Raw genomic sequence first — 84,046 nt, 5'->3', positions numbered from 1 at the left:
CCCCCCCCCCCCCCCCCCCCCCCCCCCCCCCCCCCCCCCCCCCCCCCCCCCCCCCCCCCCCCCCCCCCCCCCCCCCCCCCCCCCCCCCCCCCCCCCCCCCCCCCCCCCCCCCCCCCCCCCCCCCGGGTCAGGCGACGCCGAGACCGACCTCCTCGGCCTCGACGGCGGCGTTCCACTCGCGCTTCTCGGCCTGCCAGCGGTCCTCGGTGCTGCCCAGCCGCCAGTAACCCGACACCGACATCCGCTCCCGCGGCACGCCGAGCCCGGACCGGACGAAGCGGCGCAGCTCGCGGACGGCACCGGCCTCGCCGTGCACGAACACGTGGACGTCGCCCCCGGGCAGGTCGGCCCCGACGACGGCGGCCACCAGCGCGACCCCGGGCGCGGGGCCCCGGCGCACCCAGGTCACCCGCACCCCCGGCCCACCGGGCAGCGGCTGCTCCTCCTCCGGCCCGGCGACCTCGACGAAGACCTCCGCGCGGGCGTCGGCGGGCAGTGCGCCGAGCGCGGCGGCGATCGCCGGGAGCGCCGTCTCGTCGCCGGCCAGCAGGTGCCACCCGGCGTCGGCGGCAGGGGTGTAGGCGCCGCCGGGACCGAACATCTGCAGGGTGTCGCCCGGCCGCGCGGCCAGTGCCCACGGCCCGGCCACGCCCTCGTCGCCGTGGACGACGAAGTCGATGGTCAGCTCGCCGGCCGCGGCGTCCCAGGAGCGCACCGTGTACGTGCGGGTGGAGGGCCAGTGCTCGCGGGGCAGCCGCTCCTGCACCTCGTCGAGGTCGAAGGGCGCGGCGTAGGGCGCCCCGGCGGGCGGGAAGAGCAGCTTGACGTAGGAGTCGGTGTGCTGCGGGGCGAACCCGGCCAGCCCGTCCCCGCCCAGGACGACGCGGACGACGTGCGGCGTCGGCCGGGTGGTGCGCACCACGGTGCCGGTGCGGGGGGTGCGCCGGCGGCGCGGGTTCTGGTCGGCCACGGGCCCTCCTCGGATCAGGGAAGGCTCACCTTACCTGCGTCCGATGGGCGGCCCGGCCCGGTTTCCGTACCCCGCCGTCCGGGTAGCCGGTGGCCCGCGGGAACGACGCCGTCCCCGGCGCCGTCACCGGACGCGCCGCTGGTCCCGACGGCGCCCGACCGCACTTCCCCACGGCTCACCGGCCGGCACCCGCACGGGTGCAGACCGGGCTCCACCCGCACACGACCGGGCGACGGTCGTCGCCCGGCGATGTGTGCGTGATCCATTCCCGGGTAGCGAACCGCCGACCGAGATCCACTCAGGAGGAACGATGACCCACTCCATCGACGCTCCCCTCCCGCCGCCGCCCAGCTCGGGCGCGACCGGCTACGGGGACACGAGTACGACCTCGACGACCACCACGACGACCACCGGGTCGCCGTCCACCTCCGACGTCGCGAAGGACGAGGCCCGCAACGTCGGCGAGACCGCCAAGCAGGCCGGCAGCCAGGTCGCCTCGACCGCCGCCGACCAGGCGAAGAACGTGGTCTCGGAGACGAAGTACCAGGCCCAGGGCCTGGTCGACCAGGGCCGCACCCAGGTGCGCCAGCAGGTGGTCTCCCAGCAGCAGAAGGCCGGGCAGAGCCTGTCCAGCCTCGCCGAGCAGCTGCGCGGCATGGTCCAGGGCAACGCGCCGGCACCCGGCCCCGCCCGCGACCTGATCGAGCAGGGCGCCGGCCGGGTCGAGGAGTTCGCCCGGATGCTGCAGAACCGCGAGCCGGGCGACCTGCTCGAGGACGTCCGCAGCTTCGCGCGGCGCCGTCCCGGCAGCTTCCTCCTCGGCGCGGCCCTCGCCGGTGTCCTCGCCGGCCGGCTGACCAGCGGGGTCAAGGCCGCGCACAGCGACGGCTCCTCCTCGGGTGGCCGGCAGCAGGGCACGACGACCTACGGCACCAGCAACTACGTCGACCCGGCGCCGGCCTACTCCGGCTACGAGACGACGACCACCTACGAGACGACCACCTCGGGCGGCTACGGGACCACCGGCGGGTACGGCGAGACGCCGTCGACCACCGGCACCCCGCTGCCGCCTCCCCCGTACGGGACGACGCCGCCGGCCGGCGGGGTCGTGCCCCCGACGACGCCCGCCGGCTGGGACGACCCGACCCGCCGTCCGGGCACGGGGGTCTGAGCCATGTCCTCCCCGTACTCCGGCGCGACGCCGGTGAGCGGCCAGTCGGGCTACCCGCCGGAGCCCCCGCAGGCCAACTACGCCGTCCCGCCCACCTACGACCAGGGCCAGGGCAGCAGCGCCTACACCGACCAGTCCTACGGCGCCTCGACGGGCGCGCACGCCGGGGACCTCGGCACCCCGACGACCGAGGCCGGCCGGCCCGACGTCGACGGCGTCTCGGTCGGTCAGCTGATCGGCGAGGTCACCAAGGACTTCTCGGTGCTCATGCGCCAGGAGCTCGAGCTGGCCAAGGCCGAGATGCGGGTCGAGGCCAAGAAGGCCGGCCAGGGCGCGGGCATGTTCGGCGCCGCGGGCCTCGCCGGGCTGATGACGGTGATCTTCCTCAGCATCGCGCTGTGGTGGGCGCTGTCGCACCTGGTGGGCCACAGCTGGTCGGCGCTGATCGTGGCCGTCCTCTGGGGGATCATCGGCGCGGTCGCCTTCGCCATGGGCCGCAAGAAGTTCCGGCAGGTCAACCCGAAGCCCGAACGGACCGTGGACACCCTCCAGCAGGTCCCCGGCGCCCTCAAGCCCAACTGACCCGCGGGCCTGCGGGCCCCCCACCTCTCTGGAGCAGACATGACCAGCAGTGACCCGGAAGTCATCCGGCGGCAGATCGAGGAGACGCGGCGCGAGCTGAGCTACGACGTCGACGCCCTCAACGAGAAGGTCAACCCGGCCCGCGTCGTCGACCGGCGCATGAGCGCGGCCAAGGGCCGCTTCTCGCGCGCCAAGGACGCCGTGATGGGCTCGGCCCACCACGGCCGCTCCTCGGCCGGCGGCGCGGCGCACAACGCGATGGGCTCGGTGCAGGGCACCGCGTCCAACGTGGCCGGCAGCGTGCAGGGCACGGCGCAGAACGTGGCCGGCTCGGTGCAGGGCGCCGCGTCCAGCGCGGCGGGCACCGTGCAGGACGCCGCCTCGCAGGCGGCCTCGGCGGTGCAGCAGGCGCCCGACGCGGTGATCCGCCAGACGCAGGGCAACCCCCTCGCGGCCGGTCTCATCGCCTTCGGCGTCGGCTGGCTGGTGAGCAGCCTGCTGCCGGCCACGCAGAAGGAGCAGGAGCTGGCCCAGCAGGCCGAGGCCGCGGTCCGCGAGCACAAGGACCAGCTCCTCGCCCCGGCCAAGCAGGCCGCGCAGGAGGTCGGCGAGCAGCTCAAGCCGGCCGCCCAGCAGGCCGTCCAGGAGGTCAAGGGCACCGCCCAGGACGCCGCCCAGACGGTCAAGCAGGAGGGCCAGTCGGCCGCGCAGGACGTGCAGGGCCAGGCCCAGCAGTCCCGCGAGTCCGTGCAGAGCCAGGCGACCAGCTCCTAGCCGCACCCCGCACCACCTGCAGCGCCCCGCCGGGTCCGCCCGGCGGGGCGCTGCCGCGTCCGGCCCTCCCCTGGCCGGGTGACCCGGCCGCGCGCCGGCTGCAGCCGCGGGCCGGACGGGCCGACCCCTCCCCCGTGACCGGGACCGGGGCCGAGCTCGCCGCGCTGCGCGCGCGGGTGGCCGAGCTCGAGGCCGAGCGGGCCGCGCTCGCCGCGCTGGTCGCCGACCGCGGCGAGGAGCTCGCCGTCGCCACCCGGATGCTGCGCGCCCGGGCCGCCACGATGACCGGCGTCGTCGACGCGATCACCCGGCACTCGGTCGTGGGCACCGACCGCGACGGCGTCGTCCGCGTGTGGAACCCCGGTGCCGAGCGGCTGCTCGGCCTCCCGCGTGCCGACGTCGTCCGGCAGCGGCGGATCACCGACTTCCACGACCCCACCGAGCTCGCCGGCGGCGGGCTGTCCGCGCTGGTGGGCGCCGCCGCCGAGCGGGGCAGCGACGTCCGCGACTGGACCTACGTCGCCGCCGACGGCACCCGCCGCACGGTGTCGGTGGCGGTCACCCCGCGGGCCGACGACGACGGCTCCGGCGGCTGGACCTTCGTCGGCACCGACGTGTCCGACGCCCGCGAGGCCGAGCGGCTCAAGGACCAGTTCGTGGCGCTGGTCAGCCACGAACTGCGCACCCCGCTGACCTCGGTGCTGGGCTACCTCGAGCTCGTCCTCGACGACCCCGGGCTCGGCGCCGGCCCGCGCCGGCACCTGGACGTCGTCGCGCGCAACGCCGCCCGGCTCGAGCGGCTGGTCGGCGACCTGCTGTTCACCGCCCAGGTCGACGCCGGCCGGTTCCCGCTCGAGCCCGGCGAGGCCGACCTCGGCGCCCTGGTGCGCGCCGCCGAGGAGTCCGCGCGGGTCACCGCGGCCGCCGCGGGCGTGACCCTGACCGCACGCGCCCCGGCAGCCGGCCCGGTCGTGCCCGGCGACGCCGTTCGGCTGGGCCAGGCGCTGGACAACCTGGTGTCCAACGCGGTCAAGTTCACCCCCCGCGGCGGGCGGGTCCACATCGGCGTCGAGCAAGCGGGTCCTGAGGTGCGGGTGGCCGTCACCGACACCGGTGTCGGCATCCCCGCCGCCGAGCAGGCCGGCCTGGGCACCCGCTTCACCCGCGCGTCGAACGTGCGCCGGTCGGTGCCCGGCGCGGGGCTGGGCCTGGCGATCACCCGGGCCATCGCCACCGCGCACGGCGGCCGGCTGGAGCTGGTCAGCACCGAGGGCCGCGGCACCACGGCCACGCTGGTCCTGCCCCGCTGAGCACACCGGTCTTGCGCCGATCGTGCGGGGGTCCCGCGCCGGCGCTGCGGAGGCGGTGGCAGGCTCCCCGGCGTGAGCACGGAGCACGGCGCGACCGCAGGACGGACCACGATCGTCACCGACGGCGACCTGCCCGCCCGCCTGCTGGCCTTCCTCGAGGACCGCGCCACGGCCGCGCCGGCCGGACCCGACCTCGCCGCCGTCGAGCCCCCCGCCGTCGACCCCGCCCTGGTGCAGCGGCTGCGCGCCGCGCACGCCGACGCCCTGCCGGGCCGGCTGGCCGCCATCGACCGCGCCGCCCGCGCCGGGGACGCCCGCACCCTCGCCGCCGACGCCGGCGCGCTGGCCGGCAGCAGCGCGCAGCTCGGCGACCCCGCCGTCGCCCGGCTGTCCGGGGCCATCGCCCGCCAGGCCCGCCGCGGCGTCGTCGCCCGCACCCTCGTGACCGAGCTCGCCGAGGCCGCCGGCACCGTGCCGGCGCCCCGCGACGGTCAGGCCACCAGCCGGTAGCCCACCCCGCGGACGGTCCGGATCTCGGCCGCCGACAGCCCGGCGGCCTGCAGCTTGCGGCGCAGGTTGGACATGTGCGCCTCCACCAGGCGCAGGCTGCCGGCCCAGTCGGTCCGCCACACCTCGCGCAGCAGCGTCTCGCGCTGCAGCACCCGACCCGGCCGCGACGCCAGCGCCGCGAGCAGGTCGAACTCCGTGCGGGTCAGGTCGACGACGGCGCCGTCGACGCGCACCTCGCGGCTGTCCTCGTCGACCTCGAGGTCGGCGGGCCGGACGACGGCGTCGGCCGCCGGCGGGGCCGCCGGGACCGCCCGCGGACGGCGCAGCATCGCCTGTACCCGGGCGACGAGCTCGCGCGGGGAGAACGGCTTGGCCATGTAGCCGTCCGCGCCGACGGCCAGGCCGACGAGCAGGTCGACCTCCTCCGCGCGCGCGGTCAGCATGAGGACGTAGCAGCCGCTCTCGGCGCGCAGCTGCCGGCAGACCTCGGTGCCGTCCCCGTCGGGTAACCCCAGGTCGAGGACCACGAGGTCGGGGGCGCGCCGGCGCACCTCGGCCAGGCACTCGGCGGCGGAGCCGACGGCGCGGACCTCGAGCCCGGCCCCGGTGAGCACCGTCGCGACCAGCTCGCGGATCTCCGCGGTGTCCTCCACGACGAGCACCGACTGCGCGGCCACCGCACCCCTCCCTCGCGCGGGCGGTGGTCCCGCCCGTCCGGGAGGTCATCGGCCGGGCCGGCCCGCCCGTGCAGCCGGAGAGCACGGGCTCGCCCGGCCGAGTGAGCAGTCGTCGCCGGTCGACACGGCGTGTCGGCGCGGGTCGCCGACCGCAACCGCTCACTCGGGCCGCCGCCGATCAGACGAAGGCGCTCACCCCGGTCAGCGCCCGGCCGACGATGAGGCTGTTGATCTCGCGGGTGCCCTCGTAGGAGTAGAGCGCCTCGGCGTCGGCGAAGTACCGCACGACGTCGTTCTCCAGCAGGATCCCGTTGCCGCCGAACAGCTCGCGGGCCAGCGCCACGGTCTCGCGGGCCCGGGCGGTGACGAACGACTTGGCCAGCGCCGCCTGCTCGTCCCGGAAGACGCCCTCCTCCTGCAGCTGCGACACCCGCACCGCCATGCCCAGGCTCGCGGTCACGTTGCCGGCCATGCGGGCGAGGAGGTCCTGCACCAGCTGGAACCCGGCGATCGGGCGGCCGAACTGCGCGCGCTCCTTGGCGTAGGCGATGGCCGCCTCGAACGCGCCCATCTGGCAGCCCACCGCCGACCACGCGACGCCGCCGCGGGTGAGCTTGAGCACCCGGTTGACGTCCTTGAACGAGTTGCCGTGCTCGAGCTTGTTCGCCGCCGGGACGCGGCACCCGTCGAACACGATGTCGGCGTTCTGCACCGTGCGCAGCGCGTACTTGCCCTCCATCTTCGATGGCGTGAAGCCGGGGGTGCCCTTCTCGACGACGAACGTCTTGACCTGGTCGTCGGCGACGTCGCGGGCGAACACGACCACGACGTCGGCGAAGGTGCCGTTGCCGATCCAGCGCTTGGCGCCGTCGATCACCCACTCGTCGCCGTCGCGGCGGGCGGTCGTCTCCAGCCCGCGGGCGACGTCGGAACCGCCGTGCGGCTCGGTGAGGGCGAAGGCGCCGATCCGGTGCAGCGCCACCATGTCGGGCACCCAGCGGGCGCGCTGCTCGTCGGAGCCCAGCAGCACGATCGAGCCCATCGACAGGCCGTTGTGCACGCCGAGGAAGGTGGCCATCGACGGGTCGACCCGCGCGGTCTCCAGGGCGATGAACCCGGTGAACAGCCGCGAGGCGCGCGGCCGGTGCTCGAGGTCGTAGCTGCGCCCGACCATGCCCGCCTCGGCGAAGCGGGGCACCAGGTCCATCGGGAACTCCGCCGCCGCCCACGCGTCGTTGACCCGCGGGCGGACCTCCTCGTTGAGGAAGCGCCGGATGCCGGTCAGCTCCTTGCGCTCGTCGTCGGTCAGCAGCGTCTCGTAGCCGTAGAGGTCGCCGGGCAGGTCGTCGGTCATCACGGGTCCTCCGTCGTCGGGTCGCCCTCACCTACCCGCGCGCGGGAGCCCGCAACTCGACCGCGGCGGTCGCGTACGGCGCCGTCGCCGCCTCCACCGTCGCGGCGACCGCGAGCCCCCGCTCCCCCGCCAGGCGGGCGACCGCGAACGTCACCCGCTCGCGGTCCTCCGGGCGCATCACCGAGAAGCCGACGACGACCCGCCCGCCGGGGGCCAGCGTGCGCGCCACGACGTCCCACTCGGGGGCGGGCGGCGTCCAGAACGCCCGCACGTCGACGGCGACGACGGCGTCGAACCGCCCGCCCCCGAGGTCGGCGGCGAGCAGCGGCGCGGCCAGCACGCGGACCCGGCCGGCGTCGACGGCGGCCCGGTTGCGCCGGATCGCCGCCTCGGCCATCCGCGCCGACCGGTCGACGGCGACCACCTCGCCCGCCCCGACGGCCGCGGCCAGCGCGGTGACCAGGACGCCGTGCCCGCACCCGACCTCGAGCACCCGCTCCCCCGGCGCCGCGGCCACCACGCCCGCGACGAACGCCAGCCGGTCCGACGCCGTCCGCGCGGTCACACGTGCGCCTGTCCGGTGGACGCGCTGGTCCCGCCGTCGACCGCCAGCACCGCGCCCGTCACGTACCGGGCGCCCTCCGAGGCGAGGAAGAGCACCGCCGGCGCGATGTCCTCGGGCTCACCCGGCCGGCCGAGTGCGATGCGGTTGCGGAAGGGCGCGAGCGACTCCTCGTCGCGGGGCGCGTCCGCGTTGAGCTCGGTGAAGGTGAAGGCGGGCGCGACGGCGTTGAGCCGCACCCCGCGCGGGCCCCAGTCCAGCGCCAGCGACCGGACGAAGTTGGTGACCGCGGCCTTGGTGGCGTTGTAGCCGGCCTGCCCCCAGTCGCCCCGCAGGCCGGACACCGACGAGACGGCGACCAGGGTGCCGCCGGACTCCGCGAGGCGGGGCAGCGCGGCCTTGGCGAGGTGGAAGAACGCGTCGACGTTGGTGGCGCGCATCTGCTCCCACGCGTCGTCGGCGAGGTCGGTGACCTCCCCGCTCGCGTAGCCGGCCGCGTTGCTCACCACGACGTCGAGCCGGCCGAACCGGCCGACGACGTCGGCGACGAGCTGCCGCACCTGGGCGGGGTCGGAGACGTCGGCGGGCAGCGCCGCCCCGCGCTCGGCGGGGACGCCGTCGAGGGCGGACTCCAGCGGCTCCCGCCGCCGGCCGGTGACCACGACCGTGGCGCCGGCGTCGAGGAAGGCCCGGGTGATCGCCAGGCCGATGCCCGTCCCGCCGCCGGTGACGAGGACGACCGAGCCGGTGAAGTCGAAGGTCGCTGAGCCGCTCATGCCCCGCGCCCTACCCGGCACCGTGGACCGGGAACGACGATCAGCCCCGCTGGCGCCGGCGGCGGCCGCCGAAGGCCTGCTTGACCCGGCGCCAGCGGTTGGGCGTGTGCTCCGCGTCGAGCAGCTCGGTCTCGGCCAGCAGCCGCTCCACCGGGGCGAGGTCCGGGGGCTCGAAGGGCACCAGCGACCGGCCGGTGGGCCGCATCAGCGAGTCGACGGCGCGCACCAGCGAGCCGCCGGAGCGCTCGACGGCGGCGGCCACCTCCTCGGGGTCCACGCCCAGGTGCTCGCCGAGCAGCCGGTGGCGCATGCCCGCGACCGCCGCCCGCAACTCCGCCTCGCGCGGGTCGCCGGTGCGCGCCTCGACCGACACGTCGCACTCGGTGTCCAGGCCCATCGACCGGTTGTTGAGGTTGGACGAGCCGATCCGCAGCAGCCGGTCGTCGAGCACGGTGACCTTGGCGTGCACGTACACCGGCTCCCGCTCCTCGGTGACCGGGACCAGCAGCCGGAACCGGTCGTGCCGGTCGGCCTCCCGGACCAGCGCGAGCAGCTTGGCCCGGGCGGTGTCCATCGCCTTGGTCTCCAGCCAGCTCTCGGCCGACCGCGGGTTGAGCACGACGAACTCCGGGCCGTCGTCCTCGCCCAGCCGGTCGGCGATCGCCTCGGCGATCCGGCGGTTGGCGAAGTACTGCGTCTCGATGTAGACGGCGCGCCGGGCGGCGGCGATCACCGCCAGCCACAGCAGCTCGATCTCGTGGACCAGCTCGGCGCCGCCGTGCTCGGGCCGGGTGCGGGAGACGGCGAGGTCGACGTCGGTGAGGAGGGTCTCGACGTCGGGCCAGCACGGCTCGACGTCGGCCACCGGCTCGAGGTGCTCGCCGGTGCCGCTCTCCCAGCGCTCCCGGGCCAGGTCGCCGATGGCGCGGGCCGCCGGGCCGGACACCAGGCTGGTCACGTCGTGCCAGGCGCCGCGCAGCCGGGTCGTGTGCGGCCGGTGGCGCAGCGGGTTCCGGTCCCGGTGCTCGGAGGTGTCCCAGCGGTCGGCGGTGACGTCGATGCCGCCGGCGAAGGCCAGGCAGTCGTCGATGACGACGATCTTCTGGTGGTGGGCACCGCCGATCGGGTGGTGGGTGTCGATGCTGAACCGCAGCCGGTCGGGGGTGCGGCGGTTGAGCAGCACGATCGGTGCCATCCGCCGGTTGAGCGCCACCAGCATGCCGAGGTCCCACTGCAGCACGCCGATCTCCAGCTCGGGGTTGGCGCGCACCGCCCGCTCGAGCACCCGGCCCAGCCGGTCCTCGCGGGCGGGGCCGGGGCTGCGGGGGTCGAGGCGGATGCGGGGGTCGAAGTCCCAGCCGATGAACAGCACCCGCCGCTCGGCGCGCAGCACCGCCCGCTTGAGGGTGGCGAAGTAGTCGGCGGCGTCGACGAAGACGGCGAACCGGTCGGCCCGCTCGATCCGCCAGCACGTCTCGCCGGGGACCAGCAGCGTGTCGTCGGAGGGGGCGGGGACGGGCGCCGGGACGGCGGGGGCCGGGGACGTCGGCCCGGCGGCGTCGGCGCTCTCGATCACCAGGGCAGTCTGCCGACCTGCGCAAGCACCGTGCGCGGTCAGCGCGCCGCCGTCATCCGATCGGTGCCGGCCGGGCCACCCGGCCGGCCGGGTCAGGTCACGGGACGACGTCGGGGACGATGTTCTGGTCGTCCTTCGGCGGCCGCACGTAGTCGTCGGTGTTCGGCGGCCGTGGGGGCAGCGTCGGCGGGTCGGGGGTGAGGTCCTCGTAGGGCACCTGACCGAGCAGGTGCGTGATCACGTTGATGCGGGCGCGCTTCTTCACGTCGGCCTCGACGACCCACCACGGCGCCTCGGGGATGTCCGTGGCGGCGAACATGGCGTCCTTCGCGCGGGAGAAGTCGACCCAGCGGTTGCGGGCCTCGAGGTCCATCGGGCTGAGCTTCCAGCGCTTGGTCGGGTCCTTCAGCCGCGCCTGGAACCGCTTCTCCTGCTCGGTGTCGCTGACCGAGAACCAGTACTTGACCAGGATGGTCCCGCTGCGGACCAGCATCCGCTCGAACTCCGGGCAGGAGCGCAGGAACTCCTCGTACTCCTCGTCGGTGCAGAAGCCCATGACCCGCTCCACGCCGGCGCGGTTGTACCAGGACCGGTCGAACAGGACCATCTCGCCACGGGTCGGCAGGTGCGGGACGTAGCGCTGGAAGTACCACTGCCCCCGCTCGCGCTCGGTGGGCGCGGCGAGCGCGACGACGCGGGCGGCCCGCGGGTTGAGCGTCTCGGTGATGCGCTGGATGGCCCCGCCCTTGCCGGCGGCGTCGCGGCCCTCGAAGACGACGACGACCCGCAGTCCCCGGGCGCGGATGAACTCCTGCTGCTTGACCAGCTCCACCTGCAGGCGGGCGATCTCGCGCTCGTACCAGGCGGTGTCGACCTTGCCCGTCGACTGCGGCGCCTCCTCGACCGAGGGGCCCGATCGCTTCTTCGAGGTCATGCAGGGCAGCATCGACCTGCGGTGTGACCTGGGCAACACATCGGTGCCGTATCCCGGCCCCCGGGCCGGGACGGCGCCCGTCCCCCGGTCCGAACGACTAGGTTGCGCAGCATGCCGCTCGTCTTCCACTGGGGCGGACCGCGCCACGGCGAGGTCGACGACGTACGGCCCGAGCTGCTCGCGTCGTCGGTGCTGGTCTACGACGGCCCCCGGTGGTTCGGGGTCTACGAGCGCTACCAGCCCGTGCAGGTGCGGGACACCCCCGAGGGACCCGCCGAGGTGTGGGTCGTCCGCGAGTAGCGGTCGGTTCCGTGCTCACCCTCCTGCGCCGGCCCCTCACCGAGGAGGAGGCCACCGAGGTCGCGAGCTGGGCCTACCCACCGCCGTTCGACCTCTACGACTCCGACCCGCGGAACCCGCACCTGTTCACCGCCCGGACCGCGGACGGCGCGGGCTACTACCCGGCGGTCGACGCGGACGGCCGGGTGCTGGCCTTCGCGGTGGTCGGCCCCGAGGCACGGGTGCGCGGGCAGCAGCCGGTCCCGGGCACCGTCGACGTCGGCATGGGCGTGCACCCGGACGTCACGGGCCGGGGCCTGGGGACGCACCTCGTCGCGCAGGTCGTCGCCCTGGCCCGCGACCTCGGGGCGACGTCGGCCGTCCGCGCCGCCGTCGCCACCTTCAACGAGCGGTCGCTCGGCCTGTGCCGGTCGGCCGGCTTCCGCCCCGTCCGGGACTTCACCGGGCCCGGGGACCGGCCGTTCCGCGAGCTCGTGCTCACCCTGGACGGCGGGCACCGGTCGGGTTGAGCCGCCAGAGCCGGTAGGTCCAGGGCAGGTCGTAGAGGAGGACGTGCGCGGTGTAGGGGGCCAGGGCGCGACGGGACGGCACGTCCCCGGCCACCGATCGCTGCAGGGCCAGGACGGGCACGGTGAAGGCGCACAGGCCGACGAAGCCGGCGCGGGTGCTCCGCCGGCCGAAGAAGACCCCGTTCCAGGCCTCGTTCCCGGCGAGGACCGCCAGGCTCCACGCGGTGCTCCGGGTGTCGCGACGGTCGATGCTCCGCGCCAGCACGTAGCCGATGACCCCGTAGTAGAGCGCGCCGACGACCAGGAAGGCCGGCAGCGGCAGCTGCCCCCGCGGAGCGGTGAGACCCCGGAACCAGGCCATCGCCGCCCTGCCGACGAAGGCGTTCCCGGCCACCGCGGCCACGGCGGTGCAGGCACTCGCCTGCAGGACGGAGCGCCTCCGCATCCGGGGCGTGCGGGCTCCCGTGCCGCTGCGGTCGGCGGCGCTGCGGGCGGACCGGAGGACGTCCACGGTGGTCTCCTCGAGGACGGGAACGGCGGGTGTGGAGTGGCTCGGCGGCGGTGTGCTCAGTCCCGGCGGCGCATCGCGGCGATCCCGGCCTGCCAGGCCTGCTCGGTCATCCCGTCGTCGGGGAACCGGCCGGTCAGCTCGAGCAGGACCATGCCGTGGATGAACCCCCACGCCGCGCGGGCCCGGGCGGGGCTGCCGGTGGCCCGGTGGAGGGGCGCGGCGGTGCGCTCCTCCAGCCCCGGGGGGAGGTCGGCCCGCGGCAGCGGGCGGTCGGTCATCAGCCGGTACAGGTGCGGGTGCGCCCGGGCGAAGGCGCGGTAGGCCACGACGAAGGCGGCGAGGGGCTCGGCCGCGCCGTCGGTGGCCGCCTCGAACGCGGCGGCGGCCTCCTCGAAGCCCGCGGTGGTGATGGCGACCTCCAGGGCCTCCTTCCCCGGCACGTGCTTGTAGAGGGACGGGGCCCGGATCCCGAGGACCTCGGCGATCCGGCGCATGGTCAGCGCGTCCGGCCCCTCCCGCTCCAGGACCTCGCGGGCGACGGCCACGATCTCGCGGGCACGCGGGGAGAGCGGGTCAGCCACGAGGCTGCGACGCGGCTCGCTCGGCCCGGGTCCTGAGCGCCTCGTTCATGGCCACGAACGCGGGCAGCGTGCCCCGGTGCAGCGACGCGGCCAGGAACGGGACGAGGACGCCGCTGAAGTCCTCCTGCTGCACGAGCCGGGTGCCGCTCCCCCGCGGCTCCAGCGTGAAGGTGTGCTCGGCGTCCATGAGGCCGGGCACGCCCAGCCTGCCGCGCCACCGCAGGCGCCGTGCGACGTCGACCTCGACCAGCCGGGGCCGCAGGGTCACCGCGCGGCCGCCGGCCGGCTGCATCCTCAGGGTCAGCCTCTCCCCCGGGGCCACGGCTCCCTCGGCCCGCACGATGAACGGGTTCCACGCCGGGTATCCGGCGAGGTCGGTGAGCACGTCCCACACCTGCTGCGGTGTCGCATCGATGTCGACGTCGGCGGACAGTCTCTCGGCCATGACACCCTCCTCATCCAGCTAACGACGTTAGCCAGTGTGGCTAACGTCGTTAGCCGCGTCAAGACCGACGTTCCCGCACCGCCGTCCGCGGGTACTCCTCGTTCGCCCCGGGGAGGAGACCCCGGCACGAGGCGCCGGTCGGGCACTCCTCCATCTGTCGCCGACCGGCGTCGTGACCGGGGATCCCCGAGTGTCGAGTGAACGAGTGACGTGGGAGACCTGCCCGCGCTGCGGCCGATCGGCCGCCGTGGGCTGGGTGGACGGGGTGGCCGTCGGGTTCGACTGCCCCCGCGGGTGCCGGCCACCGGCGCAGGGGATCGGCGACCTCGCTCGGCCGTTCCCCGGATCCCTCGCGCCGCCGGGTCGCCGCGGGCGGTGAGCCGGCGGCGCGGCAACCCGACGGGCGCCGCGGCGGCCGGCTGCCGAGGGGACACCGGCCCCTGCGGCCGCGGCAGAGCCGCACACGCGGACCGGCCCCCGGCCACGGGTGTGGTCGGGGGCCGGTCGTGCGGTGCGCCTGGTTCAGGCGCGTGGTCCTGGTGCGCGTCGGGTGACCACCACGTCGAAGGTCATCGGGTTGGACGTGTTCCCGGCCGCGTCGGTCGCCGTGCAGGTGACCTCGGTGGTGCCGATCGGGAACCGGGACCCCGAGGGCGGCGCGCACGTCGCCGTCACCGCGCCGTCCCGGGTGTCACCGGCGGTGACCGTGTACGAGACCTTCGCACCGGCGGCGCCCGACGAGGTCGCGGAGACCGGGTCGTGACCGGCGACGCGCGGGGCCAGCTGGTCGGACGGGCGCTCCGCCAGCTGCGACGGGTCGACGATCCCCCAGTACGCCGGGGTCACCTGCAGGTCGTCGTCGAAGGGCAGCGGCGCCTCCCACGGCCGAGCGGCCGGCCAGGTCCGCAGCCAGCTGCGGGCGTTGCTGATGCCCCAGAAGGTCACCGACTCGATGGAGTCCGAGTGGCTGCGGAGCATGTCGAACAGGTCGCGGTAGTAGTACCCGTTCTCGGTCTCGGCCTCGTCCTGGTCGGCCATCCCGGGGCGGTGCTGCGGAGTGGCGCCGCTGCTGACGTCGGCGCCGTGGTTCTCGGCCGAGGTGCTGATGTCCAGCTCGGTGATGACCTGCAGCAGGGAGGGGTCGAGCTGCTCCACGGCGGTCAGCGAGTCGTCGAGCCACTGCACCGGGCGGGCGAAGTCCATGTGCGCCTGGTGGCCCACCCCGTCGATCGGCACGCCCCGCTCCTGCAGGGCGGCGATCAGCGACAGGTAGTCCGCTCGCTTCGTCGGCATCTCGGTGTTGTAGTCGTTGATGAACAGCTCGGCCTGCGGGAAGTACCTGTCGGCGAAGCGGAAGGCGTCGTCGACGAACGTCTCGCCCAGCACCTGGAACCAGCGACTGTCGCGCATGTCGTGCGGGTTGGCGTTGTCGCTGTCGTTGATGACCTCGTTGACGACGTCCCAGGCCCAGATCGGGCTGTTCCCGTCGGGGTAGCGGGCGTTGACGTGGTCGGCGATCGCCTTGATGTGCGCCTCCATGCGGGCGCGCAGCAGGGCCTGGTCCGCGGGGCTGTTCGTCAGGTCGCGGTTCCCGTCCTTGAAGAACCAGTCCGGGGTCTGCGAGTGCCACGCGAGCACGTGCCCGTACACCTGGACGCCGGTGGCGTCGGCGTGGTCGAGCAGGGCGTCGAGGTCACCGAAGGTGAAGGTCCCCTCGGTCGGCTGGATCTCGGCGGGCTTGCCGTCGTTCTCCGGGGTGAAGGCGTTGAAGTGCCGCTGCACCAGCTGCGACGCCCGGCCCACCGTCTCCCGCTGGTCGATGGCGACGCCGACGTGCTCGAAGCCCTGGCTCCCGAGGACGTCCTGGAGGGCCGGCACGTCCTGGATCGGCGTCTCGGTGAACTCGGCGACCGAGACGTCGTCGATGAGGAAGCTGACGTTCGCGTCGCCCTCGACGTAGAGCTGCGCCGTGTCGATCGGCGCGCCGAGGGTGTACCGGCCGGTGATCTCCGTCCACGCGTCGGAGGTGACGACGGCGCTGGCGCCCGGCACGTTGTCGTAGCCGGTGGCGGCGCCGGCGCGGTCGCGCTGGATGGAGGCCTTCAGGGACGCCGACGTCGCCGACTGCCCAGGAGCCAGCTTCGCCCAGAAGGAGATCTGCACGGTCCTGCCGACGGCCAGGCTCTCGGTGACGTCGAGGGTCGGCCCCTGCCACCCCTGCAACCGGTTGGTGGTCAGCAGGCTGGTGGTGCCGCCGTGCGCGTCGGACGTCGTGGTGGCGACCTGCGCGTCACCGCGCGGGCCCCAGCCCTGCAGGCCGCTCTCGAAGTCGCTGCTGACCGGCTGGATGGTGCCCGGCTCGCTCGGCGCCGCGGCCTCGCCGACGACCGTGACGTCGTCGACGTAGAAGCTCTGCGTGGGGTCCGGGCTCTCGAGGTACAGCTCGAGCTCGGTGTTGTCCGTCGCGTGGGTGTACTCGCCCGTGACCAGGGTCCAGTCGGCGTCGCTCACCGCGACCTGCCAGGCGACCGTCTCGTAGGCGGTCGCGCCGCCGCTGACCCGTTTCACGCTCAGGGTCACCTGGTCGCTGCCGGAACCCGCCGGCAGCCGCACCCAGGCCGCGACGTCGTAGGTGCCGGCCGGCATGAACGGCAGGGCGTTGACGCCGGGACCCTGCCAGGCCTGGGTGCGACCGCTGGAGAGGAGGCTGTGCGCACCGGTGCGGGCCACGTCGGTGGTCACGGCCGCGGAGGAGCCGCGGCCGTACCAGCCGCTGGTCCCGTCCTCGAAGCCGGTCTCGTGCACCGTCGCCGGGGCGGCGGCGGCCGAGGGCGCGAGGCCCACCCCCAGCGGTGCGAGCAGGCCCAGGACGGTCGTCCCGGCCGCGAGGCGTCGTCGGCTCATTGCGTCGTGGTTCTCCTCGGGGAGGGGCGCCGGGCCGGCGCGAGGAAGGCCCGGAAGTGGTGCAGGAACTTCCGGAAACTATCGGTTCCGAGTGAAGCACCTCACATGAGGCGTGGTCAACAGTCGCGAGACGCCGGTCCCGGAACGGAGCGGTAGGCGGAGACGCCGGCGGGTGCGCGCGCCTCGCCGGCGGTCCCCGCCTGCCCTGGATCCAAGGCTCGAGGACCTCTGCAGTGCCGGTGCGTGCCGCTCGAGTCGCGAGGCCGGTGACCGCATGGGCGCCCTGCCGCTGATGACACCGGCGCCAACCGGAACCGGAGACGACTCAGGCCGCTCCCCCGAGGGAGAGCGGCCTGGTCGACCGCGTCGGCCGTCACCCCGGCGCTATCCCTGCTGCCCCAGGTTGGTCACCAGGTTCACCGCCACGGCGATCACCACGGTGCCGAACAGGTAGGACAGCAGGGCGTGCCCGAGGGCGACCTTGCGGATCGACGTGTCCTCGACCTGGGTGTCCGGCATCGCGAAGCTCATCCCGACGGTGAACGCGACGTAGGCGAAGTCGCTGTAGGCAGGCGGCTCCCGCTGGCCGAAGTCGATGCCGCCGTCGCCACCGGCGTAGTAGTGGCGCGCGAACTTGAGGGCGAAGACCGTGTTGACCAGCGCCCACGACAGGATCACCACGAGGACGCCGAGCACCACGGTGGCGACCCCGACGGCGTCCCCGGAGCCGGACCGGACGAGGGCCTCCACGACGGCGGCGAGGCTGGCCACCGCCGCACCCAGCACGGCCGTGTCCGTGACCCGGGTCTGCCCCTCCTCCTCGGCCAGGCGTTTGGTCCCCTCCGCGTCGCGCGGCCAGCTGATCCGCCACACCCAGAACAGCAGGCCGCCGGCGGCGACGGCCCAGCCGACGAGGGCCGCGAGCTCGGGGACGCCGGCGACCGTGGTCAGCGCGGCGGCGAGGACCCCGCCGCCGAGGCAGGTCAGCAGGCGGCGCCACGACAGGATCGTCGGCCGTGGGCCCGCCCCCACCGCCGTCGGGCGGGGTGCGGCGCTCACCGGGTCGCCCCGCACCGGATCGGCGGGGGCCCGGCGCCGGCCCACCGTACGGCTCGTCGCCGGGCCGTACGGTGGGCCGCCGGTCGGCGCCTCAGCCACCCGGACGGAAGACGGCACGGACGCATCCGTCCTCCTTGTTCTTGAACATCTCGTACCCGCGTGGCCCCTGGTCCAGGGACATCACGTGGGTGGCCAGGTGCTCGGTCCGCACCTCGTCCCGGCTCATGCGCTCGAGGATCTCCGGGATGTAGCGGTGCCCGTGCTGCTGGGCGCCGCGCAGGGTCAGCGCCTTGTTCATCACCGCCCCCATCGGGAACTTGTCCACGAGGCCCCCGAACACCCCCAGCGCGAACACCGTCCCGCCCTTGCGGCAGGCGTAGATGGCCTCCCGGAGGGCGGTCGGCCGGTCCGACTGCAGCCGCAACTGCTGCTTGACCTGGTCGTAGAGGTACTGCGGGCCGTTGCTGTGCGCCTCCATGCCCACCGCCTCGATGCAGACGTCCGGACCGCGCCCGCCGGACATCTCCCGCAGTTCCGCGGGGACGTCGACCTCCTCGTAGTCGAGGGTCTCCGCCCCGACGTGCGTGCGGACCTGGTCGAGCCGGTTGTCGTACCGGTCGATGACGACGACCCGCTCGGCGCCCATGAGCATGGCCGCGCGGGCGGCCATCTGGCCCACGCCTCCGGCCCCCCACACCGCCACGACGTCGCCCGGCCGGACCTCGGCCTGGTGCGCCCCGGTCCAGCCGGTGGGTGCGGCGTCGGAGGCGAACAGCGCCCGCTCGTCGGAGACGCCGTCGGGGATGGTGAATGCGCCCTGGTCGGCGTAGGGCACCCGGATGTAGGGGGCGTGGCTGCCCGCCCAGCCGCCCATCGCGTGCGAGTAGCCGAAGCAGCCGCCGATGGACTGGCCCCACAGCGCCTCGGTGATCCCCGGGTTCGGATTGCCGTTGTCGCACAGCGACCACAGCTCCTGCTTGCAGTACCAGCACTGCCCGCAGCCGATGAACGAGGCCACCACCACCCGGTCACCGACCCGGTGCTTGGTCACCCCGGGCCCGACCTCGGCGACCGTGCCCATGAACTCGTGCCCGAGCACGTCCCCCGCACGCATGGCGGGGATGTAGCCGCCCAGCAGGTGCAGGTCGGAGCCGCAGGTCACCGACAGGCCGACCTCGAGGATGACGTCGTGGTCGTTGAGGATCGTGGGCTCGGGGACGTCCTCGACGCCGATCTCGTTGACCCCGCGCCAGGTCACCGCCTTCATCGGACACCTGCCCTGGGCGCCATCCGGGTCCACGCCTCCAGGAGCACGCCGCCGGGGGTCGCCGTCCGCCTGCCGTGCGGCGCCGGGTCCACCGCGAGCACCTCACCCACCTCGATGAGCTGCTTGGCGCGGCGCAGCGCGGACCGCAGGTCGGCCTGCGGGTCGCTGCCGCTCAACCGGCCGAGGGCGGTGCCCGGCGGCGGCCGGTCGCGCAGCCGGGCCGCCAGCTCGGTGCCCTTGCCGTCCGCGGCGGGGCGGACGCGGACCTCGATCCGGTCGCCGAGCTCGGCCAGGGGGGCGGGCAGCCGCGCGGTGTCGACGTCGGGCGGCTCGCGGAACACGGTCACCACGAGCCACCCGGACGCCGGCCGGCCCGCGCCGGCCGGCCGGGCGGTGGACGGGTCGATGGCCGACCGCACCTGGCGGACGACGCTCCCGCCGGCGCGGGCGGCGAGGGACGCCACGTTCCCGATGGACGTGGTCATGCCCGACCTCCCGTGGCGGCGGCCTGCGGGGCCCGCGCGAACTCCTGCACGATGCGTTCGCAGAAGGCCGGCAGGTCGTCGGGCGACCGGCTCGTCGTGATGTTGCCGTCGGTGACGACCTGCTCGTCGACCACCTCGGCCCCGGCGTTGCGCAGGTCGGTGCGCACGCTCGGCCACGAGGTCAGCCGGCGGCCGCGCGCGACGTCGGCCTCGACGAAGTTCCACGGGCCGTGGCAGATCGAGGCGACCGGCTTCCCCGACTGGACGAAGTCCCGGACGAACTGCACCGCGGCGGGTTCCATCCGCAGCTTGTCCGGGTTCACCGTCCCGCCCGGCAGGAGCAGCGCCTCGTAGTCGTCGACCGACGCCGCGCCGACCAGCTGGTCCACCGCGAAGGTGCCGGCGTCCTCGAGGTCGTGGTCGCGCGCCTGGATCTCACCGCTGGTGATGGAGACGACGACGGTGCGGGCGCCGGCGTCCTCCAGGGCCCGACGGGGTTGCTCCAGCTCGACGCGCTCCACCCCGTCGGCCGCCAGGATCGCGACCCGCCGTCCGTTCAGCTCTCCGGCCACGTCAGCTCCCCGCCATCGCCGGGTGCAGGACGACCTTCGTCCATCCGTCGTCCCGCTTGTCGAAGTGCTCGTAGGCCTCCGGCGCCTGGTCCAGCGGCAGCTCGTGGCTGACGATGAACGACGGCTCGGCCTTGCCCGCGGCGATGAGGTCGCGCAGCTGCCGGTTGTACTTCTTGACCGGTGCCTGGCCGCTGCCGATGTGCTGGCCCTTGAACCAGAACATGCCGAAGTCGAAGGCGAGCTTGCCCTGCTTCGCCAGCTCGTCGCTGGCGCCGGGGTCCTGCGGCACGTAGACGCCGACGGTGCCGATCGTGCCGGTGAACCGCACCGAGGCGACCAGCCGGTTCATCGTCAGGTCGGCCTGCTCCTGGCCGTCGGGCTCGTGCGCCTGGTAGCCGACGCACTCGCAGCCGTTGTCCGCGCCCAGCCCCATCGTCTGCTCGAGGACGGCCTGCACCGGGTCGACCTTCGAGTCGTCGATGGCGATCGCGCCGATCGACTCGGCCAGCTTGAGCCGGTCGGGGTGCCGGTCGACGACCATCACCTTGCCGGCCCCCCGGATGGTGGCCGAGAGAGCGGCCATCAGCCCGACCGGGCCGGCGCCGTAGACGACCGTCTGGTCGCCGGGCTTCACGCCGGCCATCTCGGTGGCGTGGTAGCCGGTCGGGAAGATGTCGGCGAGCATCACGTAGTCGGTCTGGCGCTCCTCGGCGTCCTCACCCAGCCGCAGGCAGTTGAAGTCACCCCAGGGCACGCGCAGCAGCTCCGCCTGCCCACCGGCCCAGGGGCCCATGTCGGCGAAGCCGTAGGCGGCGCCGGCCATCTTCGGCTCCGGCTGGGCGGTCAGGCAGTAGTTCGTGAGCTGCCGCTCGCAGTTCTTGCAGTGCCCGCAGGCGATGTTGAACGGCAGGACGACCCAGTCCCCCACCCGCACCTTGTCGACCCCGTCGCCGACCTCGACCACCTGGCCCAGGTTCTCGTGCCCGAACCAGCGGCCGGTCTCGAAGTCGGTCCGGCCCTCGTACATGTGCAGGTCCGAGCCGCAGATGTTCGCCGAGGTGATCCGCACCAGGACGTCGGTCGGTCGCTCGATCCGCGCGTCCGGTACGTCCTTGACGCTGACCTGCCGGGGCCCGTCGTACACGACTGCCTTCACGCTGCCTCCTCGTCAGGGTGGTCCCGTGCCCGGCTCGGGTCGGGACCTCGATTGCACCCGGCGCGGCGGGGTGTCCGGTATCGGCAGACATGCCGATCCCGGGCCGGTCGACGTCCACCCGGGGGTTCGACCGCGCCGGGAGTGCGCGCACACGGGGTGGCCTGCGCGCCGTCGCCACGTCGGCCGGCGCACCCCTCTGGGAGCTCGGCATCGTCAGCCGGGACGAGGGCCGGACCCCGTCCCGCCCACCCCCGGAGGCGCGGATCGGTCGCTCTGCCGATTCCGGACGCCGGAACGCGCCCGCACCCTGGCGTCCGTCGCAGGAGAGGTCCACGGCGTGCAGGAGACGACGCGCCGGCCCATCCGCACACCGGTCGCACAGCAGGAGGGCGAGGACACGATGACCGTCGACCCGTCAGGGGAGGCGCCGGCCGCGCCCGTGCACCGCTTCGCCGTCCTCGCCGAACTCGACCAGCTGCACGCGCGGGTCCGATCGGCGGAGGACAGGGCGGCCCACCTGGAGCAGGCGGTGGCCACCAACCGGCAGATCGGCATCGCGATCGGCATCCTGATGTGCCAGCGCCAGCTCACGGCCGATCAGGCCTTCGCGATGCTCGTGACGCACAGCCAGAACAGCAACGTCAAGGTGCGGGTGCTGGCCGAGACGGTGATCTACACGGGGAGTCTGTGAGCCGTGCCCCGCGCAGGGAGGTGAGCCGTGACGAGCGGGAGCGAACCGCAGCTCCACCGGGTGTGGTCGGAGGTCGCAGGCGTCGCATCGTCCGCCACCGTGCGGGAACGGGCTGCCGAGCACCTGCAGGAGCTCGGGCGGATCCTGCCCTTCGACACCGGCTGGCTCGCCCTGCGCGACCCCGAGCGGCAGACCCACGTCCCGCTGGCCACCACCGGTCCGGCCGAGGCACTCGTCGCCTACTTCCGGCGTCCGGAGGCCGACGAGGAGGTGGACCTGCTGGGCCTCAACCGGCACCGTCCGCCGATGCTGGCCAGCGAGATCCCGAGCCCCCTGTGCGAGGTCCGCGCGTGGGCCGACCACCTGCTCCCGGCAGGTTTCCGTCAGGGTCTGGCGGCCCCGCTGGTCACGGCGGACGGCCGGCACGTCGGCTTCCTCAGCCTGCTCTCCGACGATCCGTCGCGACCGGGCCGGGCTGACCGGAGGGTCGTCGCGGCCGCCACCACGGTGATCGCCGACGACCTGGACCGGACCCGGGACATCGCCGAGACCGCTCGGATCGTCGGGACCGCCGGCGCCGGCGCCGTCCTCACCCGCGGGGGCGACGTCCTGCCGCTGCCAGGTCTGCCGGACGACCGCCTGTTGACGCCGGGTTCACCGATCCTCGGGGTCGCCGCTGACGAGCTGGCCGTCGGCGGCGCGTACACCTCGTTCCTCGCCCCGGCACCGGGGACCGGCGGCGAGCAGCTGATCCGGGTCACCGCGCTCGACGTCGCCCGCCCGGACCTCGACCACCTCTCCGCCGCGGTGCTCCTGTGCCCACCGGGCGACCTGCGCGGCCTCACCGCTCTGGACCTCCGCGTCCTGGGCCTCGTGGTCGAGGGCGTCACCGACATCCCGGCCCTCGCGCGGTCACTCCACGTGGCCGCGGACGCGGTGGCCGACTCCCTGGGGCGGAGCCTGGTCGCCCTGGGGACCAGCGACCTCACGGTCGCCGCGGTGCGCGCCCTGCGCGGCGGGTTGCGCATCCCGCCCGAGGTGACCGGAGCGACCTGAGCCGATCCGTCGCCAGGCGATCACGTCCTGCCCCAGTGGGGGCATCGTCTCGGTCGTCGGCGTGTACGGCAGGTCGGTCGACGAGTTCCGGCCGGCTCCTCGATGAACCGCTCCCTGACGCCGGAGACCGGGCAGTGCCACGTCCAGCGGTACGTGCGCCCACTGCTCGAGCGCATCGAGCGCAGGGAGATCGACTCCACCCGGGTGATCACCCACCGCCTGCCGCTCACCGAGGCGCCGCACGGCTACGACGTCTCCAAGGGGAAGCAGGATCGCTGCGAGGAGGTGGTCCTCAGGACCTGACCGCGACGTGCCGCCGGCCGTCGCCGGGAGGGCGGACCGGTTCGACGAGCGTCTGCGGGCCCCCGGATGACTCGACGAGGAAGTCGACGAGCTTGCGGACGGCGGGGGTGGCCGGTTCCCGCCAGACCGCCTCCAGGTCCCACCGCAACACCGGATCGAGGGACCGGACCGCGATCCCCTCGACCCCCAGGTGATCGACGAGCCGGAGGATGCTCAGGGCGACGCCGGTGCCGGCTGAGACCGCGCGCAGCACCGCCTGCGGCGCGTTCAGCAGGTCGGGTTCGATGACGACCTGGTCGTGCGCGGCCCCTGCGGGGAACAGGTGGTCCACGGTGCGGTCCCAGATCCCGTCGAACGGCTCCCGCGGGAACATGACCAGCACCTCGCCGGCCAGCGCGGCCACCGGCACCGCTGCCGCGCCGCTCAAGGCGTGCGCGAGAGGGAGGACGACGCCGAAGACCACCGACCCCAGCACCACGCCGGCCAGATCCCGTTGCGCATGGGACCGGCTCCAGACGATGGCCGCGTCCGCCCTGCCCTGGCGGACGGCCTCGACGGCGTCGTCCCCGCGGGCGGAGCTCACCGACACCTCGATCCCGTCGATGGCCAGCGCGGCGTGCCGCAGCGGGCCGTCGAGGACGAGGTCGGCCATGGTGGCCACCCGCAGGGTCAGTCGCTCGCGGGAGTCCGTTGTGGCGACGCGCACGTCCGCCAGCGCCCGGTCCACCTCGGCCAGGATGATCCGGGCCCGCACGACCAGGACGACGCCGGCACGGGTCAGCCGCGCCGCTTGCGGGGTGCGCTCGAACAACGGGACCCGGAGCTCCCGCTCCAGCGCGCGGATCTGCTGCGAGAGCGACGGAGCAGCCATGTGGAGCCGTTGCGCCGCCCGACTGAAGCGGCCCTCCTCGGCCACCGCCAGGAAGTAGCGCAGTTGGCGCAACTCCATGGTTGATCTTACCGCGGGAACCGCGCCGTCCACGAGCCTGGTAGCGGTGGCGATGACTCCGACCACCGAGGTTTCCGGTCACGGGGTCACGGGTTGCTCCCCGAGTCGGGTCGGTGTGTACAGCTGCAGCCCGGTCAGCCTCGTCCAGGGCCGCGGCCGTCCTCGACGGCTCCGTCCGACCGCGCAGGCCCTGGACTGGTGGAGCGACATGACCGAGGCCCCGGCTCTCCGCCTCGCGGAGATCGCCGCCACTACGGGCCTGCTCACGGAACGCGCCCAGGCGTTGCTGCACGAGCTGAGCCGCCAGATCTCCTTCGACGCCTCATGGGTGACGCTGGCCGACCCCCTGGGCAACGGCTACTCCTCCTTGGCCAGCACCTCGCTGGACCGGAGCACCGTCCGGTACCTCAGCGGTCCGGCGACGGCGCACGACATCGAGGTGACCGGAGCCTGTCGCGCCCGCCCACCGCTGAGCCCGTCGGACCTCCCCCGTTCCGCCAAGGACCTGCCGACCTGGGCCGAGCGCCTCACCCCCGCCGGCTGTCACGAGGCCCTCAGCGTGGGACTGTTCGTACCGGGGCAGCGCCACGTCGGGTTCCTGGCGCTGCTCTCCGCCGACACCCGGCCTCCGCCGGAGGCCGTCCGGCGCCGCCTGGCGCAGTTCGCCCCCATCCTCGCCCGCGGCATCGACCCGATGGACTCGCTGCTCACCGCCGCACGCATGGTCCAGGGTGCCGCGGCCGGCGTGGTGCTCTGCAGGAACGGTGGCACCGCCCCGTTCCCGGGTCTCGGCGACGACGCGCTGCTCGCGGGAGGTTCTACCGTCCTGGACGCCGCCCGCGCGGCCGTCCGGAGCGGCCAGGTGTACACGTCCTTCCTGTGGCCGCGCGGTGGCCGGCACGCCCCGGACGGCCATGTCCGCGTGACGGTCCTGACGGACACGGACGACGAGCCCCACGTGCTGTCGGGGATGGTGCTGCTCTCCCCGGGCGGCGACCTGCGCGGGCTCACGCCCCGGGAGCTGGAGGTCCTCGGGCTGCTGGTCGAGGGGTACACCAACCAGGAGATCGCCCGGTCCCTCGTGGTGGCGCCCCGGACGGTCGCCGCGCACCTGGAGCACGTCCTCGCCAAGCTGGGGGCGCCCTCGAGGACGCTCGCCGCCGTGCGCGCCGAGAGGGCGGGCCTCTACGTCCCGGCGGGAACGGGCGCGGGTGGCCGGCGCTGAACCTCGGCGGAGGACCCCCGGCCAGAGCACGGGACGGTCCAGGCCACGTGGGCGCCGGAGGAGACGGCCGACGGGGTCCGGTCCCGACCCGCCAGGCGACCGACGGGCGTCGGCCGGTCTGCCGATCCCGGCCGGCGGCCCGGTTCCGACGGCGGCTCGGGGTACCCCCACGGCATGGACGGCGGAACCATCCCCCCGCAGGACGACGCACCCGCGGCTGCGGCTGCCGACGAGGTCGACACCCGGCTCCCGGACGACCCGCGGGTACCCCAGCCCGACGACGCGGATCCGACGGTGAGCAAGGAACTCGGCGGCGCGGCTCCGGCCGTCGGCCCTGGGCGCTCGCGCGAGGAACCCGGCCGGGACCCGGACGGCTCTCGGCCGGGTGCAGACGACTAGCGGCCGACCGGACGACCCGGTCCCCGCAGCGGCCCCCGCCACGGAGACGCGGGGCAGTCGTCCACGTCCGGCGCGTCCGTCGTGAACAGCCTGCCGACGTGCGGTCGAGCCGCCCGCCCCTCCCCCGGGCGGTCCCTGGGCCGAGGAGCGGAGCCGTCGCCGCGTGTCGCCTCCCCGCGCGGGCGACCCCGTGTCGGCCACGGGAGCCGGAGGCCGGATCGGTCGATCGACCGATGTCCCCGCGCCGCGACCGGTCCTAACGTCTGAGCCGCGGTCGGACGACGGGATCCCCACGACCGGCGCGCGGCGGCGTCTCCGGACGACGGTGCGGGAGGCGGTCGCACCCGGGGAGGTCGACGACCTCCTCTCGCAGCTGCCGCAGGAGCCGGGAGCTGGTCGGGCCGCTGCCTGGACCCGCCGCCCGGGCAGCGGCCGGCGACCGGAGGAGCAGGGCGGCAGCAGGTCAGGAGGAGCCCGGTGGTCCAGTACGCGACGTTGATCCAGGCCGCGGGAGCGCAGGCCGGCGCAGCCGACACCGAGGAGGCCCGGCGGGCCGTGGAAGCGGTCGTCGCCGCCGTGGCGGCCTCGCTGGACGAGCCGGACCGCGACCGGCTGGCCGCGGTCCTGCCCGGCTCCCTCCGGGGTGCCGTCGAGGTCCGGGGCCCGGGTCGGCACCCCGACAGCGGCGCCGCCCTCGTCTCCGCGGTGAGCGCGGGGTCCGGATGCCCGGCTGAGCGGGCCCGCTTCTACACCCAGGCGGTCCTGTCGACGCTGGCCGCTTCCGAGCCGGAGGTCGCCGGCGTCCTCGCCCGGCGACTGCCGGACGGTGAGGAGCTGTTCTCACCGATCGACCAGGGCGTTCCGCCCCGCGGTTCCGGGGTGCCGATCGGACTGACCCCGCGACTGCTCGAGCAGGACGAGATCGACCGCGCACTGGCCGCCCTGGAGGGCTGGGAGGGCGACGGACACCGCCTGCGGCGCACCGTCGTGCGCCCGCCCGAGCGCCAGCGACCCCTGCGCGACGCCGTCGCCCGCGCCGAGCAGGACATGACCCACCACGCGCGCGTCGAGCAACTGCAGGACACGCTCACCTTCGAGGTCTGGACACACTCCCTCGACCGCGTGACCGACATGGACCTCGAGCTCGCCCGGCGGATCGACGCGGCCATCGCCGCGGTCGGGTCCTCCGGCTGACCCCCGGCCCGCCCTCGGAACGTCACTGTCCGGCCAGCCGTCCCACGAGCCCGAGGAACTCGTGGAGCCCACTGCGTGATCACCGACGTCGAACGACCTGGACGAACGACCTGGATGGAGGAGTCGTGAGCGAATCAGAGCTGGAGGAGACCGGGACCGGGGAGGCCGCCAAGCGCATCGGTCAGGCGCCGACGACCACGGACGTGACCGATCCGGAGCGATCCTCCCGGAACACCGCCGCCGGCTCGGGTTCCGAGCCGGGCGAGGGCCCCGTCCAACCGGACGCCGACGAGGGGGTGGACCCCTCGGCCAGCATCGAGCCCCACAACGAGGGGCTCGTCTGACCATGGCGGCCCCGCAGTCGGCGACTGCGGGGCCGCCGTCCTGCTCAGCACCGGCCGAGCACCGCCATCGCCTGCGCCGCCATCCGGGCCCCCGGAACCCCGGGAAACGGGCCTGCGCCGGCGGGCGGGGCACCCACCTGCTGCGGCTCGTGAGGCAGGCCCTCGTGATCGGCTCGTCGGCCGGTCCTACAGGACGTCGAGCGGGACCTTGCCGGACGGCCGCGGGAAGATCCGGTCGAGCTGGTCCAGCTCCGCCTGGCTGGAGCCGATCTCCAGCGCCGCGCGGTCGTCGATGACGTGCGCGCGGGTCGAGGCCTTGGCGACGGCGAACACGTCGGGCAGCCGCAGCACCCACGCGATGGCCAGCTGGGCCGGGGTGACCCCTTTCTCCGCAGCCAGGTCCCGCACGGCCCGGTGCTCGAGGAGCCTGCCGTGGTCGACGGGCGAGTACGCCATCAGGGGCATGCTCCTGCCGCGGCACCAGGGGATCAGGTCGTACTCGGGGCCGCGCCGGGCGAGGTCGTGGAGCACCTGGTCGGTCTGGACCCGGTTGTCGCCGGGAAGCCCGACCAGCTGGTCGAGGTCGGGGACGTCGACGTTGCTCACGCCCCAGGAGCGGATCAGCCCGCGGGAGACCAGCGACTCGAACGCGGCGACGGTCTCCTCGACCGGGACCCGGCCGCGCCAGTGCAGCAGGTACAGGTCCAGGCGGTCGGTGCCCAGTCGGCGCAGGCTCCGCTGGCAGGCGTCCACCGTGCCCTGGCGCGTGGCGTGGTGCGGCAGCACCTTGCTGACCAGGAAGACGTCGTCCCGCCGGCCGGCGATCGCCCGGCCGGCGAGTTCCTCGGCGGCGCCGTCCCCGTACATCTCGGCGGTGTCGACCAGCGTCAGGCCGATGTCGATGCCCGTGCGGAGGGCGTCCAGCCGGATGTCGTTCCTGCTGGGGTCCTCACCGAGGTACCAGTGCCCATGCCGAGGGCCGGGGCGGCGGTGCCGTCGGGCAGGGTCACGGTGCGCATCGTGGATGCGGTCATGGGAGCTCCTCCACGGCCGGTCCTGCCGATCCCGCCCGGCAGGCGGCGACGCAGCGGAAACCGCTCCCGGCCGCCACGAGCCAGCCGCAGCTCGTGGTCAGGGCAGCGGCCGTGACCGGTTCACCGACCGGCCGCACCGCCACGTCGCGCACGCCGCCGCGTCGGCCCGGCCCCACCGGACCTGCCCGGCGGCGTCCACCCGGAGCAGTTCGCGGGCGCCGTCGTCGCACACCGGTCCCACCCCGCATCGCGCGGGGCGGGACCGGGCGGGCGCGGCCGTCCCCGGCTCAGTGCACCGGCCGATGCCCGTCGGACCCGACGCGCGCCAGCGACCTCGACACGCTCCGGGCGCCGGCGTAGACCGCTCCCGCAGCGGCGATCCACGGGCCACCGACGATCACCGGGTCGAGCACCTGGTGCTTGAGGTCCGTGCGGTGCTGCCCGACCCGCGACCGCAGGCCGTGGTGGGTGAACTCGGCCTTCACCCCCGTCTCGGTGATCGGGTTGTCCGGGTGCAGCGTGAGGAACGACTTCAGGTGGTGCTCCCAGGCGTCCACGCGGTCGCCGAGGACCAGCAGCAGCCAGTGCGCGACCCGTCCCTCGCTGTAGCGGTAGGCGTAGCGACGGATGGCGCCCGAGACGCCGGACAGTGGCTGGGCGGTGCCGAAGACCGGGGTGAGCATCCCGTGCTCGACGGAGCGTTCCCGCGGGTACTTCTCCGGCTGCCGCTCGGGGAACTCCCAGTGGGCGCCGGTGAAGTCCTCCTGGAACTGCAGCTTCGGCACCGACGGCCGGTCCTTGGGGTCGAGGTCGACTCCCCAGCCGGGGATGCGCTTGCGCAGCTCGTCGGGCGATTCGGCGAGCGGCGGCTTGTGCGGTGTGTAGGTCATCGAGGTTCTCCTGTCGCTCAGGCCGCGGTCGGGACGACGAGGGGCTTGATGATCCCGTCGAGCTTGGCCGAGAAGATGTGGTAGCCCTCGGCGATGTGCTCGAGCGGGATCCGGTGGGTGACCAGCTCGCTGGGCTTGAGGTAGCCGTTGCGCACGTGCTCGAACAGCCGCGGCCACTGCCGCTTGACCGGGGCCTGGTTGGTGTGGATCGTCAGCCCCTTGTTCATCGCGTCGCCGAACTTGACGGCGCTGAACAGCGGGCCGTAGGCGCCCATCACCGAGATCGTCCCGCCCTTGCGGACGGAGTCGATCGCCCAGTTCAGTGCCACCGGGGAGCCGCCCTGCAGCTTGAGCTTGGACGAGGTGACGTGCTGGATTGCGTTGCCGTCGGCCTCCGCACCCACGGCGTCGATGGCGACGTCGGCCCCGAGCCAGTCGGTCGTCTTCTTCATCTCCAGGACGATGTCGCCGTACTCGGTGAAGTTGTAGGTCTCGGCATGGGCGAAGGTGCGGGCCTTCTCCAGCCGGTGGTCCAGGTGGTCGATGACGATGACCCGGCCGGCGCCCATCAGCCAGGCTGATTTCGCCGCCACCAGTCCCACGGGTCCGGCGCCGAAGACGATGACGACGTCGCCCTCGACGATGTCACCGAGCTGCGCGCCGAAGTAGCCGGTCGCCGTCGCGTCGGTGAGCAGGACCGCGTCCTCGTCGGCCATCCAGTCCGGGATCTTCGAGGGGCCGACGTCGGCGAACGGCACGCGGACGAACTCGGCCTGGCCGCCGTCGTAGCCGCCGGTGGTGTGCGAGTAGCCGTAGATGCCGCCGACGGCGGTGGCGTTCGGGTTGACGTTGTGGCAGTTGGAGTACAGACCGCGGGCGCAGTACCAGCAGGTGCCGCAGAAGATGTTGAACGGCACCATCACCCGGTCGCCGACGGCGAGGTTCTGCACGGACGACCCGACCTCGTCGACGACGCCGATGAACTCGTGGCCGAAGGTGTGACCGATCCGGGTGTCCGGCATCATGCCGTGGTAGAGGTGCAGGTCCGAGCCGCAGATGGCGGCGAGCTGCACCCGGACGATGGCGTCGTTGGGGTGCTCGATCGCCGGCCGTTTCTTCTCCTCGGCCCTGACCTTGTAGGGACCTCGGTACACCATCGCTCGCATGGGATCCCCTCCTGGGGCGCGGGCCCCGGCTCGGGAGAGCGCCACGGGGCGCCCAGCGGCCGGCTCTGCTCACCGGCCCCCCCGACTCTGCGTCGGCCGTCCCACCGGGGCCACTCCAACCCGGGCTCCACGCGGGGCTCCGCCGGAAGATCGGCAGATCTACCGATGCCCGCCGTCCCCCGTCCCCGCTGCGTCCTCCGGGTGCTCGCGGTTGCCCGCCGGATCACCGCACGGCACCCCGCTCGAGGGCCACGCCGCCGTCGTCCCCGCGGGCCCCCAGGTCGGCGCCCTGCCGGACCAGCTCCGCCTGCACGGCGGCGATCGCCACCTCCCGGGGTGCCCGGCCCCCGGCCGCCGCGAGCGCCGCGCAGACCCCGGCGGCCTGTCCGGTGGCCATGGCTGTGGGCGTGACCCGGTAGGAGGAGTGGGCCTCGTGGGTGCCGGAGATGCAGCGTCCTGCTGTCAGGAGGTCGTCGACGTCCCGTGGCAGCAGGCAGCGGAGGGGGACGTCGTACGCGTCCCCGGGAGGCACCGACCGGAGCACGGTGCCCCGGCCACTGGGGTTGTGGATGTCGACCGGGTAGGTGCCGCGCGCGATCACGTCGTCGAACTTCCGTGCGCTCAGGATGTCCTCGCCCGTGAGCACGTAGTCGCCGAGGATCCGCCGCGTCTCCCGGACGCCGACCTGCACCCCGCTCTGGGCGACGTAGGAGTCGGCGAAGCCGGGCACGTAGTCCCGGAGGAAGGCCGCGATCTGGGACATCTGCCGGTGGCTGACCGCCTCGGCGCGGGTGAGGTCGAAGACGTCGGTGCCGAAGACCTGCGTGACCCGTGTCGAGTTCACGGCGACCTCACCCGGGTGCGCCGAGTTGAAGAAGAGGACGTCCTCGCGGGGCAGGTCCAGGTCGCCCGCAGCGGTCGCTTGCTCCACCAGGTCCCAGAGCCCGTGGACGCTGCGCCACTGGTCGGGGTGGTCGGCGACGTAGCGCTCGAAGGGTCCCGGGTCGAAGCCCACGACACGGAACATCAGCGTCATCGGCTGCACCAGCCCGTCGCTCTCGCGTCCGATCTCGAACGGCGCTCCCGCGGCCGCGGCGACGTCGCCGTCCCCCGTGCAGTCGACCGTCACGCGGGCGGTCACGACGACCGGCCCGGACTTGGTCTCGAACACCACCTCACCGGCCCGGCCCGGTGTCCGGACCCCGCTGGCGAACGCGTGCAGCACGTACCGGACACCCGCGCCGTCGAGCAGGTCCAGGGCCACCTGCTTGAAGACCTCGGGGTCGAAGGGGACGGTGTACCCGGTGTCCGGCGACGGCAGCACCGCGCCGTCGGCCTGCACCAGCCGGTCGATGACCTCGATGTGCTTGCCCGCGACGACGGGCTCCCCCTCGCCGTGGTCGGTGGGGAACAGGCTCACGTCACCCAGCCGCGGAGGTTGCGGACGGCGGGTGTGGAAGGACATCCACGGCATCACGAGCGCCGCCGTCGCGTTGCCGCCGAGGAACCCGTACCGCTCGACGAGGACGACGTCGGCGCCGGCGTCGGCAGCCGCCAGCGCAGCTCCGATGCCGGCCGGCCCGCCCCCGACGACGAGGACGTCGGCCTCAGCCGCCTGCAACGCTGAGCGCGGGGGCAACGTCAACCGCTCCCCTGCGACCGGCCGGGTCAACGGCGGCACGCTGGACTCCCTCCTGCTCGACGGACCGCCCTGCGATCGCGGGCGTCGACGGCCCCGCCAGGACGTCGAGGACGTGCCGCAGCGGGGCGGCCGACCGGGGCTTGAGCCTCTCGATCCGGGCCTGCACCTGCTCGGCGGTCGCCTGGCGCTCGTCCCAGAGCCGGTCGACGGCCGCCAGCAGCGGACCCACGGCATCCCGGTCGAGGCTGCCCGGCGTCTCGATGCCCAGTGTCCGCGCGAAGTCGGCCACCTTGCCGGCGTACGGCAGCGGCAGGAAGGGCACCCCGGAGAGAGCGGCGAAGACCAGGAAGTGCAGCCGCATGCCGACCGCGAAGTCCATGTGCTGCATCAGGCCGAGGATCTCGCGGGGCCCGTACGTGCCGTGGAGGACCCGCGCGCGGTCGGGAGCCGTCATGCGGGCCAGCACGGCGTGACTCTCGCGGACGTCACCGCGCTCCATGGGGACGAACACCACCTGGCCGCCGTAGCGGTGCACCGCGAAGTCGGCGACCGCGGCCAGGGTGGCGTGATAGGCGTCCACCGCGAGATCCGGTGCCGCTCGCCCTGGTTCCCGTACGGACATGGCGATCAACCGTCCCGAGGTGTCGACCCCGTCGCGGACCAGTTCGTCGGCCGGGAAGGGAGCGGGGCTCAGCAGCAGTGCCGGGTCGGACACCACCTCGATGGGCCGCTCGATGCCGACCTCCTCCAGGACCCGCTTGCTCTCCTCGTCGCGCACGGTCACCCGGGTCATCGCCGAGACCACCTCGCGTACGGCGCTGCGGTCCTCGGCCGTCGTGAGTGGCCCGGCGCCGAGGGCGTACCCGACCGTCGGCACGCCGTTCCGGTGGGCCGTCCGCACGTGCCGGAGGTACTCCCTGGCCTCCGTGTCGTACAGCAGCCCACCGCCACCGAGGACGAGGACGTCGAGCCCGGCGATCTCCTCGTTCACGGCGTCGCACCGACCCTGGCGGCCGTCGATCACCCGATCGGCCAGGTGTGCGTCGCGGGTGTGCGCCGCGTCGCGGGAGAACACCACGACCTCGGCGAAGGGCGCGGCCTCTCGCAAGCTGGCGAGAATCGAGGTCAGGATCGCCTCGTCGCCGATGTTGAGCCCGCCGTAGGAACCGAGCAGTCCGATGGTCGCCATCCAGGTTCTCCTGTCGATGTGTCGCCGGTGAGTGCGGGAAGGAGGGACGCCGACGGCGGCACGCGCATCCGGAGCGCAGTCGGTGGTGAGGACCGACTGGCTGCGGTGGTCCTCGGAGGAGTGTCGCGCTGCAGGACAGGGGCTCGAGGGCGGAGAGTTCGACGGCGGGGTCGTGGTCCGTGGTCGCCGAACCCGTCGGTTGCCGGCGGGGAGGGGATCGCCGGCCGATGACCCCTACCGCACCGCCTCAGTCCGACGTGACCACGTCGAGGAGGGGGACCTCGTGACAGGCCTCGTTGGGACCGTCCCCGTCTGGTTTACGGAACGGCGTGTACTCCCAGGATCCCCTCGGCGACCCGGGGCACACTCGGCAGAACGACCGATCCTGGTGCCCGGTACTCCTCCACTCCTCGGCTACGGGGCGGGACCCAGTGCGACCAGCGCCTCCGGCAGGTCGTCCACGACCACGGCGTCGGTACCGGCGGACACCAGCAACCGGGCCGACGCGATCTGCGGGCACCACACGAGGAGTTGCCGGCCGCAGCGGTGGAGCCGGGACAGCAGGTCCGCCAGGGCCCCCGGGTCGATCTGCCCACCGGCCGTCCCATCCCACAACGAGCCGACGTGGAGGGCCAGCACCTCGACGTCCATGTGGGCGCAGGCCGCGACTGCCATCTCCACGGGGAACCCGTGCCAGGTCAGCAGTCCGAGGGGCACCTTCGGCGCCGTCGCACGCAGGAGCCCCAGAGCTGCCGGGTCGAACGAGGAGACCATGAGCGGCCGCCGCGTCGCCTCCGCCGCCACGACCGGCGCGAGGATGCCTGCGCTGGTGTGCCCGGGTGACCGCAGACAGTCGTCCATCGAGGACTTGAGGTCCAGGTTGAGCCCCACCTGGCGAGGGAGATCGTCCAGCAGGATGCTGAGACGCAGCGTGCCGCGCCGGTCGGCCTCCGCCCCTGTGACGTCGTCGAGCCGGGTGCCGTCCGGGTACACGGCGTCGTGCGCCACCACCAGGACGTCGTCTGCCAGGCGCCGGACATCGGCTTCCACCCATCGCGCCCCGCTGCGCACGGCGGCGGCGAAGGAGCCGAGGGTGTTCTGCTGATGCCCGTCGACGACACCGCAGCCGAGCCCGCGGTGCCCGATGACGGCAGGCCCCTCCCCGAAGACGTCCGGGGGCACGGGTCGTGCCCGGCCGGCCGTGGTCACGGGTCCACTGCGAGGTGGGCGCAGGTGCACCGTCTCGTCCGGAGGGGTCACCGGCCACAGCCCGCGAGACTCCGGCGGAAGGCGCAGCCGCCCCGTGACGCGAGATGGAGCACGCGGTCATCTCCTTCCTTGGCGTGGACACGACCGCCGGCGTACCTGGGACGGCCTGCAGGTGCGGAGGTGCTCCGGGAACGCCCGTTCCCGTCGGGCAGCCGCTCCCCAGGATGGCCGGGCCGGTGCCCGGGCGCCGTCGGCACAACTGCCCATCTTCGGCCCCGAGCGGCCGCCCGCAGCCGCTCCAGCCCGGGGCCGCCCGGAGCAGGACGACGGGCTGATCGCGCGCCAGTCCGCCCGGGGACGTGTCCGGCTGGCGGGCGCGGGTACCCCGCTCACCGCCGAGCAGCCGGCCAGGTGAGAACGATCCTGTGGCGCCATCGAGCTCCCGCTGTCAGGCGGAGTTCCGCCATCTCCGCGCCATCGAGCGACAGGGGGACGACATGCCCACCAGACGCCGGCTCGAGGGCCGCACGATCGCTGCCCTGGCGGCCGACGGCTTCGAGAAGGTCGAGCTGGTGGTTCCGCTGCGGGCCCTGAAGGCGGCCGGCGCCGAGGTGCACGTCGTGTCCCTGCGGCGCGGACGGATCCGCGGGGTGAACCTGCACATGCCGGCCAGCCGGGTCCGCGTGGACAGGACGATCGACGAAGCCGATCCCGGCGACTACGACGGCCTGTTGTTGCCCGGTGGGTTCATCAACCCCGACCTCCTCCGGCAGTCCGCCCCGGCACGGGAGTTCGTCCGCGCGCTCGCCGCGAGCGACAAGCCCATCGCCACCCTCTGCCACGGACCGTGGGTGCTCGCCTCGGCGGGCCTCGTGGACGGACGGACCCTCACCTCCTGGCCCGGGATCCGCGACGACCTGGTGAACGCGGGTGCCACCTGGCTCGATCAGGAACTCATCCGGGACGGGAACCTCACCACCAGCAGAGGGCCCCAGGACATGGCCGCCTTCATCCCCGGGATGCTCGAGGCCTTCGCGACGACGTCGCCGGAGCCGGCGACGACGGCACGGCGTCGTGAGTCCGACCGGCAGCGCGAGGCGCCCGTCGGCTGGGCCATCGCCGCGCTGCGATGGTCGCCGAAACCGTCGGCCGCCGCCGTGATGGGCATCGGCCTGGCTGCCGCCGCCCAGCGCGCCCTGTCCGGCCCGACCGCGCAGACCGGGAGGACCGCACGGCACGTCGTGCTCGGTGACGTCCGCGATCGCAGCGGCTGAGGGAGCGGCTGAGCCGGTGCGGTCACACGACCCACGGCGGTGCTCCGCAGTGCAGCCGCGTCGCTGGCTCCGTTAGCCGGTGCCTCAGACCACTGCGGCTCTTTCGTCATCGTGAACGGGACTACTCGGTCCCGCTCCGCGGTAACCGGGCACCCGGGGACAGACGTCGGCACCGTTGAACAGACAGCGCGCCTTGCCGAGGCTGCGGTCCCGGGAGCGCAGATGACCGAGCCCGCAGGCCTCGAGCTGGCCGAGATCGCCGACTCGACCAGTCCCCCCTCCGAGCGCACGCAGGAGATGCTGGAGAAGCTGCGCCGCATCGTGCCGTTCGACGCCGCGTGGCTGGCCACTGCCGATCCGATGAGCAGCTACACGTGCGTGGCGAGCACCGGCCTCGACGAGAGCACGTTGCGCTACCTGAGCGGTTCCACTGCGGCGCATGACATCGAGGTGACCCACACCGACCCCGCGCACCTGCCGCTGAGCTCGTCCGACCTGCCCTACCCGGCCGCCGACCTGCCGACCTGGGCCGAGTGCCTCCTCCCCGCGGGCTTCCACGAGTCCCTGGGCGTCGCCCTGTTCGACGGGAGTCGGCGCCACGTCGGTCACCTGGCGCTGCTCTTCCGCAGCACGCAGCCGCCACCCCTGGCCCTGCGGCGCCGGCTGCACCAGTTGACGCCCGTCCTGGCGCGCGGGTCGGACCCGTTGCGCTCGCTGACCGCGGCGGCGCGGCTGGTGCGGGGGGCGGCCGCCGGTGCGGTGCTGTGCCACGACGGCGCCACCCGGCCGCTGCCCGGCCTCGACGGCGACGCACTGCTCGCCCAGGGATCGCCCGTCCTCACCGTCGCGCGCTCGTGCATCGACGACGGCCGGGTGTTCGCGTCCTTCCTGTGGCCCCGCGGAGGACGCCATGCCCCGGACGGGCACGTCCGCGTGACCGTCCTGGCCGCTCCCGGCGAGGCATCGGCACGCCTGCTCGGAACGGTCGTCCTCTCCCCCGTGACCCACCTGCGGGGGCTGACGCCGCGCGAGCTCGAGGTCCTCGGGTTGCTGGTCGACGGGTGTACCAACCAGCAGATCGCCCGCGCGCTGGTCGTGACCCCGCGGACGGTCGCTGCCCACCTCGAGCACGTCCTCGTCAAGCTCGATGCGCCCACGAGGACGCTCGCCGCGGTGCGGGCCGAGCGCGAGGGCCTCTACGTGCCCCTGGTCCCGTCGCCCTGCCGGACCTGAATCGGGCGTTCTGCCGATGGTGCTCCCCCGGCTGCCTCGGTTCCATGTGAGGACCTGGCGGTCCACGAGGTCGCCGGGTCGAGCACGTCCGCATCCGTCCACCCGGAGGGAGACCATGACCGCGTACGAGTCGTGCGTCCAGGCCGCCGACCCGCAGGCCTCCAGCGCATGAGTCGGCTGCGGCTCCAGCGCTTCGTCCGCACCAGCCTGTGGCTGCTGCCGGTCGGCTGCCTGGCCGCGGGCGCCCTCCTCGCCGTCGGAACGCTCGCCGTGGACCGGGCGACGGGCTATGGGCTCGTCCCGCAGAGCCTGACCGGGACGCCGTCCGACGCCCAGACGATCCTGTCCTCCTTCGCCACCGCCATGGTGTCGCTGACCAGCCTCGTCCTGACGGTCACCCTGGTCGCGGTCCAGCTGGCGATGGGCCAGTTCTCGCCCCGCATCGTGGGGGCGCTGCTCACCGACCGGTGGAGCCAGCTGGCGATCGGGTTGTTCGGCGCGAGCTTCCTGGTCGCCATCCTGACCCTCCGCGAGATCCGCGGCTCCGACACCGGCACCGTGCCCGGGCTGTCGATGCTGCTGTGCTACCTCCTGATGCTCGCCAGCATCGTCGTGCTCGTCCTCTACGTGCACCACGCCGGACAGGGCCTGCGGGTCGCCGGGCTCATCGACCTCGTCGGCGACCGCAGCCGCGAGTTCATCGTCCGGGAGCACGGGGACTCGCCCGTCGACGCGAGCGACCCGGACGAGATCGTCGCCGCGCAGCCCGGCAACGTGGTCCGCGTCGACCGGCCGGCGGTGGTCGCCGCGGCCCGGCGGGCGGACTGCGTGCTGGAGCTCGTCCCCGTCGTCGGGGACTTCGTCGTCGGCGGTGCGCCGCTGGTCCGGGTGCACCCGGGCACCCGGTCGGCGGCGAGCGCCGACGGCCGCCCCGCCGGTCGGCTCCGCGCCACCGACGTCACCCGCCACGTCCTGCTCGGCCCGGAGCGCGTGCACACCGAGGACCTCGCCTACGGCTTCCGCAAGCTCGTCGACATCGCCGTGCGGTCGATCGCACAGCCGTTCAACGACCCCACGACGACGGTCCAGGCGCTGCACCGGCTGCACGACCTGCTGCGCCAGATCGCCGCTCGCCCCCTGCCCTGCGGTGAACACCGCGACCAGGACGGCGTGGTGCGCCTGCTCGAGCGGACCGTCAGCTGGGACGGCTACGTCCGGCTGGCCTTCGACGAGATCCGCCTGGCCGGGGCGTCGGAGCCGCAGGTGACCCGCAAGATGTGCGCGGCGCTGGCCGACCTCAAGAGCGTGGCACCGCCCGACCGGCAGGAACCGCTGGACCGCCAGTTCCGGCTCCTGCACGCCGCCGTCCGGCGCGCCCACGAGGACGAGGAGGACGTCGTCGCAGCGCTCACCCCGGACACCGAGGGCATCGGGTCGGGGGCCGACGTCACCGCCGCGCCACGATCCCGGTCGGCTCGCGCACCGTACTGAGCCGGCCACGTGCCGACCCGACCATCGTCGCGGTCAGGAGCCGGACCTCCGCTTCGACGCGGTGCTGTCCAGGTCGGCCCGCGAGAGCAGCGGGAGCCGCCATCGTGGCCGGCCCCGCGAGGCGGCCGACCGCATGGGCGCCGTGCTGCTCGTGACGCCGGCGTCAAACTGCGACCAGGGACGACTCAGGCCGCCCTCCCGGGGGAGGACGGCCTGGTCGTCGGGGTGGAGCTGAGGGGACTCGAACCCCTGACCCCCACACTGCCAGTGTGGTGCGCTACCAGCTGCGCCACAGCCCCGCTCGCGGCCCCGGCCGGTGTCGTCCGGACCGAGGAGAACTGTACATCGCCGCCCGGACCCGGCTGCGACGGGGGTGGCCGCGCGTCGCGCCCGCGGGGGGCTCAGATCTCGACGCCGCGCTCGGCCAGCCAGTCGACGGGATCGACCCGGCGGCCGTCCATGCCGCCCTCGTGCACCTCGAAGTGCAGGTGCGGTCCGGTCGACTGCCCGCGGTTGCCCAGCAGCGCGATCGTCTCGCCGGCCTCCACGTACTGCCCCGGCTCGACGAGGATCTCCTCCATGTGGCCGTACACGGTGACGTCGCCGTTCTCGTGGAGGACGTAGACGGCCAGACCGAACCCGCTGGCCGCGCCGGCCCGCACGACGACGCCGTCGGCCGCCGCGTACTCCGGCGTCCCGATGGGGGCGGCCAGGTCGATGCCGTAGTGGAAGGTGCCCCAGCGCGAGCCGAAGCCGCTGGTGAAGCGGGCGCCCTCGACCGGCAGCACCGTCTTGGGCCGGGCCGCCTCGGCGGCGGCCTCCGCGGCCGCGGCCTCCGCGGCAGCGCGCTCGGCGCGCGAGGCGGCCACCTCCTGCAGCCGCAGCTGCGCCTCGGCCTCGGTGATGGAGGCCATCGGCATGACCTCGACCGCCTCGTCACCGGTGGCCAGCTCCATCTGGGCGCCGAGCACGGAGGTCTGCCCGGCGGCCGCCTCCGGCGAGCCGGGCACCCCCACGACCGCGGCGCCGACGGCGCCCGCCACCAGTGCCGCGACGAGCAGGTACGGACGGCGGTCGCGCAGACCGGAGCGCCGGCGTGCGGGGGCGGGCGGGACGGCGTCGGGGTCTGGCTCGGCGACGGCGTCCGTTGCCGGCTCGGCGGGCTCTCCCGATCCCGCCGGAAGCACCGTGGTCACGAGCGCAGCCGGGCCGGGGCGGACGACGACGTCGTGGCCCGCCGTGCGCGGCGCGGGCAGGACGGCCGCTCCCGGTGCGGACGTCCGGTCGGCGGGGCAGACCGGGGGGAAGCCGCGCAGCGGGGACACGGGACCGCCCGCGGCGGGCCGGTGGGCACCGGTGCGGGGGCCGGGGAGATCCGGGCGGGAGTCGCTGGCGGGGCGGACCGGGGGGAAGCCGCGCAGCGGGGACACGGGACCGCCCGCGGCGGGCCGGTGGGCACCGGTGCGGGGGCCGGGGAGATCCGGGCGGGAGTCGCTGGCGGGGCGGGTCAGCAGACCCGCGTCACTCCGGTGACTGGCCAAGTACCTACCCCGCTCGTGGGAAGCGGCCCCCGTGGGCCCGATCAGGTTGTGACGATCCAAACACACCGTGACTGCTTCGTGACCCTCCGCCCGGCGTGTCGCCGGATGACGCGCCGTGTGCGCTGAGTCACGACCCGCTCGGGCGTTTGGTGGCCCACTGCAGAGGGAAGTTCCTGCCTCCGGCGTGGAGAAGCTCGCGCCGGTCCGACGGCCACCGCCGGGCCGACGCCTCCGCCGACGCCTGCGTGCCCGCCACGCCGGTGCCCGGAGTGACACGCCGATGGACGTCGCCGCAGCCGACGGCCGCCGCCCCCCAGGGCGGTGGTCGTACCGGGCGGCGTGATCCCATGTTCCGTTCCCCGGCGCGGTCCGCAGGCACCCCTGACGGCGGTGCGACCGGTCGCGCCCCGGCACGACCACCGACAGGAAGGACCGATGCCTCGATGGCGCAGCCCGAGCGTCCTCCGTGGGGATCCCCGCGGAGCCCGGCGGCACCCGCGGAGCCGGCGGTGGCACCCGTCGTCCGCATCCGGCCGCTGACCGCCGCCACGCTCGAGCAGCACGGGTCCCGGCTCACCGTCCCCACCTACGACCGCGCGGCGCTCGTCCCCGCCGTCGTGCACCTGAGCGTCGGCGGCTTCTCGCGCGCCCACCAGCTCACCTACTTCGACGAGGTCGCCGAGCGCCGCATCTCCAGCGGCTGGGGCGTCGTCGGGGTCGGACTGCGGCACCGGCTCATGCAGGAGGCGCTGGCCCCGCAGGACAACCTCTACACCGTCGTGGAGCGCAGCCCCGACGGCGAGCGGGCCCGGGTCGTCGGCGTCCTCACCGACTACCTGTTCGCCCCGGACGCACCGGCCGCCGTGCTCGACCGGCTGGCCGACCCGCGCACCCGGGTGGTCACCATGACCATCACCGACGCCGGCTACCTGCTCGACCCGTGCACCGGGGCCTTCACCCCCGACGACGACGTCCGGCACGACCTCGCCTCCCCGGGCACACCGCGGACGGTCTTCGGCTTCCTCGTCGAGGCGCTCGACCGCCGCCGGCGCGCCGGCACCGCGCCGTTCACCGTCCTCTCCTGCGACAACCTGCACCGCAACGGCGACGCGACGCGCACCGCGGTGGTCGGCTTCGCCGCGCGTCGCGACGAGGTGCTCGCCCGCTGGATCACCGACCGCGTCGCCTTCCCCAGCAGCATGGTCGACCGCATCACCCCACAGACCGCCCCCGAGGAGCGCGCGGCGGTGGCCCGCCGGTACGGCGTCGACGACCGCTGGCCGGTCGTCACCGAGCCGTTCTCGCAGTGGGTCGTCGAGGACGCCTTCTGCAACGGCCGCCCGCCGCTGGACCAGGTGGGCGTGCGTTTCGTCCGCGACGTCACCGACCACGAGCTCATGAAGACCCGGCTGCTCAACGCCACCCACTCGGCGCTGGGCTACCTCGGCACGCTGGCCGGCCACGACCGGATCGACGTCCTCATGGGCGACCCCGTCTTCGCCGCCTACGCCCGCCACCTCATGGACGACGAGGTCACGCCGCTCATCCCCTGCCCCGAGGGGATCGACCTCGACGAGTACAAGGCCACGCTGCGGCAGCGCTTCGCCAACCCCGCCATCGCCGACCGGCTGTCCCGGCTGTGCCGCCGGGGCTCGACCAAGCTGCCGCAGCACCTGCTGCCCTCGCTGCGCCAGGCCCTGGCCGAGGGGCGCCCGCACGGCCTGCTGACCCTCGCGCTGGCCGGCTGGATCGGCTACCTGCAGCGGACCGACGCCGCCGGGAGGCCGCTGCCGGTCGAGGACGACCACGGTCCGCGCCTGCAGGCCCTCGCGCTCGCCGGCGGCACCGACCCGGGCCCGCTGCTGGCCGAGCGGTCCGTCCTCGGCGACCTGGGGTCGGTCCCCGGGTTCCCCGAGGAGCTCTCGGCCGTCCTGCGGCGGCTCGCGCACGACGGCGCCCGCGCCACCGTCGCCGCCGCCACGGCCGCCTCCGCCCGCACCGCCGCGAGCGATCGGTGACCCCGCCCCGCGCGGGCGGGGCGGCCACGGCAGTCCTCCCCCAGGACGTCGTGGCCGGCCTCACCGCCCTGCTCTGCGACGCCGACGGCAACCTCTTCCCCTCCGAGGAGCCGGCCTTCGTGGCCTCGGCCGAGGTGACCAACCGCTTCCTCGCCGACCTCGGTGACGCGCGCCGGTTCACCCCGGAGGAGCTGCGGCTGGCCACCACCGGCATGAACTTCCGGACGACGTCCCGGCGGCTGGCCGCCGAGGCCGGCCGGCCCGAGGTCGACGTCGAGCCGTGGGTGACCGAGGAGAAGCGCGCGGTCACCGCGTACCTCGGCGAGCACCTGCGCCCGCACGAGCCGACCACCGCCGCCCTCACCGCACTCGCCCCGCACCTGCGGCTCGCCGCGGTGAGCTCGAGCGCCCTGGCCCGGCTGGCCGCCTGCTTCACCGCCACCGCCCTCGACGAGCTGATCCCGCCGGCGGTGCGGTTCAGCGCCGAGGACTCGCTGCCGACGCCGACCAGCAAGCCCGACCCGGCCGTCTACCTGCACGCCTGCGCGCAGCTGGGCATCGCGCCGGTGCAGGGTCTCGCCGTCGAGGACTCCGTCCCGGGCGCCCTGTCGGCGGTGCGCGCCGGCTGCCCGACCGTCGGCAACCTGCTGTTCGTCCAGCCCGCCGAGCGCGCCGACCGCGAGGCCGCGCTGCGCGAGGCCGGGGTGCTGGCCGTCGTCTCGTCCTGGCAGGAGCTCGCCGACACGCTGCTGCCCGTCCTGACCGGAGGTGGTCGATGAGGATCGTCTACACCAGCTTCCGCGGCCTGTTCTCCGACAGCCCGCGCGCGATCTACGAGGCCCTGGCGGCACGCGGCGACGACGTCACGCACACCTGGCTGACCGCGCCCGTCGCCGAGGGCGCGTTCCCCGCCGGCGTCGGGACCGTCCCGTTCGGCAGCCCGGAGAGCATCGCCGCGCTCGAGGCCGCCGACGTCGTCGTCTCCAACGACCACGTGCCACTGGACTGGGAGAAGCGGCCGGACGCCTTCTACCTGCAGACCTGGCACGGCACCCCGCTCAAGCGGATCCACAACGACGTGTTCTGGGCGCCGGAGGGCCGGCTGGCCTACCTCGAGCACGACATCGCCCGCTGGGACGCGATGCTCTCGCCCAACGCGTACAGCACGGCCCGCTTCCGCCAGGCGTTCGGCTTCCGCGGGCCGGTCCACGAGACCGGCTACCCGCGCAACGACCTGCTCTCCAGCCCGCGGCGCGACGAGGTGCGGGCGGCGGTGCGGGCCGCACTCGGCATCGGAGCCGACACCCGGGTCGTCCTCTACACCCCGACCTGGCGCGACGACCTGGTGTTCGAGGGGAAGGGCGAGCGCGACTTCGACTTCCCCGTCGACCTCGGGGACTTCACGAAGCGGCTGGGCGAGGACCACGTGCTCCTGCTGCGGCTGCACAACATGGTCTCCAGCCGCCTCGAGGCCATCGAGGGACTGCCGGTGCGCGACGTCTCGTCCTACCCCGACATCCGCGACCTGTACCTGGCGGCCGACGTGCTGGTCACCGACTACTCGTCGACGATGTTCGACTTCGCGATCACCGGCCGGCCGGTCCTGCTCTTCCCCTACGACCTGGCGGAATACCGCGACCGGCTGCGCGGCTTCTACGTCGACCTGGAGGAGATCGCGCCCGGGCCGCTGCTGTCGAGCAGTGCCGAGCTCGTCGAGGCGATCGCCGACCTCGACGCCGTCGCCGCGGCGCACGCCGACCGGTACCGGTCGTTCCGGGAGACCTACACCTCCCTCGAGGACGGACACGCCACCGAGCGCGTCCTCGACCTGTTCTTCCCGTCCGGCGGCACCTCCGCCGGCGCGGCACCCACGACCCGAGGAGGGGACGACAGTGCGCACCGCTGACCTCACGCAGACCACTCCGGCACGCGACTTCACCACGCGCGCCGCGCGCCCGGCGCTCCGGCCCGCTCCCCGCCCCGTCCAGGTCGTCGTCCTGGCCGCCGGGATGGGGACCCGCCTGGGTCGCCCTCTGCCCAAGCCGCTGACGCCGCTGCACGACGGGCGCAGCATCCTGCAGCGCCAGCTCGACACCCTCGGGCAGGTGCTCGGCCCGGCCGTCGACGTGACCGCCGTCGTCGGCTTCCAGTGCGAGCGGGTCATGCAGGCCGTGCCCGACCTGCGCTTCGCCTACAACCCGGACTATGCCCGCACCAACACCAGCAAGAGCCTGCTGCGCGGGCTGCGGGCGACCGGTCCCGGCGGGGTGCTGTGGCTCAACGGCGACGTCGTCTTCGACGCCGCGGTCATCGAGGCGGTGGTGCCGGCGCTGGAGGCCGACCAGAGCTTCGTGTGCGTCGACACCTCGGTGGTGGGCGACGAGGAGGTCAAGTACACCCTCGACGCCGAGGGCTGGATCGACGGGCTGTCGAAGACGGTGCAGGGCGGTCTGGGCGAGGCCGTGGGCATCAACCACGTCTCCGCGGCGGACAAGGCCGTCCTGGTCGAGCACCTGGAGGCCTGCGGCGACCAGGACTACTTCGAGCGGGGCATGGAGACCGCCGTCGCCGAGGCCGGCCTGCGGTTCCGGCCGCTGGACATCTCGCGCTGGACCGCCGTCGAGGTGGACTTCGAGGCCGACCTCGACCGGGCGAACGCGATGCTCGCCGCCCGCAGCCACCTGCACCCGGTGCCCGACGGCACCGTGTAGGCCCTCTCCCAGGGATCCTTCGTTCAGCCGGCCGGCTGGGGCTCCGGCGCGGGGCGGGCGGGCTCCGGGTCGCGGAAGCGCCGGACGGCGCCCAGCCCGGCGACGACCAGCCCCGCTCCCCCGGCCACCAGGACGGCGACGGCGGCCCGCGCGAGGACCGCGGGACCGGCGCCGGCCACGTTCGCGCTCCACAGCACGTCGACGTCGGGCAGGCCCTGCACCAGCAGCAGCCAGCCGAGGACCAGCGCGCACAGGCCCGCCATCACGCCCCGGCCGCGGCGGGCGGAGAGCACGCCGAACGCCGCGACCAGCGCCGCGGTGACCGCCGGCAGCAGCGCCGAGACCACGGCCGCGGCGTGCGAGGAGACCGTCACCGCCGGCTCCGGCGTGGCCGCGGCGTGCCACAGCGCCGCGGCGGCACCGGCGGCCAGCGCCCAGCCCAGCGGTCCCGGCGTCCGTCCCACCAGCCCGGCCGCGGCGACGGCGGCGAACAGCCCGGCGTACAGCGACCAGACCAGCAGGGGCGAGGGCGGCGGCTCCCAGGTGAGCTCGCCGCGCACGGTCACCGCGGTGTCGCCGTGCCGCATCGGCACCGTCCAGTCGAAGACGGTGTGCGCGTGCGCCGGGTCGGCCGCGACGGCGGGCGGGAGCTGCTCCTCGCTCATCCAGTGCGTGCGGTGGTCGTGCCAGGTGTACTGCGGCTCGGTGGACACCTGCACCCACTCGGGCTCGGCCTGCGGGTCGGCGTCGGCGGGCAGGGTCACCCGGCCGAAGCGGTCCAGGTTGATGTAGGTGGCCGGGCTGTGCGCGTTGCGCCAGACGCCGTCGGGACCGATCCGCAGGTAGGGCTCGTCGGAGTAGCCCGGCACCGTCACAACGGCGGCGGTGGTGTTGACCAGCTCGAGGGCGTCGCCGAAGTCCAGCACCCGCACCGACACCCCGGGCACGGCCGGCTCCACGGCGGTCACCCGGCCGTCGAAGTCGCTGCCGGCCGCCTCCCCGCCGACGTGCGCGGCCGCCGGGCCGGCGAGGGCGAGTGCGGCGAGCACGCCGAGGACGACGACGAGCAGCCGAGCGGCCGCCCGCCGGGGGCGGGCGGCCCTCACGCCCCGGTGACCTTCTCGAGGTCGCCGGCGATGTCGCGGGCGGTGTTGCCGGCGTCGAAGGCCACGTGCGCCTGGTCGTCGGCGCCGTAGAGCAGCAGCAGCGAGCTGTGCAGCCGGCCCTGGTCCTCGGCCAGCGGCACGCCGGCCGACAGCTGCGCCTGGTCGATGACCTCCTGCGCGCCGGTCAGCCCGACGAACTGCGTAGGCAGGTCGGCGTCGAACCGGTCGAGGTACTCGCCGAGGACCTGCGGGGTGTCGGCGGCGGGGTCGGTGGTGACGAAGACCACCTGCACCTCCCCGGCCAGCGCCGGGTCGACGTCGCGCAGCGCGAGGGCGACGTCGGCCATCGTCGTCGGGCAGATGTCGGGGCAGGTGGTGTAGCCGAAGAACAGCAGCGTCGGCCTGCCCGCCGTCGCCTGGGCGAAGTCGTACTCCGCGCCGCTGCTGTCGGTGAGGGTGAACGACGGCCGCTGGAAGGGATCGCGCAGGTCGATGCCGGCGTACTCGTCGCCGGGCCCCTCGAGCGTGGCCGCCGGCCCGTCCGAGTGGTCGTGCCCCTCCGCGGCCGCCGCCTGCTCCCCGTCGTCGGAGCCGCAGGCGGTCAGGCCCAGGGCGGCGGCGAGCAGCAGCGCGGCGGTCCGGCCGCGGACGGGAGCGGTCACGACGACACGGTACGTCGACCTGCGCGGTAGCCGAGGACGACGCCCGCGACCCCGACGGCCAGGGCGAGGATGGCGAGGAACAGGGCCAGGCCGGCCGGCTGGTTGCTGACCTCGCCGTCGTGCGCGTGCTCCTCCGCCGACGTCGTGGCGCCGGCGGCGGCGGCGGCGGTGTCACCGGCCAGCGTGAGCACCGGCGCCGGGTACTCCGGCTCCTGCCCGTCGACGGTCGGCTCGATCCACGCCGACTCGGTGCCGTCGCTGTAGGTCTGCACGGCCGGGAACGACAGCGTCGCGGCGTCGGGGAACGGCCCGCCGGACAGGGCGAACTCCTGGAACTCCCCGGGGGCGATGCCGCCGCCGGGGTCGGCCCGGAACTCGACGACCGACACGTAGTCGCTGATCGGCTGGCCGTGGACCTCCACCGGCTCGGCGAGCTGCGACGACGTCGTGGTGACCGTCCAACCCGGGAGCGGCTGCACCCGCAGCGAGGCCATCGCCTGCTCCTCCGGGATCGAGATGCGCAGCGCCACGGTGCTCGCGGTGTCGCTCTCGTTCGGGACCCGGAAGGTCAGCTTCCCGTAGCCGCCGGCGGCGGCGTCGTCCGAGGAGACCGTCACGTGCGCCGACGCGCCGGTGGCGACCACGACGGACGCGACCAGGGCGGCGAGCAGGGCGGTCAGGACGACGACGGCACGGGCCGGCGATCGCAGGGGGGTCGGGGACACGGTTCTCCTCACTGTCGGCCCGCGGGGAGCGGGTCAGCGCACCGGGAAGGTGGTGCTGGCGGTGGCGGCGGTGAACTCGTCGAGCCGGACGCTGACGGCCACGGTCCAGGTGCCGGCGCCGGGGATCGACATGCCGTCGGCCACCCAGTGGCCGGGGCCGGCCGGCTCGAGGTCGACGTCGAGCGGGCCGATCTGCTGTTCCGGCTCGGTCAGCGTGACCCGCAGGTCGGCGGGCTGGTCGAGCTGCCCGGCGTCGTCGAAGAGGTAGACGTGCAGGGTGTTGGCGCCCGGGCGGGCCGGGTCGACCGAGAGCTGGACGCTGCCGGACTCCCCCGCCGCCGACTCCAGCGGCACGGTGACGTCGACCGGCTGGGCGACCGCGGCGCGGGCCGGCGGGGTGCCGACCAGCACCGCCGACAGGACCAGTACCGCGGCGGCGACGGCGGCCTCGACCAGCACCGAGCGGCGCAGCGGGCCGACGTCCTCCACGGCGCCGCGGGCCTGCTCGGCCGCGCGGGCCCGGGCCGCGGCGACGGTGGGCTCGTCGGTGTCCTCGGCGCCGTCGGGGGCCCGGCCACCGGTCGCGGCGAGGGCGCGGGCCGGGACGCGCCCGCGCGGGCCCGGCCGCCGGCGGCTGACCCCGAGGTGCTGCTGCACCCACACGCGCGACACTCCGGCGGCGGCGAGGAGCAGCAGCACCAGCGCGAGCTTGCCCAGCAACACCCAGCCGTAGGTGGTCGACACCAGGGCGGCCGGCGAGCCGACCTCGCGCACCGACTGGACGACGCCGGAGACCACGAGCGCGACCACCGAGGCCGACACGACCCGCGACCAGCGCGGCAGGGCGCCGGCCAGCTCGCCCGCCTCGGCGCCCGGCCGGGCCAGACCGACCAGCAGGGCGGCCAGCCCGCCCAGCCACACCGCCATCGCCGCGACGTGCACGGCGGTGACCGCCGTGGCGAACACCGGCAGGGGCCCGGCGACCGGGTGACCGACCGCCGCGGTGGTGAGGACGACACCGCCCGCGACGACGGCCAGCCCGGCCGTCTCCTGCACCGTCGGCGCGCCCGCCCGGCGCCACAGCGGCACCAGCAGCGCGGCGAGCAGCAGCGCGAGAGCCGCCCGGCCGAGGACGGTCAGCCCGAAGGACGATCCGCCCGTGGTCCCCAGCAGGGCCGGGTCGAACAGCGAGCCGGGACCGGTGCCGGCCGCGTAGGGGCCCTGCAGCAGGAAGGTGAGCACCGCGGCCCCGGCCACGGTGCCCAGCCCGGCGGTGGTCAGCCGGCGCATGGTGCGCGACGCCCAGCCCGCGGGCCAGCACAGCACGAGGAAGGCGGGGACGCCGAGGCCCACGGCCAGCCCGGCGAAGCCGATCGCGCGGGAGGCGGGCAGCGCGGCGGCCACGACCGGGTCGACGTCGGCGCGCTCGGCCACCGTGCCGGCGTCGGCGAGCTCGCCGTCGCCGACGACGAAGGCGTAGGCCCCGCTGATCGGGTGGGAGTCGGCCGAGACGATCCGGTAGGTGACGACGTAGCTGGCCTCGGGCAGGTCGTCGCGCAGCGGGACGGTGACGGTGTCGCCGTCGACCGACGCCGCACCGGTGTCGACCCGCTCGCCGCCCTCGCCGAGCACCCGGGCGTAGCCGGCGCCCAGCGACACCCCCTCGCTGAAGCGCAGCGTCACCTCGCCGGGGACCTCGTCGAGGCGGGCGCCCTCCCCCGGGTCGGTGGACACCAGCTCGGCGTGCGCGGCCGCCGGCCCGGCGGTGGCCACCCCGAGCCCCAGCCAGCCGGCCAGCAGGACGAGCAGCAGCAGGACCGGGCGCGCCGGCACTGCGGTGCGGGCGCTCACGCGGTCACCCGCTCCCGGGCGACGACGGTGGCGGCGCGCCGGGCGCGCCGGCGCCATGCGACGACGGTGACGAGCACGACGCCGGCGAGCAGCAGCAGGTGGGCGGCGGCCCGGTCGGCGTGCACGTGCCCGGCCCGCAGGTCACGCACGGTGACCGCCGCCAGGAGCACGCCGAAGGTGCCCAGGAAGGGCAGCGCCCCGGCGGCCAGCCGCGGCGCGGCGGCGACGGCGAGGAAGGCCGCGGCGACGGCGAGGTTCCAGGCGCCGGTCTCGTGCGCGACGTGCACCGGCGCGCTCATCGCGGCGCGACCGCCGGTCAGCGCCGGCCAGGCGAGACCCGCCTGCGCGACGCCCACCGCCAGCAGCGCCAGTCGCAGCGCCGACTGCACCAGCCGGGAGCGGGCGGCGGCCGCGGCGCCGGGCAGCTCCCGCGGCAGCGCACCGAGCACGGCCGCCGTGAGATCGGGCACGTCGGGCGCCGCGGCCAGCCGCGCCCGCCGGGTGACCGCGCCCGCGGCGTCGGCCCAGCCGGCGCAGCCGGGGCATCCGGCCAGGTGGCGGTCGAGGTCGGCGGCGGGCATGCCGAGCGGCTCGCCGTCGAGCCGCGCCGAGACCGCCTCGCGGAACGGTGCACACTGCATGGAGAGGTAGTCGTCGCGGAGGGCCCGTCCGGTTCCCGGCTCGACGGGATTCCAACGGGAGGAACGACGTGGACGAGCTGGAGCGGGTCGCCGCGGCCGCGGCGGACGGCGACCCCCTCGCCGCCGCGACCCTGGTCCGCGCCACCCAGTCCGACGTGTGGCGGCTGTGCGCGGCCCTCGGTGACCGCGACTCCGCCGACGACCTCACGCAGGAGACCTACGCCCGGGCCTTCGCCGGGCTGCACCGCTTCGAGGGCCGGTCCTCGCTGCGCACCTGGCTGCTGTCGATCGCCCGGCGGGTCTGCGCCGACGCCGTCCGCTCCCGCCGCCGCCGGCGGCTGACCCTGGTGCGCGACGACGCCGACCTCGAGGCCCTCTCCCCCGCCGACGCCGCCGACCGCGTGGGCGAGGGCGCCGCGGTCACCGACCTGCTGGGCCGGCTCGACCCCGACCGCCGGGAGGCCTTCGCGCTCACCCAGCTGCTCGGGCTCTCCTACGCCGACGCCGCCGAGGTGGCCGGCTGCCCGGTCGGCACGATCCGGTCCCGGGTCGCCCGGGCGCGGGCCGACCTGGTCGAGGCGCTCGACGGGTCCGCGCCGGCGGAGTCCGACGCGGCGCGTCGCTGACCCCCGCCCGGGGACGGGCGCGCGCGTGACCAGGCCACTCCGCCCCGCATTCGGCCTATCCCCATCGATCTGGTAGACATACGCCCCATGGCGGCGACCGTGGTGCTCCTCGTGGGACGCATCCACGTCGACCTGCTGCGCATCTGCACCGCCGCCTGTCCGGGCCGCTGACCCCCCGCGCCGTCCCCGGCGCCTCCTCCGTTCGCCCCGCCGCCGTGCTGCGCCGCGTCCTGTGCTGCCGCGCGTCCGGCGCACCTCCTCCTGGAGTCAGCCCCCGTGAAGACCCTGATCCTGCTCGCCCTCGCCGGCCTCGGCGCCCAGCTCGTCGACGGCAGCCTCGGCATGGCCTACGGCGTCACCTCGACGACCCTGCTGCTGGCCTTCGGCACCAACCCCGCCGCCGCGTCGGCGACCGTCCACTTCGCCGAGATCGGCACGACCCTGATGTCCGGCGCCGCGCACTGGCGGTTCGGCAACGTCGACTGGAAGGTCGTCGCGAAGGTCGGCATCCCCGGTGCGGTCGGCGCCTTCGCCGGCGCCACCGTGCTGTCGAACCTCTCCACCGAGGTCGCCGCCCCGGTGATGTCGCTCATCCTGCTGTCCCTGGGCGTCTACCTGCTGGTCCGGTTCACCCTCCGCGGCATCGACCGGCGCAACCTCGGCAAGCCGGTGCGCAAGCGCTTCCTCGGCCCGCTGGGCCTCGTCGCCGGCTTCGTCGACGCCACCGGTGGCGGCGGCTGGGGCCCGGTCGGTACCCCGGCACTGCTGGCCAGCGGGCGCCTGGAGCCGCGCAAGGTCATCGGCTCGATCGACACCTCGGAGTTCCTCGTCGCGCTGGCGGCCAGCCTGGGCTTCCTGCTCGCCCTGGGCTCCCAGGGCGTCAACTGGCTGTGGGCACTGGGTCTGCTGGCCGGCGGCCTGGTCGCCGCGCCGATCGCCGCATGGCTGGTCCGGCACGTGCCGCCGCGGCTCCTCGGCTCGCTGGTCGGCGGCATCATCGTGCTGACCAACACCCGGACGCTGCTGCGCAGCGACTGGATCGACGCGTCCGACCCGGTCCGCTACGCGGTCTACGCGGTGATCTATGCGATCTGGGCCGCCGCGGTCGTCCACTCCTACCGCCAGTACCGCAAGGACCGGGCGCAGGAGTCCGCCGACGCCCTGGCCGCCGAGGCCGCGCGCCTGGCCGAGGAGGACCGGCACCTGCACGCCCCCGACGCGGCCGACGTCGCCGACCTGGAGCGCAGCCTCCGGGCGGGCCGGCCGGCCGACCCCCGCGACTGAGCCCGGCTGCCGCTGGGATCAGGTGACCTGATCATCGGGCGTCCTCCCTCACGTCCCACCGTGAGGGAGGACGCCGCACGATCAGGGACCCTGATCATCGCGCGGACAGCAGCGCCGCCTCGAGGTCCGCGGGCAGGCCCGGCTCGGGCAGGCCGTGCGGCGGGGGCAGCCGGATGGGGTCGCCCCGCAGCCAGGCCCAGGTGTCGGTGACCGTCTCGCGCAGCGGCCGGGAGGGCAGGCCGAGCTCGCGGGCGCGGGCGGTGCCGACGTCCCACGCCGTCGTCGCCGTCTCCCGGGGCAGCCACAGCGGCAGGTGCAGCCACGGCTCGACGCCCGCGGCGAGCAGCTCCTCCTCGGGCACCGGCACCAGCTCCGCGTCGCTGCCGGTGACCTCCCGGCAGGTCCGCAGCAGGTCCCCGAGGGTGGTCATCCCGGCCGGCCCGGTGGCGTTGACCGGACCGTCGGTGCCGCGCTCGGCCATCTCCACCAGCCAGCCGGCCAGGTCACGGACGTCGACCAGCGCGATCGGCTGGTCCAGCGCGTCGGGGACGACGACCCGGCCGCCGCGGGCGATGCGCTCGAGCCACCACGGCAGCCGGCGCACGTTGTCGTCGGGGCCGACGATGAGCCCCGCCCGCGCGGTCAGGAACCGGCCCGGGAACGCCGCGCCCAGGACGCGCTCGGCGTGCGCCTTGACCGGGCCGTACTCGTCCTCGTCACCGTCCCAGGTCGGGTCCCGCTCGTCGGGGACGGGACCCGGCGGCCAGGTCGCGTAGGCGTTGAGGCTGCTGACGAAGGCGTAGCCGCGGACGCCGGCGTCGCGCAGCCCGGCCGCCGCGTTCTCCGCCGCCGCGCGGGTCTGGCAGGACGTGTCGACCACGAGCTTCGGCGCCCAGTCGCCCAGCGCCCGCGGCAGGGCGGCGGGGTCGTCCCGGTCGCCGTGCAGCGCGCGGACCCCCTCCGGGGGCCGGCCGGTGACGCCGCGGGTGAAGGTGGCCACCTCGTGACCGCGGCCGAGCGCCGCCGTCGTCACGTGCCGGCCGAGGAAGGCGGTGCCGCCGAGGACCAGGAGTCGCATGCCCGCAGCCCAGTGCACCCGCCGCCCGCCGTCCACCCGGTTCGCGGACGGCGGAAGATACTAGACCGCGCGGATGGCGGGCAGGCCGGGGACCTGCGGCAGGGGCTGGGACCGGGCGGCGGCCAGCACCATCTGCGGGGAGCGGGGCAGCCCGCGGCGGGTGCACAGCCGCAGCGCGCGCACGCCGGTGATGACGTCGGTCTCCGGAGGGACCACCAGCAGGTCGGCGACCCGGTTGCCGCCGGCCCAGCTCAGGCACACCACGCCCGGGTCCATGCTGCGGAAGCCGCCGGTGCGCACGATGCGGCCGTCAACCACGAGCTTGCGCGGCGCGGGCAGCCACGGCTCGAGCGCGTGGGTGAACCGCTCGACGCGGACGCCGCGCCGGTCGAGGGCCGCCACCAGCTCGGGCACCTCGACGGCGAGGTCGCGGCTGCGCGGGAACCAGGCGCCGTCGAAGGCGTTCTCCCCCGACCCGGCGTCCGCGCGCAGGCTCACCCGGACGTCGATGCCGCCGCGGAACCCCTCCGGTCCCCGCACCGCCTGGGTCATCTGCGCTCCCGCCTCCCGCTCGCCGTGCCGCGGGCCCGCGTCCGGGCCCGCGGCAGAACCGTAGGTCGGCGTGCCCGCGCGTCCCCGCGAGCCGGCGCCGGGCCTGTCGGCCGCTCCCGGCCGGTCATCACCAGCGGTCACGGGCCCGTCACGACATCTCGGCGGAGCGGGGGCTCAGGTGCCCAGGTCGAACTCCGTCGTGCTGACGTACACCTCGCCCGGGCGGAGCTCCGTCGAGGGGAAGTCCGGCCGGTTGGGCGAGTCGGGGAAGTGCTGGGTCTCCAGGGCCACGCCGTCGCCCTGGCGGTAGACCCCGCCGCCGGTGCCCACGAGCGTGCCGTCGAGGAGGTTGCCCGAGTAGAACTGGATGCCCGGCTCGGTCGTCCGCACGGTCAGCGTCCGGCCGCTGCGCGGGTCGTGCAGCACGGCCGCGCGCCGGAGCGCGCCGTCGTCCTCGCGGTCGAGCACCCAGTTGTGGTCGTAGCCCTGCCCGCGGAGCAGCTGCTCGTCGGCCTCGCGGATGCGCGCGCCGATCGGAGTGGGCTCCCGGAAGTCGAACGGCGTGCCCTCCACCGGGGCGAGCTCGCCGGTCGGGATCTGCGTGCGGTCGACCGGGGTGAAGCGACCGGCGTCGAGCTGCAGCAGGTGGTCGTAGACGTCGCCGGCGCCCTCGCCGGCGAGGTTCCAGTAGGTGTGCTGCGTGAGGTTGACGACGGTCGGGGCGTCGGTCGTCGCCTCGTAGTGCACGGTCAGCCGCGCTGCGGGGTCCAGGGTGTAGGTGACCGTCGCGGTCAGGGTGCCGGGGAAGCCCTGGTCGCCGTCCGCGCTGACCAGGTGCAGCCGCAGGGCGGCCACCTCGCCGTCGCCCACGTCGGTGGCGGTCCACACCCGGTCGGAGAAGCCCACGGGCCCGCCGTGCAGGGTGTTGGGGCCGTCGTTGGCCGGCACCTGGTGGGTCGCACCGTCGAGGGTGAACCGCCCCCCGGCGATGCGGTTGCCGTAGCGGCCGACCAGCGCGCCCAGGTAGGGGTCGTCCGCGTCGAGGTAGCCCGCGAGGTCGGGGTGGCCGAGGACGACGTTGGCCACCCCGCCGTCGGGGTCGGGCACCTCCAGGGTCTGGACCACCCCGCCGTAGGTGAGCACGCGCGCGGTCACCGCACCGGCGGTCAGCGTCCAGCGCTCGACGGCGGTGCCGTCGGGTGTGGTGCCGAAGGGCTCGACGGTCGCGCTCATGCGGCCACCCTCCCGCCTCGCCGCCGGTCGTGCCCGCCGGGAGACGGCAGGGGCCCGGTCCGCGGTGCGGACCGGGCCCCTCCAGCGACCTCAGGCCCTGGGCTTGCGGTTCTTGGCCTTGCCGCGCTCGTTCTGGTCGAGGATCACCTTGCGCACGCGGACGGCGGCCGGCGTGACCTCGACGCACTCGTCCTCGGCGCAGAACTCCAGCGCCTGCTCCAGGTTCAGGATCCGCGGCGGGATCAGCCGCTCGAGCTCCTCCGCGGTCGAGGACCGCATGTTGGTGAGCTTCTTCTCCTTGGTGATGTTGACGTCCATGTCGTCGGGCCGGGAGTTCTCCCCGACGATCATGCCCTCGTACACCTCGGTGCCCGGGGCGACCATCATCGAGCCGCGCTCCTGCAGCGAGAACATCGCGTACGACGTCGCCACGCCCTGCCGGTCGGCCACCAGGGACCCGGTGGGCCGGGCGCGCATGTCGCCCATCCACGGCTCGTAGCCCTCGAGGTTGTGGTTGAGGACGCCGGTGCCGCGGGTCTCGGTGAGGAACTCGGTGCGGAACCCGATCAGGCCGCGCGAGGGGACGACGTACTCCATCCGCGCCCACCCGGTGTCGTGGTGCACCAGGTTCTCCATGCGCCCGCGGCGGGCGGCCAGCGCCTGGGTCAGCGTTCCGACGTACTCGCCCGGGGTGTCGATGGTGACCCGCTCGACCGGCTCGTGGAGCCGGCCGTCGATCTCCTTGGTGACCACCTGCGGGCGGCCGACGGTGAGCTCGAACTCCTCGCGGCGCAGCTGCTCGACCAGGATGGCCAGCGCCAGCTCGCCGCGGCCCTGCATCTCCCAGGTGTCGGGGCGCTCGGTGGGCAGCATGCGCACCGAGACGTTGCCCACGAGCTCCTGGTCGAGCCGGTTCTTGATCAGCCGGGCGGTGAGCTTCTTGCCCGAGCGGCCCGAGATCGGCGAGGTGTTGATGCCGATGGTGATCGAGATCGACGGCTCGTCGACGGTCAGCGGCGGCAGCGGGCGCGGGTCGTTGGGGTCGGCGAGGGTGTCGCCGATCATGATGTCCTCGATGCCGGCGATGGCCACGAGGTCGCCGGGGCCGGCACTGTCGGCCGGGGTGCGGGTGAGGCCCTCGGTCATCAGCAGCTCGGTGATCTTGACCCGCTGCACGGTGCCGTCGGTGCGGCACCAGGCGACCTGCTGGCCGTTCTTCATCGTGCCGGAGTGGATGCGCAGCAGCGCCAGCCGGCCGAGGTAGGGCGAGGCGTCGAGGTTGGTGACCTGCGCGCGCAGCGGCTCCTCGGCGTCGTAGGTCGGCGCCGGGATGGTCTCCAGGAGCGTCTTCACCAGCGGCGCGAGGTCGGGGCTGTCGGGGCTCTCGCCGTCGGCGGGCCGGGTGAGCGAGGCCTGCCCGGTCTTGCCGTTGGAGTAGACGATCGGGAACTCGAGGGCGTCGGTGTCCAGGCCGTTGTCCTCGAGCAGCTCCATGAACAGCTCGTAGGTCTCGTCGACGACCTCGGCGATGCGCGCGTCGGAGCGGTCGGTCTTGTTGACCACGAGGATGACCGGCATCCCCTTGCCGAGCGCCTTGCGCAGCACGAAGCGGGTCTGCGGCAGCGGGCCCTCGGAGGCGTCGACGAGCAGGACGACGCCGTCGACCATGGACAGGCCGCGCTCGACCTCGCCGCCGAAGTCGGCGTGGCCGGGGGTGTCGACGATGTTGACCGTGACCGGGTTGCCCTCGTCGTCGGCCAGCCGGATCGCGGTGTTCTTGGCCAGGATGGTGATGCCGCGCTCGCGCTCGAGGTCCATCGAGTCCATGACGCGCGTCTGCGTCTCGTCGGCGTCGGTGCCCTCGCCCTTGGCGCGGCCGAGAGCCCCGGCCTGGCGGAGGAGGGCGTCGACCAGGGTGGTCTTCCCGTGGTCGACGTGGGCGATGATCGCCACGTTGCGCAGGTCGTCGCGGGTGGGCATGCGGGAGGCACCTCGGGGAGTCAGGGGATCCCGCGGCAGTACGCGCTCGCGGGCATCTGGGACAACGGCCGCCGGCCCGGCGACCTTCCCACTCTAGGCACTCGGCGTGCTCTGACCGCTGCCCGCGGGCGGTCGGCCACCGCGTACGTCACCCCCGCGGCGGCGATCGTGACGAGACTCACCGCCGGCCGTACCGGGGCGGCGACGGGCGCCCGCACGCGCCGGGTCCGGCGCTAGCCTCCGCGGGTGGGCGTCCGCGGCCGGGCAGCCGGGAGGACCGATCTCGCCGCGCGGCTGGGCCGCGCGGGATCGGCGGCGTTCGTGGGCCGCCACGCCGAACGCGAACTCGTCGCGGCCACGCTGGCCGGTGACCCGGGCGCCGCGGTGGTGTTCTTCCACGGGCCCGGCGGGATCGGCAAGACCGCGCTGCTGCGCAGGGTCGTGCTCGACGCCGAGGCGTCCGGGGTGACCGCCGTGGTGGTCGACGGCCGCGCCGTCACGCCGTCCCCCGACGGCCTGCTCGCCGCGCTGGCCGAGGAGCTCGGCCTGCCGGCCGGCGAGGACCCGGTCCCGGCCCTGCACGACCTCGGCCGGCTGCTGCTGGTCGTCGACACCTTCGAGCGGTGCTCGGGTCTCCAGGGATGGCTGCGCGAGCGGCTCCTCCCGCGGCTGCCCGCGGACGCGCTCACCGTCGTCGCCGGGCGGGAGCCGCCGGAGAGCGCCTGGCGGTTCGACCCCGCGTGGCAGGGACTGCTCCGGGTCGTCGCCCTGCGGAACCTGCCGCCGGACGACGCCACCGGACTCCTGGCCGCACGCGGTGTCCCGCCACGGGTGCGGGAGGAGGCCCTGCGCTTCGCCGGCGGCCACCCGCTGGCCCTGTGCCTGGTGGCGGAGACGGCGTCGACGTCCGGCGTCCCGGTGCCGGCGGCCGGGTCCGGCAGCCCCGACCTGCTGCGGGTCCTGCTCGAGCGGATCGTCGACGAGGCGCCCTCGCCGCAGCACCGCGCGGCGCTCGAGGTGTGCGCGCACGCGCGGGTGACCACGGAGTCGCTGCTGCGCGCGGCCCTCCCGGAGGCGGAGGCCGACGACCTCTTCCGGTGGCTGTCGGGTCGGTCGTTCGTGGAGCGGGCCGCCGACGGCCTCCACCCGCACGACCTCGCCCGCGACGTCCTCGACGCGGAGCTGCGCTGGCGGGACCCCGACCGGTACGCCGACCTGCACCGGCGGATCCGCGCACACCTCCTCGACCGGCACCGCCGCAACCCGCTCGACGGCGCCCGCACCTGGCGGGACCTCATGTTCCTGCACCGGCGCAACCCGGTGTTCGCGCCGTTCCTGACCTGGGACGTGGAGGACGGCGTCTACCCGGACACCCCGGGCGACGCCGACCGCGCCGCGCTGCTGTCGATGACCCGCACGGCCGAGGGCGACGAGTCCGCGCGCGTGCTGGCCCACTGGCTCGACCGGCGACCCGGGGGCTGCACCGTGTACCGCCGGGCGGGCGAGCCCGGACCGGTCGGCTTCGCGCTGCACCTGCGGCTGTCCGAGCCGGATCCGGCCGACCTCGCCACCGACCCCGTGGTCGCCGCGGCCTGGGCGCACGTCGACGCCACCGGGCCCCTGCGCCCGGGTGAGCAGCTGGACGTGCTGCGGACCTTCGTCGTCCCGGGGTCCTATCAGCGGCCCTCCCCGGTCATGGACCGGATCCAGATCGACTGCGCGCACGGCTGGACCTCGCCGCCGGGACCGGCCCTGTCCTTCCTCGTCCTGGCCGACCCGGGCTTCTGGGCACCTCAGATGGCCTACATCGACCACCACCCGGCCGGGCAGGCGACCGTGGGCGGCCGCCCGTTCACGCTCTTCGCACACGACTGGCGGGCGGTGCCGATGGCCGAGTGGTTCGGTGCCCTGGCCGGCCTCGAGCTCGCCGGTGACGGGCGACCGGCCGCGCCGGCGGTCGATCCGCCCCAGCGGACCGTCCTCTCCGCGCCGGAGTTCGCGGCCGCCGTCAAGGACGCGCTGCGCTCCGCCCGCCGGCCCGGCGACCTGGGCCGCAACCCGCTGTGCCGGTCCCGGGTGGTGACCGACGCGGCCCGGGGGCGGGCCCCCGCCGAGGCCCTCGCCGACCTCCTCGTCGAGGCGACGGACTCCCTCGCCGGTGACCCGCGGGACGCCAGGCTGCACCGGGCGGTCGCCACGACGTTCTTCCGCGGCGTGCCCACCCAGGAGGCGGCCGCCGAACGGCTGGGGCTGCCCTTCTCGACCTACCGCCGCCACCTCGGGTCCGGCATCGAGCGGATCACGGCCTGGCTGTGGGAGCGGGAGCTCCGCGGCGCCGGGCAGGGAGTGGGCACCTGGCGACCTGTCGGGTGAGCAGTCCCCCGGCCGACCGTGTCCTCCCCGACCTCCCGAGGAGGACACGATGTCCGAGCACACCGATCACGCCGTCGTCGTCGGAGCCGGCATGGGCGGGCTGCTGGCCGCCCGTGTGCTCAGCGAGACCCACGACTCCGTGACGGTCGTCGACCGCGACCCCGTCACCGACGAACCGACCGCCCGTCGCGGCGTGCCGCAGGGCCGGCACGCGCACGGGTTGCTCGCCCGCGGCCGCGAGCTGCTGGAGGAGCTCTTCCCCGGGCTCACCGCCGAGCTGACCGGTCTGGGGGTGTCCAGCACCGACCTCCAGTCGGGGTTCCGGTGGGTCAACGGTGGCCGGCTGCTGTGCCAGGAGCCCTCCGGCCTGCTCGGGCTGGGGGTCAGCCGGCCGTTGCTGGAGGCCCGCGTGCGCGCCCGGGTGCGGGCGCTGGGCAACGTCGAGATCCGCGGCGGGTGCGACGCCGCCGGCCTGGCCGCGTCGAGGGACGCCAGCCGGGTCACCGGCCTGCGGGTGCTCGACGGCGCCGCGGACGGTTCCGCGCAGGTGCTCCCGGCCGACCTCGTCGTCGACGCCACCGGGCGGGGGTCGCGGAGCCCGCAGTGGCTGGAGGCCCTGGGCCACCCCGCTCCGGAGACCGAGCAGGTGCACATCGGCCTGGCCTACGCGTCGCGGTCCTACCGCCGCGACCCGTCGGGCCCGGACGGCGCGTCCGTCGCCGCCACCCCGGACCGCCCGCGCGGCGGAGTGGCGATCCCCCAGGAGGGCGACCGGTGGATCGTCTCCGTCGGGGGGATCCTCGGCGACGCCCCGCCCCTGGACCACGACGGCTTCACGGCCTACACCGCGACGCTGCCCTCCCCCCTCGTCCACGAGGTCGTGCGGGAGGCCGAGCCGCTGTCGGACGCCGTCCGGTTCCGGTACCCGGTGAGCACCCGCCGGCGCTACGAGCGGCTGCACCGGTTCCCCGCCGGCTACCTCGTCGTCGGGGATGCCATCGCGAGCTTCGACCCCGTCTACGGGCAGGGGATGACCGTCGCCGCCGCCGAGGCCGTGCAGCTGCGCTCCTGCCTGGCCGAGGGCGCCGGCGGGCTGGCGCGCCGCTTCCTGCCGGCCGCGGCCCGCATCGTCGACGTCGCCTGGGACGTCTCCGTCGGCGGGGACCTGCGCTTCCCCGGCGTGGCGGGCCCGCGGACGCCCAGGGTCCGGGCGGTCAACGCCTACCTGGAGCGGCTGCACGTCGCGGCGGAGCACGACCCGGTCGTGGCGCGGGCGTTCCTGCGCGTGGTCAACCTGCTCGACCGCCCCGAGGGCCTGCTGGCCCCGGGACTGGCGTTCCGGGTGCTGCGCGGGAGCGGCCGGCGCGGGACCGGGGCCCGGCCCGTCGACCCGTTCCCCGCCCGGCGCGAGCCCGCCGGCACGGCGGTCAGTGGGCGCTGACCGCCGTCCCCGGGCGGTCGGCCGCCGCGTACGTCACCCCTGCGGCGGCGACCGTGACCAGGCCCACCGCGAGCCAGGCCGGCAGTCCGGCGCCGAGGGCGAGCACGTGGGCCAGGACGAACGCGCCGACGTAGAGGGCGCCGAGCCCGAGGGCGACCGCCCATCCGCGGCGCTGCACCCACAGGACCGCGGCGCCGAGGCCCGCGACGGCGAACACCGCGCCGCCGAGGGCCCGGATGCCGGTGCCCTGCGCGACGCCGAACCCGGCCGCGAGCCCGGCGGCGACGAGGACGGCGGAGGACAGCCGGGTGCGGGCGCGGGTCAGGACGGACGTCGTCATGACTGCAGTGTCCCCGGCCCCGGGCCGGCGCCGGCTCTGCGAGGGTGCGGGGATGACCACGACGCGCCTCCTGGCCCTGGACGACGCACCGGTCCTCGCCCGCATCGCGGAGGAGGACCGCGCGTTCCTCGCACCCTGGGAGCCGGCGCGCGAGGAGGGCTGGGCCACCGAGGCCGTCCAGCGCGAGGAGATCCGGTTCGTGCTGGAGCAGCACCGGCTCGGCCTCCGGCTGCCGCACGTGGTCCTCGACGGCGCGGGGCAGGTGGTGGGCCGGATCAGCCTGAGCAACGTCGTCCGCGGTGCGTTCCTGTCGTGCAACGTGGGCTACTGGATCCGGTCGGCCGCCAACGGCCGCGGGCACGCGACGACCGCCGTCGCGGCGATGCTGCGGATCGCGTTCGACGACCTCGGGCTGCACCGGGTGGAGGCCGGCACGCTGCCGCACAACGCCGGGTCGCAGCGGGTGCTGGAGCGCAACGGGTTCACCCGGTTCGGGCTGGCGCCGCAGTACCTGCGGATCGCCGGGCGCTGGCAGGACCACGTGCTGTTCCAGCGGCTGAACCCGGCCATGCCGTAGCCCGACCCGTCCTCAGGCACCGGCCTCCCGCGGCGGCGTGGTCTCGCGCAGCCAGATGCCGACCCGGTCGGGACCGACCGTGGCCGCCACGGTGTCCCGGAGCCCGCCGGTGACCGCGTCGAGGTCGACCGACGTCCGCAGCCGCCGCGCGTAGGCGTCCACGGCGCGGGCCGCGTCGTAGCGGGACCGGTCGAACCGCCGGTCGACGACGCCCTGCAGCCGCCGCCGCAGCGGGGAGAAGGCCGCGGCCACGGCCAGCGTCGAGGCCGCGACCGCCAGCTCGGAGGTGCCGGTGAGCGGGGTGAGCAGCGGCCGCAGCCCGGTGACCAACCCGAGGTAGAGGGCGAGCAGCAGGCCGGTGAGCAGCGCGTAGGACACCGTGCGGCTGGCCAGCCGGTCGAGGTCGTACAGGCGGTACCGGCTGACGGCGACCCAGATCGCGGCCGGAGGCAGCACCAGGCTCACCCCGACGGCGACCCCGACCACCAGCCCCGTGTCGTCCTGCGGCACGGCCGCGCTCCCGAGGGACGCGACGAGCGCGGTCCCGCCGAACGCCAGCCCCGCCGCCGCGAACCAGCGCAGCTGCTGCCGCTCGGTCGGCCCGGCGCTCCGGTGGCGCACGAACGGTGCCGCGGCGGCGGCCAGCAGGCAGCCGGTGAGGACGAGGACCAGCCACGAGGACAGCGTGCCGGCTGCGTCGGCGACGTCGTCTCCCGGCGTCAGCAGGCCCGGGATGGAGGGGTCCGGGCCGAGCAGGAGCCCGAGGGCGACGGCGACACCGGCGGCCCCGGCGGTGGTGGGCGGCAGCCACCGCCAGCGGGGCCCGGGCAGCCGGCCGTCGGGGAAGAGCGCGAAGACCGCGGTGGCCGAGACCAGGACGACCGGGACCGCCGACGAGACGAGCGGCAGCTCCACCCACCGCGGCAGCGCGCCGATCTGGCCGACTGCGAACCCCGCCTGCAGCAGCGCGATCCCGAGGCCGAGTCCGGCGGGGGCCCAGCCGTAGGCGGTGCCGGCGACCCGGCACACCAGCAGCACCCCCACGACGGTGAACGCCAGGGTGGCCAGCGCCAGGGCAGCCGCCACCGGCAGCCCGAGCCCGCCGTCCACGGGGAAGGCCGCGGGGTGCCGCGCCCGGACGACCAGGTCGGTGGCGATCAGCACCAGGACCGCGGCGCACAGCGCGCCGGCGCCCAGCACGCGGGACGCCGTCCTCACGTCGACGTCCCGGACCCGGCCGGGCCGTTCCGCAGCCACAGCGCCATCCGCTGGGGACCGACGGTGGCGGTGACCGTCTCCCGCAGCCCGGTCACCACCGTCTCGAGGTCGACGTCGGTGCGCAGCCGCCGGGCGTAGGCGTCCACCTGTCGGGCGGCGTCGTACCGCGCCCGGTCGAAGCGCCGGTCGACCGCGTCCTGCACCCGCCGCCGGGCCGGCCGGAAGGCGGCCGCCACGGCCAGGGTTGAGGCCACGACCGCCGGCTCGGAGCTGCCGGTCACCGGCGCGAGCAGCGCCCGGAGCCCGGTCACCGCCCCCACGTACAGCGCCACCAGGCCCGCGGTGAGCAGGGTGTAGGACACGGTCCGGCTGAGGACGTGGTCGATGTCGAACAGCCGGTACCGCAGCAGGGCGATGCCGATCCCGACGGGGACGAGGGTGAAGGCGACCTGGTCGAGGACCACGTACGCCTCCCCCGGAACCAGCCCCTCCGGGGCCACCAGGTCGAGCAGGATCGACGCGGCCATCGCCGAGCTAGCGACGGCGAGCCACTTGAGCTGCTGCCGTTGGACCGGGCCGGCCCGGCGGTAGCGCAGCACCGGCGCGAGCGCCGCCACGACGCCCAGCAGCAGCGCTCCGTAGACGCTGACCTCGACCACGACGTCCCAGACCCGGCCGGCGGCGCCGCCCACCGGCCACGGTCCCGGCGCGACCGGGTCCCCGTCCCGCGGCGCGACCAGCACCGCGACGGCCTGGGCTGCGGCCAGCCCTCCCGCCGCCCACGGGAACCAGCGCCAGCCGCGGCCGGGCAGCCGGCCGGTGGGGAACAGCACCAGCACGAGGTAGAAGAGGACGAAGAAGGCTCCGTAGCCCCAGGTCTCCGCCACGGCGAGCACGTCGTCCCGGACGTCGGTGCCGCGGCCCAGCGTGAAGACGACCTGCACGGCCGCCGCGACGAGCGCGCACCCGCTCACCACCCAGCCGTACGGGTTGGTGGGCAGCCGCGCCGCGATCAGCGCTCCGACGAGGGCGGCCGCGAGGAGGCTGGGCAGGGAGGACCACGGGTCGCTGGTCCCGTCGGGTTCGACGACGTCGACGACGGCGGCGGTCGCGGCCAGCGCCACGGTGACCGCGCAGACCGACCAGCCGAGCCACCGGGCCCGGACCGGGGTCACGTCGGCCTCCCCCCGTCGCGCAGCCAGACGCCGACGGACGCCGGGTGGACCGTGGTGACCACGGTGTCGCGCAGACCCTCGGTCACCTGCCGCAGGTCGACCTCGGTGCGCAGCCGCCGGGCGTAGGCGTCCACCGCCCGGGCGCCGTCGTAGCGCGTCCGGTCGAACCGGCGGTCGACCACCGCCTGCACCCGCCGCCGCGCCGGCCGGAACGCCGCGGCCACCGCGAGCGTGGACACGACCACGGCGAGTTCCGAGGTGCCGGTCAGCGGCGCCAGCAGCGGCCGCAGGGCGGTCACCGCTCCCAGGTAGACCAGCAGCAGCCCCCCGGTCAGCAGCGCGTAGGACACCGTCCGGCTGACGATCCGGTCGATCTCGTAGAGCCGGTACCGCAGCACGGAGACCCCGACCGCCACGGGGAAGAGGGTGAACGTCACCTCGAACAGCAGCCACCCGGCCTCCCCGACGAGGCCCGTGAGGGCGACGAGCAGCGCACCGGCGTTGACCAGCCCGGCGTAGGCGAACCAGGCGAGCTGACGCCGTTCGACCGGCCCGGACCGGCGCAGCCGCACCACGAGCGACGCCATGGCGAGCACGCAGCCGAGGAAGAGCCCGCTGAGCCCGGTGACGAAGACGGTGTACCAGCGGCGCCCGGCCTCGCCGCCCGGGCTCAGCAGGCCCGCGGCGGCGGGGTCCTCCGGGATGGTGGCGAACAGGCTGCCGACCACGGCGACGGCCAGCGAGAGCCCCACGGCCCGGAACAGCCACCGCCACGCCGGGCTGGGCAGGCGGCCCGTGGGGAAGAGGACGACGACCAGCGGGAGCAGCACCAGCAGGGCCAGGAACGCCGACCGTTCGACGAGCGCGAGCGGGACCGCGCCGGGGGCCAGGAACCGCAGCTCGCCGGTGAGCACCAGCACCGCGTCCGTCACCCCGAAGGCGCACCACAGCCACCCGAGGGGGTTGTCCGGCAGACGGGTGGCGATGACCGCCCCGACGACCGGCACCGCCAGGAAGCCGGCCACCCCGAGCGCCGTCCAGGGGTCGTCCGCGGTGGCCCGGAGGACCCCAGCGGCGAGGAAGAGGACGACGGCGACCGCGCACAGCCCCCAGGCGCGCCGTCGCACCCGCCGCGTCCGGTCCATCAGGCCCTCCGGACGTCGGCGCCGGGGCGCACCCACACGCCCAGCCGGTCGGGCCCGACCGTCGCCGCGACGGTGTCCCGCAGTCCCGCCGTGACCGCGTCGAGGTCGACCTCGCTGCGCAGCCGGCGGGCGTAGGCGTCCACCGCGCGGGCCGCGTCGTAGCGGGACCGGTCGAACCGCCGGTCGACGACGTCCTGCACCCGCCGCCGGGCGGGGCCGAACACCGCGGCCGCCGCCAGCGTGGACACCACCACCGCCAGGTCGGACGTGCCCGTCAGCGGGGTGAGCAGCGGCCGCAGCGCCGTGACGGCGGCCAGGTAGAGCACCAGCAGCGCGCCGGTGAGGACCGCGTAGGACACCGTCCGGCTCACGATCCGGTCGATCTCGTAGAGCCGGTAGCGCAGGACGGCGACGGCCACCGCGGCCGGGATGAGCCCGAAGCTGACCGCGTCGACCACCGCCCAGACCACGGCCGGCACCGGTGCGCCGGTGAGGTCCAGCGACGTCGTCACCACCAGCGCCATCGCGGCCACCACGAACCAGGTGAGCTGACGGCGCTCGACGGACCCGGCGCGCCGGTAGCGCGCGAGGACCGACACGGCCGCCACGACCACGGCGAGGAACAGCCCGGTGACGGCGGCGTCGGCCGCGGCCGCCGCGACGCGGCCCGTGGTGGCGTCCGGGGACCAGGCCCCGGACGTTGCCAGGCTCCCGGCGACCAGTGCCAGGACGGCGAGGCCGACGGTGACCCGCGGCAGCCAGCGCCAGCGGGGCGAGGGCAGCGACCCGGTCGGGAACAGGAGGAACAGCAGGGAGAGCAGCACGAGGCCGACGACGAAGCTGGAGCCCTCGACCGCACGGGCCACCCGGGACAGGTCCCCTGGAACCGCGCCGAGGGCGGCGGCCAGCGCCGTGATCCCGTGGCAGATCCCGGCGGCGCACCACAGCCAGCCGTAGGGGTTGTCCGGCAGGCGGAAGGCGAGCAGGCCCCCGACGACAGGCACCCCGAGGAAGCCGAGGGTGCCCACCAGGACCTCGGTCGGGGTGAGCGCCTGGGGCCCGGAGGCCTCGGCGACGGTGAACCGCACGGTGATCGCCGCCGCCACCAGCGCCAGGGCGAGCGCGCAGAGGACCCACGCCAGCCGTCGCGCGTGCGGGACCGCGCGCATCAGGCCCTCCGCGTGAGGCCGTCGTCGCGCAGCCACAGCCCGAGCCGCTGCGGGCCGACCGTCGAGCTGACCGTCTCCCGCAGGCCCGCCGTGACCGCGTCGAGGTCGACCTCGCTGCGCAGCCGCCGGCGGTAGTCCTCGACGGCGCGCGACGCGTCGTAGCGGGTCCGGTCGAAGCGGCGGTCGACCACGTCCTGCACCCGCCTCCGGGCCGGGCCGAACACTGCGGCCACCGCCAGCGTGGACACCACCACCGCCAGGTCCGAGGTCCCGGTCACCGGTGTGAGCAGCGGCCGCAGCGCCGTCACCGCAGCCAGGTAGAGGACCAGCAGCGCGCCGGTGAGGACCGCGTAGGACACCGTCCGGCTCACGATCCGGTCGATCTCGTAGAGCCGGTACCGCAGCACCGCGATGCCGATCGAGACCGGGATCAGGGCCAGGACCACCACCTGGTAGGCCGCGTCCACCGCGGCGGGCGCGAGCGGCACCACGGCGAGCTGGCCGATGTTGAGCAGCACTGCGAGGAGGAACCACTTCAGCTGCCGACGCTCGTCCGGGCAGGCCTGGTGGTAGCGGACGCCCACGGAGGCCATGGCGAGGAACCAGGACACGGCGATCACGAACAGCGACGAGTAGTGGAGGTGCAACGCGAGCCGGCCGACCGTGCCGTCGGTCGCCCACGGCGCCGATGACGGGCTGTCGCCCCCGGTGGACGGGAACCAGATCCCGCTGACCACCGCCACCCCCATGGCCGTGAGGGCGGCCCGCTGGAGCCAGCGCCAGCCGGGGGACGGCGGCCGGCCGGTGGGGAACAGCAGCACCGTCAGCACCGCCAGGCAGGTGACAAGCGGCCAGCCGTCCCGGTTCACCAGCTCGAGCGGCCACGAGCGCTGGTCCGGCAGCGACTCGAGCAGCGTGCCGGCGACCGCAGCCGACCAGAAGACCAGCGCCAGGGCCGCGCACAGCCAGCCGACCGGGTTGGCCGGCCGCCGCGAGGCCAGCACCGCCCCCACGACGGCGAACCCGAGCATGCTCAGCCCGAACCCGCCGGAGTACAGCAGGTCGGCGACCGACCGGCCGCCCGCCGACAGCTCGAACGCCAGCGTGGTCCCGGTGCACGCCAGGGTCAGCGCGAGCGCGGCCCACGGCAGGACCCGCAGCACCACCCGTCCGACCCCGCCCACAGCCGGCGCCCGAGCGGTGCCGCTCAGTTCGCGCGAGGTGCGCGGAACCCGCGCAGGGCGGTCTTCACCCCGCTGAAGTGGCGGACGTTGCGCGCCTGCGACCACTGCCGCCGCCGGTCCAGGCACACGACGCTCGTCTCGACCGGCGGCGGTCCCTCCGCGCCGAACGCCGTCGCGAGGTTGCGCAGGGTGGCCTGCCAGAACCGGTCCTCCAGCCGCGCCCCGCCCAGTACGTAGGGCAGCTCGACCAGGGGGTCGGCGGTGCGCAGCAGCATGCTGATGTCCGCGACGGTCGTCCCCCGGTCCTCCTCGGCGCTGAAGGTGATCCAGGCGGCGAGGGCGTGGCCCTCCGGCGTCATGTAGGCGAAGGACGTCTCGTCGGCGTAGATCACGAAGACGCCCGTGGAGAGCACGCACACCTGGCCGACGCCGACGTCGAGGGCGGCCACCTCGCCCGGCTCGATGCCGGCCAAGGACGGGTGGAAGCGCCCGCCGCGCGGCCAGAACTCCCCGAAACGGACCTTCCACTCGGCGACCACGGCCTCCGGCGTCATCCCGACGCCGGTCAGCGGGATGCGGTGGCTGCGCCGCCACAGCTGCCCGAAGCCCTGCTGCGGCCCCATCAGCCGCTTGCCGTCCAGGCCGCGCGCCCGAGCGGCCTCGCTCGCCGCGACCAGCTGCGACACCGGCGCGGCCCAGTACGCGGCGTCCCGGGGCAGGGCCCCCTCGACCGGGCCGGACTCGCCGGCGGGGGTGGTGTCGCCGGCCGGGGTCGTGTCGGTGCTCACCGCGTCCCCACCGTCCCCCGCGCCGCGGCCAGGGCGGACTCCTCGTCGGCCTGCAGGCTGATCGCCTCGTCGATGCGGGTCAGCGAGAAGATCTGCCGGTAGTGGTCGGACAGCCCGAACGCGGTCACCCGCTGGTGGGCGCGCTTGGCCCGCACCAGCAGGGTCACGAGCATCCCGATCCCGCCGCTGTTCATGTACTCCAGCCGGCTGAAGTCGAGCGCGATCCCGCGCGGCCGGTGACCGCAGGCCTCCTGGTAGGCGTCGGTCAGCGGGCCGTCACTGGCCGCGGTGACGTCGCCGACCAGCGAGATGACGACGACGTGGTCGTCGACGCGGCGGACGGCGGTCTCGAGTCGAGTGGTCTGCATCTGCTCCCCCAGGGAACCGCTCAGGCGCCGGTGGGCACGTGTCCCAGTGCGCTGGGCTCGTCGTCGTACACGGAGATGAACTCGGACAGCCGGGTGATCGCGAAGACCTCCCGGTAGTGCTCGGTCAACCCGAAGGCGGCGACCTCGCGGCCGTCCCGCCGCGCCCGCGCGAGCACGTCGACGAGCAGCGCGATGCCGGTCGAGTTGACGTAACCGACCCCGGTCATGCCGAGGACGACGGTGTGCGGGCCGGCTGCCGCGGCCTCCGCGTAGGCGGCCTGCAGCGCCTCGCGGGCGTCGCCGCGCAGGTCCCCGGAGAGGTCGACGACCACCGAGCCGGGGCGGGGCTCGCGGACCGGGAAGCGGCGGGCGCTCACGCCGGGCCGTCCCGGTGCAGGACGAGCTCCACGGTGTGCCCGCCCTCGTGGTCGGCCGCGCGTACCTCGTCGACGAGGTTGCGCATGAGGAACAGGCCCCAGCCGCGCGGCGACTGCTCGCCGGCGAGCTTGGCGACGATGTCGGGCTCCTCGGCCGTCCCGGGGTCGGGGCCCTTCACCGCGTGGTCGGTGACGGTCACCCGGACGTCCCGGTCGGTGGCGGCGACGGTGATCCGCACCGGCAGCTCGGGGCGGTTGTCGTTGCCGTGCTCGATGGCGTTCATCGTGGCCTCGGCCACGGCGGTGGCCAGGGCGTCGCGCCGGGCCGGGCGCAGGCCGAGGGGCTCGACCGCGTCCGCCAGCGCGGTCAGCACCGCGCGCTCCCCTCCGGGCTCGCTGGCCACGTCGAGCTCGGCCAGCACCTCGGCGTCACATCCGGTGGGCATGCGGTCGCCTCCCGCCGTCGGCCGTGTCGCCCGGGACAGCGTCACGAGCGTGATGTCGTCCTCCTGCTCCCAGCCCGGGCCGGTGAAGGAGGCCAGGTCGGCGAGCACCCGGTCGATGAGGGCGTCCCCGGACACCGGCTCGCCGACGAGCTCCTTGAGCCGGGGGAACCCGAACATCTCCCGGTCCGGGTCGTGCGCCTCGACGACGCCGTCGCTGTGGAACAGCACCTCGTGCCCCGGCGCGAGGACCGTCTCCTTCTCCTCGTAGTCCATCTCCGGGAGCAGGCCGAGCGGCATCCCCGTGGCGCGCAGCTCGACGACGCCCTCCGCGGTGCGCACGTACGGCAGGTCGTGCCCGGCGTTGGCGTAGCGCAGCCGGCCGGTCGCGGGGTCGAGGACGGCGTAGAGGCAGGTGACGAACATGTGCGCGGGCATCTCGCCGACCAGGAGCGTGTTGGCCCGCCGCAGCACCTCCCCGGGGGACACCAGCCGCGCCGCCTCGGTGCGCAGGATGCTGTGCGTCGTCGCCATGACCAGCGCGGCGGGCACGCCCTTGTCGGTGACGTCGCCGATCACGATGCCGACCTGCCCGCCGGGCAGCTCGAGGAAGTCGTAGAAGTCGCCGCCCACCTCGCGCGCCGGCCGGTAGTGGGCCGACACCCGCCAGCCGGGCAGCTCGGGCAACGAGCGCGGCAGGAACTGCTGCTGGATGAGGCCGGCGACCTGCAGCTCCTGCTCGATGCGCTGCCGGTCGAGCGCCTCGGCCTCCTGCTCGCGCACCAGCTGGGCCACCCGCACGGCGGGCGCCGCGTGCGCGGCTAGGTCCTGCAGCAGGTGCCGGTCGTCGGTCGAGTACTCGTTCTCCGAGCGCCGGGGCCCGAGGCTGAGCAGGCCGACCAGCTCCCCGGAGGTGACCAGGGGGACGACGAGGGTGATCCCGGCCTCGCGCAGCGCCCGGACACCCGGCGAGTCCACGGGGACCCGGTCGAGCGGCGTCGGCTCGGCGACCGCGGCGAGGTGGGCGAGCAGCGGGTCGTCGGGATCGAGGTCGACGTGCGGGTCCTCCACCGGGGCCGGCCGGGCGGCGGGGACGGCCGGGGCGGCCCGGTCGCGGCGGAACAGCCGGGCTCCGCGTCGCGCGGCACGCAGCACGGCCACCTCCCCACGGTCGGCTGGCCGCATGGTGCTCCCCCGCGGCGTGGCGGGGAAGGGACTCGCGCGTCCCGGATCCGGCTCGCGCCGGTGGGTGCGCAGACGCCGAGGGCCCCGGACGACCGTGTCGTCCGGGGCCCCTCAGAGGTGACGTCCCGGGGGGAACGGGTTCCGTCGTCAGGCGGTGCGGAGCACGGCCTCGATCTCGAGCTCGATCTCGATCTTGTCGCCGACGACGACGCCGCCGCCGTCCATCGGCATGTCGATGTCGACGCCGAAGGCCTTGCGGGAGATGGAGGTCTTGGCGCTGAAGCCGGCGCGGGTGCCGCCGTAGGCGTCGGGGCCGAAGCCGTTGACCTCGAGCCGGAGGGTGACCGGCTTGGTGATGCCCTTGATGGTCAGGTCACCCTCGACCGCCCAGTCCTCGCCGTCGGCGACGACCCGGGTGGAGCGGAAGGTCATGACGGTGTGGTTGCCGACGTCGAAGAAGTCCGCCGAGCGGATGTGCGCGTCGCGCTGCTCCTGGCGGGTGTCGATCGAGTCCATGTCGATGGTCGCGGTCACCGACGACCGGGCCGGGTCCTCGGCGGTGACGATCTCGCCGGAGAACTGGGTGAAGTAGCCGCGGACCTTGCTCACCATCATGTGGCGGACGGAGAAGCCGACGGTGGAGTGCGCGGCGTCGATGTCCCAGGTGCCGGCGACGTAGCCGGGGATCTGGACGGCGGTGGTGCTGGTCATGTCAGGACCTCTCGGGTGGTTGAGCGTTTGACTACGGTGCCGTGAGCGTAGTTGAGCGTTTGATTATTCCGCCAGTACCCTGGAGGCATGACCACCGACGTGTCGCCCCGGACACACCAGCCGGACCCCCGGGAGACGCGCTGGCTCGACGCCGAGGAGCAGAAGGCCTGGCGCGCCTGGCTCTACAGCACCCAGCTGCTGCAGGACCGGCTCGAGCGCGAGCTGACCCGCGCCACCGGCATCCCGCACGCCTACTACGAGATCCTCGTCCAGCTGTCGGAGACGCCCGAGCGCCGGATGCGCATGAGCGAGCTCGCCGACCGCTGCCTGTCCTCGCGCAGCCGCCTGTCGCACGCCGTCTCCCGCCTCGAGGAGCGCGGCTGGATCCGCCGCCAGGAGTGCCCCGAGGACGGCCGCGGCCTGCTCGCCGTGCTCACCGACGAGGGGTTCGCCGCGCTCGAGGCGGCCGCGCCGATCCACGTGGAGAGCGTGCGCACCCACCTGTTCGACCAGCTCTCCCCCGAGCAGGTCGCGGCGATGCGGGACATCGGCGAGACCCTGCTGCGCCACCTCGACCCGTCCTGACGCTCCTCCCGGAGGACGACCGGCGGGTCCTCCCCCGGGTGGACGACGCGCGCGCCCGCGCTGCCTAGGGTCGGCGCCGATGGACCAGCGCCCACCCCTCGAGCAGCTCGCGACGGCGCTGCGTTCCCGGCCGTTCGCCGTCGACGTCGCGATCACCGGCGCACTGGTCGGGCTGGTCCTGGTCTCCTTCGGCGGCGGCGCCGGTCCCGGCGAGGGCCCGGCCCTCCTCGTCAGCCTGCTCCTGCTGGTCCCCCTCGCCTGGCGCCGCGGCTGTCCGGTCGCCGCGGCGGCCGCGGTGACCGCGGCCGCACTGCTCGAGCTGGCGGTGGTCGACGTGTTCCTGCCGGCCAACGTGGCGGCGCTGGTGATGGTGCACGCGCTGGCCGCCTACGCGCCGCGCTGGGCCGGCCGGGCCGGGCTGGTGCTCGGCCTCGCTGGCGCCGTCCTGGCCGCGGCCCGCTACTACGCGGCCGACCTCGGCGAGACCTTCCTCGTGCCGGCCGCCTCCATCGCCGTGGCGGTGGTCGCCGCGTGGGCGCTGGGGGACCTGCGCCGGGCCCGGCTCGCGGAGCTGTCCGGCCTGGCCGAGCGCGCCCGGCTGCTGGAGATCGAGCGCGACCAGGAGATGCGGCTGGCCGCCACCGCCGAGCGGGCCCGCATCGCCCGCGAGATGCACGACGTCGTCGCGCACTCCCTGTCGGTGGTCATCGCCCAGGCCGACGGCGGCCGCTACGCCGGGCGGGCCGACCCCGGCGCCGCCACCGGCGCCCTCGAGGCGATCGCCGCCACCGGCCGGCAGGCGCTCACCGACATGCGCGCGCTGCTCGGCGTGCTCCGCGACGGCCCGGCCGAGCAGTACGCCCCGCAGCCCGACGTCGCGGCCGTCCCCGCGCTCGTCGACGACGTCCGGGCCAGCGGGCTCGACGTCGACCTGCTGGTGGAGGGCGAGCCGCGCCCGATGTCCGCCGGTCCGCAGCTGGCCGCCTACCGGATCGTGCAGGAGTCGCTGACCAACGTGCTCAAGCACGCCGGGCCGGACGTGCGGGCCTGGGTGCGGCTGCACTGGCGCCCGGACTCCCTCGAGCTCTCGGTGCTCGACGACGGCCGGGGCGCCGCGGCGGCGGTGGCCGCGGGCGACGGCGCCGAGCAGGGCCTGCGGGGCATGCAGGAGCGGGCGCAGCTGCACCGCGGGCGGGTGGAGGCCGGCCCGCACGCCGGGGGCGGCTGGCGGGTGCACGCCGTGCTGCCGCTGGGCGGTGCCCGGTGACCCCGGGTGGTCCCGCGGGGCAACCCGTGCGTGTGGTGCTGGTCGACGACCAGCAGATGGTCCGCGCGGGCTTCCGGATGGTCATCGACTCCCAGCCCGACCTCATCGTCGTCGGGGAGGCCGGCGACGGCGAGGCGGCGGTGCGGCTGCTCGAGCGGACGGCAGCAGACGTCGTCCTGATGGACGTCCGCATGCCCGGCACCGACGGCATCGAGGCGACCCGCCGGGTCACCGCATTGCCCGACCCGCCGCGGGTGGTCGTGCTGACCACCTTCGACCTCGACGAGTACGTGGTCGCGGCGATCGGCGCCGGGGCCAGCGGCTTCCTGCTCAAGGACGCCCCGCCCGAGGAGATGCTCGCCGCGGTGCGCACCGTGCACGCCGGCGACTCGGTGATCGCGGCCAGCTCCACCCGCCGGCTGCTGCAGCACGTGGCGCCGATGCTGCGCGGGACGGCCCCCGTGGTCGCCGGCGGCGGCGCGGAGCTCGCCGACCTGACCCCGCGCGAGCGCGAGGTGCTCGTGCAGATGGCGCTCGGCGCCACCAACACCGAGATCGGCCAGCGGCTGTTCGTCAGCGAGGCGACGGTGAAGACCCACGTCGGGCGGGTGCTGGCCAAGACCGGCTCGCGCGACCGGGTGCAGGCCGTCGTCCTGGCCTACCGCACCGGGCTGGTCTCCCCCGCCGACCTCCTCCGCGACGCCTGACGCGTTCCCGGGGCCCTTATCGCGATAAAGGCACCTACGACCGGGTGCCTCCATCGCGATGAAGGCACCTACGACCACGGGAGGACGGCGAGATCACCTCCGGGTCCGACGCGGGAGGACGGGCCGGACGGCGAGGGTCCCTGCGTCCCAGTGATCGACCCGCGGAGGTCCCCCGTGTCCGTCCCCGTCATGACCGTCCCCGGCGAACCGCCGGCGCCGGTGTCGTCCGCCGCCGTCCGCGCCACCGGCCTGACCAAGGTGTACGGCTCCGGCGATGCTCGGGTTCTCGCCCTCGACGGCGTCGACGTCGCCTTCGCCCGCGGGGAGTTCACCGCGATCATGGGCCCGTCGGGCTCGGGCAAGTCGACGCTCATGCACTGCCTGGCCGGCCTCGACACGGCCACCTCCGGGCAGGTCTTCCTGGGCGGCACCGAGCTGACCCGGCTGCGCGACGACGAACTCACCCGGCTGCGCCGCGACCGGGTCGGCTTCGTGTTCCAGGCGTTCAACCTGCTCCCGGTGCTCGACGCCCGCGAGAACGTCGTGCTGCCGATGCGGCTGGCCGGCCGCCGTCCCGACCCGGCCTGGTTGGACGCCGTGGTCGCCCGGCTCGGGCTGCGCGAGCGGCTGCGGCACCGCCCTGCGGAGCTCTCCGGCGGCCAGCAGCAGCGGGTCGCCATCGCCCGGGCGTTGCTGCCCCGACCTGACGTCGTCTTCGCCGACGAGCCCACCGGCAACCTCGACTCCCGCGCCGGCGCCGAGGTGCTGGACCTGCTGCGCAGCAGCGTCCGCGAGACCGGCCAGACCGTCGTCATGGTCACCCACGACCCGACCGCCGCCTCCTACGCCGACCGCGTCGTGCTGCTGGCCGACGGCCGCCCGGCCGGGGAGGTCGAGCGGCCCACCGCCGCGTCCGTGCTCGACGCGCTCCGCGGGCTCGGGGGCTGACCGGTGCTGTCCACCACCCTTGCGGGCCTGCGCGCGCACCTGCCGCGCCTGGTCGCCTCCTGCCTGGCCGTCGTGCTCGCGACCGGCTTCGTGGTCGCCACGCTCGTGCTCAACGAGACCACCCGCAGCACCGTGCTCACCGCCGCCGGCGCCCGCTACGTCGGCGCCGACGCCGTGGTCACCTCCGAGGACGGCAGCTCCCTGCTCGACGAGGTCCCCGCCCTCACCGCCCTGGACGGCGTGCGGGCCGTGGCCCCCGAGTGGGGGACCTCCGTGCAGGCGGTCGCGCCCGGCCGCACCGGCGCGCAGTTCCTGCTGGTCGGCGCGGTCGCCGAGGACCCCGCGCTGCGGTGGCAGCGGCTGGCCGACGGCGCGCTGCCCGACGGGCCCGGCGAGGTCGCCGTCAGCGAGCGGGTCGCCGCGGACGTCGGCGACGTGCTGTCGGTGACCGGCACCGCCCCCGACGGCAGCGAGACCACCGCCGCCGTCACCGTCACCGGCGTCGTCGACCTCGGCGGCGACCCGGAGGCCGGCCTGTACGGCCGGGCCTGGGCCACCCCCGCGCAGGCACAGGCGTGGGGCGCGGTCGACCCGGTCGAGCTGCGGATCGCCGGCACGCCCGGCACCGACCCGCAGGCGCTGGCCGACGCGGTCCGCGGCGCCCTCGCCGGGGCGGAGCTCACGGTGCGCACCGGCACCGCGCAGGCCGAGCACCGCGCGGGGTCGATGCTCGGCAACGCGACGGCCCTCGCGGCGATCCTGCTGGTCTTCGGCACCGTCGCGGTGCTCGTTGCCGGGCTGGTCATCGCCAACACCTTCGCCGTCCTGCTCGCCCAGCGGACCCGCGAGCTGGCGCTGCTGCGCTGCGTGGGCGCCACGGCCCGGCAGGTGCGCCGCGGCGTGCTGGCCGAGGCCGCGGTGACCGGGCTGGCCGCCTCGGTGGTCGGGGTGGGCGCCGGGATCGGGCTGGCCGCGGCGGTGTCGGCGCTGGCCGGGGACGTCGAGTCGCCGGTGCCGCTGTCGGGCCTGTCGGTGCCGCCGGTCGCGGTCCTCGCGGGGGTGGCCGTCGGCACGCTGACCACCCTGGTGGCCGCCCTCGCCCCGGCCCGCGCGGCGACCCGGGTGGCGCCGCTGGCCGCGCTGCGGCCGCTGGACCCGGCGCCGCTGCGGTCGCGGCCGGGCGTGCTGCGCCTGGTCCTCGGGCTGGCGCTGCTGGTCCCCGGGGCGGCGGCGCTCGCCCTCGGCGTCGCGGTGTCGAGCGTGTTCGTGGCCCTGCCGGGCGGGGCGGCCAGCTTCCTCGGCGTCGTCCTGCTCGCCCAGCGCGCGGTGCCGCCGGTGGTCCGCGCGGCCGGCGGACTGGTCACCCGGGTCGGCGGGATCCCGGCCCGGCTGGCGGTCGGCAACGCCACCCGCAACCCCCGGCGGACGGCGGCGACGGCGACCGCACTGCTCATCGGCGTCACGCTGACCACCGCGATGGTGGTGGGCACCGCCTCGACCCGGGCCACGGCGACCGCGGGGCTGGCCGCGCAGTACCCCGCCGACGTCGTCGTCGAGGGGCTCTCCGGCGAGCTGCCGGCGTCGCTGCCCGGGCGGCTGGCGGACCTCGACGGCGTCGCGACCGGGACGCCGCTGACGGTTGCCTCGCCGGCCGGTCCCGACGGCCAGCCGTGGCAGGCCTACGGGGTCGACCTCGCGAGCGCCGTCCCGACGCTGCGGTCGACCGACGGCACCCCGCTGCCCGCGCCCGGGGAGGTGCTGGTCCCCGGGTGGCTGGCCCGCTCCTGGTCGGTGGCCGACGGCGAGCGGGTGGACCTGGCCCTCGACGGCCGGTCGCTGTCGCTGCGGGCCGGGGTCGTCGATGACGACGCGCCGCTGCTGCTCACCGCCGCCGACCTCGCCGCGCTCGCCCCGGACGCCGCGGTGGGGCAGGTCTGGCTGCGGCTGGACGACGCCGACGCCGGCGCCCAGGCCGCCGTGGTCGACGCGGTCACCGACACGGTGGGGGCCGCGGTCCCCGACGCCCAGGTCACCGGCGTGGTGAGCCTGCGCCAGCAGATGGACGAGGTGCTCGACGTGCTGCTGCTGGTGGTCACCGGCCTGCTCGGGGTCGCGGTGGTCATCGCCCTGATCGGCGTGGGCAACACGCTGGCGCTGTCGGTGGTGGAGCGCCGGCAGGAGAACGGGCTGCTGCGCGCGATGGGGCTCACCCGCGGGCAGCTGCGCGGGCTCCTCGCGTGGGAGGCGGTGCTGGTGTCGGGCGTGGCCGCGGTGCTCGGCGTCGTCCTCGGCGGCGTCTACGGGGTGACCGGGACGGCGTCGGTGCTCGGCCTGGCCGGCGAGGTCGTGGTCGACGTCCCGTGGCTGCAGGTGGCGGCGATCGTCGTGGTGGCCACCGTCGCGGGGCTGCTCGCCTCGGTGCTGCCGGCCCGCCGCGCGGCTCGCACGGCACCGGTCGCCGCCATCGCGGCGGTGTGAGTCGTGCACTTCCGCGGATGCGCCCGGGGCACATCCGCGGAAGTGCACGTCAGGCCTCCCCCAGCGGGCGGTGGTATTTTTCTGCCATGCGGACGACCATCGACGGCGCCGGGCGCCTCGTCGTCCCCAAGGCCCTGCGGGATGCCCTGGGACTGCGGGCGGGGGACGAGGTCTCCGTCCAGGTCCGCGACGGGCGGCTGGAGATCGAGCCGGCGCCGGTGGCCATGCGCCTGGAGGAGTCCGCGGGGGGCATCCGGGCCGTGACGGAGGTGGACCTCCCTCCGCTCACCGCCGAGCAGGTGCGCGAGGCGCTCGAGAACACCCGGCGGTGATCGCGGCCGACACGAGCGTGCTGGTCGCCGCCTTCGCGTCCTGGCACGAGGCGCACGCCGCGGCCCAGGAGGCACTGCGGGGCGCGCGGGTGGTGGCGCACAGCGTGGTGGAGACGTACTCGGTGCTCACCCGGCTCCCGCCGCCGCACCGGGTGGTGCCGGGGCTGGCGGCGGAGTTCCTCCGGCAGGTTGCGACCGCCCCACCCCTGACGCTCCCGGCCGAGGAGGTCGCGCGGCTCCCGCACCTGCTGGTGGGCCGGGGGATCTCCGGCGGCGCGGCGTACGACGCCCTGATCGCGGTGACCGCCCAGCAGCACGGAGCCGAGCTCGTCTCCCTCGACGCCCGGGCGGCGGCGACCTACCGGGCCGTCGGTGCCGCCCATCGGCTGCTCGCCTGAGGGCGCCCGTCAGGGGCCGACGTCGTCCGGGGGTGCGGGCCAGGGCGGGACGCCGGCCACCGGCCCCTCCCCCAGCGGGGCGGTGAACTCCGGGGGCCGCTTGGCGAGGAAGGCGGCCACCCCCTCCTCGACGTCCGGGCCGGCGGTCAGCTCGGCCAGCGCCCGGGACTCGGCGCGGTGCGCGTCCCACGGCGAGGGCGCGCCGAGCATCGACCACAGCATCCGGCGGGCGGCGGCGACGGCGACCCCGGAGGTGTTGTCGGCGATCTCGCGGGCCAGCCCCAGCGCGGTCGGCAGCAGCTCCGCGTCGGGCACCACGCGCGACACCAGCCGCCCGCGCAGCGCCTCGGCCGCATCGAACACCCGGCCGGTCGCCACCCACTCCACCGCCTGGCTGATCCCGACCACCCGGGGCAGGAACCACGTCGACGCCGCCTCCGGGGTGATGCCGCGGCGGACGAAGACGAACCCGAACCGCGCGGACTCCGCGGCGATCCGGACGTCCATCGGCAGGGTCAGGGTCGCCCCGATGCCCACCGCCGGGCCGTTGACGGCGGCGATCACCGGCTTGCGCAGCGCGGCGAAGGGCAGCGCGGCGATGCCGCCCCAGTCCCGCGGGACGCCGTCGACGCTGCCGCGGCCGGGCTCGGCGGCACCGCCGATCCCGCCGCGGGCGCGGTCCCCGAGCCCGCCGGGACCCGCGGCGAGGTCGGCCCCGGCGCAGAACGCCCGCCCGGCCCCGGTCACGACGACGACCCGCACCGCGTCGTCGGCGTCGGCGGCGGCCGCGGCCCGCGCGAGCTCGGCGGCCATCACCGGGGTGAAGGCGTTGAGCCGGTCCGGCCGGTCGAGGGTGATCGTGGCGACGCGGTCGGCGACCTCGTAGCGCAGCTGCGTCGGTTCCGTGGTGGGCTCCCGGGTCGAGGTGGGCACGGTGCGCCGTGCACGTCCGCGGGAGTGCACGACAGGGGGGTCAGCCCGGGGCGCCGGCCACGGCCAGGCGGGTGACGGTGTCGAGGTGCTCGGCGGCGTCGCCGAGCAGCAGCCGGTCGGTCTTGGCGCGGCGCCAGTACAGGTGCGCGTCGTGCTCCCAGGTGAAGCCGATGCCGCCGTGCACCTGCACCACCGTCTCGGCCGCCCGCTCGAACACCTCGGCGGCGTAGGCCTTCGCGGCGGAGGCGGCCAGCGGCAGCTCGTCGGGCGCGGAGTCGGCCGCCCACGCCGCCCACCACACCAGCGAGCGCAGCTGGTCCACGCCCACCCAGGCGTCGACCAGCATGTGCTTGACCGCCTGGTAGGAGCCGATGAGCCGGCCGAACGCCTCGCGCTGCTGCGCGTACTGCACGCTCATGAGCACCGCGCGGTCGGCGGCGCCGAGGTCCTCGGCGGCCAGCACGACCGCCGCCACCTGCCGCGCCCGCGCCCACAGCGCACCGGCGTCCTCGGCGAGCACCCGGCGGGAGGTCAGCCGCACCCGGGCCAGCCCGCGGGTGGCGTCCAGCGGCCGGCCGGGCACGACCTCGCCCTCGCCCGCGACCAGCGTCCCGCCGTCGAGGCCGAGGAACAGCGTGGCGTCGGCGGCGTCGATCGACGGCGCCGAGCCGGTGACCGGGCCGTCGAGCACCGCGATCGCCGCCGACCCGTCGGCGAGCTGCGCGGCGAGGTCGGGCGCTCCCTCCAGCAGCACCGCGGCGCGCGCCGCGGTGACCAGCGACGGCCCGGCCAGCACCGCGCCGGCCTGCTCGGCGACGACGGCGAGGTCGAGCACGCTGCCACCCGCGCCGCCGGCCGACTCGGGCACGGTGACCCCGAGGAAGCCGATGTCGGCCAGCGCCGTGCGGCCCGGGGCCGGGACGCCGTCGCCGTCGAGCGCGGCCCGCGCGGCCGACAGGGGCACCGAGCCGGTGAAGAAGTCGCGTGCGCCGGCCGCGGCCGCCCGCTGGTCGTCGGAGAGGTCGAAGTTCACCGTCGTCCTCCGGAGGAGAAGGGGGCGGTCTTGTCGGTGCGCGGTTCCGGCGGCAGGCCCAGCACCCGCTCGCCGAGGATGTTGCGCAGCACCTGGTCGGTGCCGCCGGCGATGGCGATGCCCGGCACGTAGGCCTGCGCCCGCTGCCAGGTGTCGTCGCCGCCGGCGGTGGCGCCGAGGACGGCGTCGTCACCGAGCAGCCGCACGCCGGCGTCGGCGACCAGCCGGGCCGCGGCGGTGCCGCCGAGCTTGCCGGCGCTGGCCTCGGGGCCGGGCACGCCGCCCTGGGACAGCGTGGTGAACCGGCGGTAGCCGGTGTAGCGGGTGGCCAGCGAGGCGACCAGCGCCCGGCCGACCGCCTGCCGGGCCAGCGCCTGCCGCTCCGGGTCGAGGGCGGGCAGCCGCTCGCGGGCGTGCGCGGCCAGCGCCTCGGCGGACTGGCCGATGTCGCTGCCGGCGCCGCCGATGGCCACCCGCTCGTTCATCAGCGTGGTGAGCGCGACCCGCCAGCCCTCGCCGGGCTCGCCGAGCCGCTCGGCGTCGGGGATGCGGACGTCGTCGAAGAACACCTCGTTGAAGTCCGCGCCGCCGCTCATCTGGCGCAGCGGCCGCACCGTGACGCCGGGGGCGTGCATGTCGACGACGAACATCGTCAGCCCGGCGTGCTTGGGCTTCTCCGGGTCGGTGCGGGTGAGCAGGATGCCGAAGTCGCTGACGTGCGCGAGCGTCGTCCACACCTTCTGGCCGTTGACCACCCAGTCCTCGCCGTCGCGGACCGCCGACGTGCGCAGCGCGGCGAGGTCCGAGCCCGACGCCGGCTCGCTGAACAGCTGGCACCAGACGTCGTCGGCGCGCAGCAGCCGGGCCAGGTAGCGGGACCGCTGGTCGTCGCTGCCGTGGGCGATGACGGTGGGCCCGCACATGCCGATGCCGATGTGGTTGATCAGCGTGGGCACCCGGGCGCGGGCCAGCTCCTGCGCCACGATCGCCTGCTGCACCAGCGTGCCGCCCTGCCCGCCGTACTCGCGCGGCCAGGTGACCCCCACCAGCCCCTCCTCGGCCAGCACCCGCTGGGTCGCGCGCAGCTCCGCCTCGCGCGAGCGGGCGTCGACCGGCTCGCCGGGCGCCACGTGCAGCAGGTCGGCCGCGCGGTCGGTGAGCACCGACCGGACCCGGCCCCGGTAGGTGGCCTCCTCGGGTGTGTCGTCGAAGTCCACGCGGGCGCCTCCTGCTCGTCGGGCCGGTCGCGCCGCAGCGTGACACCGGTCACCCGCGACGGTCAACGGTGACTGTTCGACGCCGGGCGTGGCGCCTACCCTGCCCCGGTGACCGCCGACCCCGTCCCGGTCGACGGCCCGCCGCGGACCCGCTCCGCGCGGACGGCCGACAGCCGGGCGCTCATCCTCGACGCCGCCGTCGCCTGCCTGGTCCAGGACGGGTACGCCGGCGCCTCCACCCTCGCCGTCCAGGCGCGGGCCGGGGTGTCGCGCGGCCGGCTGCTGCACCACTTCCCGTCCCGCGCCGAGCTGCTGGTCGCCGCGGCCGGGCACGTGTCGACCACCCTGCTGGCCGAGGTCGAGGAGCGGGCGGCCGCGGTCATGGCCGACCAGCCGGCCGGCCCGGAGCGGGTGGGCCGCGCCATCGACCTGATGTGGGCGACCTTCCACGAGCCGCCGTTCTGGGCGGCCATGGAGCTGTGGACGGCGGCCCGCACCGACCCAGGGCTGCGGACGGCGCTGCGGGCCGAGGAGCGGCGGCTGCGCGCGGCGATCCGCCGGGTGGCCGACGGGATCTGGGGCCCGGAGATCGCGGCCGCGCCTCTCTACGCCGAGCTGTGCGAGCTGCTGTTCACCAGCATGCGCGGCGTGGCCTGCGTGTACGCCTTCGCCGACCGGCCGCCCGCGACCGATCCGCACCTGGCGCTGTGGAAGGGGCTCGCCGCCCGGATGCTCTTCGCCCGTCCGGAGGGCTGAGGCCCGCCCGTTGACCGCCGGCTCCGGTCCCCAGCAGCATGACGCGGGTCACACCCGGCCCGAGGAGGACCCGTGAGCGCCCCGATCCCCGTTCTGCAGGGCCGCGGCATGACCGCCGCCGACCAGCTCGCCCGCTGGGCCCGCCGGACCCCGGACGCGTGGGCGCTGCGCTTCGACGGCGGCGGGCGCACCTACGCGGAGGTCGACGAGCGGGTCACCCGGCTCGCCCGCGCGCTGGCCGACCGCGGGGTCGGCCCGGGCGACCGCGTCGCGGTGCTGGGCCTGAACTCGATGGAGGTCTGGGAGTCCTACCTCGCCGGCGTGCGGCTGGGCGCGGTCGTCGTCCCGGTCAACTTCCGGCTGGTGGCCGACGAGGTCGCCTACGTGCTCACCGACTCCGGCGCCACCGCCCTCGTCGTCGACGCCGCGCTGACCGAGGTGGCCACCAAGGCCCGCGAGCAGGCGCCGGACGTGCACACCGTGCTCACCATCGGCGGGGACCTCGAGGACGCCCTGGCCGCCGCTGCGGCCGAGCCGCTCGACACCGAGGTCGACGAGTCGGCGCCCGCGTTCATCATGTACACCTCGGGCACCACCGGCCGGCCCAAGGGCGCCGTGCTCACCCACCGCAACCTGCTCATGCACGTCTTCAGCCAGGTCACCCACCTCGGCTGGGACCCCGACGACCGGGTCGCCGTGCCGGGCGCGCCGCTGTTCCACATCGCCGGGCTGGCCGGGGGCCTGCCGCCGCTGCTGCTCGGCGGCACCCACGTGGTCCTGCGCTCGGGCGGCTTCGACCCGGTGGCCACCCTCGACCTCGTCGAGCGGGAGCGGGTCAGCAGCATCTTCCTGGTGCCGGCGATGTGGGCGGCCGTCGTCGCCGTCCCGGGCATCGCCGACCGCGACCTGTCGTCGCTGCGGCGCATCTCCTGGGGCGCGGCCCCGGCGTCGACCGGCCTGCTGCGGACGATGATCGACACGTTCCCGCAGGCCGAGGTCGTCACCGCCTTCGGGCAGACCGAGTGCAGCCCGGTCACCTGCTTCCTGCGCGGTGAGGACTCGGTGCGCAAGATCGGCTCGGTCGGCACGCCGATGCTCAACGTCGAGGTCCGCGTGGTCGACGACCGGATGCAGGACGTGCCGCAGGGCGAGGTGGGCGAGATCGTCTACCGCAGCCCGATGGTGATGAGGGAGTACTGGGGCAAGCCCGAGGCGACGGCGGAGGCGTTCGCCGGCGGGTGGTTCCACTCCGGCGACCTGGTCCGGCAGGACGAGGAGGGCTACATCTACGTCGTCGACCGCAAGAAGGACATGATCATCACCGGCGGCGAGAACGTGTACTGCGCCGAGGTGGAGGACGTGCTCGCCGCCCACCCCGGCGTGGCCGAGGTGGCGCTCATCGGCGTCCCGGACGCCCGCTACGGCGAGGCGCCGCTCGCCGTCGTCGCCCCGCGGGACCCCGACGCCCCGCCCACCCCCGAGGAGCTCACCGCGTGGTGCCGGGAGCGGCTGGCCCGCTACAAGCACCCGCGCGAGTACGCCTTCGTGCCGGCGCTGCCGCGCAACCCCAGCGGCAAGGTGCTCAAGACGTCCCTGCGCACGGAGCACCGGGCGGGCTCCCTGGTCAGCGACCCTGCCGTGTGAGCACTTCCGCGGAAGTGCACGGACCGTGCAGCCCTCGACAGCCGGCTGTGACGTGAGCCACGCTGTGCCGGCTCGCACCCCGACAGGGAGGACCCCGGATGACCGCCACGCAGCCCGTCTCGACCCCCACCGCGGCCAGCTGGCCGCCCGGGCTGCCCCGCTCGCTGGAGTACCCGCAGGTCCCGGTCGGGTCGATCCTGCGCGCGGCGGTGCGCCGCTGGGGCACCCGGACGGCGTTCGTCGACCACGACGTCGAGCTCTCCTACGAGGAGCTCGGCGCGCGGGCCGCCGCGGTCGCCAACTGGCTGGCCGACCACGGCGTGCGCCGCGGCGACGTGGTGGCGGTGCACATCCCGAACTGCCGCCAGTACCCCGCCGTCTACTACGGCGTGGTGATGGCCGGCGCGGTGTTCTCCCCCACCAACCCGCTGCTGCCCGCGGCCGAGCTCGCCGCCCAGCTCACCGACTCCGGCGCGACGGTGCTGGTCACCTGGGACCAGGTGCTGCCCTTCGTACGCTCGGCGCTGGCGGCCACGCCGGTGCGGACCGTCGTCGTCACCGGTGAGGCGCACACCCTCGACCTCGGCGCGCGCCTGCCGGGCCTGGAGGACGGCGACGTCGACCTCGCCGACCTGCTGGCCGCCGACCCCACCGACCGCCGGCTCGACGCCGGCCTCGACCCCGCCGCCGACCTCGCGCACCTGGCCTACACCGGCGGCACCACCGGCGTGAGCAAGGGCGTGGAGCTGCCCCACCGCAACGTCGTCACCAACGTGCTGCAGTCGGCGTGCTGGACGTCCGGGTCGCTGCCCGAGCTCGACGAGGCCGGCGACGTCTCCCTGCGGCAGGTGCTCGGCGAGGACGAGTACCCGATCCGGCTCGGCGAGGCCCGGCTGGTCAACCTCACCCCGTGGTTCCACGCCATGGGCGCCATCGGCTACCTCAACGGCATGGTCATGGCCGGGACCACGA

Annotated in this window: 82 protein-coding genes and 1 tRNA gene (1 of these 83 cut by a window edge); 35 read left to right on the top strand and 48 right to left on the bottom strand. The window is 75.3% G+C overall.

Features of this window, described 5'->3' with window-relative positions; genetic code table 11:
- Positions 1-127 precede the first annotated feature (127 nt).
- Positions 128-970, bottom strand: a complete 843-nt coding sequence (locus ACI79O_RS07705; RefSeq protein ID WP_456913731.1) for a siderophore-interacting protein — start codon at positions 968-970, stop codon at positions 128-130.
- A gap of 310 nt (positions 971-1,280) precedes the next feature.
- Between ACI79O_RS07705 and ACI79O_RS07700 the strand changes: the two genes are divergently transcribed.
- The 5 genes from ACI79O_RS07700 to ACI79O_RS07680 all read left to right on the top strand — a co-directional run bounded on the left by ACI79O_RS07700 (position 1,281) and on the right by ACI79O_RS07680 (position 5,317).
- The gene (locus ACI79O_RS07700) at positions 1,281-2,141 is read left to right on the top strand and encodes a hypothetical protein (RefSeq protein ID WP_456890615.1); all 861 of its coding nucleotides are present in this window, start codon (positions 1,281-1,283) and stop codon (positions 2,139-2,141) included.
- Positions 2,142-2,144: 3 nt separating this feature from the next.
- Positions 2,145-2,723: a phage holin family protein gene (locus ACI79O_RS07695; protein WP_456890616.1), complete on the top strand. Its 579-nt coding sequence runs from the start codon at positions 2,145-2,147 to the stop codon at positions 2,721-2,723.
- 39 nt (positions 2,724-2,762) lie between these two features.
- Positions 2,763-3,497, top strand: coding sequence for a DUF3618 domain-containing protein (locus tag ACI79O_RS07690; protein WP_456873547.1), 735 nt, complete (start codon positions 2,763-2,765; stop codon positions 3,495-3,497).
- A gap of 134 nt (positions 3,498-3,631) precedes the next feature.
- Positions 3,632-4,807 carry a sensor histidine kinase gene (locus ACI79O_RS07685; protein WP_456913730.1) on the top strand — a complete coding sequence of 392 codons (1,176 nt, stop codon included), beginning with the start codon at positions 3,632-3,634 and terminating at the stop codon, positions 4,805-4,807.
- A 72-nt stretch (positions 4,808-4,879) separates the two neighbouring features.
- The gene (locus ACI79O_RS07680) at positions 4,880-5,317 is read left to right on the top strand and encodes a hypothetical protein (protein ID WP_456890618.1); all 438 of its coding nucleotides are present in this window, start codon (positions 4,880-4,882) and stop codon (positions 5,315-5,317) included.
- Here ACI79O_RS07680 and ACI79O_RS07675 read toward each other — a convergent pair.
- The 6 genes from ACI79O_RS07675 to ppk2 all read right to left on the bottom strand — a co-directional run bounded on the left by ACI79O_RS07675 (position 5,299) and on the right by ppk2 (position 11,196).
- Positions 5,299-5,994, bottom strand: a complete 696-nt coding sequence (locus ACI79O_RS07675; protein ID WP_456913729.1) for a response regulator — start codon at positions 5,992-5,994, stop codon at positions 5,299-5,301. The two genes, ACI79O_RS07680 and ACI79O_RS07675, sit on opposite strands and share 19 nt — an antisense overlap.
- A gap of 178 nt (positions 5,995-6,172) precedes the next feature.
- Entirely contained in the window at positions 6,173-7,348 is a 1,176-nt protein-coding gene (locus tag ACI79O_RS07670; RefSeq protein WP_456890620.1) for an acyl-CoA dehydrogenase family protein, read from the bottom strand.
- A gap of 31 nt (positions 7,349-7,379) precedes the next feature.
- Positions 7,380-7,913, bottom strand: coding sequence for a methyltransferase domain-containing protein (locus ACI79O_RS07665; RefSeq protein WP_456913728.1), 534 nt, complete (start codon positions 7,911-7,913; stop codon positions 7,380-7,382).
- Positions 7,910-8,686 (bottom strand): SDR family NAD(P)-dependent oxidoreductase, encoded by a 777-nt coding sequence (locus ACI79O_RS07660; RefSeq protein ID WP_456890622.1) that lies wholly within the window; start codon positions 8,684-8,686, stop codon positions 7,910-7,912. The genes ACI79O_RS07665 and ACI79O_RS07660 overlap by 4 nt, the downstream gene beginning before the upstream one ends.
- A 40-nt stretch (positions 8,687-8,726) precedes the next feature.
- Positions 8,727-10,262, bottom strand: a complete 1,536-nt coding sequence (locus tag ACI79O_RS07655; protein WP_456913727.1) for a phospholipase D-like domain-containing protein — start codon at positions 10,260-10,262, stop codon at positions 8,727-8,729.
- A 97-nt stretch (positions 10,263-10,359) separates the two neighbouring features.
- The gene (gene ppk2, locus ACI79O_RS07650) at positions 10,360-11,196 is read right to left on the bottom strand and encodes a polyphosphate kinase 2 (RefSeq protein ID WP_456873555.1); all 837 of its coding nucleotides are present in this window, start codon (positions 11,194-11,196) and stop codon (positions 10,360-10,362) included.
- A gap of 111 nt (positions 11,197-11,307) precedes the next feature.
- Here ppk2 and ACI79O_RS07645 point away from each other — a divergent pair, with 111 nt between their 5' ends.
- Together ACI79O_RS07645 and ACI79O_RS07640 are read left to right on the top strand one after the other, a co-directional pair.
- Positions 11,308-11,496, top strand: coding sequence for a hypothetical protein (locus ACI79O_RS07645; RefSeq protein WP_456873556.1), 189 nt, complete (start codon positions 11,308-11,310; stop codon positions 11,494-11,496).
- An 11-nt stretch (positions 11,497-11,507) separates the two neighbouring features.
- Complete coding sequence (locus ACI79O_RS07640) at positions 11,508-12,005, top strand: N-acetyltransferase family protein (RefSeq protein ID WP_456913726.1); 498 nt, start codon at positions 11,508-11,510, stop codon at positions 12,003-12,005.
- Here the strand turns inward: ACI79O_RS07640 and ACI79O_RS07635 are convergent.
- The 9 genes from ACI79O_RS07635 to ACI79O_RS07595 all read right to left on the bottom strand — a co-directional run bounded on the left by ACI79O_RS07635 (position 11,974) and on the right by ACI79O_RS07595 (position 20,985).
- Entirely contained in the window at positions 11,974-12,516 is a 543-nt protein-coding gene (locus ACI79O_RS07635; protein ID WP_456913725.1) for a TspO/MBR family protein, read from the bottom strand. The genes ACI79O_RS07640 and ACI79O_RS07635 overlap by 32 nt on opposite strands.
- Before the next feature lie 56 nt (positions 12,517-12,572).
- On the bottom strand, positions 12,573-13,097 hold the full coding sequence (locus ACI79O_RS07630) for a TetR/AcrR family transcriptional regulator (protein ID WP_456913724.1): 525 nt from the start codon (positions 13,095-13,097) through the stop codon (positions 12,573-12,575).
- Positions 13,090-13,542, bottom strand: coding sequence for an SRPBCC family protein (locus ACI79O_RS07625; protein ID WP_456890627.1), 453 nt, complete (start codon positions 13,540-13,542; stop codon positions 13,090-13,092). The genes ACI79O_RS07630 and ACI79O_RS07625 overlap by 8 nt, the downstream gene beginning before the upstream one ends.
- Positions 13,543-14,064: 522 nt before the next feature.
- On the bottom strand, positions 14,065-16,446 hold the full coding sequence (locus ACI79O_RS07620) for an endo-1,4-beta-xylanase (RefSeq protein WP_456913723.1): 2,382 nt from the start codon (positions 16,444-16,446) through the stop codon (positions 14,065-14,067).
- Positions 16,447-16,830: 384 nt separating this feature from the next.
- Positions 16,831-17,505: a DUF1345 domain-containing protein gene (locus tag ACI79O_RS07615; protein WP_456913722.1), complete on the bottom strand. Its 675-nt coding sequence runs from the start codon at positions 17,503-17,505 to the stop codon at positions 16,831-16,833.
- 91 nt (positions 17,506-17,596) lie between these two features.
- A complete protein-coding gene (locus tag ACI79O_RS07610; RefSeq protein ID WP_456913721.1) occupies positions 17,597-18,772 on the bottom strand; it encodes a zinc-dependent alcohol dehydrogenase in 1,176 nt (391 codons plus the stop codon).
- Positions 18,769-19,257, bottom strand: coding sequence for a hypothetical protein (locus tag ACI79O_RS07605; protein ID WP_456890631.1), 489 nt, complete (start codon positions 19,255-19,257; stop codon positions 18,769-18,771). Before ACI79O_RS07605 ends, ACI79O_RS07610 begins: the two co-directional genes overlap by 4 nt.
- A complete protein-coding gene (locus tag ACI79O_RS07600) occupies positions 19,254-19,829 on the bottom strand; it encodes a type 1 glutamine amidotransferase domain-containing protein (protein WP_456890632.1) in 576 nt (191 codons plus the stop codon). Before ACI79O_RS07600 ends, ACI79O_RS07605 begins: the two co-directional genes overlap by 4 nt.
- Before the next feature lies 1 nt (position 19,830).
- Complete coding sequence (locus ACI79O_RS07595) at positions 19,831-20,985, bottom strand: glutathione-independent formaldehyde dehydrogenase (protein WP_456913720.1); 1,155 nt, start codon at positions 20,983-20,985, stop codon at positions 19,831-19,833.
- Positions 20,986-21,322: 337 nt separating this feature from the next.
- On the opposite strand from ACI79O_RS07595, the gene ACI79O_RS07590 reads away from it, so the two are divergent.
- The 3 genes from ACI79O_RS07590 to ACI79O_RS07580 all read left to right on the top strand — a co-directional run bounded on the left by ACI79O_RS07590 (position 21,323) and on the right by ACI79O_RS07580 (position 23,035).
- Positions 21,323-21,676 carry an ANTAR domain-containing protein gene (locus tag ACI79O_RS07590; RefSeq protein WP_456913719.1) on the top strand — a complete coding sequence of 118 codons (354 nt, stop codon included), beginning with the start codon at positions 21,323-21,325 and terminating at the stop codon, positions 21,674-21,676.
- Between the two features lie 99 nt (positions 21,677-21,775).
- The gene (locus tag ACI79O_RS07585; RefSeq protein WP_456913718.1) at positions 21,776-22,732 is read left to right on the top strand and encodes a helix-turn-helix transcriptional regulator; all 957 of its coding nucleotides are present in this window, start codon (positions 21,776-21,778) and stop codon (positions 22,730-22,732) included.
- A 102-nt stretch (positions 22,733-22,834) separates the two neighbouring features.
- Positions 22,835-23,035, top strand: coding sequence for a hypothetical protein (locus ACI79O_RS07580; RefSeq protein WP_456873569.1), 201 nt, complete (start codon positions 22,835-22,837; stop codon positions 23,033-23,035).
- Here the strand turns inward: ACI79O_RS07580 and ACI79O_RS07575 are convergent.
- A complete protein-coding gene (locus tag ACI79O_RS07575; RefSeq protein WP_456890637.1) occupies positions 23,025-23,984 on the bottom strand; it encodes a LysR family transcriptional regulator in 960 nt (319 codons plus the stop codon). The two genes, ACI79O_RS07580 and ACI79O_RS07575, sit on opposite strands and share 11 nt — an antisense overlap.
- Positions 23,985-24,192: 208 nt before the next feature.
- On the opposite strand from ACI79O_RS07575, the gene ACI79O_RS07570 reads away from it, so the two are divergent.
- From ACI79O_RS07570 to ACI79O_RS07560, 3 genes are all read left to right on the top strand, one after another.
- The gene (locus ACI79O_RS07570; RefSeq protein ID WP_456913717.1) at positions 24,193-25,209 is read left to right on the top strand and encodes a response regulator transcription factor; all 1,017 of its coding nucleotides are present in this window, start codon (positions 24,193-24,195) and stop codon (positions 25,207-25,209) included.
- A gap of 876 nt (positions 25,210-26,085) precedes the next feature.
- Complete coding sequence (locus ACI79O_RS07565; protein ID WP_456913716.1) at positions 26,086-26,802, top strand: 4a-hydroxytetrahydrobiopterin dehydratase; 717 nt, start codon at positions 26,086-26,088, stop codon at positions 26,800-26,802.
- A 125-nt stretch (positions 26,803-26,927) separates the two neighbouring features.
- The gene (locus ACI79O_RS07560) at positions 26,928-27,146 is read left to right on the top strand and encodes a hypothetical protein (RefSeq protein ID WP_456873573.1); all 219 of its coding nucleotides are present in this window, start codon (positions 26,928-26,930) and stop codon (positions 27,144-27,146) included.
- 186 nt (positions 27,147-27,332) lie between these two features.
- Here ACI79O_RS07560 and ACI79O_RS07555 read toward each other — a convergent pair whose 3' ends face one another.
- The 6 genes from ACI79O_RS07555 to ACI79O_RS07530 form a co-directional block, all read right to left on the bottom strand.
- A complete protein-coding gene (locus tag ACI79O_RS07555; protein ID WP_456913734.1) occupies positions 27,333-28,172 on the bottom strand; it encodes an aldo/keto reductase in 840 nt (279 codons plus the stop codon).
- A gap of 295 nt (positions 28,173-28,467) precedes the next feature.
- The gene (locus ACI79O_RS07550; protein ID WP_456890643.1) at positions 28,468-29,070 is read right to left on the bottom strand and encodes a hypothetical protein; all 603 of its coding nucleotides are present in this window, start codon (positions 29,068-29,070) and stop codon (positions 28,468-28,470) included.
- 17 nt (positions 29,071-29,087) lie between these two features.
- Positions 29,088-30,236: a zinc-dependent alcohol dehydrogenase gene (locus ACI79O_RS07545; protein WP_456890645.1), complete on the bottom strand. Its 1,149-nt coding sequence runs from the start codon at positions 30,234-30,236 to the stop codon at positions 29,088-29,090.
- 223 nt (positions 30,237-30,459) lie between these two features.
- Complete coding sequence (locus tag ACI79O_RS07540; RefSeq protein ID WP_456890646.1) at positions 30,460-31,875, bottom strand: FAD-dependent oxidoreductase; 1,416 nt, start codon at positions 31,873-31,875, stop codon at positions 30,460-30,462.
- The gene (locus ACI79O_RS07535) at positions 31,844-33,067 is read right to left on the bottom strand and encodes a polysaccharide pyruvyl transferase family protein (RefSeq protein WP_456913715.1); all 1,224 of its coding nucleotides are present in this window, start codon (positions 33,065-33,067) and stop codon (positions 31,844-31,846) included. Before ACI79O_RS07535 ends, ACI79O_RS07540 begins: the two co-directional genes overlap by 32 nt.
- A gap of 414 nt (positions 33,068-33,481) precedes the next feature.
- Positions 33,482-34,276 (bottom strand): glycerophosphodiester phosphodiesterase, encoded by a 795-nt coding sequence (locus tag ACI79O_RS07530; RefSeq protein WP_456913714.1) that lies wholly within the window; start codon positions 34,274-34,276, stop codon positions 33,482-33,484.
- A gap of 497 nt (positions 34,277-34,773) precedes the next feature.
- Here ACI79O_RS07530 and ACI79O_RS07525 point away from each other — a divergent pair, with 497 nt between their 5' ends.
- The 3 genes from ACI79O_RS07525 (at position 34,774) to ACI79O_RS07515 (ending at position 38,274) form a co-directional block, all read left to right on the top strand.
- Positions 34,774-35,550, top strand: a complete 777-nt coding sequence (locus ACI79O_RS07525) for a type 1 glutamine amidotransferase domain-containing protein (RefSeq protein WP_456913713.1) — start codon at positions 34,774-34,776, stop codon at positions 35,548-35,550.
- A 222-nt stretch (positions 35,551-35,772) separates the two neighbouring features.
- Complete coding sequence (locus ACI79O_RS07520) at positions 35,773-36,783, top strand: response regulator transcription factor (RefSeq protein WP_456890654.1); 1,011 nt, start codon at positions 35,773-35,775, stop codon at positions 36,781-36,783.
- 168 nt (positions 36,784-36,951) lie between these two features.
- Positions 36,952-38,274 (top strand): DUF2254 domain-containing protein, encoded by a 1,323-nt coding sequence (locus ACI79O_RS07515; RefSeq protein ID WP_456913712.1) that lies wholly within the window; start codon positions 36,952-36,954, stop codon positions 38,272-38,274.
- 226 nt (positions 38,275-38,500) lie between these two features.
- On the opposite strand, the gene ACI79O_RS07510 is transcribed toward ACI79O_RS07515, so the two are convergent.
- A tRNA-Ala gene (locus tag ACI79O_RS07510) sits at positions 38,501-38,573 on the bottom strand.
- Positions 38,574-38,675: 102 nt separating this feature from the next.
- The gene (locus tag ACI79O_RS07505) at positions 38,676-39,470 is read right to left on the bottom strand and encodes a M23 family metallopeptidase (RefSeq protein WP_456913711.1); all 795 of its coding nucleotides are present in this window, start codon (positions 39,468-39,470) and stop codon (positions 38,676-38,678) included.
- An 854-nt stretch (positions 39,471-40,324) separates the two neighbouring features.
- Between ACI79O_RS07505 and ACI79O_RS07500 the strand changes: the two genes are divergently transcribed.
- The 4 genes from ACI79O_RS07500 to ACI79O_RS07485 are packed head-to-tail and all read left to right on the top strand — an operon-like array spanning position 40,325 to position 44,544.
- Positions 40,325-41,833 (top strand): mannitol dehydrogenase family protein, encoded by a 1,509-nt coding sequence (locus ACI79O_RS07500; RefSeq protein ID WP_456890662.1) that lies wholly within the window; start codon positions 40,325-40,327, stop codon positions 41,831-41,833.
- Positions 41,830-42,612, top strand: a complete 783-nt coding sequence (locus ACI79O_RS07495; RefSeq protein WP_456913710.1) for an HAD family hydrolase — start codon at positions 41,830-41,832, stop codon at positions 42,610-42,612. Before ACI79O_RS07500 ends, ACI79O_RS07495 begins: the two co-directional genes overlap by 4 nt.
- Positions 42,609-43,739, top strand: coding sequence for a CDP-glycerol glycerophosphotransferase family protein (locus tag ACI79O_RS07490; RefSeq protein WP_456913709.1), 1,131 nt, complete (start codon positions 42,609-42,611; stop codon positions 43,737-43,739). Before ACI79O_RS07495 ends, ACI79O_RS07490 begins: the two co-directional genes overlap by 4 nt.
- The gene (locus tag ACI79O_RS07485; RefSeq protein WP_456890670.1) at positions 43,726-44,544 is read left to right on the top strand and encodes a phosphocholine cytidylyltransferase family protein; all 819 of its coding nucleotides are present in this window, start codon (positions 43,726-43,728) and stop codon (positions 44,542-44,544) included. The genes ACI79O_RS07490 and ACI79O_RS07485 overlap by 14 nt, the downstream gene beginning before the upstream one ends.
- Positions 44,545-44,567: 23 nt before the next feature.
- Here the strand turns inward: ACI79O_RS07485 and ACI79O_RS07480 are convergent, their stop codons facing one another.
- From ACI79O_RS07480 to ACI79O_RS07460, 5 genes are read right to left on the bottom strand one after another with little or no spacing between them, the layout of a single operon-like run.
- Positions 44,568-45,650, bottom strand: coding sequence for a hypothetical protein (locus tag ACI79O_RS07480; RefSeq protein WP_456913708.1), 1,083 nt, complete (start codon positions 45,648-45,650; stop codon positions 44,568-44,570).
- Positions 45,647-46,312 carry an SCO family protein gene (locus tag ACI79O_RS07475; RefSeq protein ID WP_456890674.1) on the bottom strand — a complete coding sequence of 222 codons (666 nt, stop codon included), beginning with the start codon at positions 46,310-46,312 and terminating at the stop codon, positions 45,647-45,649. The genes ACI79O_RS07480 and ACI79O_RS07475 overlap by 4 nt, the downstream gene beginning before the upstream one ends.
- Entirely contained in the window at positions 46,309-47,037 is a 729-nt protein-coding gene (locus tag ACI79O_RS07470) for a YcnI family copper-binding membrane protein (protein WP_456913707.1), read from the bottom strand. Before ACI79O_RS07470 ends, ACI79O_RS07475 begins: the two co-directional genes overlap by 4 nt.
- Positions 47,038-47,070: 33 nt before the next feature.
- Positions 47,071-48,888, bottom strand: coding sequence for a copper resistance CopC/CopD family protein (locus ACI79O_RS07465; protein ID WP_456913706.1), 1,818 nt, complete (start codon positions 48,886-48,888; stop codon positions 47,071-47,073).
- Positions 48,885-49,529 carry a zf-HC2 domain-containing protein gene (locus tag ACI79O_RS07460; RefSeq protein WP_456890678.1) on the bottom strand — a complete coding sequence of 215 codons (645 nt, stop codon included), beginning with the start codon at positions 49,527-49,529 and terminating at the stop codon, positions 48,885-48,887. The genes ACI79O_RS07465 and ACI79O_RS07460 overlap by 4 nt, the downstream gene beginning before the upstream one ends.
- Before the next feature lie 68 nt (positions 49,530-49,597).
- Here ACI79O_RS07460 and ACI79O_RS07455 point away from each other — a divergent pair, with 68 nt between their 5' ends.
- Both ACI79O_RS07455 and ACI79O_RS07450 read left to right on the top strand, forming a co-directional pair.
- A complete protein-coding gene (locus ACI79O_RS07455) occupies positions 49,598-50,155 on the top strand; it encodes a sigma-70 family RNA polymerase sigma factor (protein WP_456913705.1) in 558 nt (185 codons plus the stop codon).
- A gap of 276 nt (positions 50,156-50,431) precedes the next feature.
- Complete coding sequence (locus ACI79O_RS07450) at positions 50,432-51,439, top strand: sulfite exporter TauE/SafE family protein (RefSeq protein WP_456890682.1); 1,008 nt, start codon at positions 50,432-50,434, stop codon at positions 51,437-51,439.
- Between the two features lie 94 nt (positions 51,440-51,533).
- On the opposite strand, the gene ACI79O_RS07445 is transcribed toward ACI79O_RS07450, so the two are convergent.
- The 4 genes from ACI79O_RS07445 to typA all read right to left on the bottom strand — a co-directional run bounded on the left by ACI79O_RS07445 (position 51,534) and on the right by typA (position 56,282).
- Positions 51,534-52,517, bottom strand: a complete 984-nt coding sequence (locus tag ACI79O_RS07445) for an NAD-dependent epimerase/dehydratase family protein (RefSeq protein WP_456913704.1) — start codon at positions 52,515-52,517, stop codon at positions 51,534-51,536.
- A gap of 60 nt (positions 52,518-52,577) precedes the next feature.
- On the bottom strand, positions 52,578-53,069 hold the full coding sequence (locus ACI79O_RS07440; protein WP_456890686.1) for a DUF5994 family protein: 492 nt from the start codon (positions 53,067-53,069) through the stop codon (positions 52,578-52,580).
- A 174-nt stretch (positions 53,070-53,243) separates the two neighbouring features.
- A complete protein-coding gene (locus ACI79O_RS07435) occupies positions 53,244-54,302 on the bottom strand; it encodes an aldose epimerase family protein (protein WP_456913703.1) in 1,059 nt (352 codons plus the stop codon).
- Positions 54,303-54,392: 90 nt separating this feature from the next.
- Positions 54,393-56,282 carry a translational GTPase TypA gene (gene typA, locus ACI79O_RS07430; protein WP_456877815.1) on the bottom strand — a complete coding sequence of 630 codons (1,890 nt, stop codon included), beginning with the start codon at positions 56,280-56,282 and terminating at the stop codon, positions 54,393-54,395.
- A gap of 246 nt (positions 56,283-56,528) precedes the next feature.
- Between typA and ACI79O_RS07425 the strand changes: the two genes are divergently transcribed.
- Together ACI79O_RS07425 and ACI79O_RS07420 are read left to right on the top strand one after the other, a co-directional pair.
- Positions 56,529-58,655: a hypothetical protein gene (locus tag ACI79O_RS07425; RefSeq protein ID WP_456913702.1), complete on the top strand. Its 2,127-nt coding sequence runs from the start codon at positions 56,529-56,531 to the stop codon at positions 58,653-58,655.
- A gap of 49 nt (positions 58,656-58,704) precedes the next feature.
- The gene (locus ACI79O_RS07420) at positions 58,705-60,096 is read left to right on the top strand and encodes an FAD-dependent oxidoreductase (protein ID WP_456913701.1); all 1,392 of its coding nucleotides are present in this window, start codon (positions 58,705-58,707) and stop codon (positions 60,094-60,096) included.
- Here the strand turns inward: ACI79O_RS07420 and ACI79O_RS07415 are convergent.
- Complete coding sequence (locus tag ACI79O_RS07415) at positions 60,083-60,436, bottom strand: hypothetical protein (protein ID WP_456913700.1); 354 nt, start codon at positions 60,434-60,436, stop codon at positions 60,083-60,085. The genes ACI79O_RS07420 and ACI79O_RS07415 overlap by 14 nt on opposite strands.
- A gap of 52 nt (positions 60,437-60,488) precedes the next feature.
- Between ACI79O_RS07415 and ACI79O_RS07410 the strand changes: the two genes are divergently transcribed.
- Complete coding sequence (locus ACI79O_RS07410) at positions 60,489-61,013, top strand: GNAT family N-acetyltransferase (protein ID WP_456890700.1); 525 nt, start codon at positions 60,489-60,491, stop codon at positions 61,011-61,013.
- Positions 61,014-61,025: 12 nt separating this feature from the next.
- On the opposite strand, the gene ACI79O_RS07405 is transcribed toward ACI79O_RS07410, so the two are convergent.
- The 10 genes from ACI79O_RS07405 to ACI79O_RS07360 all read right to left on the bottom strand — a co-directional run bounded on the left by ACI79O_RS07405 (position 61,026) and on the right by ACI79O_RS07360 (position 70,776).
- Positions 61,026-62,231, bottom strand: coding sequence for a hypothetical protein (locus tag ACI79O_RS07405; RefSeq protein ID WP_456890702.1), 1,206 nt, complete (start codon positions 62,229-62,231; stop codon positions 61,026-61,028).
- Positions 62,228-63,406 carry a hypothetical protein gene (locus ACI79O_RS07400; RefSeq protein ID WP_456890704.1) on the bottom strand — a complete coding sequence of 393 codons (1,179 nt, stop codon included), beginning with the start codon at positions 63,404-63,406 and terminating at the stop codon, positions 62,228-62,230. The genes ACI79O_RS07405 and ACI79O_RS07400 overlap by 4 nt, the downstream gene beginning before the upstream one ends.
- Positions 63,403-64,551 (bottom strand): hypothetical protein, encoded by a 1,149-nt coding sequence (locus ACI79O_RS07395; protein WP_456890706.1) that lies wholly within the window; start codon positions 64,549-64,551, stop codon positions 63,403-63,405. Before ACI79O_RS07395 ends, ACI79O_RS07400 begins: the two co-directional genes overlap by 4 nt.
- Complete coding sequence (locus tag ACI79O_RS07390) at positions 64,551-65,720, bottom strand: hypothetical protein (RefSeq protein ID WP_456890708.1); 1,170 nt, start codon at positions 65,718-65,720, stop codon at positions 64,551-64,553. The genes ACI79O_RS07395 and ACI79O_RS07390 overlap by 1 nt, the downstream gene beginning before the upstream one ends.
- Entirely contained in the window at positions 65,720-66,886 is a 1,167-nt protein-coding gene (locus ACI79O_RS07385; RefSeq protein ID WP_456913699.1) for a hypothetical protein, read from the bottom strand. Before ACI79O_RS07385 ends, ACI79O_RS07390 begins: the two co-directional genes overlap by 1 nt.
- Before the next feature lie 41 nt (positions 66,887-66,927).
- Positions 66,928-67,692: a hypothetical protein gene (locus ACI79O_RS07380; RefSeq protein ID WP_456890714.1), complete on the bottom strand. Its 765-nt coding sequence runs from the start codon at positions 67,690-67,692 to the stop codon at positions 66,928-66,930.
- Positions 67,689-68,060: an STAS domain-containing protein gene (locus tag ACI79O_RS07375; RefSeq protein WP_456890716.1), complete on the bottom strand. Its 372-nt coding sequence runs from the start codon at positions 68,058-68,060 to the stop codon at positions 67,689-67,691. Before ACI79O_RS07375 ends, ACI79O_RS07380 begins: the two co-directional genes overlap by 4 nt.
- 20 nt (positions 68,061-68,080) lie before the next feature.
- Positions 68,081-68,437, bottom strand: a complete 357-nt coding sequence (locus ACI79O_RS07370; RefSeq protein ID WP_456890718.1) for an STAS domain-containing protein — start codon at positions 68,435-68,437, stop codon at positions 68,081-68,083.
- Complete coding sequence (locus tag ACI79O_RS07365) at positions 68,434-70,041, bottom strand: ATP-binding SpoIIE family protein phosphatase (RefSeq protein ID WP_456890721.1); 1,608 nt, start codon at positions 70,039-70,041, stop codon at positions 68,434-68,436. Before ACI79O_RS07365 ends, ACI79O_RS07370 begins: the two co-directional genes overlap by 4 nt.
- Positions 70,042-70,212: 171 nt before the next feature.
- Complete coding sequence (locus ACI79O_RS07360; protein ID WP_456890725.1) at positions 70,213-70,776, bottom strand: YceI family protein; 564 nt, start codon at positions 70,774-70,776, stop codon at positions 70,213-70,215.
- Between the two features lie 87 nt (positions 70,777-70,863).
- Between ACI79O_RS07360 and ACI79O_RS07355 the strand changes: the two genes are divergently transcribed.
- The 7 genes from ACI79O_RS07355 (at position 70,864) to ACI79O_RS07325 (ending at position 77,491) form a co-directional block, all read left to right on the top strand.
- Positions 70,864-71,361, top strand: coding sequence for a MarR family winged helix-turn-helix transcriptional regulator (locus ACI79O_RS07355; RefSeq protein ID WP_456890728.1), 498 nt, complete (start codon positions 70,864-70,866; stop codon positions 71,359-71,361).
- 79 nt (positions 71,362-71,440) lie between these two features.
- Complete coding sequence (locus ACI79O_RS07350; RefSeq protein WP_456913698.1) at positions 71,441-72,628, top strand: sensor histidine kinase; 1,188 nt, start codon at positions 71,441-71,443, stop codon at positions 72,626-72,628.
- Positions 72,629-72,654: 26 nt separating this feature from the next.
- A complete protein-coding gene (locus tag ACI79O_RS07345) occupies positions 72,655-73,335 on the top strand; it encodes a response regulator (protein ID WP_456913697.1) in 681 nt (226 codons plus the stop codon).
- A 174-nt stretch (positions 73,336-73,509) separates the two neighbouring features.
- On the top strand, positions 73,510-74,283 hold the full coding sequence (locus tag ACI79O_RS07340) for an ABC transporter ATP-binding protein (protein ID WP_456913696.1): 774 nt from the start codon (positions 73,510-73,512) through the stop codon (positions 74,281-74,283).
- A gap of 3 nt (positions 74,284-74,286) precedes the next feature.
- Complete coding sequence (locus ACI79O_RS07335; protein ID WP_456913695.1) at positions 74,287-76,761, top strand: FtsX-like permease family protein; 2,475 nt, start codon at positions 74,287-74,289, stop codon at positions 76,759-76,761.
- An 86-nt stretch (positions 76,762-76,847) separates the two neighbouring features.
- Positions 76,848-77,093, top strand: a complete 246-nt coding sequence (locus ACI79O_RS07330; RefSeq protein WP_456913694.1) for an AbrB/MazE/SpoVT family DNA-binding domain-containing protein — start codon at positions 76,848-76,850, stop codon at positions 77,091-77,093.
- Positions 77,090-77,491 carry a PIN domain-containing protein gene (locus ACI79O_RS07325; protein ID WP_456913693.1) on the top strand — a complete coding sequence of 134 codons (402 nt, stop codon included), beginning with the start codon at positions 77,090-77,092 and terminating at the stop codon, positions 77,489-77,491. Before ACI79O_RS07330 ends, ACI79O_RS07325 begins: the two co-directional genes overlap by 4 nt.
- Positions 77,492-77,500: 9 nt before the next feature.
- Here the strand turns inward: ACI79O_RS07325 and ACI79O_RS07320 are convergent, their stop codons facing one another.
- The 3 genes from ACI79O_RS07320 to ACI79O_RS07310 are packed head-to-tail and all read right to left on the bottom strand — an operon-like array spanning position 77,501 to position 80,674.
- The gene (locus ACI79O_RS07320; RefSeq protein ID WP_456913692.1) at positions 77,501-78,424 is read right to left on the bottom strand and encodes an enoyl-CoA hydratase-related protein; all 924 of its coding nucleotides are present in this window, start codon (positions 78,422-78,424) and stop codon (positions 77,501-77,503) included.
- 40 nt (positions 78,425-78,464) lie between these two features.
- The gene (locus ACI79O_RS07315) at positions 78,465-79,457 is read right to left on the bottom strand and encodes an acyl-CoA dehydrogenase family protein (RefSeq protein WP_456913691.1); all 993 of its coding nucleotides are present in this window, start codon (positions 79,455-79,457) and stop codon (positions 78,465-78,467) included.
- Complete coding sequence (locus ACI79O_RS07310) at positions 79,454-80,674, bottom strand: acyl-CoA dehydrogenase family protein (protein WP_456913690.1); 1,221 nt, start codon at positions 80,672-80,674, stop codon at positions 79,454-79,456. The genes ACI79O_RS07315 and ACI79O_RS07310 overlap by 4 nt, the downstream gene beginning before the upstream one ends.
- Before the next feature lie 108 nt (positions 80,675-80,782).
- On the opposite strand from ACI79O_RS07310, the gene ACI79O_RS07305 reads away from it, so the two are divergent.
- From ACI79O_RS07305 to ACI79O_RS07295, 3 genes are all read left to right on the top strand, one after another.
- Positions 80,783-81,430, top strand: a complete 648-nt coding sequence (locus ACI79O_RS07305) for a TetR/AcrR family transcriptional regulator (protein WP_456888290.1) — start codon at positions 80,783-80,785, stop codon at positions 81,428-81,430.
- Positions 81,431-81,502: 72 nt separating this feature from the next.
- Positions 81,503-83,074 carry a long-chain-fatty-acid--CoA ligase gene (locus ACI79O_RS07300; RefSeq protein WP_456913689.1) on the top strand — a complete coding sequence of 524 codons (1,572 nt, stop codon included), beginning with the start codon at positions 81,503-81,505 and terminating at the stop codon, positions 83,072-83,074.
- Between the two features lie 98 nt (positions 83,075-83,172).
- Positions 83,173-84,046, top strand: the 5' portion of a protein-coding gene (locus tag ACI79O_RS07295) for a class I adenylate-forming enzyme family protein (RefSeq protein WP_456913688.1). It continues 872 nt past the right edge of the window; 874 of the gene's 1,746 nt are visible here — the first part of the coding sequence; the start codon lies at positions 83,173-83,175; its stop codon lies beyond the right edge, outside the window.

Source organism: Geodermatophilus sp. SYSU D00696 (genome assembly GCF_054050235.1).
Note: the sequence above shows the minus strand (reverse complement) of the source record. Positions and strands in the feature narration are given on the sequence as shown.

Bases quoted from the DNA above. Each gene is read 5' to 3' on its own strand.
- ACI79O_RS07330 (WP_456913694.1), top strand. From the start codon at position 76,848: ATGCGGACGACCATCGACGGCGCCGGGCGCCTCGTCGTCCCCAAGGCC.
- ACI79O_RS07440 (WP_456890686.1), bottom strand. From the start codon at position 53,069: ATGACCCAGGCGGTGCGGGGACCGGAGGGGTTCCGCGGCGGCATCGAC.
- ACI79O_RS07545 (WP_456890645.1), bottom strand. From the start codon at position 30,236: ATGCGAGCGATGGTGTACCGAGGTCCCTACAAGGTCAGGGCCGAGGAG.
- ACI79O_RS07435 (WP_456913703.1), bottom strand. From the start codon at position 54,302: ATGAGCGCGACCGTCGAGCCCTTCGGCACCACACCCGACGGCACCGCC.
- typA (WP_456877815.1), bottom strand. From the start codon at position 56,282: ATGCCCACCCGCGACGACCTGCGCAACGTGGCGATCATCGCCCACGTC.
- ACI79O_RS07515 (WP_456913712.1), top strand. From the start codon at position 36,952: ATGAGTCGGCTGCGGCTCCAGCGCTTCGTCCGCACCAGCCTGTGGCTG.
- ACI79O_RS07645 (WP_456873556.1), top strand. From the start codon at position 11,308: ATGCCGCTCGTCTTCCACTGGGGCGGACCGCGCCACGGCGAGGTCGAC.
- ACI79O_RS07690 (WP_456873547.1), top strand. From the start codon at position 2,763: ATGACCAGCAGTGACCCGGAAGTCATCCGGCGGCAGATCGAGGAGACG.
- ACI79O_RS07580 (WP_456873569.1), top strand. From the start codon at position 22,835: ATGAACCGCTCCCTGACGCCGGAGACCGGGCAGTGCCACGTCCAGCGG.
- ACI79O_RS07415 (WP_456913700.1), bottom strand. From the start codon at position 60,436: ATGACGACGTCCGTCCTGACCCGCGCCCGCACCCGGCTGTCCTCCGCC.
- ACI79O_RS07520 (WP_456890654.1), top strand. From the start codon at position 35,773: ATGACCGAGCCCGCAGGCCTCGAGCTGGCCGAGATCGCCGACTCGACC.
- ACI79O_RS07525 (WP_456913713.1), top strand. From the start codon at position 34,774: ATGCCCACCAGACGCCGGCTCGAGGGCCGCACGATCGCTGCCCTGGCG.
- ACI79O_RS07625 (WP_456890627.1), bottom strand. From the start codon at position 13,542: ATGGCCGAGAGACTGTCCGCCGACGTCGACATCGATGCGACACCGCAG.
- ACI79O_RS07695 (WP_456890616.1), top strand. From the start codon at position 2,145: ATGTCCTCCCCGTACTCCGGCGCGACGCCGGTGAGCGGCCAGTCGGGC.
- ACI79O_RS07490 (WP_456913709.1), top strand. From the start codon at position 42,609: ATGAGGATCGTCTACACCAGCTTCCGCGGCCTGTTCTCCGACAGCCCG.
- ACI79O_RS07605 (WP_456890631.1), bottom strand. From the start codon at position 19,257: ATGACCACGTCCATCGGGAACGTGGCGTCCCTCGCCGCCCGCGCCGGC.
- ACI79O_RS07445 (WP_456913704.1), bottom strand. From the start codon at position 52,517: ATGCGACTCCTGGTCCTCGGCGGCACCGCCTTCCTCGGCCGGCACGTG.
- ACI79O_RS07535 (WP_456913715.1), bottom strand. From the start codon at position 33,067: ATGGCGACCATCGGACTGCTCGGTTCCTACGGCGGGCTCAACATCGGC.
- ACI79O_RS07670 (WP_456890620.1), bottom strand. From the start codon at position 7,348: ATGACCGACGACCTGCCCGGCGACCTCTACGGCTACGAGACGCTGCTG.
- ACI79O_RS07355 (WP_456890728.1), top strand. From the start codon at position 70,864: ATGACCACCGACGTGTCGCCCCGGACACACCAGCCGGACCCCCGGGAG.
- ACI79O_RS07700 (WP_456890615.1), top strand. From the start codon at position 1,281: ATGACCCACTCCATCGACGCTCCCCTCCCGCCGCCGCCCAGCTCGGGC.
- ACI79O_RS07390 (WP_456890708.1), bottom strand. From the start codon at position 65,720: ATGCGCGCGGTCCCGCACGCGCGACGGCTGGCGTGGGTCCTCTGCGCG.
- ACI79O_RS07660 (WP_456890622.1), bottom strand. From the start codon at position 8,686: ATGAGCGGCTCAGCGACCTTCGACTTCACCGGCTCGGTCGTCCTCGTC.
- ACI79O_RS07570 (WP_456913717.1), top strand. From the start codon at position 24,193: ATGACCGAGGCCCCGGCTCTCCGCCTCGCGGAGATCGCCGCCACTACG.
- ACI79O_RS07350 (WP_456913698.1), top strand. From the start codon at position 71,441: ATGGACCAGCGCCCACCCCTCGAGCAGCTCGCGACGGCGCTGCGTTCC.
- ACI79O_RS07610 (WP_456913721.1), bottom strand. From the start codon at position 18,772: ATGAAGGCGGTGACCTGGCGCGGGGTCAACGAGATCGGCGTCGAGGAC.
- ppk2 (WP_456873555.1), bottom strand. From the start codon at position 11,196: ATGACCTCGAAGAAGCGATCGGGCCCCTCGGTCGAGGAGGCGCCGCAG.
- ACI79O_RS07420 (WP_456913701.1), top strand. From the start codon at position 58,705: ATGTCCGAGCACACCGATCACGCCGTCGTCGTCGGAGCCGGCATGGGC.
- ACI79O_RS07395 (WP_456890706.1), bottom strand. From the start codon at position 64,551: ATGGACCGGACGCGGCGGGTGCGACGGCGCGCCTGGGGGCTGTGCGCG.
- ACI79O_RS07375 (WP_456890716.1), bottom strand. From the start codon at position 68,060: ATGCAGACCACTCGACTCGAGACCGCCGTCCGCCGCGTCGACGACCAC.
- ACI79O_RS07460 (WP_456890678.1), bottom strand. From the start codon at position 49,529: ATGCAGTGTGCACCGTTCCGCGAGGCGGTCTCGGCGCGGCTCGACGGC.
- ACI79O_RS07575 (WP_456890637.1), bottom strand. From the start codon at position 23,984: ATGGAGTTGCGCCAACTGCGCTACTTCCTGGCGGTGGCCGAGGAGGGC.
- ACI79O_RS07410 (WP_456890700.1), top strand. From the start codon at position 60,489: ATGACCACGACGCGCCTCCTGGCCCTGGACGACGCACCGGTCCTCGCC.
- ACI79O_RS07360 (WP_456890725.1), bottom strand. From the start codon at position 70,776: ATGACCAGCACCACCGCCGTCCAGATCCCCGGCTACGTCGCCGGCACC.
- ACI79O_RS07620 (WP_456913723.1), bottom strand. From the start codon at position 16,446: ATGAGCCGACGACGCCTCGCGGCCGGGACGACCGTCCTGGGCCTGCTC.
- ACI79O_RS07550 (WP_456890643.1), bottom strand. From the start codon at position 29,070: ATGACCTACACACCGCACAAGCCGCCGCTCGCCGAATCGCCCGACGAG.